Source organism: Xanthomonas sp. NCPPB 901, assembly GCF_056725085.1.
Genome location: NZ_CM161511.1, coordinates 2859205 through 2971476, shown reverse-complemented (window position 1 = coordinate 2971476; position 112272 = coordinate 2859205). Strand labels below are relative to the sequence as shown.

At 70.1% G+C, this 112272-nt stretch carries 98 protein-coding genes, 5 tRNA genes and 2 pseudogenes (2 of these 105 cut by a window edge); 52 read left to right on the top strand and 53 right to left on the bottom strand.

Translation table 11 applies throughout. The features are described from left to right. Nucleotides 1-725: the 3' portion of a beta-barrel domain-containing protein gene (locus AC1PME_RS12500; protein ID WP_481096029.1), read on the top strand. 460 nt of this gene lie to the left of the window's left edge; only the last 725 of its 1185 coding nucleotides appear in the window; its start codon lies off the left edge, out of view; its stop codon occupies nucleotides 723-725. A 22-nt stretch (nucleotides 726-747) separates the two neighbouring features. On the opposite strand, the gene AC1PME_RS12495 is transcribed toward AC1PME_RS12500, so the two are convergent. From AC1PME_RS12495 to AC1PME_RS12475, 5 genes are all read right to left on the bottom strand, one after another. After that, nucleotides 748-1068, bottom strand: coding sequence for a hypothetical protein (locus tag AC1PME_RS12495; RefSeq protein WP_481096028.1), 321 nt, complete (start codon nucleotides 1066-1068; stop codon nucleotides 748-750). A 279-nt stretch (nucleotides 1069-1347) separates the two neighbouring features. Continuing rightward, nucleotides 1348-1424, bottom strand: a tRNA-Pro gene (locus tag AC1PME_RS12490). A gap of 60 nt (nucleotides 1425-1484) precedes the next feature. Further along, entirely contained in the window at nucleotides 1485-1604 is a 120-nt protein-coding gene (cydX, locus tag AC1PME_RS12485) for a cytochrome bd-I oxidase subunit CydX (RefSeq protein ID WP_254458316.1), read from the bottom strand. 22 nt (nucleotides 1605-1626) lie between these two features. Next, the gene (gene cydB / locus AC1PME_RS12480; RefSeq protein WP_481096027.1) at nucleotides 1627-2778 is read right to left on the bottom strand and encodes a cytochrome d ubiquinol oxidase subunit II; all 1152 of its coding nucleotides are present in this window, start codon (nucleotides 2776-2778) and stop codon (nucleotides 1627-1629) included. Between the two features lie 19 nt (nucleotides 2779-2797). Continuing rightward, nucleotides 2798-4387 (bottom strand): cytochrome ubiquinol oxidase subunit I, encoded by a 1590-nt coding sequence (locus AC1PME_RS12475; RefSeq protein WP_481096026.1) that lies wholly within the window; start codon nucleotides 4385-4387, stop codon nucleotides 2798-2800. A gap of 273 nt (nucleotides 4388-4660) precedes the next feature. Between AC1PME_RS12475 and cydD the strand changes: the two genes are divergently transcribed. Next, nucleotides 4661-6373, top strand: a complete 1713-nt coding sequence (gene cydD, locus AC1PME_RS12470; RefSeq protein ID WP_481098113.1) for a thiol reductant ABC exporter subunit CydD — start codon at nucleotides 4661-4663, stop codon at nucleotides 6371-6373. Continuing rightward, on the top strand, nucleotides 6370-8046 hold the full coding sequence (cydC, locus tag AC1PME_RS12465; protein WP_481096025.1) for a thiol reductant ABC exporter subunit CydC: 1677 nt from the start codon (nucleotides 6370-6372) through the stop codon (nucleotides 8044-8046). The genes cydD and cydC overlap by 4 nt, the downstream gene beginning before the upstream one ends. A gap of 234 nt (nucleotides 8047-8280) precedes the next feature. On the opposite strand, the gene metX is transcribed toward cydC, so the two are convergent. From metX to ccmA, 11 genes are all read right to left on the bottom strand, one after another. After that, a complete protein-coding gene (gene metX / locus AC1PME_RS12460) occupies nucleotides 8281-9393 on the bottom strand; it encodes a homoserine O-acetyltransferase MetX (protein ID WP_481096024.1) in 1113 nt (370 codons plus the stop codon). Nucleotides 9394-9466: 73 nt separating this feature from the next. Further along, nucleotides 9467-9862, bottom strand: a complete 396-nt coding sequence (locus AC1PME_RS12455) for a nuclear transport factor 2 family protein (RefSeq protein ID WP_254458311.1) — start codon at nucleotides 9860-9862, stop codon at nucleotides 9467-9469. 83 nt (nucleotides 9863-9945) lie between these two features. Beyond that, entirely contained in the window at nucleotides 9946-10986 is a 1041-nt protein-coding gene (locus AC1PME_RS12450; protein ID WP_481096023.1) for a tetratricopeptide repeat protein, read from the bottom strand. Between the two features lie 4 nt (nucleotides 10987-10990). Continuing rightward, nucleotides 10991-11446, bottom strand: a complete 456-nt coding sequence (locus AC1PME_RS12445) for a cytochrome c-type biogenesis protein (RefSeq protein WP_481096022.1) — start codon at nucleotides 11444-11446, stop codon at nucleotides 10991-10993. Further along, on the bottom strand, nucleotides 11443-12048 hold the full coding sequence (locus AC1PME_RS12440) for a DsbE family thiol:disulfide interchange protein (RefSeq protein WP_430543964.1): 606 nt from the start codon (nucleotides 12046-12048) through the stop codon (nucleotides 11443-11445). The genes AC1PME_RS12445 and AC1PME_RS12440 overlap by 4 nt, the downstream gene beginning before the upstream one ends. Further along, complete coding sequence (locus AC1PME_RS12435; RefSeq protein WP_481096021.1) at nucleotides 12048-13982, bottom strand: heme lyase CcmF/NrfE family subunit; 1935 nt, start codon at nucleotides 13980-13982, stop codon at nucleotides 12048-12050. The genes AC1PME_RS12440 and AC1PME_RS12435 overlap by 1 nt, the downstream gene beginning before the upstream one ends. A 204-nt stretch (nucleotides 13983-14186) precedes the next feature. Next, on the bottom strand, nucleotides 14187-14636 hold the full coding sequence (gene ccmE, locus AC1PME_RS12430; protein WP_481096020.1) for a cytochrome c maturation protein CcmE: 450 nt from the start codon (nucleotides 14634-14636) through the stop codon (nucleotides 14187-14189). After that, a complete protein-coding gene (gene ccmD, locus AC1PME_RS12425) occupies nucleotides 14633-14809 on the bottom strand; it encodes a heme exporter protein CcmD (protein WP_017915657.1) in 177 nt (58 codons plus the stop codon). Before ccmD ends, ccmE begins: the two co-directional genes overlap by 4 nt. Beyond that, a complete protein-coding gene (ccmC, locus tag AC1PME_RS12420; RefSeq protein ID WP_307550991.1) occupies nucleotides 14806-15555 on the bottom strand; it encodes a heme ABC transporter permease CcmC in 750 nt (249 codons plus the stop codon). The genes ccmD and ccmC overlap by 4 nt, the downstream gene beginning before the upstream one ends. Before the next feature lie 102 nt (nucleotides 15556-15657). Further along, nucleotides 15658-16353, bottom strand: coding sequence for a heme exporter protein CcmB (gene ccmB, locus AC1PME_RS12415; RefSeq protein WP_307550989.1), 696 nt, complete (start codon nucleotides 16351-16353; stop codon nucleotides 15658-15660). Continuing rightward, nucleotides 16350-16997: a heme ABC exporter ATP-binding protein CcmA gene (ccmA, locus tag AC1PME_RS12410; RefSeq protein WP_160965131.1), complete on the bottom strand. Its 648-nt coding sequence runs from the start codon at nucleotides 16995-16997 to the stop codon at nucleotides 16350-16352. The genes ccmB and ccmA overlap by 4 nt, the downstream gene beginning before the upstream one ends. Before the next feature lie 208 nt (nucleotides 16998-17205). Here ccmA and AC1PME_RS12405 point away from each other — a divergent pair, with 208 nt between their 5' ends. The 3 genes from AC1PME_RS12405 (at nucleotide 17206) to AC1PME_RS12395 (ending at nucleotide 20204) form a co-directional block, all read left to right on the top strand. Continuing rightward, the gene (locus AC1PME_RS12405; protein ID WP_481096019.1) at nucleotides 17206-18354 is read left to right on the top strand and encodes a pyridoxal phosphate-dependent aminotransferase; all 1149 of its coding nucleotides are present in this window, start codon (nucleotides 17206-17208) and stop codon (nucleotides 18352-18354) included. Nucleotides 18355-18531: 177 nt separating this feature from the next. Continuing rightward, nucleotides 18532-19359: an amidohydrolase gene (locus AC1PME_RS12400; protein WP_481096018.1), complete on the top strand. Its 828-nt coding sequence runs from the start codon at nucleotides 18532-18534 to the stop codon at nucleotides 19357-19359. Nucleotides 19360-19766: 407 nt separating this feature from the next. Further along, nucleotides 19767-20204, top strand: coding sequence for a hypothetical protein (locus AC1PME_RS12395; RefSeq protein WP_254458301.1), 438 nt, complete (start codon nucleotides 19767-19769; stop codon nucleotides 20202-20204). Nucleotides 20205-20405: 201 nt separating this feature from the next. On the opposite strand, the gene AC1PME_RS12390 is transcribed toward AC1PME_RS12395, so the two are convergent. From AC1PME_RS12390 to AC1PME_RS12375, 4 genes are all read right to left on the bottom strand, one after another. Beyond that, entirely contained in the window at nucleotides 20406-21089 is a 684-nt protein-coding gene (locus AC1PME_RS12390) for a hypothetical protein (RefSeq protein ID WP_481098112.1), read from the bottom strand. 289 nt (nucleotides 21090-21378) lie between these two features. Further along, nucleotides 21379-22929 (bottom strand): pseudouridine synthase, encoded by a 1551-nt coding sequence (locus AC1PME_RS12385; protein ID WP_481096017.1) that lies wholly within the window; start codon nucleotides 22927-22929, stop codon nucleotides 21379-21381. Then, nucleotides 22922-23896: an SMC-Scp complex subunit ScpB gene (gene scpB, locus AC1PME_RS12380; protein ID WP_481096016.1), complete on the bottom strand. Its 975-nt coding sequence runs from the start codon at nucleotides 23894-23896 to the stop codon at nucleotides 22922-22924. The genes AC1PME_RS12385 and scpB overlap by 8 nt, the downstream gene beginning before the upstream one ends. 23 nt (nucleotides 23897-23919) lie before the next feature. Further along, nucleotides 23920-24861, bottom strand: coding sequence for a segregation and condensation protein A (locus AC1PME_RS12375; protein WP_254458297.1), 942 nt, complete (start codon nucleotides 24859-24861; stop codon nucleotides 23920-23922). A 373-nt stretch (nucleotides 24862-25234) separates the two neighbouring features. Between AC1PME_RS12375 and AC1PME_RS12370 the strand changes: the two genes are divergently transcribed. From AC1PME_RS12370 to AC1PME_RS12330, 9 genes are all read left to right on the top strand, one after another. Beyond that, a complete protein-coding gene (locus AC1PME_RS12370) occupies nucleotides 25235-25534 on the top strand; it encodes a YciI family protein (RefSeq protein ID WP_254461425.1) in 300 nt (99 codons plus the stop codon). Continuing rightward, nucleotides 25531-25815 (top strand): BolA family protein, encoded by a 285-nt coding sequence (locus tag AC1PME_RS12365; protein ID WP_481096015.1) that lies wholly within the window; start codon nucleotides 25531-25533, stop codon nucleotides 25813-25815. The genes AC1PME_RS12370 and AC1PME_RS12365 overlap by 4 nt, the downstream gene beginning before the upstream one ends. 235 nt (nucleotides 25816-26050) lie before the next feature. Next, nucleotides 26051-27064 carry a LacI family DNA-binding transcriptional regulator gene (locus tag AC1PME_RS12360; protein WP_254458295.1) on the top strand — a complete coding sequence of 338 codons (1014 nt, stop codon included), beginning with the start codon at nucleotides 26051-26053 and terminating at the stop codon, nucleotides 27062-27064. 104 nt (nucleotides 27065-27168) lie between these two features. Beyond that, nucleotides 27169-30141, top strand: a complete 2973-nt coding sequence (locus AC1PME_RS12355; RefSeq protein ID WP_481096014.1) for a TonB-dependent receptor — start codon at nucleotides 27169-27171, stop codon at nucleotides 30139-30141. Between the two features lie 130 nt (nucleotides 30142-30271). Next, nucleotides 30272-31858, top strand: a complete 1587-nt coding sequence (locus AC1PME_RS12350) for a glucoamylase family protein (protein WP_429002420.1) — start codon at nucleotides 30272-30274, stop codon at nucleotides 31856-31858. Nucleotides 31859-31866: 8 nt separating this feature from the next. Next, nucleotides 31867-33162, top strand: coding sequence for a sugar ABC transporter substrate-binding protein (locus AC1PME_RS12345; protein WP_481098111.1), 1296 nt, complete (start codon nucleotides 31867-31869; stop codon nucleotides 33160-33162). Beyond that, a complete protein-coding gene (locus AC1PME_RS12340; protein WP_010342668.1) occupies nucleotides 33159-34040 on the top strand; it encodes a carbohydrate ABC transporter permease in 882 nt (293 codons plus the stop codon). Before AC1PME_RS12345 ends, AC1PME_RS12340 begins: the two co-directional genes overlap by 4 nt. Further along, entirely contained in the window at nucleotides 34037-34873 is an 837-nt protein-coding gene (locus tag AC1PME_RS12335; RefSeq protein ID WP_254458293.1) for a carbohydrate ABC transporter permease, read from the top strand. Before AC1PME_RS12340 ends, AC1PME_RS12335 begins: the two co-directional genes overlap by 4 nt. Nucleotides 34874-35205: 332 nt before the next feature. Further along, a complete protein-coding gene (locus AC1PME_RS12330) occupies nucleotides 35206-38328 on the top strand; it encodes a discoidin domain-containing protein (protein ID WP_481098110.1) in 3123 nt (1040 codons plus the stop codon). Nucleotides 38329-38475: 147 nt separating this feature from the next. On the opposite strand, the pseudogene AC1PME_RS12325 reads toward AC1PME_RS12330, so the two are convergent. After that, nucleotides 38476-38843 (bottom strand): annotated as a pseudogene (locus AC1PME_RS12325) (integrase core domain-containing protein); the annotation flags it as partial. Between the two features lie 83 nt (nucleotides 38844-38926). Here AC1PME_RS12325 and AC1PME_RS12320 point away from each other — a divergent pair. Beyond that, entirely contained in the window at nucleotides 38927-39445 is a 519-nt protein-coding gene (locus AC1PME_RS12320; protein WP_481096013.1) for a hypothetical protein, read from the top strand. A gap of 227 nt (nucleotides 39446-39672) precedes the next feature. Here AC1PME_RS12320 and AC1PME_RS12315 read toward each other — a convergent pair whose 3' ends face one another. Further along, entirely contained in the window at nucleotides 39673-40095 is a 423-nt protein-coding gene (locus tag AC1PME_RS12315; protein ID WP_481096012.1) for a hypothetical protein, read from the bottom strand. Nucleotides 40096-40417: 322 nt separating this feature from the next. On the opposite strand from AC1PME_RS12315, the pseudogene AC1PME_RS12310 reads away from it, so the two are divergent. After that, a pseudogene (locus tag AC1PME_RS12310) lies at nucleotides 40418-40645 on the top strand (integrase core domain-containing protein); the annotation flags it as partial. 381 nt (nucleotides 40646-41026) lie between these two features. On the opposite strand, the gene AC1PME_RS12305 reads toward AC1PME_RS12310, so the two are convergent. The 5 genes from AC1PME_RS12305 to zwf form a co-directional block, all read right to left on the bottom strand. Continuing rightward, complete coding sequence (locus AC1PME_RS12305) at nucleotides 41027-41680, bottom strand: bifunctional 4-hydroxy-2-oxoglutarate aldolase/2-dehydro-3-deoxy-phosphogluconate aldolase (RefSeq protein ID WP_254458290.1); 654 nt, start codon at nucleotides 41678-41680, stop codon at nucleotides 41027-41029. A 75-nt stretch (nucleotides 41681-41755) separates the two neighbouring features. Continuing rightward, nucleotides 41756-43672 (bottom strand): phosphogluconate dehydratase, encoded by a 1917-nt coding sequence (edd, locus tag AC1PME_RS12300; RefSeq protein WP_254458289.1) that lies wholly within the window; start codon nucleotides 43670-43672, stop codon nucleotides 41756-41758. A gap of 145 nt (nucleotides 43673-43817) precedes the next feature. Further along, on the bottom strand, nucleotides 43818-44537 hold the full coding sequence (pgl, locus tag AC1PME_RS12295) for a 6-phosphogluconolactonase (RefSeq protein ID WP_254458288.1): 720 nt from the start codon (nucleotides 44535-44537) through the stop codon (nucleotides 43818-43820). Beyond that, complete coding sequence (glk, locus tag AC1PME_RS12290; protein WP_254458287.1) at nucleotides 44534-45541, bottom strand: glucokinase; 1008 nt, start codon at nucleotides 45539-45541, stop codon at nucleotides 44534-44536. Before glk ends, pgl begins: the two co-directional genes overlap by 4 nt. Then, nucleotides 45538-46974, bottom strand: coding sequence for a glucose-6-phosphate dehydrogenase (zwf, locus tag AC1PME_RS12285; RefSeq protein ID WP_343237517.1), 1437 nt, complete (start codon nucleotides 46972-46974; stop codon nucleotides 45538-45540). The genes glk and zwf overlap by 4 nt, the downstream gene beginning before the upstream one ends. Nucleotides 46975-47399: 425 nt before the next feature. Here zwf and AC1PME_RS12280 point away from each other — a divergent pair, with 425 nt between their 5' ends. Continuing rightward, on the top strand, nucleotides 47400-48527 hold the full coding sequence (locus AC1PME_RS12280; RefSeq protein WP_481096011.1) for an ABC transporter ATP-binding protein: 1128 nt from the start codon (nucleotides 47400-47402) through the stop codon (nucleotides 48525-48527). Between the two features lie 23 nt (nucleotides 48528-48550). Here AC1PME_RS12280 and ygfZ read toward each other — a convergent pair whose 3' ends face one another. Continuing rightward, a complete protein-coding gene (ygfZ, locus tag AC1PME_RS12275; RefSeq protein ID WP_481096010.1) occupies nucleotides 48551-49417 on the bottom strand; it encodes a CAF17-like 4Fe-4S cluster assembly/insertion protein YgfZ in 867 nt (288 codons plus the stop codon). On the opposite strand from ygfZ, the gene AC1PME_RS12270 reads away from it, so the two are divergent. The 9 genes from AC1PME_RS12270 (at nucleotide 49319) to lolD (ending at nucleotide 55969) form a co-directional block, all read left to right on the top strand. Next, nucleotides 49319-49627: a DUF1674 domain-containing protein gene (locus tag AC1PME_RS12270; RefSeq protein WP_307550945.1), complete on the top strand. Its 309-nt coding sequence runs from the start codon at nucleotides 49319-49321 to the stop codon at nucleotides 49625-49627. The genes ygfZ and AC1PME_RS12270 overlap by 99 nt on opposite strands. A 60-nt stretch (nucleotides 49628-49687) precedes the next feature. After that, nucleotides 49688-50080: a succinate dehydrogenase, cytochrome b556 subunit gene (sdhC, locus tag AC1PME_RS12265; RefSeq protein ID WP_254458283.1), complete on the top strand. Its 393-nt coding sequence runs from the start codon at nucleotides 49688-49690 to the stop codon at nucleotides 50078-50080. Then, nucleotides 50077-50463, top strand: a complete 387-nt coding sequence (gene sdhD / locus AC1PME_RS12260; protein ID WP_254458282.1) for a succinate dehydrogenase, hydrophobic membrane anchor protein — start codon at nucleotides 50077-50079, stop codon at nucleotides 50461-50463. Before sdhC ends, sdhD begins: the two co-directional genes overlap by 4 nt. Before the next feature lie 29 nt (nucleotides 50464-50492). Beyond that, nucleotides 50493-52283: a succinate dehydrogenase flavoprotein subunit gene (gene sdhA / locus AC1PME_RS12255; protein WP_481096009.1), complete on the top strand. Its 1791-nt coding sequence runs from the start codon at nucleotides 50493-50495 to the stop codon at nucleotides 52281-52283. 111 nt (nucleotides 52284-52394) lie between these two features. Then, the gene (locus AC1PME_RS12250) at nucleotides 52395-53177 is read left to right on the top strand and encodes a succinate dehydrogenase iron-sulfur subunit (RefSeq protein ID WP_017908442.1); all 783 of its coding nucleotides are present in this window, start codon (nucleotides 52395-52397) and stop codon (nucleotides 53175-53177) included. A gap of 127 nt (nucleotides 53178-53304) precedes the next feature. Next, nucleotides 53305-53553, top strand: a complete 249-nt coding sequence (locus tag AC1PME_RS12245) for an FAD assembly factor SdhE (protein WP_160947372.1) — start codon at nucleotides 53305-53307, stop codon at nucleotides 53551-53553. Further along, entirely contained in the window at nucleotides 53504-53956 is a 453-nt protein-coding gene (locus tag AC1PME_RS12240) for a hypothetical protein (RefSeq protein ID WP_307550936.1), read from the top strand. Before AC1PME_RS12245 ends, AC1PME_RS12240 begins: the two co-directional genes overlap by 50 nt. Nucleotides 53957-53979: 23 nt before the next feature. Beyond that, entirely contained in the window at nucleotides 53980-55224 is a 1245-nt protein-coding gene (locus AC1PME_RS12235; RefSeq protein ID WP_254458278.1) for a lipoprotein-releasing ABC transporter permease subunit, read from the top strand. A 37-nt stretch (nucleotides 55225-55261) separates the two neighbouring features. Continuing rightward, a complete protein-coding gene (gene lolD, locus AC1PME_RS12230; RefSeq protein ID WP_429002419.1) occupies nucleotides 55262-55969 on the top strand; it encodes a lipoprotein-releasing ABC transporter ATP-binding protein LolD in 708 nt (235 codons plus the stop codon). A gap of 441 nt (nucleotides 55970-56410) precedes the next feature. On the opposite strand, the gene AC1PME_RS12225 is transcribed toward lolD, so the two are convergent. Beyond that, nucleotides 56411-57475: an SDR family oxidoreductase gene (locus AC1PME_RS12225; RefSeq protein ID WP_481096008.1), complete on the bottom strand. Its 1065-nt coding sequence runs from the start codon at nucleotides 57473-57475 to the stop codon at nucleotides 56411-56413. A 326-nt stretch (nucleotides 57476-57801) separates the two neighbouring features. On the opposite strand from AC1PME_RS12225, the gene AC1PME_RS12220 reads away from it, so the two are divergent. From AC1PME_RS12220 to lpxK, 5 genes are read left to right on the top strand one after another with little or no spacing between them, the layout of a single operon-like run. After that, nucleotides 57802-60285: a DNA internalization-related competence protein ComEC/Rec2 gene (locus AC1PME_RS12220; RefSeq protein ID WP_481096007.1), complete on the top strand. Its 2484-nt coding sequence runs from the start codon at nucleotides 57802-57804 to the stop codon at nucleotides 60283-60285. After that, on the top strand, nucleotides 60179-60847 hold the full coding sequence (locus AC1PME_RS12215; RefSeq protein WP_481098109.1) for a MotA/TolQ/ExbB proton channel family protein: 669 nt from the start codon (nucleotides 60179-60181) through the stop codon (nucleotides 60845-60847). Before AC1PME_RS12220 ends, AC1PME_RS12215 begins: the two co-directional genes overlap by 107 nt. A gap of 4 nt (nucleotides 60848-60851) precedes the next feature. Further along, the gene (locus tag AC1PME_RS12210; protein ID WP_254458275.1) at nucleotides 60852-61289 is read left to right on the top strand and encodes an ExbD/TolR family protein; all 438 of its coding nucleotides are present in this window, start codon (nucleotides 60852-60854) and stop codon (nucleotides 61287-61289) included. Beyond that, nucleotides 61286-63058: a lipid A export permease/ATP-binding protein MsbA gene (msbA, locus tag AC1PME_RS12205; protein ID WP_481096006.1), complete on the top strand. Its 1773-nt coding sequence runs from the start codon at nucleotides 61286-61288 to the stop codon at nucleotides 63056-63058. The genes AC1PME_RS12210 and msbA overlap by 4 nt, the downstream gene beginning before the upstream one ends. Beyond that, complete coding sequence (lpxK, locus tag AC1PME_RS12200) at nucleotides 63055-64089, top strand: tetraacyldisaccharide 4'-kinase (protein WP_481096005.1); 1035 nt, start codon at nucleotides 63055-63057, stop codon at nucleotides 64087-64089. The genes msbA and lpxK overlap by 4 nt, the downstream gene beginning before the upstream one ends. 267 nt (nucleotides 64090-64356) lie before the next feature. On the opposite strand, the gene AC1PME_RS12195 is transcribed toward lpxK, so the two are convergent. After that, a complete protein-coding gene (locus AC1PME_RS12195) occupies nucleotides 64357-66540 on the bottom strand; it encodes a TonB-dependent siderophore receptor (protein ID WP_481096004.1) in 2184 nt (727 codons plus the stop codon). A gap of 208 nt (nucleotides 66541-66748) precedes the next feature. Between AC1PME_RS12195 and kdsB the strand changes: the two genes are divergently transcribed. From kdsB to AC1PME_RS12165, 6 genes are all read left to right on the top strand, one after another. Beyond that, on the top strand, nucleotides 66749-67528 hold the full coding sequence (gene kdsB / locus AC1PME_RS12190) for a 3-deoxy-manno-octulosonate cytidylyltransferase (RefSeq protein ID WP_254458271.1): 780 nt from the start codon (nucleotides 66749-66751) through the stop codon (nucleotides 67526-67528). Then, nucleotides 67525-68013, top strand: a complete 489-nt coding sequence (locus tag AC1PME_RS12185; protein ID WP_481096003.1) for a low molecular weight protein-tyrosine-phosphatase — start codon at nucleotides 67525-67527, stop codon at nucleotides 68011-68013. Before kdsB ends, AC1PME_RS12185 begins: the two co-directional genes overlap by 4 nt. After that, nucleotides 68010-69431, top strand: coding sequence for a hypothetical protein (locus AC1PME_RS12180; protein ID WP_481096002.1), 1422 nt, complete (start codon nucleotides 68010-68012; stop codon nucleotides 69429-69431). The genes AC1PME_RS12185 and AC1PME_RS12180 overlap by 4 nt, the downstream gene beginning before the upstream one ends. Then, the gene (gene uvrC, locus AC1PME_RS12175) at nucleotides 69428-71287 is read left to right on the top strand and encodes an excinuclease ABC subunit UvrC (RefSeq protein ID WP_481096001.1); all 1860 of its coding nucleotides are present in this window, start codon (nucleotides 69428-69430) and stop codon (nucleotides 71285-71287) included. The genes AC1PME_RS12180 and uvrC overlap by 4 nt, the downstream gene beginning before the upstream one ends. A 9-nt stretch (nucleotides 71288-71296) precedes the next feature. Continuing rightward, a complete protein-coding gene (gene pgsA / locus AC1PME_RS12170; RefSeq protein ID WP_254458267.1) occupies nucleotides 71297-71932 on the top strand; it encodes a CDP-diacylglycerol--glycerol-3-phosphate 3-phosphatidyltransferase in 636 nt (211 codons plus the stop codon). A gap of 36 nt (nucleotides 71933-71968) precedes the next feature. After that, a tRNA-Gly gene (locus AC1PME_RS12165) sits at nucleotides 71969-72044 on the top strand. 414 nt (nucleotides 72045-72458) lie between these two features. On the opposite strand, the gene AC1PME_RS12160 is transcribed toward AC1PME_RS12165, so the two are convergent. From AC1PME_RS12160 to AC1PME_RS12140, 5 genes are all read right to left on the bottom strand, one after another. Further along, nucleotides 72459-73640, bottom strand: coding sequence for a hypothetical protein (locus AC1PME_RS12160; protein ID WP_481096000.1), 1182 nt, complete (start codon nucleotides 73638-73640; stop codon nucleotides 72459-72461). 226 nt (nucleotides 73641-73866) lie between these two features. Beyond that, a tRNA-Cys gene (locus AC1PME_RS12155) sits at nucleotides 73867-73940 on the bottom strand. Nucleotides 73941-74871: 931 nt separating this feature from the next. Next, nucleotides 74872-74947 (bottom strand) — tRNA-Gly (locus AC1PME_RS12150). A 127-nt stretch (nucleotides 74948-75074) separates the two neighbouring features. After that, nucleotides 75075-76196, bottom strand: a complete 1122-nt coding sequence (locus AC1PME_RS12145; RefSeq protein ID WP_481098108.1) for a 4Fe-4S dicluster domain-containing protein — start codon at nucleotides 76194-76196, stop codon at nucleotides 75075-75077. Between the two features lie 11 nt (nucleotides 76197-76207). Beyond that, entirely contained in the window at nucleotides 76208-76516 is a 309-nt protein-coding gene (locus AC1PME_RS12140; RefSeq protein WP_481095999.1) for a hypothetical protein, read from the bottom strand. A gap of 241 nt (nucleotides 76517-76757) precedes the next feature. Between AC1PME_RS12140 and AC1PME_RS12135 the strand changes: the two genes are divergently transcribed. The 7 genes from AC1PME_RS12135 to AC1PME_RS12105 all read left to right on the top strand — a co-directional run bounded on the left by AC1PME_RS12135 (nucleotide 76758) and on the right by AC1PME_RS12105 (nucleotide 83679). Then, nucleotides 76758-77201, top strand: coding sequence for a group III truncated hemoglobin (locus AC1PME_RS12135; protein ID WP_481095998.1), 444 nt, complete (start codon nucleotides 76758-76760; stop codon nucleotides 77199-77201). 44 nt (nucleotides 77202-77245) lie between these two features. Next, nucleotides 77246-78652: an oxygen-independent coproporphyrinogen III oxidase gene (gene hemN, locus AC1PME_RS12130; protein WP_481095997.1), complete on the top strand. Its 1407-nt coding sequence runs from the start codon at nucleotides 77246-77248 to the stop codon at nucleotides 78650-78652. Between the two features lie 185 nt (nucleotides 78653-78837). Further along, nucleotides 78838-78924, top strand: a tRNA-Leu gene (locus AC1PME_RS12125). A gap of 406 nt (nucleotides 78925-79330) precedes the next feature. Further along, entirely contained in the window at nucleotides 79331-79906 is a 576-nt protein-coding gene (gene acuR, locus AC1PME_RS12120) for an acrylate utilization transcriptional regulator AcuR (RefSeq protein WP_481095996.1), read from the top strand. A gap of 34 nt (nucleotides 79907-79940) precedes the next feature. Continuing rightward, nucleotides 79941-80927 carry an acrylyl-CoA reductase (NADPH) gene (gene acuI / locus AC1PME_RS12115; RefSeq protein WP_481095995.1) on the top strand — a complete coding sequence of 329 codons (987 nt, stop codon included), beginning with the start codon at nucleotides 79941-79943 and terminating at the stop codon, nucleotides 80925-80927. A 581-nt stretch (nucleotides 80928-81508) separates the two neighbouring features. Beyond that, nucleotides 81509-82201 carry an MtnX-like HAD-IB family phosphatase gene (locus AC1PME_RS12110; RefSeq protein ID WP_254458259.1) on the top strand — a complete coding sequence of 231 codons (693 nt, stop codon included), beginning with the start codon at nucleotides 81509-81511 and terminating at the stop codon, nucleotides 82199-82201. 122 nt (nucleotides 82202-82323) lie between these two features. Continuing rightward, a complete protein-coding gene (locus tag AC1PME_RS12105; protein WP_420010221.1) occupies nucleotides 82324-83679 on the top strand; it encodes an aspartate aminotransferase family protein in 1356 nt (451 codons plus the stop codon). Nucleotides 83680-83744: 65 nt separating this feature from the next. Here AC1PME_RS12105 and AC1PME_RS12100 read toward each other — a convergent pair whose 3' ends face one another. Both AC1PME_RS12100 and AC1PME_RS12095 read right to left on the bottom strand, forming a co-directional pair. Then, a complete protein-coding gene (locus tag AC1PME_RS12100) occupies nucleotides 83745-84980 on the bottom strand; it encodes a beta-ketoacyl-[acyl-carrier-protein] synthase family protein (RefSeq protein WP_481095994.1) in 1236 nt (411 codons plus the stop codon). 6 nt (nucleotides 84981-84986) lie between these two features. Then, entirely contained in the window at nucleotides 84987-85262 is a 276-nt protein-coding gene (locus AC1PME_RS12095) for an acyl carrier protein (protein ID WP_254458257.1), read from the bottom strand. Nucleotides 85263-85374: 112 nt separating this feature from the next. Between AC1PME_RS12095 and AC1PME_RS12090 the strand changes: the two genes are divergently transcribed. After that, entirely contained in the window at nucleotides 85375-86442 is a 1068-nt protein-coding gene (locus AC1PME_RS12090; RefSeq protein ID WP_254458256.1) for a GNAT family N-acetyltransferase, read from the top strand. A 1-nt stretch (nucleotide 86443) separates the two neighbouring features. Next, nucleotides 86444-87322, top strand: a complete 879-nt coding sequence (locus tag AC1PME_RS12085) for an arginase family protein (RefSeq protein WP_254458255.1) — start codon at nucleotides 86444-86446, stop codon at nucleotides 87320-87322. Nucleotides 87323-87644: 322 nt separating this feature from the next. Here the strand turns inward: AC1PME_RS12085 and AC1PME_RS12080 are convergent, their stop codons facing one another. From AC1PME_RS12080 to ptsP, 14 genes are all read right to left on the bottom strand, one after another. Beyond that, the gene (locus tag AC1PME_RS12080; RefSeq protein ID WP_254458254.1) at nucleotides 87645-88898 is read right to left on the bottom strand and encodes a DegT/DnrJ/EryC1/StrS family aminotransferase; all 1254 of its coding nucleotides are present in this window, start codon (nucleotides 88896-88898) and stop codon (nucleotides 87645-87647) included. Continuing rightward, nucleotides 88888-89286 (bottom strand): DMT family transporter, encoded by a 399-nt coding sequence (locus AC1PME_RS12075; RefSeq protein ID WP_017914161.1) that lies wholly within the window; start codon nucleotides 89284-89286, stop codon nucleotides 88888-88890. The genes AC1PME_RS12080 and AC1PME_RS12075 overlap by 11 nt, the downstream gene beginning before the upstream one ends. Continuing rightward, nucleotides 89283-89645 carry an EamA family transporter gene (locus tag AC1PME_RS12070; RefSeq protein WP_254458253.1) on the bottom strand — a complete coding sequence of 121 codons (363 nt, stop codon included), beginning with the start codon at nucleotides 89643-89645 and terminating at the stop codon, nucleotides 89283-89285. Before AC1PME_RS12070 ends, AC1PME_RS12075 begins: the two co-directional genes overlap by 4 nt. Further along, on the bottom strand, nucleotides 89645-90472 hold the full coding sequence (locus AC1PME_RS12065) for an alpha/beta hydrolase (protein WP_254458252.1): 828 nt from the start codon (nucleotides 90470-90472) through the stop codon (nucleotides 89645-89647). Before AC1PME_RS12065 ends, AC1PME_RS12070 begins: the two co-directional genes overlap by 1 nt. Nucleotides 90473-90565: 93 nt before the next feature. After that, nucleotides 90566-91468: an HlyD family secretion protein gene (locus tag AC1PME_RS12060; RefSeq protein ID WP_307550890.1), complete on the bottom strand. Its 903-nt coding sequence runs from the start codon at nucleotides 91466-91468 to the stop codon at nucleotides 90566-90568. Further along, nucleotides 91465-92229, bottom strand: a complete 765-nt coding sequence (locus AC1PME_RS12055; protein ID WP_254458250.1) for an ABC transporter ATP-binding protein — start codon at nucleotides 92227-92229, stop codon at nucleotides 91465-91467. The genes AC1PME_RS12060 and AC1PME_RS12055 overlap by 4 nt, the downstream gene beginning before the upstream one ends. Then, nucleotides 92226-93359: an ABC transporter permease gene (locus AC1PME_RS12050; protein ID WP_254458249.1), complete on the bottom strand. Its 1134-nt coding sequence runs from the start codon at nucleotides 93357-93359 to the stop codon at nucleotides 92226-92228. Before AC1PME_RS12050 ends, AC1PME_RS12055 begins: the two co-directional genes overlap by 4 nt. After that, entirely contained in the window at nucleotides 93359-94777 is a 1419-nt protein-coding gene (locus AC1PME_RS12045) for an efflux transporter outer membrane subunit (RefSeq protein ID WP_307550886.1), read from the bottom strand. Before AC1PME_RS12045 ends, AC1PME_RS12050 begins: the two co-directional genes overlap by 1 nt. Beyond that, nucleotides 94774-96195, bottom strand: a complete 1422-nt coding sequence (locus tag AC1PME_RS12040) for a sensor histidine kinase (protein WP_481095993.1) — start codon at nucleotides 96193-96195, stop codon at nucleotides 94774-94776. Before AC1PME_RS12040 ends, AC1PME_RS12045 begins: the two co-directional genes overlap by 4 nt. Next, entirely contained in the window at nucleotides 96192-96899 is a 708-nt protein-coding gene (locus AC1PME_RS12035; RefSeq protein ID WP_242159902.1) for a response regulator, read from the bottom strand. The genes AC1PME_RS12040 and AC1PME_RS12035 overlap by 4 nt, the downstream gene beginning before the upstream one ends. Before the next feature lie 841 nt (nucleotides 96900-97740). Further along, a complete protein-coding gene (locus tag AC1PME_RS12030) occupies nucleotides 97741-99015 on the bottom strand; it encodes a carbohydrate porin (protein WP_481095992.1) in 1275 nt (424 codons plus the stop codon). Between the two features lie 92 nt (nucleotides 99016-99107). Then, a complete protein-coding gene (locus tag AC1PME_RS12025; protein ID WP_481095991.1) occupies nucleotides 99108-100838 on the bottom strand; it encodes a PTS fructose transporter subunit IIC in 1731 nt (576 codons plus the stop codon). A 55-nt stretch (nucleotides 100839-100893) separates the two neighbouring features. Beyond that, nucleotides 100894-101847: a 1-phosphofructokinase gene (pfkB, locus tag AC1PME_RS12020; protein ID WP_254458244.1), complete on the bottom strand. Its 954-nt coding sequence runs from the start codon at nucleotides 101845-101847 to the stop codon at nucleotides 100894-100896. Beyond that, nucleotides 101844-104357, bottom strand: coding sequence for a phosphoenolpyruvate--protein phosphotransferase (ptsP, locus tag AC1PME_RS12015; RefSeq protein ID WP_481095990.1), 2514 nt, complete (start codon nucleotides 104355-104357; stop codon nucleotides 101844-101846). Before ptsP ends, pfkB begins: the two co-directional genes overlap by 4 nt. 162 nt (nucleotides 104358-104519) lie before the next feature. On the opposite strand from ptsP, the gene AC1PME_RS12010 reads away from it, so the two are divergent. Next, nucleotides 104520-105500 carry a LacI family DNA-binding transcriptional regulator gene (locus AC1PME_RS12010; RefSeq protein ID WP_254458242.1) on the top strand — a complete coding sequence of 327 codons (981 nt, stop codon included), beginning with the start codon at nucleotides 104520-104522 and terminating at the stop codon, nucleotides 105498-105500. Between the two features lie 108 nt (nucleotides 105501-105608). Here AC1PME_RS12010 and AC1PME_RS12005 read toward each other — a convergent pair whose 3' ends face one another. Both AC1PME_RS12005 and AC1PME_RS12000 read right to left on the bottom strand, forming a co-directional pair. Next, on the bottom strand, nucleotides 105609-105782 hold the full coding sequence (locus tag AC1PME_RS12005) for a hypothetical protein (RefSeq protein ID WP_254458241.1): 174 nt from the start codon (nucleotides 105780-105782) through the stop codon (nucleotides 105609-105611). A gap of 16 nt (nucleotides 105783-105798) precedes the next feature. Further along, nucleotides 105799-106122, bottom strand: a complete 324-nt coding sequence (locus AC1PME_RS12000) for a transposase (RefSeq protein WP_307550874.1) — start codon at nucleotides 106120-106122, stop codon at nucleotides 105799-105801. 365 nt (nucleotides 106123-106487) lie between these two features. On the opposite strand from AC1PME_RS12000, the gene AC1PME_RS11995 reads away from it, so the two are divergent. From AC1PME_RS11995 to AC1PME_RS11980, 4 genes are all read left to right on the top strand, one after another. Beyond that, nucleotides 106488-107777, top strand: a complete 1290-nt coding sequence (locus tag AC1PME_RS11995; protein ID WP_254458239.1) for a nucleotide sugar dehydrogenase — start codon at nucleotides 106488-106490, stop codon at nucleotides 107775-107777. A 159-nt stretch (nucleotides 107778-107936) separates the two neighbouring features. Beyond that, complete coding sequence (locus AC1PME_RS11990) at nucleotides 107937-109559, top strand: FMN-binding glutamate synthase family protein (protein ID WP_254458238.1); 1623 nt, start codon at nucleotides 107937-107939, stop codon at nucleotides 109557-109559. A 17-nt stretch (nucleotides 109560-109576) separates the two neighbouring features. Continuing rightward, nucleotides 109577-110053 (top strand): GNAT family N-acetyltransferase, encoded by a 477-nt coding sequence (locus AC1PME_RS11985; RefSeq protein ID WP_481098107.1) that lies wholly within the window; start codon nucleotides 109577-109579, stop codon nucleotides 110051-110053. Between the two features lie 128 nt (nucleotides 110054-110181). Next, a protein-coding gene (locus AC1PME_RS11980; RefSeq protein WP_302329794.1) for a diguanylate cyclase domain-containing protein crosses the window boundary here: on the top strand, nucleotides 110182-112272 show its 5' portion. The gene runs 96 nt beyond the window's last position; 2091 of the gene's 2187 nt are visible here — the first part of the coding sequence; it begins with the start codon at nucleotides 110182-110184; its stop codon lies beyond the right edge, outside the window.

Genomic DNA, 112272 nt, shown 5'->3' with positions numbered 1-112272 from the left:
GGCGCGGCAAGCTGGCCGAAGGCACCCAGGCGATCCAGCATCAGATCGCCCTGGCCCAGGATCAGTTGAACATCGTGCGCCCGCTGGTGGCCAAGGGCGCGGTCAGCCAGGTCGAGGCGCTCAAGCTCAGCCAGGACATCGCCACCCTGCGCGGCCGCCTCGGCGAGCTGCGCAACAGCTATTTCCAGGAGGCCTACACCGAACTGGCCAAGCGCAAGGCCGATCTCAGCGCGCTGGAGCCGATCGTGCAACAGCGCCACGACCAGTTGCGCCGCACCGAGATCCTGTCGCCGGTGCGGGGGCGGGTGAACACCGTGCTGATCAATACCCACGGCGGGGTGATCCCGCCGGGCGAGCCGATCATGGAGATCATCCCGGTGGAGGAGCGGCTGCTGGTGGAGGCGCGGATCAAGCCGCGCGACGTGGCGTTCCTGGTGCCGGGCATGCAGGCCCGGGTCAAGATCACCGCCTACGACTACACCATCTACGGCGAGTTGAACGGCACCGTCGAGCAGATCAGCGCCGACACCATCGAGGAGCAGACCGCGCAGGGCAAGGAGTCGTTCTACCAGGTGCTGATCCGCACCGACGGCAGCCAGTTGCGCCGCGGCGGCGACACGCTGCCGATCATTCCCGGCATGGTCGCCGAGGTCGACATCCTCACCGGCAAGCGCAGCGTGCTCAACTACCTGCTGCGGCCGCTGCTGAAGGCGCGGTTGCGCTGAGCGCGGCCGCGGTCGGCGCCGCTCAGCTGCGCGATTCGACCAGCGAGAGGGTGCAGGTCTCGCCTGGGGCGGATTGCGTGTAGTCGAAGCGCGAAAGCTTCTTGCCGGCGGTCTGCGCGGCCAACAGGCTCGCATACGCGGCCTTGCCGAACTCGTCGTTGAGGGTGAAGTAGACGATGTCGAACTTGCAGCTGGCGGAAAACGCGTCCTTGACGCTGAAGTAGGCGGTGCCGCCGCCCTGCACGCCGAGGCGGTCCACCGCCTTGTCGGTTTCGGTCACCGCGGCGGCGGGGGCGCAGTAGAAGGCGATCAACGAGAGGCAGAGGGCCGCTGGCAGTTTCATGGTGGCGTGTCCGTTTGTCGGAGTCGTGAACGTCGAAACGGGCATGCCGCCGCCTCGCCTCCGGCACGCGTCGTCGCCGAAGACGGAGGGGCTGATGGATGCGCCGGTTCCCCGTCGCCATTGTGGCAAAAAGCCAGGCCCGGGAGTGAAAGCCCGGCTGCCTTGAGGATGGAGGCGGCTGCGAAGAGGCGGCGGCCGCGCGGTGCGGCCGGTCGCGGATTGCAGGCACAAAAAAGCCCGGAAAACTGTGGTTTTCCAGGCTTCTTGTGACCTTGAAACTGGTCGGGGAGACAGGATTCGAACCTGCGACCTCTACGTCCCGAACGTAGCGCTCTACCAGACTGAGCTACACCCCGAAGGAGCCGCACATGATACGGAGGTCTTCCGCATTCGGCAAGCGCCTTTGCAAAAAAATTTCAGTCGGTCGCGTTGGCGGCGTCGGCGGCGTTGCGCTCGCGGGCCTCGAACCACATGCCGTTGAGGATGGCGGCGGTGGAGGCCAGGCCGACACCGAGAATCCAGGCGAAGTACCACATGATCGTTCTCCTTGCGGGTGCGTCAGTACGCGTTGGGGTTGTCGTCCAGGGAGGCGGGGGTGACCTTGCCCTTCAGCACGCGGTACACCCAGGTGGTGTAGGCGAGGATGATCGGCAGGAACACCACGGTGGCCAGCAGCATGATCCACAGGGTCAGGTGGCTGCTGGAGGCGTCCCACACGGTCAGGCTGGAACCGGGCTGGCTGGAGGACGGCAGCAGGAACGGGAAGATCGCAAAGCCCACGGTCAGGATGATGCCGGCGATGGCCGCAGCGGAGGCGAGGAAGGCCAGGCCGCCGCGGCGCTTGCGCAGCAGCACCGCGCTGAGCAGCAGGCCGAGCAGGCCGGCGGCCGGGGCCAGGGCGGTCAGCGGCATGGTCTGGTAGTTGTGCATCCAGCCGCCGACCTCGCCGAGCACGGCGGTCTTCAGCAGCGGGTTGGTGGCGCCGTCGGTGACCACCTGCGAGGTGACCGCGTAGCCGGGCAGGCCGCCGGCCACCCACACCCCGGCACCGGCGAACAGCGCACAGGCGACCAGTGCGGCCACGCTGCCGTAGCGCGCCGCGCGCTCGGCCACCGGGCCGTCGGTCTTCAGCACCAGCATCGCCGCGCCGTGCGCCACCAGCATGCTCACGCTGAGCAGGCCGGCGAGCAGGGCGAACGGCCTCAGCAGGCCGAAGAAGCTGCCGGTGTAGAACACCCGCAGGGTGTCGTCGAAGTGGAACGGCACGCCCAGCAGCACGTTGCCCACCGCCACGCCCATGATCAGCGCGGGGACGAGGCCGCCGACGAACAGCGCCCAGTCCCACCCGTTGCGCCAGCGCTGGCCGGGCAGCTTGCCGCGGAACTTGAACCCGACCGGGCGCAGGATCAGCGCGAACAGGATCACGAACATGGCCAGGTAGAAGCCGGAGAAGCTGACCGCGTACAGCGGCGGGAAGGCGGCGAAGATCGCGCCGCCGCCCAGGATCAACCAGACCTGGTTGCCCTCCCAGACCGGGCCGATGGTGTTGACCACCAGCCGGCGTTCGGCGTCGGTCCTGGCCACGAACGGCAGCAGCGCGCCGACGCCCAGGTCGAATCCGTCCATCACCGCGAAGCCGATCAACAGGATGCCCAACAGCAGCCACCAGATCACGCGCAGCGTGGTGTAGTCCAATGCAATGAAGTCCATGGTGTGTCTCCTGCCGGGGTCAGAGGTGGCCGGCGGCCGCGGGCGCGGCGATCGGGGTGACGGGACGCGGGGCGGGCTGCAGCAGGGCCGGCAGCGCGTCCGGCCCCTTGCCGATCGCCTTGAGCATCAGCTTGATTTCGATGATCAGCAGCGTGGTGTAGATCGCCACGAAGCCGGCGAGGGTGATCAGGATGTCGTGCAGGGCCAGGCCGGAGGCGGCGTAGAAGGTGGGCAGCACGCCTTCCACCGCCCACGGCTGGCGGCCGTACTCGGCGACGAACCAGCCGCACTCGATCGCGATCCACGGCACCGGCAGCGTCCACAGCGCCAGCTTCAGGAACCAGCGCTTGTCCTCGAAGTTGTGCTTGCACGAGAACCACAGCGCGGCGGCGAAGAAGGCGATCAGGTAGAAGCCCAGCCCGGCCATCACCCGGAACGTCCAGAACAGCGGCAGCACGCGCGGCACCGTGTCCAGCGCGGCCTTGGCGATCTCCTCCGGGGTGGCGTTGAGGATGTCCTCGCGGTAGCGCTTGAGCAGCAAGCCGTGGCCCAGGTCCTGCCAGTGGCGGTCGAACACCGCGCGCGCCTCGGCGTCGTTGCGGTTGGCCTTGAGCCGCTGCAGCGCGCCGTAGGCGATCTGCCCGCCGCGCACGCGATGTTCGGCGCGCTTGACCAGTTCCAGGATGCCCGGCACCGGCGTGTGCAGCGAGCGCGTGGCGATCAGGCCCATCAGGTACGGCACCTTGATCGCGTAGTCGTTCCTGCCGGTGGCCTGGTTGGGGATGCCGAAGGCGGTGAAGTCGGCCGGCGCCTGCTCGGTTTCCCACATCGCCTCGATCGCGGCCAGCTTCATCTTCTGGTGTTCGTTGGCGGCATAGCCGCTTTCGTCGCCCAGCACCACCACCGACAGCGACGACGCCAGGCCGAACGCGGCGGCCACCGCGAACGAGCGCCGGGCGATGTCGCGGTGCTTGCCGCGCAGCAGGTACAGCGCGCTGATCGACATCACGAACACCGCGCCGGTCACGTAGCCGGCGCTGACCGTGTGCACGAACTTGGCCTGCGCCACCGGGTTGAACACCACCGCCATGAAGTCCACCACTTCCATGCGCATGGTGTCCGGGTTGAACACCGCGCCGGTCGGGTTCTGCATCCAGCCGTTGGCGATCAGGATCCACACCGCCGACAGGTTGGTGCCCAGCGCCATCAGCCAGGTCACCATCAGGTGCTTGACCGCCGACAGCTTGCTCCAGCCGAAGAAGAACAGGCCGATGAAGGTCGCTTCCAGGAAGAACGCCATCAGCCCTTCGATCGCCAGCGGCGCGCCGAAGATGTCGCCGACGTAGTGGCTGTAGTAGGACCAGTTCATGCCGAACTGGAACTCCATCACGATGCCGGTGGCCACGCCCATCGCGAAGTTGATGCCGAACAGCACGCCCCAGAACAGGGTCATGCGCCGCCAGACCTCCTTGCGGGTCATGACGTACACGCTCTCCATGATCGCGAGCATGAAGGACAGGCCCAGCGTCAGCGGGACGAACAGGAAGTGGTACATCGCGGTCATGGCGAACTGCAGCCGCGACAGCTCTACGACAGTGGTGTCGATCATGGCTGTGCTACCTCGTGGAAAATGTGCATCTGGGTGGCCGAGTGGCGGGAGATTGGAGGCGATCTTCCGCCTGGGGCGCGCGTTCGACCTTGATTCAGATCAATGTGCCGAACCGCCGCGCCCGGCATCGTGGCGGCCACGGCGATTCCAGCCCCGCAAGTGCCTTCCCGCTAAACTGGCGGCTCCGTTCGCCGCGCCGAGCCTGTTTTGACCGATTCCGCCGAGCCGTCCACCGCATTGCCCGCCGACACGCCGCACCAGCGGCAGCAGCGCATGCGTTGGCTGGATGCCCTGGCCGCGGCGGCACGCGGCCGCCAGCGCCTGGCCGCGGCGGCGATCAGCGCGTCCGGCGCGCTGCTGATCGTGCAGGCCGGCGCCATCGCCTGGCTGGTGCAGGCGCTGCTGGTGGAACGCCGCGACCTGGCGCAGGCGCTGCCGGCCTTCGGCCTACTGGCAGTAATACTTGCGCTGCGCGCCGCGCTCGGGGCCGCCGCGCAGCGCGCCGCCGGCGACGTCGCCGACGCGGCGAAACTGGAATTGCGCCGGCGCGTGTACCGGCAGCTGCTGCAGCGCGGGCCGCTGTGGCTGCGCGGGCAGCGCAACGGCGAACTGGGCGAGCTGCTGCTGGCGCATGGCGATGCGCTGGACGGCTACTACGCCGGCTACCTGCCCGCGCGCTGGGAAGTGAGCGTGGTGCCGCTGCTGATCGTGCTGGCGGTGGCGTGGAGCGACTGGGTGGTGGGCCTGATCCTGCTGTTCACCGCGCCGTTGGTGCCGATCTTCATGATGCTGGTGGGCTGGGGCGCCGAGGCTGCCGGCCGCCGCCAGTTGCGCGAACTGGCGCGGATGGGCGGGCACTTCGCCGATCGGCTCAAGGGCCTGGGCCTGCTACGCCTGTACGGCCGCGGCGACGACGAACTGCGCGGGATCGCTGATGCCGCCGAGGGCGTGCGCGAACGCACGCTGAAAGTGCTGCGCATCGCGTTCCTGTCGTCCACCGTGCTGGAGTTCTTCGCCTCGGTCAGCGTGGCCATCGTCGCGCTGTACCTGGGCCTGAGCTACCTGGGCATGATCGCCCTGCACAGCAGCGTGCCGACCCTGGGCACCGGCGTGTTCTGCCTGTTGCTGGCGCCGGAGTTCTACGCGCCGCTGCGGCGGCTGGCCGCGCATTACCACGACCGCGCCAATGCGCTGGCCGCGGCGGCGGAGGTGGAGCGCCTGCTGGAACGCCTGCCGCAGGGCACGGAGGCGCCGGCGATGCGCGCCGAGGGCGCAGCCGCGTCCGACGACGCCGCTGCAGCGACCGTCGCCGGACCTGCCGCAGTCGCGCCGAGCGCGGCGCCGTTGCTGCAGGTGCGCGCACTGCACCTGCGGCCGCTGGGCGCGCGCTGCGATGCCGTGCGCGGCCTGGAGTTCGACCTGCATGCCGGCCAGCGCCTGGCCCTGGTCGGCCCCAGCGGCAGCGGCAAGAGCACCTTGCTGGAAGCGCTGGCCGGATGGCTGCCGCCGCGCGCCGGTGCCGTGCAGATGCGCGCGGGACTGCGCATCGGCTACGCCGGGCAGCGGCCTTATCTGTTCCACGGCAGCATCGCCGACAACCTGCGCCTGGCCGATCCGCACGCCAGCGCGGCGCAGCTGCGGGCCGCGGCCGAGGCGGCGCAGGTGCTGCGTTTCGCCGCGCGGCTGCCGCAGGGGCTGGACACGCGGATCGGCGAGCGCGGCTTCGGCCTGTCCGGCGGCGAGGCGCGACGGATCGGCCTGGCGCGCTTGCTGCTGCGCGATCCCGAGCTGCTGTTGCTGGACGAACCGACCGCGTTCCTGGATGCGGAGACAGAAGCGGAACTGCTGCGCACGCTGGCGGCCTTCGCCCGCGGCCGCAGCGTGATCGTCGCCACCCACAGCGAGGCGGCGATGCGCTGGGCCGACGCCGTGCTGCGGCTGCCGGCACGCGACGCCGCAATCGCGACCGCGGGAGCCACGCCATGAGCGGCGCGGCGCGCGACACCTTGCGCAGCGTGTTCGGCCGCCATCGCGGCCGCCTGCTGCTGACCGCGCTGCTGGTGCTGTGCACGATGCTGGCCGGGGTCGGGCTGCTCGGCCTGTCTGGCGGCTTCCTGACCGCCGCGGCGCTGGCCGGCGCGGTCGGCATGGGCAGCGGTTTCAACTTCTTCTCGCCGTCGGCCGGCATCCGCGCGCTGACCTTCGCCCGCATCGCCTCGCGCTACGGCGAAAAGCTGGTGGGGCACGACGCCACCCTGCGCATCGCCCGCGACCTGCGGGTGTGGTTCTTCCGCCGCGCGTTGCCGCTGGCGCCGGCACGGCTCGGCGCCAGCCGCACCGGCGAACTGCTGGCGCGGCTGATGTCGGACATCGGCGAGGTCGACGGCCTGGTGGTGCGCGCGCTGGCGCCGCTGGCGGCATTGCTCGGCGTCGGTGCGATCGGCATCGCCGCGGCGGCGGCGATCCATTGGCCGGCGGCGCTGGTGCTGGCCGCGCTGGCGCTGGCGATCGGGCTTGGCGTGCCGTGGGTGGTGGCGCGCGGTGGCGAGGCCCGCGAGCGCGCCCGCGCGCAGCAGCGCGAAGCCTTGCGCACGTTGGCCTACGAAGGCCTGGAGGGCGCCGCCGACCTGGCCGCGCTGGAGGCGCAGGCCGCCTGGATCGCGCGCGTGGACGCCAGCGCGCAGGCGGTGCGCGGCGAAGACCGGCGCCAGCGGCAGCGGCTGATCGGCGGCAACGCCCTGCACGCGCTGTGCGCTGCGGCGGGTCTGCTGGCGATGCTGTGGGTGGCGCTGGGCGCGGCCCGCGCCGACGCGATCAGCGCCGAACAGGCCGCCGGCCTGCTGTTCCTGACCGTAGCCCTGCTCGAGGTCTGGGCCGGGGCCGGCCTGGCCTGGCAGGCGCTGCAGTCCGGCCGCGTCGCCGCGCGGCGGCTGCAGGCGATCGCCGGGCAGGCGCCGCCGGTCGTCGACCCGGCGCAACCGCACGCGCTGGCGGCCACGGGCGAGGTGCAGTTCGACGAGGTGGTGTTCGCCTGGCCGGGCGAGACCCGGCGCGTGCTCGACGGCGTCACCCTGCGCATCGCCCCGGGCGAGCGCATCGCCATCGGCGGCGACAGCGGCAGCGGCAAGACCACCCTGTCGGCGTTGTTGCTGCGGCTGTGGGACCCGCAGCAGGGCAGCGTCCGCTATGCCGGCGTGGACCTGCGCGAGGTCGCCGAGGCGCAGTGGCACCGCCGCATCGCCTGGTTGCCGCAGGGCGCACCGGTGTTCGCCGGCAGCGTGCGCGACAACCTGCGCCTGGGCGATCCTGATGCCGATGACGCCCGCCTGCAGCGGGTGCTGGCCGACGTGCGGCTGGACGCCTGGCTACAGGAGGTCGGCGGCCTCGACGCCTGGCTCGGCGAGAACGGCGCCACCCTGTCCGCCGGCCAGGCGCGGCGCCTGGCCCTGGCCCGCGCACTGCTGCGCGAGGCGCCGCTGCTGGTGCTGGACGAACCCACCGAAGGCCTGGACGTGGACACCGCGCAGGCGCTGCTGCGCGACCTGGCACAGGCGCTGGGCCAGCGCAGCCTGCTGCTGATCAGCCACGATGCGCTGCCGGAAGGCGTAGTGCATGTGCGCTATCGGTTGCAGGAGGGGCGGTTGCAGGTCGAGCCATAGCGCAGTCCCGAGCGACATCGCCGCGACGCGTGTGCCGAGGCACCCTGCGTCGGGACTGAAGTCCCTCCCACAAGAGTCAGGTGCGCTTCTCCATGTTGCAGGAAGCTTTTTGTGGGAGCGACTTCAGTCGCGACGAGTGGAGTACAGAACTTCCTGGAAGCGAGCCGTTAGGCCAACCACGACCGAAGGAGCGCGGACTCCTCCGCTCCCCACAGCCAACAAGGCACTCAATCGCTAAAGCGCGTCCAGAAACGCCTGCACCGCCGGCCCGAACCGCGCGAAATCGACCAGGAACGCATCGTGCCCCTGCGGCGAATCCAGCCCCAGGAACTGCGCCTGCGCGCCGCCGGCGCGCAGGCCGTCGGCGATCTGTTGCTGCTGTTGCACCGGGAACAGGATGTCGGTGTTGGCACCGATCGCCAGGGCGCGTTCGATACGGATCGTGGCGATGCCGGCGAGCACGTCGCCGCCGGCATGTTCGGCCAGGTCGAACCAGTCCATCGAGCGGCTCAGGTACAGGTAGCAGTTCGGGTCGAAGCGGCGCACGAAGCGCCGCGCGTGGCCTTCGAGATAGCTTTCGACCTGGAACTCCAGGCCGAACGGATCGTCGTCGGCCTGGTCCGAATCCAGCCGCACGCGGCCGAAGCGGCCGTCCCATTCCAGCGCCGAGCGGTAGGTGATCACGCCGAGCTTGCGCGCCATGCGCATGCCCGACTCGGGATAGCTGGTCTCGTCGTAGTCGCCGCCATTCCAGTTCGGGTCCAGGCGGATCGCCTCGCGCTGCAGCGAGCGGATCGCGATCGAGAACGGCAGCGCCTGCGCGCTGCCGGAAATGTTGATGTGGCTGCGCGCCAGGCCGGGATGCCGGTGCAGGAAGGCCAGGGCGGTCATGCCGCCCATCGAGTTGCCGATCACGCAGGCCAACTGCGCGATGCCCAGCGCTCGCACCACCTGCGCGGCGGCATCGGCGCCGTCCTCGACCGACAGCTCCGGAAAGCGCAGGCGGTACGGCTGGCCATCGTCCGGATGCGGCGAGGCGGGGCCGGTCGAGCCCTTGCAACTGCCCAGCGAGTTCACGCAGATCACGAACCAGCGCTGCGTGTCGATCGGCTTGCCGGGGCCGAGCATGGCCTCCCACCAACCGGGCGTGGCATCGTCGGCATTCGCCGCGGCATGCGCGTCGGGCGACAGCCCGGTGACGATCAGAATCGCATTGTCGCGCGCGGCCGACAGCGTGCCCCAGGTTTCGTAGGCGACCCGCGCAGCGTGCAACTGGCCGCCGCGCTTCATCGGGAACGGCGAGGGCAGGGCGAGGAAACGGCTGCCGGGCGGGATGAATTCGGTCATGCGCCGATTCTAGCCGCGCGGGCGCGATGCGCGGGTGCGGCGGCGCTGTCCGCGGGTCGCCGGCTTGCAAGCATCAGCTCTCGGACACCACCGTGCCCTGGTGGTAGACGATCTTCCAACCGTCCGCGGTCCGCCGCCATAGCGTGGCCCGCCGCGTGCGGCGTTCCGGTTGCAGCAGGGTATAGGTCAGCAGATAGGTGTCCGCGGCGATCTGCTGGCAGCGGAAATCCTGGGTTTGCCAGTCCGCTTCCTCGCTGCCGTCGTGGCGACGCGTCGCCAGCACGTCGAGGACGTGCGCGCGGCTGTAGCGCTGTCCCGAGGCGCCGACCTCCCAGAAATCTTCCGTGGTCATGCGTTCGAAGTCCTCGCGCGCGGTGCCGAATTCCGGTCGATGGAAGATCGGTTCGCGCCGGCGCAGTTCTTCGAGGACGCCGAGCAGGGCGGGAGCGGTCTGCAACGATGGTTCCATGCGCGCATCTTCGGGTCGACCAGGCCACGATAGCGCAGCGCAGGGCGGTACTCCATCGTCGATGCGCCGCGGCGCGGCACGGTTTACGGCTTGCCGATCACCAGTTGCACTGGCGTGGCGGCCGGTAGGTCGACGGTGACCGCTGCCGATTCCAAATCGCCGTCCTGGCGCATCGCGTTACCGCTGGCCGACAGCCGCGCCAGCACCTGCACCTGCTTGAGGTCCGAGAGCTTCTGCGTCGGCATCGGGCTGTCCGCATCGCGCAGCGTCACCCGCAGCGGCAGCGCCTGCAGCGGGTGCTTCTGCACCGCCACCGGCATCGGCGGGCCGCCCGGCACGCGCGCGATCACGAACACGCTGGCGTCGCCGCGCAGGCGCACGCGCGCGGCGAACGCCGGGTCCAGCGACACCGCCACGGTCAGGCCGGTGTTCGCCGGCGCCTTGGCCTCCTGCGTTGCTGCGGCCGCGCTGCCGGTGGCGGGCAGGGCCGGCAGCCCGGCAGCCGCGCGGGCGGCGTCGATCTGCGGCCGCAGCGCCGCGGCAGTGGCCGCGTCCACGCGCGGCAGCAGCGCTTCCCAGGTGGCGGCCGCGGCGGCGTGCTGGCCGCGCTGGCGCTGGGCGATGCCCAGGAACCAGGCGCCGCGTTCGCTGCCCGGCGCCAGTTGCAGGGCATGCCGCAACCAGGCCAGCGCCTGGTCGTCGAACTGCCGTTGCGGGTCGGCCAGCGCACGCGCCTCGGCCGCTTCGATCAGCAATGGCGCCTGCTCCGGTGCCAATTGCACGGCGCGTGCGAAGGCGTTGGCGGCCTCGGCGGCGTGCCCCAGCGACAACTGGCTGCGGCCAAGCAAGGCCCAGCCGTCGGCCCGGTTGGGATCCCTGGCCAGCGCCGCTTGCAGTTGTTGGACGCCGTCCTCCAGCGTGCGTGGCGCCTCGCGGTTCTGTGCCTGCAGGGCGCGCGGCGTGCCGACCAGGGCGTACAACGCCGCCGTCGCCACGCCCAGCGCCAGCACCGCGACCGTCAGCAGCGCGCTGTTGCGGCGGCCGCCGCGCAGCGGCCACAACACCATCGCGAAGACCAGTGCCGCCAGCGCCACCGCCGCGGCCGACATGCCCCAACTCAGCATCGCCTCACCATTCCTGTTCGTCCTGCAGCGGCAGCGCGGTCGCTGCCGGCGCGCGCCGTCGCAGTATCCGGAGCAGCACCACCGCGCCGCCGGCCAGCAGCAGCAAGGGGCCGAACCACAGCAGCCAGGTCCGCGCTTCCAGCTGCGGCCGGTACAGCACGAACTCGCCGTAGCGATCGACCAGGAACTGCTTGATCTGTGCGTCCGACTTGCCCTGGTGCATCAGCTCCAGCACTTCGCGGCGCAGGTCCATGGCGATCTGCGCGTGCGAGTCGGCCAGCGATTGGTTCTGGCATTGCACGCAACGCAATTCCGCGGTCAGCGCATGGAAGCGCGCTTCCTCGGCGGCGGAGCGGTAGGCCAGCGGCGTCGGGTCGGACACCGGGTCGGCGCCGGCCAGCGCCGACCATGCCAGCAGCGCCAGCAGGCCCAGCCGCAGCGCAGGCCGGCCGCGCCTCATGGCGTGGCCGCGCCCTGCGTGCGCGTCGGCGGGGCGTCGCGCTCGGCCTGTTGCAAGGCCGGTAGCAGCTCGTCGCGGATGATCTGGTCGGTCAGCGGGCCGGCGTGCTTCCAGCGCACCACCCCGCGCGCATCGACCAGGAAGGTCTCCGGCGCCGCGGCCACGCCCCAGTCGATGGCGGTGCGCCCCTCCGGATCGAACAGCACCGCCAGGAACGGATTGCCGAGCTGTTCCAGCCAGCGCAGCGCGTCCTCGCGGGTGTCCTTCCAGTCGTAGCCGATCACCCGCACGCGCTTGCTCAGCGCGAAGCGGGTCAGCACCGGGTGTTCCTCGCGGCAGGCCGGGCACCAGCTGCCCCAGACGTTGAGCACGTACGGCGCGCCGAGCAGGTCGCTGCTGCGCACGCGGATCGAGGCGTCGTGCAGCAGCGGCAGCGCGAACGCCGGCGCCGGCTTGCCGATCAGCGCCGACGGCAGCGCGTCGCGGTCGGCGCTGCCGGAGCGCTGCACCGCATACACCAGCAACGCCAGCAGGCCGAGCAAGAACAGGGCGCCCAGCAGGATGGCGGGCAGCGGCAGGCGACGTGGAGCGGGAGCGGACATCAGGGGGTCTCCGGAGAACGACGGAAGCGCCGGTCGGCGGCGGTGACGAAACCGCCCAGCGCCATCAGCGCCGCGCCAAGCCAGATCCAGCGCACGAAAGGTTTGACGTGCACGCGCATCGCCCAGGCATTGCCGCCCAGCGGCTCGCCCAGGGCGACATAGACGTCGCCGAACAGACCGGGGTGGATGCCGGCCTCGGTCATGTTCTGGCCGCCGCTGGCGTACAGGCGCTTTTCCGGGTGCAGCAGCGTCAGCGGGCGATCGTCGCGCAGCACCTGCACGTGCGCGCGTTCGGCCACGTAGTTGGGCCCCTTGCGCTGGTCCAGGCCCTGCAGTTCGAAGCGGTAGCGGCCCAGGTCCAGGTGCTGTCCGGGCGCCAGCGCCACCTCGCGCTGCTGCTCCAGCGCCTCGACCAGCAGCGCGCCGGCCAGGAACACCGCGATGCCGGTGTGGGCCAGGGTCATGCCCAGCATCTCGGCGGTGAAGCGGCTGCCCTTGAGCTGCCGCCGGCTCCACACGAAGCGCGCGGTGCCCAGCAGCACCCAGGTCGCGGCGGCGACGCCGGCGGCGGTCTTCCACGCGCCCTGCGGCGCCAGGAAGAAGCCGATCGCGCCGGCCAGCAGGGCCAGGCCGGCCCAGGGCGCCAGCAGCGCCAGCGGCCGCGACGCCTGTTCGCGCTGCCAGCGGGTCAGCGGGCCGAACGGCAGCAACGCGACCAGCGGCGCCATCAGCACGATGAACAGCGTGCCGAAGTACGGCGGCCCCACCGACAGTTTGCCCAGGTCCAGCGCATCGGCCAGCAGCGGATACAGCGTGCCCAGCAGCACCATCGCGCAAGCGCAGGTCAGCAGCAGGTTGTTGGCCAGCAGTAGGGTCTCGCGCGAGGCCGGGGCGAAGCGCTGCCGCGTGTCGTCGGCCGCGGCCGCCACGCGGCCGCCGCGCAGCGCGTACAGCAGCAGCGCGCCGCCGCACAGCAGGCTCAGGAACACCAGGATGAACAGGCCGCGGGCAGGATCGGCGGCGAAGGAGTGCACGCTGGTCAGCACGCCCGAGCGGACCAGGAAGGTGCCCAGCAGCGACAGCGAGAACGCGGCGATCGCCAGCAACAGGGTCCAGGCGCCGAAGCTGCCGCGCTTTTCGGTAACGGCCTGCGAATGCAGCAGCGCCGCGCCGGCCAGCCACGGCATGAAGCTGGCGTTCTCCACCGGGTCCCAGAACCACCAGCCGCCCCAGCCCAGTTCGTAGTACGCCCACCAGCTGCCGAGCGCGATGCCGATGGTCAGAAAGCCCCAGGCCACGTTGGTCCACGGCCGCGTCCAGCGCAGCCAGCGCGCGTCGACCTGGCCGTCCAGCAGCGCCGCCACCGCGAACGCGAACGGCACCGCGAAGCCGACGTAGCCGGCGTACAGCAGCGGCGGATGGATCACCAGGCCGGGATCCTGCAGCAGCGGATTGAGATCGCGCCCTTCCAGCGGTGCCGGCAGCAGCCGTGCGAACGGGTTGGAGGTGAACAGCAGGAACGCCAGGAAGCCCACGCTGACCAGCGCCAGGGTACCGATCACCCGCGCGACGACCTGGGCCGGCAGCCGCCGCGAATACAGCGCCACCGCGCCGGTCCACAGCGCCAGGATCAGCGTCCACAGCAGCAGCGAGCCCTCGTGCGCGCCCCACACCGCGGAGTAGCGGTATACCAGCGGCAGCAGCGAGTTGGAGTTCTCGGCGACGTAGGCGACCGAGAAATCCTGGGTCACGAACGCATGGGTGAGGATGGCGAAGGCGCCGGCGACCAGCGCCAGCTGCGCGAACGCCGCCGGCCGCGCCACGCCCATCCAGCGCGCATCGCCGCGCCGCGCGCCGGCCAGCGGCAGCACGGCCTGCAGCACGGCGGTGAGCAGGGCCAGGATCAGCAGGAGCTGGCCAACCTCAGGCAGCACGGCGCTCAAGCCGGAACGCGTCATCGAGGACGCCAGGATGCGCTGCTAGGTGTCCACACGGAAAACCGGAGGTCGGCAAGCAGTGCCGAACGAAGTGGACCATTGCATTGCATGGACGCAGCTCGGCGCTGCCCATGATCGGGGGCATGCTTCTGCTGCGACCATTCCCCACTCCCGATTCCCGATTCCCGCCCCTCAGGCAATTCACTGCACCGCCCCCACATCGTGCTTGCGGTGCGCGCTGCCCATCTTGTCCGCCAGTTCCTTCGGCATGTAGGTCTCGTCGTGTTTGGCCAACACGTCCTCGGCCACGAACACGCCGTCGCGCATGCTGCCGGTGGCCACCACCGCCTGGCCCTCGCGGAACAGGTCGGGCAGGATCCGGTCGTAGCGCACGGTCAGTTGCGCATCGCCGTCGGTGACCCGGAAGTGCGACTGCAGCGCGCCGGGGGCGCGCTGGAACGAGCCTTTCTCGACCATGCCGCCGAGGCGGAAGCGCGCGTGCGCGCCGGTCTTGCCGGCCAGCACCTCGGCCGGGGTGTACAGGTAGGCGGTATTGCGCTGCAGGGCCATCGCCACCAGCGCGGTGGTCAGGCCGGCGGCCAGCACCAGCAGCATCAGCCACAGCAGGCGGCGCCGGCGCTGCGGGTTCATCGGCTCAGCTCCAGCGGCGGCGCCGGTTCGGCCTTGGCCTGGCGCTTGCGTTGCGCGCGCAGCCGCGCCGCCCGCAGCGCCGCGCGCACCTGCAGGCGCGCCAACACGAAATCGGCCAGCAGCACCCCGGCGAACACCGCGTAGGCACCGACCACGTAGGGCAGGTAGTTCATCCGCGCGCCTCCGCCAGCTGCGTCACCCAGTCCTTGCCGGCCTCGCGGCGCAGGTTGTCGGCGCGCGCGCGCGCCAGCAGCGAGCCGGCGAACCAGAACTTGGTCGCGGCCACCATCAGCCACAGCGGCGGCAGCATGCTCGGGTCCATGCTGGACTGGCCGAACAGGCGGATGGTCTGGCCCTGGTGCAGCGAGTTCCACCACACCACCGAATAGCGGATCACCGGCAGCAGCACCACGCCGACGATGGCCAGCAGCCCGGCCGCGCGCGCGGCGCTGCGCCGGTCCTCGATCGCCAGGTACAGGCCCATCACGCCGATGTACAGGAACAGCAGGATCAGTTCGGTGGTCAGGCGCGGGTCCCAGTCCCACCAGGCGCCCCACATCGGCTTGCCCCAGATGCTGCCGGTCAGCAGGGTGATCAGGGTGAAGGCGGCGCCGATCGGCGCGCAGGCCATGGCCAGGATCTCGCACAGCTTGATCCGCCAGACCTGGGCGATGGCCGCGTACACGGCCATCAGGCCGAACACGAACAGGCTCATCCAGGCGCTGGGCACGTGGATGTAGAGGATGCGGAAGGCGTCGCTCTGCAGGCGGTCGGCCGGCACCACGAACAGTGCCTGCCAGATACCCACGCCGGCCAGCAGCAGCGCCGCCAGGTAGCACCACGGGGTCCAGCGCGCCGCGAAGCGATCGAAGGTCGGCGGCGAACCGAGTTGGTGGAACCAGCGGACGAGAGAGGCCATGCGGACGATTCTAGCTGGCGGAAGGCGGGCTTCGTTGCGACAACGACGGAACGGCGATGGAGCACTGCGCTTGCATGGTACGTCCGCCGCTGCGCCAAAGGCTCAGCTCAGCGAGATGCGGATCGCCGCGGCCGCCGCCAGCGGCGCCAGCACCAGGCCCGCGACCAGGCCCGCGGCCAGCAACAGCAGGCCACCGGCCGGGTCCAGGCCCTGCGCCGCCGCCGCCACGCTGCCGGCACCGAACACCAGCACCGGCACGTACAGCGGCAAGGCCAGCAGCGCGACCAGGATGCCGGCGCGCTTCATGCCCACCGTCAGCGCCGCGACCACCGCGCCGAGCAGGCTCAGCAAGGGCGTTCCCAGGGCCAACGATGCCAGCAGCACCGGCATGCGGTCATGCGGCAGGTGCAGCAATTCGCCGAGCAGCGGCGCGGCCACGATCAGCGGCAATGCGGTGGTGGCCCAGTGCAGCAGCACCCGCACCAGCACCAGCCAGGCCAGCGGCACCGGCGCCAGCAGCCATTGCTCCAGCGAGCCGTCCTCGGCGTCGCTGCGGAACAGGCTGTCCAGCGCCAGCAGGCCGGCCAGCAGCACCGCCAGCCACAGCGCGGCACCGGCCACTTCGCCGAGCAGGCGCGGCTGGTTGCCCAGCGCCAGCGCGAACAGGGCCACGATCAGCAGGGCGAACAGCGCCGGCTGCAGCGCGTCGCCGCGGCGCCGCCACAGCAGGCGCAGGTCGCGCAGCAGCAGCGCGCGGGTGGCCTGCCACAGGGAGGGAACGGGCGCGGCCAGGCTCATGCGGCGACTCCGCTCAGGCTCAGCATGCGCGTGCGTACCGGCGGCGCGGCATAGGCGCCATGGGTGGTGACCAGGGCCGCGCCGCCGCTGCGCAGGTGCGCGGCGATCATGCGGTTGACCAGGGTGATGCCGTCCAGGTCGAGGTTGGCGTAGGGCTCGTCGAGCAGCCACAGCGGCGCCGGCGACAGCCACATCCGCGCCAGCGCCAGGCGCTTCTTCTGCCCGGCCGACAACTGCCGCACCAGCGTGTCCTCGTAGCCGGCCAGGCCGACGATGGCCAGCGCGCTGCCGGGCATCTGCTTGGCCCGGCGCCCCTGCAGCCCGCACAGGTAATGCAGGTTCTCCAGGGTGCTCAGGTCGGCCTTCAGCGCGCCCAGGTGGCCCAGGTAGGCCATGAAGCGGGCGCGGTCGCCGCGCCGCACCGGATGGCCGTCGATCTCGATGCGCCCGGCCTCGGCGCGCAGCAGGCCGACCAGCACCCGCAGCAGGGTGGTCTTGCCGGCGCCGTTGTCGCCCTGCACCAGCAGCGCCTCGCCGGCATCCAGGTGGAAGTCCAGCGGCCCGAACACCGCGGCGTCGTCGCGGGCGAACGTGAGCCCGTGCGCGGCCAGCAGCGGTGGCGGGGTGTACAGCGGATCGGTCATCGGCGAAGGCCGCGGCGGAGGGCGCGGCGGCGGGCGGCAAGGGAAGGCGCGCATTGTATCGGCATGCGGGCGTCCGGCGGATGCCGGCGGCGGCCATACGCGGCGATGCGCGTGTGCTGTTTCGGGGGGAGCGGCGGGCCGCTGGCGCATCGCCGGCAAGCGGCTTTGCGTACACTCGGCGTTTTCCCGCTGCTCGCAGATCCCCCGCATGTTTCCGCAGACCAAGCTGCCCAAGGTGGGCACCACCATCTTCACCGTGATGTCGCAACTGGCCGCCGAGCACGGCGCGGTCAACCTGGGCCAGGGCTTTCCCGACTTTCCGGTACCGCCGCGGCTGATCGAGGCGCTGGACCGCGCCATGCGCGAGGGCCACAACCAGTACCCGCCGATGACCGGGGTGCCGGCGCTGCGCCAGGCGATCGCCGAGAAGGCGCTGCGCTGCTACGGTGCCCAGGTCGATGCCGACACCGAGGTCACCGTCACCAGCGGCGCCACCGAGGCGCTGTTCAACGCCATCCACGCGGTGGTGCGCCCGGGCGAGGAGGTGATCGTGCTGGATCCGGCCTACGACAGCTACGAGCCGGCGATCGACCTGGCCGGGGCGCATGCGGTGCACGTGCCGCTGGACCCGCACACGTTCGCGGTGGACTGGGAGCGGGTGCGCGCGGCGATCACCCCGCGCACCCGCCTGCTGATGCTCAACAGCCCGCACAACCCGTCCGGGGCGATGTTCGGCGCCGACGACCTGCAGGCGGTGGCCGAACTGCTGCGCGGCAGCGACATCTTCCTGATCTCCGACGAGGTCTACGAGCACATCGTGTTCGACGGCCGCCGCCACGAGTCGGTGCTGCGCTGGCCGGAGCTGCGCGAGCGCGCCTTCGTCGTCTCCAGCTTCGGCAAGACCTATCACTGCACCGGCTGGAAGATCGGCTACGCGATCGCCCCGCCGGCGCTCAGCGCCGAGTTCCGCAAGGTCCACCAGTACAACACCTTCACCAGCTTCGGCCCGGCCCAGCACGCCTTCGCCGCGATGATCCGCGAGCAGCCCGAGCACGACGAACAGCTCGGCGCCTTCTACCAGGCCAAGCGCGACCGCTTCCGCGAACAGTTGCTGGGCACCCGGCTCACGCCGCTGCCGGTGCCGGGCGGCTATTTCCAGCTGGTGGACTATTCGGCGGTCAGCGACTTGCCCGACACCGAGTTCGTGAAGTGGCTGACCATCGAGAAGGGCGTGGCGGCGATCCCGCTGTCGCCGTTCTACCAGGATCCGCCGCAAGGTCAGCGCCTGGCCCGGCTGTGCTTCGCCAAGAACGAGGCGACGCTGGATGCGGCGATCGAGCGGCTTCGCGCGCTGTAAGCGCGCGAAGCCGCCGGGAATGGGGATTCGGGAATCGGGAATAGTGAAGGTCGCTGTCGCTTAGCGACTCCCCATTCCCGATTCCCCATTCCCGCTTTTAGGCCATCTGCCATGGGTAACGCCTACACTGGGCCTGCTGTGCCTGGTCGGCACGATCTGCATCGGAGGACGTTGGGGATGACACAGGTGGCACAGGATCTGAGGATCTCGCTGGTCCAGGGCGATACGCGCTGGCACGCCCCGGCCGGCAACCGCGCGCATTACGCCGAACTGCTGGCACCGCTGGCGGGCGTCACCGACCTGGTGATCCTGCCGGAGACCTTCACCAGCGGCTTCTCCAACGATGCGCTGGCGCAGGCCGAGGACATGGACGGGCCGACCGTGGCGTGGATCCGCGAGCAGGCGGCGCGGCTCGGTGCGGCGGTGACCGGCAGTGTGCAGTTGCGCGTGCCCGGCGCCGATGGCGAGGCCAAGGTGTTCAACCGCCTGCTGTGGGCCACGCCGGACGGCGCATTGCAGCATTACGACAAGCGCCATCTATTCCGCTACGGCAACGAGCACCTGCGCTACGCCGCCGGGCGCGCGCGCCTGTGCGTGGAGTGGAAGGGCTGGCGGATCAATCCGCAGGTCTGCTACGACCTGCGCTTTCCGGTGTTCTGCCGCAACCGCTACGACGTCGAACGCCCCGGCCAACTGGATTTCGACCTGCAACTGTTCGTCGCCAACTGGCCGTCGGCGCGCGCCTACGCCTGGCGCACGCTGCTGCGCGCGCGTGCGATCGAGAACCTGTGCTTCGTGGCGGCGGTCAACCGCGTCGGTGTGGACGGCAACGACCTGCACTACGCCGGCGACAGCGCGGTGATCGATTTCCTCGGCCAGCCGCAGTTGGAGATCCGCGAGCGCGAACAGGTGGCGACCACCACGATCTCCGCCGCTGCGCTCGCCGCGCACCGCGCGCGCTTCCCGGCCATGCTCGATGCCGATGCCTTCAGTCTGGACGACTAGCCGACACTTCATTACTCTGGAAGGCTCACTCTGTGCTGAGTCCGGAGGGCTCCCCTTGTAAGAGCCCCTCCTGCAGGATCGTGCGGCGAGCTTGGCGGGTGCACTGTGGGAGGGACTTCAGTCCCGACGCATTGCGCCATCGGAAAGCACGCTGCTTCGCGCGTCGCCGCTGCATGCCAGTTGACTCCTGCAAAAGCAACGAGCGGTCAGGCCGGGCCGCCGCAAACGCGTTTTAGCGATACTTCGCGCCGGCGTCGCGTACTGCATGTGCCCCGGCCACGCCGGCACCAGTCCGCCGCAAGTGGAAATGCCGGCTGAACGTGCGCGCGACGCCTCGTCAACCTTGTCGCGGCCGCGACGGACCCATTGCTACCCTCGCGCCTCGTCCACCCATCGGTAATGCCCACATGATCAAGTCGCTTTCTCTGCTCGCGCTGCTGGGCGCGGCCGCGCTCGCGCCGCAGGCCCAGGCCGCCGGCAATATCGATTGCAAGCTCTCCTTCAACCTGTCGGGCTGGTCGGTGTTCTACAAGACCGCCAAGGGCACCGGCACCATCACCTGCAACGACGGCGCGGTGATCCCGGTCAAGATCAGCAGCAAGGGCGGCGGCCTGACGGTCGGCAAGTCGAAGATCGTCGGCGGCCGCGGCACCTTCAGCGGCGCCTACAGCCTCAACGACCTGTTCGGCACCTACGCCGCCGCCGAAGCGCATGCCGGCCTGGTGAAGTCCAGTACCGCGCAGGTCGTCACCAAGGGCGACATTTCGCTGGCCCTGGCCGGGACCGGCGAAGGCGTCGATCTTGGCGTCAACGTCGGCAACTTCGTGATCGAGCGCCGCAGGTAAGGCGCCGCGCCCTGGCTGCGGTGGTGCCGCAGCCAGGGCGGATACAAAGCGAACGGATCGAATCCAGGCGCAGTGCGCCTGGATTCTGTTTTGGGTCACCGGTTTCTCGAGGCGATCGACCGCGCGCCGGCCGCACGCTGGATCGCAATGCGACCCGGCGAAGCGCGTCCTGCGCGAGGACGCGCTTCGCGTGCTCTGCGCTTACTGCTGCGCGAACACCCAGGCCAGCTCGCCGCGCAGCGGTTCCGGCGCCGCCAGCGCCTGGCGATACAGGGTGCGCGCCACCCAGCAGGCATCGGCGTCGCTGGCCTTGGTGATCTGCGGCAGGACGTGCAACAGGCGTTGTTGCTGATCGGCAGGCAGGGACCTGACCAGGCTGCCCATCGCCTCCTGGATCCTTTGCTGCGACACCACCTGCGGCTGGGTGTTGCCCAACGCGGCCTCGGTGGCTTTCAGCGAGATATCGAACCAGCGGTCGATCTGCGCCTGCGGCAGTTTTTCCAGGCCGCCGAACATCGCTGCGCCCAGCGCCTGCGCATCGTTCGGATTGCCGCCGCGGGCCAGCAGTGCGCACTGCGGCACGTCGACCTTTTCGCTGACCTGGGACAGGATCTCCAGGCGCTGTTCCAGCGTGTCGCGATCCAGCCGCGCGATGCCGCTCTGCGCCAACTTGAAACCGACCTGCTGCGCCTGCGGGCCGCTCTGCTTGAGCAGCGCCACGTAGCGCGGATCGCTGGCCAGCTTGCGCAGCATGCGATCGAACGGTGCGTGCAGCGGCGAACTGGCGGGGTAGGGGTTCTGCGCTGCGGCGATTTCTTCCTGGGCCTTCCGGCAGGCGCCAAGGCTGAGCACGCCGGCGATCAGCAGCGGCAGGGCGATCTTCATCTTCCGTGTCATCGGGGTTCCTGGGTCGGGATGCCGCCGAGGTGCCGGCGGCAAAGCGCCGCAAGCATATCCGGTGTGTGCGTCGTGTGGTCAAGGCGCACATGTGGGGACGCCCCGCGGCCACCCGTTGACCCATCGGCCAACGCGCGATGGCGCGGATGCCGACGGCGGCGAGGAGCGGGGCGCCGCACGCTGCTGCCGCCGGCGCAGCAAAAAGGGCGCCGCTTGCGCAGGCGCCCTTGGAACCGCTCGGGGCGAGGGCCGGCGCGCGCTGCGCCGGCGCCGCGACTCAGCCGCCGCGCGGACCGCGGTTGCCGCCGCCACCGGGACGGCCACCGCCGCCCGGACGCCCGCCGGCCGGGCGGTTGCCGCCGCCGGGACGTCCGCCCGGACCCGGGCCGCGCTTCTGGCCGCCGGCCGGGCGCGCCGCGCGCGGCGCGGCGCCGTAGGGGTTGAAGCCGGGGTTGGCGTGGTCGGAGGGGAAGCTCGGCGCGTTGGCCGGGTGCCCGTAGGGATGCGCCTTGCGCTGCTGGCCCTGGCCGCGTGCCTGGCCACCAGCGCCCGCACCGGCGCCGGCACCGGCCGGGCGCGGCTTGGCGTAGGGACGCCCCTGGCCCTGGCCCTGGCCTTGACCGCCGCGACCGCCGGGGCCGGCGTTGCGGTGGCCGGTCGGGCCGGTGCTGACGCCCTCCGGCACGTACCAGGTGCGGAACGCGGCCGGGTTGCCGTCCGGCAGCGGCTTGGGGCCCTTCGGCGTGCGCTGCTTGAACGGCTTCTGCGCCTGCTTGGCGGCCATCTCGCCGCTCACCGTCAGCCCGCCGTGCGGCTTCTTGCCGCCGCGGCCGCGGCCGCGGTCCTCGCGGAAGGTGTCGAAGCGGCGCAGCTCGCGGCCTTCGTCGGCGGTGTTGTGGCCGTTGACGTAGGCGTTGCCGCCGCGGCCGACCTGCACGGTGGCCTTGGCCGCCTTGCGCTGGCCGATCACCGGCTGCAGGGTCAGCGCCGACGGGGTGCCTTCCTCCAGCTTCAGCTCGGCGCGCAGCGCCTCGACCTTGTCCTGCGCCAGCTCCATCGAGTGCCCGCGCAGCAGTTCGCGCGGCAGCGCGATCTTGCCGTAGCGGGTGCGCTTGAGCCGGCTGACCTGGCAGCCCTGCGATTCCCACAGGCGTCGCACTTCGCGGTTGCGGCCTTCCTTGACCACCACCCGGAACCAGTCGTGCGAGTCGGTGCCGCCGATGCGCTCGATCTCGTCGAACTTGGCGCCGCCGTCCTCCAGCAGCACGCCGCGCGAGAGCCGCTCGATCATGCTGTCCGGCACGGTCTCTTCGCCTTCCGGGGCGCGCACGCGCACCACGTACTCGCGCTCGATCTCGTAGGAGGGGTGCATCATCGCGTTGGCCAGCTCGCCGTCGGTGGTGAGCAGCAGCAGGCCGGTGGTGTTGATGTCCAGGCGGCCGATCGCGATCCAGCGCGCGCCCTTCAGCGCCGGCAGCGCCTCGAAGATGGTCGGGCGGCCTTCGGGATCTTCGCGCGTGGTCACTTCGCCTTCGGGCTTGTTGTAGATCAGCACGCGCGAGGGTTCGGTCAGCGCGCTGGCGACGAAGCTGCGGCCGTCCAGCTCGATCTTGTCGCCGCTGCGGATCGACATGCCGGTCTGCGCGACCTCGCCGTTGACCTTGACCAGGCCGTCGGCGATGCGCTGTTCCAGCGCCCGGCGCGAGCCCAGCCCGGCCTGGGCCAGGACCTTGTGCAGGCGTTCTTCCAGTTTCGGCTGCTCGGCGGCAGCGGCGTCGCGCTTGAGCGAGAGCTTGTTCAACGACAGCTTGCGGGAGGTGTCACTCATTTACTTGGCTCCGGCCGGCGCGTTGCGCGTCGGCCTGTGGTTCGGAATCGGCATCGTCAACAGCCACGGTCGTCGTCGCGACGGCGTTGTCTTCGGCTTCGTTCGCATCCGCCGCGCGCTCTCCCGGCGCGGCTTCGGGTTCGCCCGTCGGGGCGGTCGTGGAATCCGTGGCCGTCGGCGCGTCGGCGTCGTCGGTCGCGGGGGTGTGCGGTACTGCGGTGTTGCTGGTGTCTGTGTCTGTAGCGTCTGCGGCCTCGGCCTCGGCCTCGGCTGCCTGCGCCGTCGCGGCAGGCGCGGCGGAGTCGCTGGCGGTCGCGGCCTGCGCCGGGGTGTCGCTCTGGCCGTCCTGGCCGGCGTCGCCGCCCGGCGCGGCGTCGGCCTGGGCCATGTCGCCGACCGGCAGCGCGTCGCGGTCCAGCGGCAGCTGCGGTTCCAGTTCGCCGATGTCCTTGAGTTCGGACAGCGGCGGCAGTTCGTCCAGGCGCTTGAGCCCGAAGTAGTCCAGGAAGGTCTTGGTGGTGCCGAACAGCGCCGGCTTGCCCGGCACGTCGCGGTGCCCGACCACGCGGATCCATTCGCGCTCTTCCAGCGCCTGGATGATGTTGCTGCTGACCGCCACGCCGCGCACCTGCTCGATCTCGCCGCGGGTGATCGGCTGCCGGTAGGCGATCAGCGCCAGGGTCTCCAGGGTGGCGCGGGTGTAGCGGGTCTTGCGCTCGGTCCACAGCCGCGCCACCCAGGCGTGCACGTCGCTGCGCACCTGGTAGCGGAACCCGGAGGCCACTTCGACCAGTTCCACGCCGCGGCCCTCGCAGGCCTCGCGCAGCAGTTCCAGCGCGCGCTCGATGCTGCCCGGCGGCGCGGGTTCCTCCTCGGGGAACAGGCCGTGCAACTGCGCCAGCGGCAACGGCTGGTTGGCGGCGAGCAGGGCGGCCTCGACGATGCGGTTGATCAGCGCTTGATCCATGCGGGGGCGGGGTCTCGGTGGGCTCAGGTGGTGGCGTCGGCGGCGTCGCTGTCGTCGAACTCGCTGTTGAACTGCAGCGGCGCGTTGGTGTTGCCCAGCGCCAGCGACTTGACGTAGATCGGCGGCAGCGGCGGCCGTTCGGCGGCCTCGGCGGGGACGTGCGCCAGCGGCTCCTGGACGATGTCCAGCAACTGCTCCTTGGCCAGTTCCAGCAGGGCCAGGAAGGTCACCAGCACGCCGAGCTTGCCTTCCTCGGCACTGAACAGCGATTCGAAACGGTGGAACTTGCCGTCGTCCAGACGGCCCAGCACATCGCCCATGCGCTGGCGCACGCTCAGCGCCTCGCGCTTGATCGCGTGGCCGCTGAACAGTTCGGCGCGCTTGAGCACGTCGTACAGCGCCAGCAGCATTTCCTTCAGCTCCACCGGCGGCGGCAGCTTGACCGCGGCGCGGTCCGGCACGTGGGCGTGCGCCGGGGTGGTGTCGCGGTCCTGCCGCGGCAGCGCGTCGATGTCCTCGGCCGCCTGCTTGAAGCGTTCGTACTCCTGCAAGCGGCGGACCAGTTCGGCGCGCGGGTCCACTTCCTCGCCGTCTTCGGCCGGCGGCCGCGGCAGCAGCATCCGCGACTTGATCTCGGCCAGGATCGCGGCCATCACCAGGTATTCGGCCGCCAGTTCGAAGCGCAGCTCCTGCATCACGTTGATGTAGTCCACGTACTGCCGGGTGATCTCGGCGACGGGGATGTCCAGGATGTCCAGGTTCTGCCGGCGGATCAGGTACAGCAGCAGGTCCAGCGGGCCTTCGAACGCGTCCAGGATGACTTCCAGCGCATCCGGCGGGATGTACAGATCCTGCGGGATCTGCAGGACCGGCTGCCCATGCACCACCGCCAGCGGCATTTCCTGCTGCTGTGGCGGGGTCGTCTGGGTTGGCGGGTTCGCGTCGAGCGCGAGTTCGGAGGTCATCGGTTGGACATCGGTGTTGCGGTAGCGAAGGGCCGGGCAGGCGCGACCCGGCGCGGCTCCTTGCCGGCAGTGCTGCGGTTCAATGGCGCGTCGTCCCCGCAACGCGCTCGGTACTTCAACAAGACACACGACGCACGCCACGCGTGTCGCGGCGGCGGGAACTGCAGAGGAGGACGTCTGCGCGGGCGGTGTCAGGCAGCGAATCGGTCGTCGGAAGGGGCTTGGGGTCGCCGATCACCGACGGGCCGCTGCATCCGGCCGCGTGCAATGGGACCAAGGGTAATGCGCCGGCGGGGTCGATGTCCAGCGCCGCCGCGCCGGGGCAGGTCCTACAATGCGCACGGACGGTTACAGGAACGAAGGCAGGCCGATGATGTGGTACGTGATCGAGGGGTACGACGTGGACGATGCGCTGCCGCGGCGGGCGGCGGCGCGGCCGGCGCATCTGCAGCGGCTGACCCAGCTGCAGGAGGCCGGACGGCTGTTGCTGGCCGGGCCGTGCCCGGCGATCGACGCCGAGGATCCGGGCCCGGCCGGCTTCAGCGGCAGCCTGGTGGTGGCCGCGTTCGACTCGCTGGCCGAGGCGCGGGCCTGGGCCGAGGCCGATCCCTATGTGGACGCCGGTGTCTACGCCCGGGTCGAGGTGCGGCCGTTCCGCAAGGTGCTGCCATGAGCCAGGTCGGCGCCGAGCGGGTGGCGCGGATCCGCGCCGCGCTGGAGGCGGCGTTCGCGCCGCAGGCGCTGGAGGTGGAGGACGACAGCCACCGCCATGCCGGCCACGCCGGCGCGCGCGATGGCCGCGGGCATTTCAATGTCCGGGTCGTCAGTACGGCCTTCGCCGGGATGGCGCCGCTGGCCCGGCACCGCGCCGTCTACGCGGCGCTGGGCGAGATGATGCAGACCGACATCCATGCGCTGTCGATCCGCGCCGAGGTGCCGGGCGCGGCCGGCTGACGCCCGGCGGCGGATGGGGGCGCCTGCTTCGAAAAGAGGGGCACACCCCGCGGAAAATCGGAATCGGCACCTGGATTATGTTGCGTTGCGGCACGATTCCGACCGGTTTTGCATTATTCAAGCAACTGAAAAACAAGACTTTTATTAGGTAGGCAACAAAGGGCTTCTGCCTCGCGCTGAAAACGATTACAGTCCGCGCCAGTTTCTCAAGGTCTCTGCCGTGGAGGGCGGCACGATGGCGAAGAGCGCGGTTACCATCAAAGACGTTGCACGCGAAGCCCGGGTCTCGGTGGCCACCGTGTCGCGTGCGCTCAATGGCCATGAGAACGTGGCCGCGCCGGTGCGGACCCTGGTGCTGGAAGTGGCCGAGCGCCTGCGCTACAGCCCGCATGCGGCGGCGCGCAGCCTCAGCAGCCGCCGCACCCAGACCCTGGGGGTGGTGCTGCCCGACCTGTACGGCGAGTTCTTCTCCGAACTGATCCGCGGCATCGACGGCGCCGCCCGCGCGCGCCGCCAGCACCTGCTGGTGTCCAGCTACCACGGCGACCCGGAAGAGCAGGGGCGGGCGCTGCGGGCGATGCGCGGGCGCGTCGACGGCCTGCTGGTGCTGTCGCCGTATGCCGAGCGCCCGGGTTTTCTCACCGACAACCTGCCGCAGGCGCTGCCGACGGTGTTGATCAACACCCACCTGCCGGGCACCGAGTACCCGGTGCTGAGCATCGACGACCATGCCGGCGCAGTGGCGATGACCGAACACCTGCTGGCGATGGGACATCGCCGCATCGCCTTCATCGGTGGCCCGGAACTGAATTTCGACGCGCGCGAACGCCTGCGTGGTTTCCGCGACGCCATTGCGCGCCATCCCGGCGAAGCGCACGGCCAGGAGTTCCCGGGCGACTTCGACGAAGCCTCCGGGTATCGCGCCGGACAGGCGATGCTGCAGGCGGGCACGCTGCCCGATGCGGTGTTCGCCGCCAACGACATGACCGCGCTCGGCTGTCTCTACGCCTTCACCCAGCACGGTGTGCGCGTGCCCAACGACATCGCGTTGGCTGGTTTCGACGACATTCCGCTGGCGCGTTTCGTTCACCCGTCTCTCACCACCATGCGCGTCAGCATCGCCGGGCTTGGTGAGCAGGCGATGCATCGTCTACTGCAACTGATCGATCGGCCCGACGCGGACGACGGGCGGCGGCAGACCCTGGTTCCTACGTTGGTCGTGCGCGATTCCAGCACGGCCCGTTCCTGATGCGACGCGTGTTTCGCGCCGCATCGCTTGTTCCACTTCGTTTCATCGAAGCACCACGCACCACCCATAACGAGCATCACGTCTTCCTGGAGGGAAAACCCCACATGCACCACACCCCGCACTCCGCCCGGCCCACGCGCAAGCTGTTGAGCTGCGCCCTCGCCAGCTGCCTGTTGCTGGGCGCCGCGCCGGCATTCGCGCAAAGCACCGGCGCCACCATTCGCGGACAGGTCAAGGTCGATTCGGCGCCGGCCGCGTCCGCGCAGGTCACCGCCACCAATCTGGCCACCGGTCTGAGCCGCAGCGTGCAGGCCAGCAACGGCATCTATTCGGTCGGCGGCCTGCCGCCGGGGTCCTACCGCATCGACGTCACCGCCGACGGCAAGACCACCTCGCAGAACGTCACCGTGCAGGTCGGCCAGACCGCCACCCTGGACCTGGGCGTGGGCGGCGAAGCGGCCACCGCCAACGGGCAGGGCGCGACCACGCTCGACGCAGTGCAGGTGCAGGCGCCGCCGGTGCTGGTGGAGACCCGCACCTCGGAGAACGCCACCTACATTTCCAACGCGCAGATCGAGAAGCTGCCGCAGGCCACGCGCAACTTCCTGGAGCTGGCCGACAGCGTGCCGAGCGTGCAGTTCCAGCGCGACGCCAAGGGCAACACCACGGTGCGCTCCGGCGCGACCTCGGCCAACGGCACCAACGTCTACATCGACGGCATCAGCCAGAAGAACTACGTGCTGACCGGCGGCGTCAGCGGCCAGGATTCCAGTCGCGGCAACCCGTTCCCGCAGTCGGCGATCGGCGAGTACAAGGTCATCACCTCCAACTACAAGGCCGAGTTCGACCAGGTCAGCAGCGCGGCGATCGTCGCCTCGACCAAGTCCGGCACCAACGATTTCCACGGCAGCTTCTTCTGGGATACGACCAACGACGACTGGCGCGCCGAGAGTCCGCTGGAGCGCAAGGCCGGCCAGCGCGACGATTTCTCCGAGACCCAGTACGGCGCCACTTTCAGCGGCCCGATCCTCAAGGACCGCGCGCATTTCTTCGTGGCCTACGAGGCCAAGGAATACACCACGCCCAACACGGTGATCCCCGGCGGCATCTACGCCGACCGCGTCGACCAGTTGCCGGCGCAGCTGCAGCCGCTGGTCGCCACCTACAGCACGCCGTTCAAGGAAGACCTGTACTTCGGCAAGATCGACTGGACGCTGGGCGACAACAACCTGTTCGAGCTGACCGGCAAGTACCGCAAGGAAGACGAGCTGTCGGACATCGGCGATACCACCACCTACCAGCACGGCAGCAGCAACGGGCAGAAGGAAAAGCGCGCCAACCTGCGCTGGCAGTACAGCGGCGAGGCCTTCCTCAACGACCTGAACCTGAGCTACGAGAGCGCGTTCTGGACCCAGACCCCGCTCACTGACGGCAGCGGCTATGTGCTGTCCTACGTGCCGCAGGCCGGCAACGAGACCACCATCCTCAGCGCCGGCGCCGGCAGCAGCTTCCAGAACAAGGGCCAGAAGGGCTGGACGCTGCAGGACGACCTGACCCTCAACAGCCTCGACTGGCACGGCAGCCACACGATCAAGATGGGCCTGAAGTACAAGGACATCCAGCTCGACTCGACCCAGATCAATCCGGCCAATCCGCAGTACTACTACAACATCCTCAGCGATGTCGGCACGCCGTACCGGGTGCGCTTCGGCGACACCGGCGACGGCGGTTCGGTGCAGTCGCAGAACAAGCAGTACGGCATCTACCTGCAGGACGACTGGGAGGTCAACGAGCACCTGACCCTGAACCTGGGCGTGCGCTACGACTACGAAAAGACCCCGTCGTTCCTGGACTTCGTCACCCCCGCCGACGTCGCCAGCGCGCTGCTGAACTGGCGCAACCTGGACAACGCCAACTACGACATCGCCAACTACATCAGCACCGGCAACAACCGCAAGGCGTTCAAGGACGCCTGGCAGCCGCGGCTGGGCTTCTCCTACGACCTGTTCGGCGACCAGGCCCACGTGATCTACGGCGGCGCCGGCCGCGCCTACGACCGCAACCTGTTCGACTACCTGGCGCTGGAGCAGCTCAACAACAACTTCCGCTCCTACAGCTACTACTTCAGCAGCGCCAACACGCCGTGCCTGGGCCAGCCGTGCGTGGCATGGAATCCGAGCTATGCGACCCAGGCCGGCCTGGACGGGCTGGCGGCCTCCAACACCGGCGGCGCCGGCGGCGGCCGCGAGGTCTACCTGATCGACAACAACATCAAGGTGCCGTACTCCGACCAGTTCAGCCTGGGCATGCGCAACATGGTGCATTTCTGGGGCAACGACTGGTACACGGACGTGACCCTGAGCCGCATCGTCAGCGAGGACGGCTTCGTGTTCCTGCGCGGCAACCGCCGTGCCGACGGCTCGTTCTTCCTGCCCGGCACCACCTCCGGCGTGCCCACCGACTCGCCCAACGGCTACAGCGCGATCGTGCTCGGCACCAATGGGCTGAAGACGCGCAACAACCAGTTGGCGCTGAAGCTGGACAAACCCTACGACAAGGAGTCCGGCTGGGGCCTGACCGTGGCCTACACCTTCTCCGACGCGAAGGAAAACCGCCAGTACGGCGAGCACTACGCGCTGGACCAGCCGTCGATGGCCGGCTACGGCTGGCGCGAGGCCGGCGGCATCCCGAAGAACCGCCTGGTGGTCACCGGCATCTACGATCTGCCGTACGCCATCACCCTGTCGGCCAAGCTGTCGCTGGCCAGCCAGACCCCGCGCTACGGCACCAACTGCCTGGCGGGCAACGACCAGTGCTATATCATCCAGTACAAGCCGGACGCCACGCTGGGCTACAAGGAATTCAGCCTGGCGGCGAACAAGGAATGGGATACCGGGTCGGGCATCAAGTTCAACGTGCGCGCCGATGTCATCAACCTGTTCAACTGGACCAATTACGCGGACTACAACACCGATACCGGCACCTACGCCGATCTGAACACGGCGTTCGGCACGCCGAACGGCGTGCTCGCTTCGCCGATGCGGACGTTCAAGCTGTCATTCGGTTTGAACTGGTAAGTTGGGTCGCCGCGGCTCCCGTGCCACGGGGGCCGCGGCGATGGAAAAGCGGGTTATTTTTTGCGTGCGTGTAAACGATTTCACGGGGGGCACGATGAAGAAGCAGTGCAGTTTCATCAGGTTTTCGTTGATGTTGATGGCAGCAGGGGTGCTGCTGACGGCCTGCAAGAAGACCGAGGAGCCGAAGGCGGTGGAGAAGAAGCCGGTCAAGGTGATCCTGGTCGAGGCCGAACTGCCGCCGAAACCGTTGAAGCCCGAGCTGCCGCAGCTGTTCGGCGACATTGAGCGGCGCACCTTCCAGTTCTTCTGGGACACCACCAACGAAACCAATGGCCTGACCCCCGACCGTTTCCCGTCGCGTCCGTTCGCCAGCATCGCCTCGGTGGGGTTCTCGCTGACGGCGTATCCCATCGGCATTGAAAACGGCTGGATCAGCCGCACCCAGGCGGTGGATCGCACCTTGACCACGCTGAAGTTCTTCCGCGATGTGCCGGTTGGCCCGCAGCGCACCGGCAAGGCCGGCTACAAGGGCTTCTATTACCACTTTCTCGATATGCAGAACGGCCGCCGTTACGATAGCTGGGTGGAGCTGTCGAGCGTGGATACCGCGCTGCTGATGATGGGCGTGCTGTTCGCGCAGTCGTACTACGACGGAGACGACCCGCGCGAGAAGGAGATTCGCGAGATCGCCGACACGCTGTACAAGCGCGTGGACTGGACCTGGCTGCAGGTGCGCGATCCGTTGATCTCGATGGGCTGGTTCCCCGAGAGCGGGTTCATCAGCCACGACTGGATGGGCTACAACGAAGCGATGATGCTGTACGTGCTGGCGTTGGGCTCGCCGACCCATGCGGTGAGCCCGGACGCGTGGACGGTATGGACCCGCACCTACAACAACGACTGGGGCGTGTACTACGGCCAGGAATACTTGTCGTTCGGGCCGATGTTCGCGCACCAGTACAGCCATGTCTGGATCGACTTCCGCGATATCCAGGACCAGTACATGCGCGAGCGCGGCATCGACTACTTCCTCAACAGCCGGCGCGCGGCGCTGGCGCAGCGTGAGTACGCCATCGCCAATCCGATGAAGTGGAAGGACTACGGCGAGAATGTGTGGGGCCTGACCGCCAGTGACGGTCCGCAGAACACCGAGCAGGAATACCGTGGCGAACAGCGCCAGTTCCGTCACTATTCCTCGCGCGGCGCCGGCCTGCGCGAGAACTTCGACGACGGCACCATCGCGCCGACCGCAGCGGTAGCCTCGCTAGTGTTCGCGCCGGAGGTGGTGATTCCGGCCACCGAGGAGATGCACAAGCGCTACGGCGATTTCATCTACTCCAGCTACGGTTTCCTGGATTCGTTCAACCCCAGCTTCAACTACGATATTCCGCTGAAGACCGGACGCGTGGTGCCCGGCCGCGGCTGGGTGTCCAGCGATTACATCGGCATCGACCAGGGGCCGATCCTGGCCATGATCGCCAACTACCGCAACGAGTTCGTCTGGAACGTGATGAAGAAGAACAAGTACATTCGCACCGGACTGGAGCGCGCCGGCTTCACCGGCGGCTGGCTCACCCCGGAAGGCGAGGCGCAGCCGGTGCCGAAGAAGGACGAGCAGGCCGCTGCGGCGCGGGCGATCGGCATCGCCGAATCGCGTGCCGCCGCTGCGCAGGCGCAACAGAATCCCGACCAGCGCCAGCCGCAGAAGCCCGAATGAGCACACGCATGATCGGTCGTTGGTTGTCGTTGGGCCTGTTGGTCGTGGCCGTGTGCGGATGCGCGCGCGCGCCGCAGGGCGAGGTGGTGCGGTTCTGGGCGATGGGCCGCGAGGCCGAGGTGGTGGCCGAGCTGATCCCGCAGTTCGAGAAGGAGAACCCCGGCATCCACGTGGACATCCAGAACATCCCCTGGACCGCCGCCCACGAGAAGCTGCTCACCGCCTTCGCCGCCGACGGGTTGCCGGACGTGTGCCAGCTGGGCAACACCTGGATTCCCGAGTTCGCCGAACTGGGCACGCTGCAGCCGCTGCAGTCGTACGTCGACCGCTCCAAGGTGGTGGATCCGAAGGACTACTTCCCCGGGATCTGGGACACCAGCGTCATCGACGGCCAGCTCTACGGCATCCCCTGGTACGTGGACACGCGCCTGCTGTTCTACCGCAAGGACATGCTGCGCGAGGCCGGGGTGACCAAGCTGCCGCAGACCTGGGCCGAATGGGAACAGGCGATGGCGGCGGTGAAGAAGCACGTGGGGCCGAAGCGCTACGCGATCCTGATGCCGCTCAACGAGTTCGAGCAGCAGCTGTCGCTGGGACTGCAATTGCCCGATCCGCTGTTGCGCGACCACAACAACTACGGCAACTTCGAAAGCCCCGGCTTCCGCAAGGCGCTGGCGTTCTACGCCAACATGTTCGAGCAGGGCTGGGCGCCGAAGATGTCCGAGACGCAGATCTCCAACGTCTGGGACGAGTTCTTCAACGGCTTCTACGCCTTCTACATCTCCGGCCCGTGGAACATCCGCGAGTTCCGCAAGGTGCAGCCGGCGGCGCTCAAGGACCAGTGGGGCACCATGCCGTTGCCGGGCCCGGACGGCCCCGGCGCGGGTATCGCCGGCGGCACCAGCCTGGTGATCTTCCGCAAGTCCGAGCACAAGGACGCGGCGTGGAAGCTGATCGAGTTCCTGTCGCGGCCGCAGATCCAGGCGCGCTTCCACGCGCTGATCGGCGACATGCCGCCGCGGCGCAGCACCTGGGCGTATCCGTCGCTGGCCGACGATCCGCTGGCGCATGCGTTCCGCGACCAGTTGGAGCGGGTCAAGCCGGCACCGAAGGTCCTGGAGTGGGAGCGCATCGTGCAAGAGATGCGGCTGGCCACCGAGCGGGTGGTGCGCGGCGGCGAACCCCAGGAGAAGGCGATGCGGGAACTGGACAAGCGGGTCGACGAGATCCTGGAGAAACGCCGCTGGATCCACCAGCAGCACCGCGAAGGCACGGCGGCGCCGGCCGCGGGAGCGGCCCCATGAAGCGCGGTTCCCTGATCGGCTGGCTGTTCGCCGGCCCGGCGCTGATCGTGATCGGCGTGTTCTTCGGCCTGCCGGTGCTGTCGGCGCTGGCGCTGAGCGTCACCGACTTCGACCTGTACTCGCTGGCCGACCGCCACAACCTGCGCTTCGTCGGCTTCGGCAACTACATCGAGTTGCTGCAGACGCCGATGTTCTGGAAGTCGCTGTGGAACACCACGTACTTCGTGATCGTCGGCGTGCCGCTGTCCATCGGCGCCTCGCTGGGCGCGGCGCTGCTGCTGAACGCGCCGGTGGCGCGCTTCAAGGCGCTGTTCCGCACCGCGCTGTTCGCGCCGGTGGTGACCACGCTGGTGGCGGTGGCGGTGATCTGGCGCTACCTGTTCCACACCAGCTACGGCCTGGTCAACTACGGCCTGGCGCACCTGGGCATCGGCCCGATCGACTGGCTCGGCGATCCGCACTGGGCGATGCCGACGATCATGCTGTTCGCGGTGTGGAAGAACTTCGGCTACAACATGGTGATCTTCCTCGCCGGGCTGCAGGCGATCCCGCAGGACCTGTACGAGGCCGCGCGCATCGACGGCGCCTCGAAGTGGCGGCAGTTCCTGCACATCACCCTGCCGATGCTCGGGCCGGTGCTGCTGGTGGTCGGGGTGATCACCGTGTCCGGCTACTTCCAGCTGTTCGCCGAACCCTACGTGATGACCCGCGGCGATCCGCTGCAGAGCACGGTCAGCGTGCTGTACTACATGTTCGAGGAAGGCTTCAAGTGGTGGAACCTCGGCCGCGCCTCGGCGGTGGCGTTCCTGCTGTTCCTGATCATCCTGGGAGTGACGACGGTGATGCTGCGCTTCGGCCGCAAGAGGGACCTGGTATGAGCCGGGAGATCGGCGCCTCGCGCTGGAACACGCTGCTGGTCAACGGCGGGCTGCTGCTGCTCGCCGTGATCAGCCTGGCGCCGCTGTTGTGGATGGTGTCGGTGTCGTTCATGCCGGCGGGGCAGGCCAGCCGCTTCCCGCCGCCGATGCTGCCCACCGGCGCCACCCTGGCCAACTACGGCGAGCTGTTCTCGCGCACCGGCATGGCGCGCAACTTCGCCAACAGCCTGCTGGTGTCCTGCGCGATCACCTTCGGCTCGCTGCTGATCAACACCATGGCCGGCTATGCCTTCGCCAAGCTGCGCTTCGTCGGCAAGGAACGGATCTTCCAGATCCTGCTGGCGGCGCTGGTGATCCCGGCGCAGGTGGCGATGCTGCCGCTGTTCCTGCTGATGAAGCAGCTGCACCTGGTCAACAACTTCGGCGGCGTGATCGTGCCGGCGCTGGCGACGGTGTTCGGCATCTTCCTGGTGCGCCAGTACGCGCGTTCGATCCCGGACGAGCTGCTGGAGGCCGCCCGCATCGACGGCGCCGGCGAGTTGCGGATCTTCTTCCAGATCGTGCTGCCGATGCTCAAGCCGGTGCTGGTCACGCTGACCATCTTCACCTTCATGGCCGCGTGGAACGACTTCATGTGGCCGCTGATCGTGCTGACCGACCAGGAGCACTACACCTTGCCGGTGGCCCTGGCGGCGCTGTCGCGCGAGCACATCATGGACGTGGAGATGATGATGGCCGGCGCGGTGGTCACGGTGGTTCCGGTGCTGGCCCTGTTCCTGGCCCTGCAGCGCTACTACATCCAGGGCCTGCTGCTCGGCAGCGTGAAGGGGTGAGGGAACGCGCTTGCGCGCCACCGGCTCGCGCGTTGCCGAACGCCCGGCCATGGATGGCCGGGCCGGACGTTCTGGTGTGGGATAGGTTCGCCACGGATGGCGGCAGCGAAGCGGAACCTCGAGCGCCACTGGCGCGCGTTGCGCCGAACGCCCGATCATGGACGGCCGGGCCGGGCCTGTAGGAGCGGCTTCAGCCGCGACCGCAGGCCGCACCACCAGCCGGGCCGCCAGGGCCGACGCCCTCCAACAGACGCAGACACGCAACGAAACGAACAACGGGGAACGCGATGAGGGACGGGATGGCGACGAGGTGCGCACGCGCGATGCTGGCGATGCTGGGACTGGCGGCCGCCCATGCCGTCGCCGCGCCGCCGACCTCCACGGTGACGCTGGACAGCTTCAACGATCTGGACAAGTGGCAGATCGTCGTCTCCAACCAGGTCACCGCCTCGACCCGGCTGGTGCAGGCGCCCAGCGGCGGCCGCGCCAAGGCGCTGTGCCTGGACTACGACTTCAACGGCGTGTCCGGCTATGCCGGCATCCGCCGCAGCGTGCCGATCGACTACCCGGACAACTATCAATTCTCGTTCCAGTTGCGCGGCGATTCGCCGAGCAACGACCTGCAGTTCAAGCTGGTCGACGCCAGCGGCGACAACGTGTGGTGGGTCAACCGGCCGCGCTACGCGTTCCCCACGCAATGGAGCACGGTCACCTTCAAGAAGCGGCAGATCGACAAGGCCTGGGGGCCGAGCCCGGAGAAGGAGCTGACCCGCAGCGCGCAGATCGAGTTCACCATCTACAACCAGGTCGGCGGCGCCGGCACGGTGTGCTTCGACCAGCTGACCCTGACCCCGTTGCCGCCGCAGGACACCTCGCCGCTGACGGTCAAGGTCAGCACCGATACCGCCCCGGCGCTGGAGCAGCGCATCGCCGACGGCAAGCCGGACACGGTCTGGTACAGCGGCAACGCCAAGACCCAGACGGTGATGCTGGACCTGGGCAAGGTCCGCGAGTTCGGCGGCGCCAAGGTGCAGTGGGCGCCGGGCGTGTACGCCTCGCGCTACACCGTGCAGGGCTCGGCCGACGGGCGCAGCTGGCGCGAGTTGCGCACCGTGACCGCCGGCAATGGCGGCACCGACTGGCTGGCGCTGCCGGAGACCGAGGCGCGTTATGTGCGCTTCGACCTGCAGGACGGCCCCAGTTTCCGCTACGGCATCGCCGACATCGCGCTGCAGCCACTGGCCTTCGCCGCGACCCAGAACGATTTCATCAAGTCGGTGGCGGCGCAGTCCACCCGCGGCTGGTTCCCGCGCGGCTTCAGCGGCGAGCAGCCGTACTGGACCATCGTCGGCCTGGACGGCGGCCGCGAACAAGGGTTGGTCGGCGAGGACGGCGCGATCGAGGTGGGCAAGGGCGGCTTCAGCATCGAACCGTTCCTGCTGCTGGACGGCAAGCGCCTGAGCTGGGCCGACGTCAAGACCGCGCAGAGCCTGCAGGACGACTACCTGCCGATTCCCAGCGTGGACTGGAGCCACGACAACGCCGCGCTGCGCGTGACCGCCTTCGTGCAGGGCGAGCCGGAGCAGGCGCAACTGGTGGCGCGCTACCGGCTCAGCAACCCGAGCAAGCAGCCGCACGACTACACCCTGGCGCTGGCGGTGCGCCCGTTCCAGGTCAATCCGCCCAGCCAGTTCCTCAACACGGTCGGCGGGGTCAGCCCGATCCGCTCGCTGGCCTTCGCCGGCGCGCAGGTGCAGGTCAACGGCCAGCCGCGGGTGTTCGCGGTGCAGAAGCCCGACGCCGCCTACGCCAGCGCGTTCGACGCCGGCATCGACATCGAACGGCTCGGCACCGACGCCAGCGGCCTGCCGCAGCAGGCGCAGGACCCGGACGGGCTGGCCTCCGGCGCGCTGCTGTACCGCGGGCGCCTGGCCCCGGGCGAGGTGCGCGAGGTGGCGCTGGTGATCCCGCAGACCGGCAATGCCGGCCCCGGCCTGCCGCCGGGCTTCGACGCGGCGCGCGCGCAGCAGCAGGTGGCGGCGCAGTGGCACGAGAAGCTGGACCGCGTGCAACTGCACGTGCCGGCGCAGGGCAAGGCGGTCACCGACACGCTGCGCACCGCGCTGGCGCACATGCTGATCTCGCGGATCGGGCCGCGTCTGCAGCCGGGCACGCGCTCGTACTCGCGCAGTTGGATCCGCGACGGCGCGATGATCTCAGAAGGCCTGCTGCGGCTGGGCCGCGCCGACGTGGTCCGCGAGTACGTCGAATGGTACGCGCCGTACCAGTTCGCCAACGGCATGGTGCCGTGCTGCGTGGACGATCGCGGCAGCGACCCGGTGCCGGAGAACGACAGCCATGGCGAACTGATCTACAGCGTCGCCGACTACTACCGCTACAGCGGCGACCGCGCGTTCCTGGAGCAGATGTGGCCGCACGTGCTCGGCGCCTACACCTACATGGAGCAGCTGCGGCTCAGCGAACGCACCGACGAGAACCGCGCGCGCAATGCCGCCTTCTACGGCATGATGCCGGCGTCGATCAGCCACGAGGGCTACTCGGCCAAGCCGACGCACTCGTACTGGGACAACTTCTGGGCGCTGCGCGGCTACAAGGACGCGGTGAGCATCGCCGCCGAACTGGGCCGCATCGACGACGCCGCACGCTTCGCCGCCTCGCGCGACCAGTTCCGCCAGGACCTGTACGCCTCGCTGGAGAGTGCGACCCAGCAGCACCACATCGACTTCCTGCCGGGGTCGGCGGAGCTGGGCGATTTCGACCCGACCTCCAGCACCATCGCGCTGGCACCGGGCGGCGAGCAGGGCCGGCTGCCGCCGACGCTGCTCGACAACACCTTCGCGCGCTACTGGAGCGAGTTCGTCGGCCGCCGCGACGGCACCCGCGAATGGAAGGACTACACCCCCTACGAGTGGCGCAACGTGTCCGCGTTCGTGCGCCTGGGCTGGCGCGAGCGCGCCTGGGAGGCGACGCAGTTCTTCTTCAAGGACCGCACGCCGCAGCCCTGGAACCAGTGGGCCGAAGTGGTCTCGCGCACGCCGCGCAAGCCGTTCTTCCTCGGCGACCTGCCGCATGCCTGGGTCGCCTCGGACTTCGTGCGCTCGGTGCTGGACATGTTCGCCTACGCCCGCGACGTCGACGACAGCCTGGTGCTGGCCGCAGGCATTCCGGCCGACTGGTTCGACGGCAAGGGCGTGGCGATCGAACAGTTGCGCACCCCGCAGGGCCCGTTGAGCTACCAGCTGCGGCGGCAGAAGAACCGGCTGCTGCTGAACATCCCCGAGGGCCTGCGCGTGCCCAGCGGCGGCCTGGTGCTGCCGTGGCCGTACCCGGGCGAACCGGGCCGCACCCTGGTCAACGGCGAAGCGGCGCAGTGGGAACACGGCGAACTGCGCATCCATGCGTTGCCGGCGGATGTGCAGATTGAGGTGCGGTGAAGCTGGGATTGGGGAGTCGGGATTGGGGATTCGTAACAGCAAAAGCAAAAAAGCGCCGGCATGCCGGCGCTTTTTATGCTGGCCGTAGCTTGGCACTTCGCTGTACGCACCTCAGCGATATCCCCCAGCCTTGAGTAGCGGGTCTCTTTAGAGTCCAGGTTTCATCGTAGCGGTTTTTGCCACGAGCTGTTGAGCATAGGACGCCGGCGTCAGGCCACCTAGGATCTTCTTCGGTTGTTCCTCGTTGTAGTCCCTCCGCCCGGTTTCAATTTCGTGCGAGCGTGCAGCAATGTCGGGAACCAATGCTCATTGAGACATTCCCCGCGAAAACGACCGTTGAAGCTTTCGATGTAGGCGTTCTGATTGGGCTTGCCTGGCTGGATCAGGCGCAGTTGCACGGCTCGCTCGTGGACCGATGCCACCACCACCTTGCCGCAAAATTCCTTGTCGTTGTCGGTCCGTATCACCTGTGGCAAGCTTCGACTCACTGCCAGTCGATCCAGCACCTGTGCCACCTGCACAGACCGCGATGATAGCCGGATAGAGCTGTGATATTCGCTCATGAAGCCGTTAGACTGCGGTCTTTCGGAGGGGCACTATGGCTGATTTCTTGGAGATTTTGGTTCTCGTGCTTGTGGTCGCGGTGTTGTTCAACGTTGTGACATTTAGGGGGCGAGTGATTCGTGAACTGCGCGAGCATTCCGGTCAGCAAAGCAGAGAAATTGCCGCGTTGAGACAGGTATTGGACGCAGTTGCGGATCGCGTGCTTCTCAGTCGCGAGCAACGGCGCGTCAAATGGTTTGATGAACTGCCGCCTTTCGACCTGGATGGCTTCAAGTCCCTGAGCTGTGATTCCGAGCGTGAGTTGATCATGGCTTGCGGCGGAAGCGATGACGCCGAAGTGATTGGCTTGCACTACCGGCACGATCGACTTGAGTTTCGTACCGATGGCGAAAAGGACGCGGTCGCCTACGGTGTTGCTCGCCCATGGGCAACGGTTGAGAATCGTCCGGTTAAGATCTATCTCAATCAGTACGCGCTCACATCTAAAATTGTTGGATTGGAGAAAGACGGTTTCGTCAAGCTTGCACCGCATAGTGCTCGCCTGCCTGAGTGATAGTGTCGATGGGGGATGTTTATGGTTTGGTTGGTGGTTCAATTTTGAGGGGGTGGCGATATGCTGCATCCCGCCGATATGGAGACCCGAGTTTCACTATTTTTGATTCGTTTTCTTGCGCGAGCCGCTGACATCCTGAGATGGCTGCGCAGTTGTGCGCACAAACCCGGTTGTGACCGCAAAAAAAAGCCCGCTGTACGCGGGCGTCTGCTATGTTGTATGAGTGATTAGGAGTCTTTAAATTCAACTTCCTTGTGTTTGGAATGCCTTGGAAGTTTGGTATCTACTTCCGAAGCGATTTCGTCGGTAATAAGGCGGACCGTTCTTTGAGCCGTTTTTGTAAAGGCCGGTTTTGTCTTGCTGGCCGAGTGGAATATGCGTAATTTACGGAAGAAATCGCCATTGAGTTGACCATTTCCGCAATTCGCCGCAATCAGTTCCCCGCTTGCACCGTTCTCCATCTCTTCAACGATGCGCGCAACGGACAGTGCGGTCCTGCTATCAATATCGTGAACTTTCTTGACCATCTTGTTCTCCTGCCCAGAGGGCGAGACAAGGTATAAGCGCAGCGCGCCGCAAAGACAAGCCGTAAGCTGAACCGCCAGGGGGTGCAGCGCTGTTGCGTCGTGTGCAATCAGAAGACCGAGCACCAAATATTCGTATGGGCCACCGCTCGCAACCCTAGCGGCTGTGGTCGTGGGCTTGCCGAACCAGTGTATAATTTTTCAGCAATGGCGTGCTTGAGACATGCCGTTGCTCAAGCAATCGAGCGTGACCGGCTGTCCAGTGCGCAAACCGACCAGTTCGTCCTTGCGGGATGGGGTTCAGCAAAGTCACGGGCCGGTCGTGTATCCCCGTGCCTTCACGGGCCAGGATAGGTGAGCGCCGGTACAGGGCGGGCTACTCAGTAACGGTCCCTGTGACCCTAAGCCTCAGTCCCTTAAATCGCTTGTCCACAAGCGAGGTGTTTAGATACGCCTGATCCAGCCAGGCAAGCTCAATCAGAACGCCTAAATCGAAAGCTTCAACGGCCGTTTTTACTACGAATGTCTCAATGAGCATTGGTTCTCGACATTGCTGCACGCCCGCACCGAGATTGAAACCTGACGGCGGGAATACATCGAGGAACGACCGAAGAATATCCTGGGTGGCGTGACGCCGGCCGCGTATGCTCAACAGTTCGCGGCAAAAAAGCGCTAGGATGAGCTGATGGTGCGGTGTCGGTGGTTAACCTGCTTTCTGAAAAAAGGGTTCAAGCTCCACTATGTCGTTGCGGCTTGATATTGCCATTTTTGTAGAAGGCGCTGGGAGCGCACTTTACTTTTTCGAATCCCGTTTCCAAATCTAGGTCGACGTTATTGCGATTGCTTCCGCTTCCGCAGCGCTCTCATGCACCATCCACTAGCCACGATGTAGACACGTCCGACAGTAAGGCAGGAAATTGGGAGGGCAGGAATCCCAACAGCAAACAAAAATCGCCGGCATGCCGGCGATTTTTGTTTCTGGAGTCTTGAGTCGTGAGAGCCGAGGTTCTGGCTGTTAACGATTCCCCATTCCCCAATCCCCATTCCCGGCTAAGCGCTACCGCGCCGCCGCCACAATCGCCGCCGCCTTCGCCGAGCTCTCGCGCACCTTGTCCCAGGCGCCGTCGGCCAGCCAGTCCTTGGGCACCATCCACGAGCCGCCGATGCAGACCACGTTGGGTTGCGCCAGGTACTCGGCGGCGGTGCTTTCGCCGATGCCGCCGGTGGGGCACAGCTTGAGTTCGGCCAGGGGGCCGGCCAGGCCCTTGAGCATCGCCAGGCCGCCGACGGCGGAGGCGGGGAACAGCTTGCACACGCGGAAACCGCGTTCCATCAGCGCCAGCAGTTCGCTCGGGGTGGCCGCGCCCGGCACCACCGGCAGCGGCGCCTGCGCCAGCGCGTCGGCCAGGGTCGGGGTGGTGCCCGGGGTGACGATGAAGTCGGCGCCGGCGTCGATCGACTGCTGCAGCTGGGTGGCGGTGAGCACGGTACCGGCGCCGATCACGATGTCCGGCAGTTCGCGCTTGAGCATCGCCAGCGCTTCCATCGCCACCGGGGTGCGCAGGGTCAGTTCGATCGCCGGCAGTCCGCCTTCGAGCAGCGCGGCCGACACGCGGCGGGCCTCCTCCAGGCTGTGGACGGTGACGACGGGCAGGATGCCGGCCGCGCGCAGCAGTTGTTCGGCCTTGGTCTGGTGTTCGGCGATGGTCATGAGTGTCTCGGTTGCGAGGGGGCGAGGCCCCGGCCGCGCACGGCCGGGACAGGGGAGGGCGAGCGGCGGCGCCGGTCAGGCGTCCTTGGCCTCGTGCGGCGCGGCGGCGGCTTCGGCATCGCGGCCCAGGTCGTACTCGGCGTCGTAGTTCCACAGGTCGCCGTCGGCGGCCGGCGGGCCGCAGGAGATCGACAGCGCGCCCTGGTCGGCGGGGCCGACCATGCGGCGGTTGAGCCCGAACAGGTTGCGGCCCAGGTCGTGCGCGGCCGGCGCGGTGTTCGGCGCCAGCGGGCGTGCCGCCCACTCGGCGGCGTCGACCAGCACTTCCAGGGTGCCGGCCTCGCCGTCCAGGCGCACGATGTCGCCTTCGCGCACCCGCGCCAGCGGGCCGCCGCGCGCCGCTTCCGGGGTCACGTGGATGGCCGCGGGGAACTTGCCCGAGGCGCCGGACAGGCGCCCGTCGGTGACCAGCGCCACGCGCCGGCCCTGGTTCTGCAGCAGGCCCAGCAGCGGCGCCAGCGAATGCAGTTCAGGCATGCCGTTGGCCCGCGGCCCCTGGTAGCGCAGCACCACCACGAAGTCGTGCGGCAGCGCGCCGGCGGCATGCAGCTTGTTCAGCGCCTGCGGCGCGTCGATCACCACGGCCGGGGCTTCGATGGTGCGGAACTGCGGCTTCACCGCCGACAGCTTGATCAGCGAGCGGCCGAGGTTGCCGCGCAGCAGGCGCAGGCCGCCCTGCGCCTCGAACGGGTTGGACGCCGGGCGCACCACCGCCTCGTCGGCGCTCTTGGCCGGGCTCGGCACGTAGGCCAGCTTGCCGTCCTGCAGGCACGGCTCGTCGCCGTAGGCGCGCATGCCGCCGGGCACGATGGTGGCCAGGTCGTCGTGCATCAGCCCGGCGTCCATCAGTTCGCGGAACACGAAGCCGATGCCGCCGGCGGCGGCGAAGTGGTTCACGTCGGCCTCGCCGTTCGGATACACCCGCGCCAGCAGCGGCACCAGCTGTGACAGCGCGTCCAGGTCGTCCCAGGTCAGCACGATGCCGGCCGCGCGCGCCACCGCCAGCCAGTGGATGGTGTGGTTGGTGGAACCGCCGGTGGCCATCAGCGCGACCACGGCGTTGACGATGGCGCGCTCGTCGATCAACCGGCCCAGCGGGCGGAAGTCGGTGCCCAGCGCGGTGATGCGCAGCGCGCGCTCGGTCGCCTGCTGGGTCAGCGCCTCGCGCAGCGGGGTGCCGGGGTTGACGAAGGAGGCGCCGGGCAACTGCACGCCCATCGCTTCCAGCAGCACCTGGTTGGAGTTGGCGGTGCCGTAGAAGGTGCAGGTGCCGGGGGCGTGGTAGGACGCCGATTCGGCGGCCAGCAGTTCCTCGCGGGTGGCCTGGCCGGCGGCGTAGCGCTCGCGCACCTCGGCCTTCTGCTTGTTGGGGATGCCCGGGGTCATCGGCCCGGCCGGCACGAACACCGCCGGCAGGTGGCCGAAGGCCAGCGCGCCGATCAGCAGGCCGGGCACGATCTTGTCGCACACGCCCAGGTACAGGCTGGTGTCGAACATGTCGTGGCTCAGGCCGATCGCGGTGGCCTGGGCGATCACGTCGCGCGAGAACAGCGACAGCTCCATGCCCGGCCGACCCTGGGTCACGCCGTCGCACATCGCCGGCACGCCGCCGGCGACCTGCGCGGTGGCGCCGAGCGCGCGCGCGGTGCTGCGGATGATCTCCGGGTAGTGCTCGAACGGCTGGTGCGCCGAGAGCATGTCGTTGTAGGCGGTGATGATGCCCAGGTTGGGGGTGATCCCGCCTTCCAGCCGGCTCTTGTCGGTGGGGCCGCAGGCGGCGAAGCCGTGGGCGAGGTTGCCGCAGCTCAGGCGGCTGCGGAACGGGCCGTCGCGCAGCGCGGCATCGATGCCGGCCAGGTAGGCGCGCCGCGACGGCGCACTGCGCTCACGGATGCGTTCGGTGATCGCGTGGAGGGTTGGATGCAGGCTCATTGGCGGAAGTGGCTATGAAGGGGGGAATCGGGAAACGGGAATCGGGAATCGGAAGAGCGGGAATCGGCAAGGGGAATCGGAAGAGCGGAAAAGCGTCAGCGCGCAGCCGTTGCGAATCCCTAATCACCAATCCCCAATCCCCGCCTCACTCGCACCAATGCACGCGCAGGCGCGCGCCAGGCGTATCGAAGGCCACGCGGATCGGGTATTCGTGCGGATCGGTGCCGGCCAGGGCGCGCTCCAGCACCTCCAGCTTCTGCTTGCCGCGCAGCAGCAGCATGCGCTGGCCGATCGGCGCCAGGCCGGCCGGAGTCAGGGTGATGCGCAGCGGCCAGGTGTTGGCGCCGGGGCAGCCGGTGGCGTCGAGCGCGGCGTAGGGCAGCGGGTTGGCCAGGGCCTTGTTCAGGTCGGTGGCGCCCGGGAACAGCGAGGCGGTGTGGCCGTCGCCGCCCATGCCCAGCACCGCCATGCAGGCGGCGGGGGCGTGCTGCGCGTGCAAGTTGGCGGCGTGCACGCAATCCTGCAGCGGCTTGCCGACCCGCACCAGCGGTTCGAAGCGCGCTTCCTCGGCGCGGTCCAGCAGGCTGTGCCGGACCAGGTAGGCGTTGCTGTCGCTGTCCTGCGGCGACAGCCAGCGCTCGTCGACCAGGCCGACTTCCAGCTTCGACCAGTCCAGCGGCAGCTCGGCCAGCGCCTGGTACACCGGCGCCGGGGTGGTGCCGCCGGACAGCAGCAGGCGCGCGCCGCCGCGCCGCTGGATCTCCTCGCGCAGCGCGGTGCCGATCTCGGCCGCCGCCGCGTCGATCCATTCGTCCGGATCGTCGTAGCGGATCAGCGTGATGCGGTCGGACAGCGTGGGGCTCATGCAATGGCTCCTGGGGATTGCCGCGCGGCGTCCACCGCGTAGGCGGCGGCGCCGAGCAGGCCGGGACGGGGGTGGGTCACCGCCAGCGACGGCACCCGCGCCATGATCGACGAAAACCGGCCCTTGTGCTCGAAGCGCTGGCGGAACCCGGAATGCTGGATCGCGTCGAGCATCTTCGGCACCAGCCCGCCGGTCAGGAACACGCCGTCCCAGGCGCCCTGCATCAGCACCAGGTCGCCGGCGATGGCGCCGAACACGGCGCAGAACACGTCCACCGTGCGCATCGCCCGGTAGTCGCCGTGCGCGGCGCGCGCGGTGATGTCCTCCGGCTGCAGCGGGCCCGGATCGTCGCCGGCCATCTCGCTGAGCGCGCGGTGGATGTTGACCAGGCCGGGGCCGCAGATCAGGCGCTCGTTGGAGACGCGGCCGAACTGCTGCGACAGCAGTTCCAGGATGCGGATCTCCTCCGGCGTGCCCGGCGGGAAGCTGACATGGCCGCCCTCGGTCTCCAGCGGAAAGCAGCGCCCGCCGCGCACCAGCAGGCCGCCCACGCCCAGGCCGGTGCCGGGACCGATCACGCCGTAGTTGCGCGGCACCTCGATCGCCGACGGCGTCCAGCTGGCGCCGCCGACCTGGACCACGTCCTGCGGCCGCAGCAGGCTGATCGCCATCGCCTGCGCGGCGAAGTCGTTGATCAGGTGCAGTTCGTCGAAGCCGAGCATGGCGCGGGTGCGCGCCCGCGAGATCACCCAGGGATGGTTGGTGATGCGCGCCTCGTCGCCGTCGACGCGGCCGGCGACCGCGAAGGTGCCGCTGCGCGCGTCCACCCCGGTCTGCTCCAGGTAATGGCGGGCGGCGTCGCCCAGCGAGGGGAACTCCACCACCGCGTAGGTCTGGGTGCTGTCGTCGAGCAGCGGCACCGAGGCGTCGAGGTCGGCCAGGGCGAAGCGGGCATTGGTGCCGCCGATGTCGGCGACCAGCACCGGGCGTTGCGGCGCGCTCACGGGGCGACCCGCGGCGCGGCGCCGGCGTGATCGCAGGACACGTAGGCCTGCGCTTCCTGCGGCCCCCAGCTGCCGGCCGGGTAGGGCAGCAACGGCAACTGCGCCTGCGCCCAGGCGGCGCTGACGCTGTCGATCCAGGCCCAGGCGGCGCGCACCTCGTCGTCGCGCACGAACAGCGCGTGGTTGCCGTTGAGCGCGTCGAGCATCAGCCGCTCGTAGGCGATGCGCCGGTGCAGGCCGGTGGGCACCGACAGTTCCAGTTCCAGCGGCTGCAGTTCCAGCGCGCCCCATTCCGGGCCGGCCAGGCTGCTCATCAGCCCCAGTTCGATGTTCTCCTGCGGCTGCAGCTGGAAGGTCAGCCGGTTCGGCGCGGCCTGCTGCGCGGTCGGGCGCTCGAACAGCCAGTGGGTGACCGGCTTGAGCGTGACCACCACGCGGGTGGAGCGCTCGGCCAGGCGCTTGCCGGTACACAGCCGGAACGGCACGCCGGCCCAGCGCCAGTTGTCGATGTAGGCGGTGACCGCGGCGAAGGTTTCCACGTCGCTGCCTTCCGGCGGCTGGTAGGCCTGCGCCGGCTGGCCGTTGACGGTGCCGGCGGTGTAGCGCCCGCGCACGCTGTCGCGGGCGGCATGCTCTGCGCTCAGCGGACGCAGCGCGCGCAGCACCTTGACCTTCTCGTCGCGGATGCGGTCGGCTTCCAGCGACGCCGGCGGCTCCATCGCCACCAGGCACAGCAACTGCAGGATATGGCTCTGCACCATGTCGCGCAGCGCGCCGGAGCGCGCGTAGTAGGCATCGCGGCCGTCCACGCCCTCGCTCTCGGCGACCAGGATGTCCACCGACTCGATGTAGGTGCGGTTCCACACCGCTTCCAGCAGCGTGTTGCCGAAGCGCAGCGCGATCAGGTTCTGCACCGCGGCCTTGCCCAGGTAGTGGTCCAGGCGGAACACGCGGTCCTCGTCGATCAGCGCGCCGATCGCCTGCACGATCTCGCGGGCGCTCTCCGAATCGTGGCCGATCGGCTTCTCCAGCATCAGCCGGTGCGGCGCGGCCAGCGCCCCGCCCAGGGCCAGGCCCTGGCAGGTGCTGATGTACAGCCCCGGCGGGATCGCCAGGTAGCTCACGCAGCGGCGCGTGGTCAGGTCGCGCACGGCCGCGGCCACCGATTCGGGATCGCGCAGGTCCACCGAGCGGTAGTCGATGCGCGCCAGCAGCGCCTGCACGATGGATTCGCCGATCTGCGGCATCGCCGCCTGCAGGCGCGGCTTGAGGATCTCGTGGAACTTGGCGGTGTCGTGCGGCGACAGCGCCAGCGCGCGGATGCGGAAGTCTTCCGGCAGGAAGCCGTCGTCGAGCATGCGCAGCAGCGAGGGGAACAGATAGCGCTGGGCCAGATCGCCGGTGGCGCCGAACAGCAGGAAAGTATCGTGCATCGACCGGGTTTCGGTTTCGGGTGACATGTCGTCGATCACCTGGGGGCTAGTAGGGACGTGGCGTGGGAAAGCGTACGGCGGGAACGGCCTGTATCCGGCCGGTTCGGGCGAGGGCATGAGGCGGGATGGCCGCCAGGCGGGAACGCACGATCCAGGAGATGAATACGACTGCCAGACCTCTGAGCATACCTCTCCGATGCCTCGTACTGCAGGCCGGATGACGACGGCGCGCCGGATCGGCGGCTGGCGGATCGCATTGCGTGCCCTCCCAGGCTCGATGTTGCCCCGTGAAAACGGTTACATGGCAGAATACCGCATCGCGCTGCATTGTTGCCTGTGCGCAGGCACGATGCGACGCGAATTCGTATGCACTGCCTTCGGGAGGGACCGGCGGCAGCCCGTTCCTCCTGCCGGAAACCGGATACATGGCGAAAGTACAACTGGACAACATCCGCAAGGTCTACGACAACGGCCAGGTCGCCGTGCACGGGGCCAGCTTCGAAGTGGCCGACGGCGAACTGATGGTGCTGGTCGGGCCGTCGGGCTGCGGCAAGTCCACGCTGCTGCGGATGATCGCCGGCCTGGAGGAGATCAGCGGCGGCGAGCTGCGCATCGGCGAGCGCGTGGTCAACGAGGTGGCGCCGAAGGACCGCGACATCGCCATGGTGTTCCAGAGCTATGCGCTGTACCCGCACATGACCGTGGCCGAGAATCTGGCGTTCGGGCTCAAGCTGCGTGGCGAGAGCAAGGAGGTCATCCGCCAGCGCGTGGCCGCCGCTGCCGACACCCTGGGTCTGACCCCGATGCTGGACAAGCTGCCGCGCGCCATGTCCGGCGGCCAGCGCCAGCGCGTGGCGCTGGGCCGCGCGCTGGTACGCGAGCCGGCGGTGTTCCTGCTCGACGAGCCGCTGTCCAACCTGGACGCCAAGCTGCGCCATTCGGTGCGCACCGAGATCGCGCAACTGCACCGCAAGCTCGGCACCACTATGATCTACGTCACCCACGACCAGGTCGAGGCGATGACCCTGGGCCAGCGCATCGTCGTGCTCAAGGACGGGCTGATCCAGCAGATCGACACGCCGATGGCGCTGTACGACCGCCCGGCCAACCTGTTCGTGGCCGGCTTCCTCGGCAGCCCGGCGATGAACGTGCTGCGCGGGCGGCTGGTCGAGGACGGTGGCCTGCAGCTGCAACTGGACGACGGCGGCCGGGTGCCGCTGCCGGGCGCGCAGGTCGCGCAGGTCGCGCCGCAGTGGCTGGGCCGGGAGCTGGCGATCGGCGTGCGCCCGGAGCATCTGCAGCCCAGCGACGCGGCGCAGGGTGGCTTCGACGCCACCATCGAGGTGATCGAGCCGGTCGGCAACGAGATCTTCGTCAATCTGAGCCATGGCGCGCAGCCGCTGGTGATGCGGGTGGCGCCGCGCGCGCTGCCGGGCCTGGGCGAGCGCCTGCGGGTGGCGGTGCGCGGCGACGCGCTGCACTTCTTCGATGCCGAGAGTGGGGTGCGCCTGGAGAGCCGGGAATCGGGAACCGGGAACCGGGAATCGCAATAGCGACACGCCAGGCGCAGGCGCGTTCAGCGCGCCAGGCCGTCGACCAGTGGCTGCCAGTGCGCGGCGTGGCCGTCGATCTGCAGGCCGCTGGGCGGCGCGTCGTCCAGCGGCAGTACCGCCAATGCCAGGGTGCCGGCGACGCTGACCACGCTGCCGAACGGCTGGCCGTCGCGCAGCACCGCCGCGTCGGCAGGGACCTCGGCTTCCACCTCCAGCAACTGCACCGCGCGCTTGGCCTTGCCCAGGAAATGGGTGCGGGCGACGATTTCCTGGCCGGGGTAGCAGCCTTTCTTGACGCTGAAGGCGTGCAGCCGGTCCAGGCCCAGTTGCTGCGGCGTCCACTGTTCGCGCTGGCTCGGCGCGAGCCGGGCCAGGCCCAGGCGCAGGTCGGCCGCGCGCCAGGCCGCCGCCAGCGCCGGCTCGGCCGCCGGCGCATCCGCCGCCGGCACCAGGCGCAGCGTGCGCGGCAGGCCGGCGCCGCCCATGTCCAGTTCGATCACGCCGGCCTCATCGCGCGCCCACGCCGCGCCCCGGGCCTGCTCCGGTAGGCTCAGGCAGCCGAACGCATGCAGCGTGTCCTCGGCGGTGATGCGCAGCTTGCGCCGGAACACGAAGCGGCCCAGCGCCGCCGCCAGGTCCTCGGCACCGCCATCGGGCAGCAGCATCAGCAGGGCGTCGTCGGCCTGGCGCAGCAGCGCGAACACCGCGATCACCCGGCCCTTGGCGGTGAGCCAGGCGTTCCATTGCCAGCGGCCGACCGCCAGCGCCTGGACGTCGTTGGCGAACTGCGCATGGGCGAAGGCCACCGCATCCGGACCGCCCAGGGCCACGTATTGCAGGTGAGGCAAGGCGGAAAAACCGCCGCGATCGAGATTCAGGTTGTCAGGCACGAGAGGGGAGGACTAAAATCGATGCGTTGTGAGACCCGCATGATAGGCCAACCAACCCCCACACCCGAGTCCGATCCCGAAACGCAGCGGCCCGCCGAGGACACCCCTCCGCAGGCCGAGCCTGCGCCGCGGGAGATCGGCGGACGCGGCGGCCTCGAGCCGACGCGCTACGGCGACTGGGAGAAAAACGGACGCTGCATCGATTTTTGAGCAGCTTTGAGCCAACGCGGCCTTAAGCACGCCGCCCAGCCGAGACAACGAGCCAAGCGCATGGCGACCCGCGAACGTCCTCTTTCCCCTCATCTGCAGGTCTATCGCTGGCAGATCCAGATGGCCACGTCCATCCTGCACCGTGCCACCGGCATCGTGCTGTCGGTCGGCGCGCTGATCATCGCCGCCGCGCTGTTGGTGCTGATGCTCGGCCCGGCCTCCTGGAACTGCTTCCGCGGCATGGCCGGCGCCTGGTACGGACAGGTGTTCCTGTTCGCCTGGAGCTGGGCCTTCGCCTACCACCTGTGCAATGGCCTGCGCCACATCGTGCAGGACTTCGGTCATGGCTTCAGCATTCCCGCGTTCGTGCGCAGCAGCTGGATGTCGGTGATCGGCAGCCTGGTGATCGTGGCGCTGATCTGGGCCTACGTCCTCAACGGAGCTTCCGCATGAGCCGCTACCGCACCCCCCTGAAGAACGTCCGCGGCCTGGGCGCGGCCAAGACCGGCACCGAGCATTTCGTGTTGCAGCGGCTCACCGCCACTGCGCTGGTCGGCCTGACCGTGTGGTTCCTGGTGTTCGTGCTGAGCCTGCTCGGCGCCGACTATGTCACCGCCACCGAGGCCGTGGCCAAGCCGTGGAACGCGGTGTTGCTGGTCGGCTTCCTGATCGCGATGTTCTGGCATGCGCAGATCGGCCTGCAGGTCATTCTCGAAGATTACGTGCACAACTCGCTGCTGGCCCTGGCGCTGCAGACCACGGTGAAGTTCGTCGCCGTGCTCGGCGCGATCGTCGGTGTATTCGCGGTCGCCCGCATCGCGCTGGGCAGCGCCTGATCGGCGCCCGGAACAGGAATTCAGATTCGATGTCCGCTTACAAGATCACTGAACACAAGTACGACATGGTCGTCATCGGCGCCGGCGGCGCCGGCCTGCGGGCGACCTTCGGCCTGGCCCAGAAGGGCCTGCAGACGGTCTGCCTGACCAAGGTCTTCCCGACCCGTTCGCACACCGTGGCCGCGCAGGGCGGCATTTCCGCCGCGCTCGGCAACATGGGCGAGGACGACTGGCGCTACCACTTCTACGACACCATCAAGGGCTCGGACTGGCTGGGCGACCAGGACGCCATCGAGTACATGTGCCGCGAGGCGATCCCGGCGATCATCGAGCTGGAGCACTACGGCGTGCCGTTCAGCCGCACCGAGGACGGCAAGATCTACCAGCGTCCGTTCGGCGGCATGACCACCAAGTACGGCGAAGGCCCGTCCGCGCAGCGCACCTGCGCCGCCGCCGACCGTACCGGCCACGCCATGCTGCACACGCTGTACCAGCAGTCGCTGGCGCACAACGCGCGCTTCATGATCGAGTACTTCGCGCTCGACCTGATCTTCGACGAGGAAGGCGTGTGCCGCGGCGTGCTCGCCCTGGACATGGCCGAAGGCTCGCTGCACCTGTTCCGCGCCCACGGCGTGGTGCTGGCCACCGGCGGCTACGGCCGCGCCTACTTCAGCGCCACCTCGGCGCACACCTGCACCGGCGACGGCGGCGGCCTGGTGATGCGCGCCGGCCTGCCGATGCAGGACATGGAGTTCGTGCAGTTCCACCCGACCGGCATCTACGGCGCCGGCTGCCTGATCACCGAGGGCGTGCGCGGCGAAGGCGGCATCCTGCGCAACAGCAGCGGCGAGCGCTTCATGGAGCGCTACGCGCCGCACTACAAGGACCTGGCCTCGCGCGACGTGGTGTCGCGTTCGATGACCATCGAGATCCGCGAAGGCCGCGGCGTCGGCGAGCACAAGGACCACATCCTGCTCGACCTGACCCACCTCGGCCCGGGCGTGATCGACGAGAAGCTGCCCGGCATCGCCGAGAGCGCACGCATCTTCGCCGGCGTCGACGTGCACAAGCAGCCGATCCCGGTGATCCCGACCGTGCACTACAACATGGGCGGCATCCCCACCAACTACCACGGCGAAGTGGTGCGCAAGGATGGCGACAACCCCGATGCGGTGGTGCCGGGCCTGTACGCCATCGGCGAGGCCGCCTGCGTGTCGGTGCACGGCGCCAACCGCCTGGGTTCCAACTCGCTGCTCGACCTGGTGGTGTTCGGCCGCGCGGTGGCCAACCGCTGCGCCGAGACGATCAAGAGCGGCGCCCCGCACAAGGGCCTGCCGGGCGACGCCTGCGACAAGGCGCTGGGCCTGCTGGACAAGCTGCGCAACGCCAACGGCAGCACCCCGACCTCGGTGATCCGCGACAAGATGCAGCGCACCATGCAGTCCGACGCGGCGGTGTTCCGCACCAGCAAGACGCTGAAGGAAGGCGTGGACAAGATGGCGGAGATCTTCGCCAGCTTCGAGGACGTGAAGGTGTCCGACCGCTCGCTGGTGTGGAATTCCGACCTGATCGAGACCTACGAGCTGAACAACCTGCTGCTCAACGCGGTGGCGACGATCAACTCGGCCGAGCAGCGCAAGGAAAGCCGCGGCGCCCACGCCCACGAGGATTTCCCCGACCGCGACGACGTCAACTGGCAGAAGCACACGCTGGTCACCGTCGACGACAAGGGCCAGTGCAGTTTCGACTATCGCCCGGTGCACATGTACACGCTCAGCAAGGACGTGGACGTGGTGCCGCCGAAGCCGCGCGTTTACTGACCACAGCCGGGAAACGGGAGTAGGGAATCGGGAATCGAGAACAGCGCATGCGCTCTTCGCTCCCGCTTCCCATTCCCCATTCCCCAATCCCCATTCCCGGATTTTAAAGCCATGGCAGAGTTCACCCTCCCCAAGAATTCCAAGATCGGCAAGGGCAAGCACTTTCCCGCCAAGGGCGCGAAGAACGTGCGGACCTTCAAGGTCTACCGGTGGAATCCGGACGACGACAGCAACCCGCGGACCGACACCTACGAGGTGGACCTGGACGCGTGCGGCCCGATGGTTCTGGACGCGCTGATCAAGATCAAGAACGAGATCGACCCGACCCTGACCTTCCGCCGCTCGTGCCGCGAAGGCATCTGCGGGTCGTGCGCGATGAACATCGACGGCACCAACACGCTGGCCTGCACCAAGGCGATCAGCGACTGCGGCAAGAAGGAGGTGCCGATCTACCCGCTGCCGCACATGAGCGTGGTCAAGGACCTGGTGCCGGACCTGACCCACTTCTACGCGCAGTACGCCTCGATCAAGCCGTGGATCCGCACCCAGACGCCGCCGCCGCCGGACCGCGAGCGGCTGCAGTCGCCGGAGGACCGCAAGAAGCTCGACGGCCTGTACGAGTGCATCCTGTGCGCATGCTGCTCGACCAGCTGCCCGAGCTACTGGTGGAACGGCGAGCGTTACCTGGGCCCGGCGATCCTGCTGCAGGCCTACCGCTGGATCATCGACTCGCGCGACGAGGACACCGGTGCGCGCCTGGACGATCTGGAAGATCCGTTCAAGCTGTACCGCTGCCACACCATCATGAACTGCGCGCGGACCTGCCCGAAGGGGCTGAACCCGGCGCTGGCGATCGCCGAGATCAAGAAGCTGATGATGGCGCGCCGCGCCTGATCGCAGCGGCGTACGTTCCAAGCGGCGGGCCTGCCCGCCGACCGCGCGGCACCGGCTTTCGGGTTCGGTGCCGCGTTCGTTTTCGGCGGCTGCCATGCGGCGCCGCCCCCAGGCAAGGGCGCATGCGATGGACGAGACCACCGAACTGAAGAAGCTGCGCTGGCGCTGCCGGCGCGGCATGCGCGAACTGGACCAGCTGTTCGGCCGCTACCTGGACCGGCGCTGGGCGCAGGCGTCCGAGGACGAGCGCGGGGTTTTCCTATACCTGCTCGATTGCGAGGACGATAAGTTGTGGCGCTGGTTCATGGGCTACGAGGCCTGTCCCGATGCACGCGCCGCCGATCTCATCGCTTCCATCCGCGCCATGCCGGCTTGACTGGCGCCCCTCGCGCTGGCTGCTGGCCGCGCTGACCCTGCTCGGCGCGCTGGCGCCGCTGTCGCTGCTCGGCTCCGACCTGCCGCCGCGCCTGGCCTGGCCGGCGGCCGCGCTGGCGCTGCTGTACGCGGCGTGGCTGCTGCGCCGCGAGGCCAGGCGGGCGCCGCGCACGCTGCTGCTTCCCGCCGGTGCCGGCGCGGCCAGCGTCGACGGCGCGGCGGTGAGTGACCTGCAGGTCGCCTGGCGCGGGCCGCTGGCGTTCGTGCGCTGGCGCGACGCGCGGGGGCGCACGCAGCGCCTGGCGTGGTGGCCGGACACGCTGCCGGCGGCGGCGCGACGTGAACTGCGTCTGGCCGCTGCTGCCCGTGCCGCTTCGTCTGCGCCGCCGCAAATGGCACCATAGCCCTCCCTGGACGGTGGCTGCGCATGTTCAAACCCTTACCCGTGGCGATCGGCCTGCGCTATCTGCGCGCCAAGCGCCGCAACAACTTCATCTCCTTCATCTCCATGGCCTCGATCCTCGGCATCGCCCTGGGCGTGACCGTGCTGATCACCACCCTGGCGGTGATGAGCGGCTTCCAGAAGGAGATCCGCGACCGCCTGCTGCAGATGGCCGCGCACGCCACGGTCAGCGCGCAGGGCGCGCCGATGCAGGACTGGCAGCACGCGGTGGACGTGGCCATGCGAGACAAGCGCGTGGCCGGCGCCGCGCCCTATGTCGAGGAAGAGGCGCTGCTCACCGGCCAGCGCAACCAGCCGGCGATCGTCCGCGGCATCCTGCCCAAGGAGGAGGCCAAGGTCTCGGTGCTGGCGCAGAAGATGAAGCAGGGCTCGGTCGACAGCCTGACTCCCGGTTCCTACAACATCCTGCTCGGCCAGGAACTGGCGCTGTGGCTGGGCGTGGGCGTGGGCGACAAGGTGGTGGTGATGCTCGGCGAGCCGCAGGCCAGCCCGATGGGCATGGTGCCGCGCTACAAGCGCTTCACCGTCAGCGGCATCTTCGAGGCCGGCTACAACGAGATCGACCGCGGCCTGGCGGTGACCAGCATGCCCGACCTGCAGCGGGTGCTGCGCATGGGCGACGGCGTCACCGGCGTGCGCCTGAAGCTGTACGACATGGACCAGGCCTGGAACGTGGCGCGCGACCTGGCGCTGAACCTGCACGGCCCGTACATGGTCAGCGACTGGACCCGGGAGAACGCCAACCTCTACCAGTCGCTGAAGATGGAAAAGACGGTGATGGGCATCCTGCTGTCGCTGATCATCGCGATGGGCGCGTTCAACCTGGTGTCCTCGCAGGTGATGCTGGTGACCGACAAGCAGGCCGACATCGCCATCCTGCGCACGCTGGGGCTGAGCCCGGGCGGGGTGATGCAGGTGTTCATGGTGCAGGGCACGCTGATCGGCGTGATCGGCACCATCGCCGGGGTGATCGGCGGCATCGTGCTGACGCTCAACCTGGAGCGGATCCTGGCCGGCATCGAGGCGGTGTTCAACATCAAGCTGCTGCCGGAGGACGTCTACTACATCACCGGCCTGCCCACCGACATGCAGCCGCACGACGTCATGGTGATCACCATCGTGGCGTTGCTGATGAGCTTCCTGGCCACGCTGTATCCGGCCTGGCGCGCGGCGCGCACGCAGCCGGCGGAGGCGCTGCGCTATGAATGAGGGCCGGGAATCGGGAATGGGGAATCGGGAGTTGGGAATGCAGAAGCCACAAGCGGAGGCGGCGATCCGCGCCGAAGGCCTGGCCAAGACCTACGCCGAAGGCAAGATGCGCACGCCGGTGTTCGACGGCCTGGAGCTGAGCGTGGCGGCGGGCGAGACCGTGGCCATCGTCGGCGCCTCCGGCGCCGGCAAGAGCACCTTGCTGCACCTGCTCGGCGGCCTCGACGTGCCGACCTCCGGCGAGGTCTACGTGGCCGGGCAGCGCATGTCGGCGCTGACCGACGCGGCGCGCGGGCAACTGCGCAACCGCTCGCTGGGCTTCGTCTACCAGTTCCATCACCTGCTGCCCGAGTTCACCGCGCTGGAGAACGTGATGATGCCGGTGCTGCTGGGCGGTGCGCCGATCCAGGACGCCGATGCGCGCGCGCGCGCGCTGCTGGAATCGGTGGGCCTGGGCCATCGCCTGGAGCACAAGCCGGGCGAGCTGTCCGGTGGCGAGCGCCAGCGCGCGGCGGTGGCGCGTGCGCTGGTCAATCGTCCGGCCTGCGTGCTCGGCGACGAGCCGACCGGCAACCTCGACGACAAGACCGCGGCCAACGTGTTCGCGCTGATGCTCGAACTCAACCGGGCGCAGGGCACCAGCCTGGCCCTGGTCACCCACGACCGCAGCCTGGCGCGCAAGCTGGACCGCGTGCTGGAACTGCACCAGGGCAAGCTGCGCGAACTGGCGCCTGCGGACGTCTGAAGGAGCGCGGCGGCGGCGCACTGCGCCGCCGCATCGCGTGTCGCCGGACCATGCACATGCCCGGCGAGCGCCAGGGTCTGGAGGCGCTTGCGATGCGTCAGCGCATGGCCACTACGCTTCCTGCCGCAGCCACTGCAAACACGCTGCACGATGCTGTCCTGCTAGCCGGTGCACTACGTCGTCGGGACTGAAGTCCCTCCCACACGGCACCCGACGGCCACGCGATAGTCGCTGTGGGAGCGGCTTCAGACGCGACGAACGACGCCGGACACATCGCCGGCCTGGTTGACTGTCGGCTTCGAGACTCCTCCTGCTCGAGCGTCTGCCTTCAACGTGCCTGGCGCTGGCGCCACGGTGTGGCATCGCGCGTCCATGCAGGACGCGCCCCTACGCGATCGCCCCTTTCCAACACAACGATGGCGCCCGACCGGGCCTCGTCCTTCAGGGAATCACTCGCTGCGCGCGCAGCCGCGTGAACAGTTCCAGGAACGAGGCGCGGCTGTCGTAGTAGCCGAGGAAGCCCAGGTCGCGGCTCTTGGTCATGTCGTTGACGCATTCGATCTCGCGGCCGAGGTCGGCGTCGGTGTGCCACCACGAGGCAAGCTGGTTCACGTCCGCCTGCACCAGTCCATGGCGTTCGGCGATTTCGCGCCACAGGGCCGGCGCGGTGTCCTGCAGGCGCGGTTGCAGCGGCATCGGTGCATCGGGGTAGGGGGCAGCGTCCAGGCCGAAGAACGCGGCGATCTCGCCCCACATCCAGCGCCAGCGGAACACGTCGCCGTTGACCGTGTTGAACGCCTGGTTGCGTGCGGCCGGGCTGGTCGCGGCCCAGGCCAGCTGGCGGCCGAGCAGGCCTGCATCGGTGAGGTCGGTGAGGCTGTCCCATTGCGCGCGCGAACCGGGGAACACGAACGGCTGCCCGGTGTGCTTGCACAGCGTCGCATACACCGCCAGGGTCACGCCCATGTTCATCGCATTGCTGCCGTTGGCCTGGCCGATCATGGTGTGCGAGCGATGCACGCTCCAGCCGAAGCCGTGGCGCGCGGCGGCGTCGAACAGCAAGTCTTCCAGCGTGTAGTAGAAGTTTTCGCCCGGCTGCCGCGGTTCGCTCTCGCGGAACGGCGTCTCCGCCTTGCCGCTGCCGTAGTGCTCGAACGCGCCCAGGTAGTGCTTGGTGCCGGTGACCAGCGCCATGTGCTGCAGCGCCGCGCCGTCGAGGCCCTCGCACAGGTGCCGCAGCATCGCGCCGTTGGCGGCGACGTTCTCCTTCTCGGTGTCGCGCCGCGTCCAGGTGCAGAAGAACACGTGGGTGATCGGCAGCCCGCGCAGCGCGGCCACGGTGGCGTCGCGGTCGAGCAGATCGGCTGCCACGGGAATCATGCCGTCCTGCTGAACCGGGCGGCGTGCCAGCCCATAGACGGTCCAGCCGTCGGCGACCAGCACGTTGGCGAGGTTGTAGCCGGAGATGCCAGTGACTCCGACGATCAGAGCGATGCCCTTGCGCATGCGCGCACTCCTTAAACGACGTTGGGCATCGCACCATAGACGCAAGGCGATGAAGCTGTGGCGAACTGCGCCAGGACTGTGACGCGGCGCGCGCTCGGGCGTCAGGCAAATTCTGACCCGTCGCCGCGGCGTAGACCGATGGCCTGCGCAGAGAGGCGATGCGACGCTGGTGTGGCGAGAGCGATGCCGTTGCGAGATGTGCAGGTCGCGCGATGTCGTGCCGCTGCTTCCGATCCGTCGATGCCAAGGAGGGCCAGCACATGCAACGGACTGCAGACGCCGAGCCGTGCGCAGCTGCGCTCGCCCGCGCCCAGTGCTGGCCTGCCGTGTCGCCGTTTTGTCCTGCGGTTGCCGCCAGTCTCGCCGCCGGCGTTTTGGCCGCTTTGTGGCTGCCGCGCCTGCCGCCCTGGCCGCTGGCCGTGGCGATCCTGCTCGCCGGGGCCTTGCTGTATGTGGCGGCGCCACGCTGGCGCTGGCTGGGGGCGTTCGCGATCGGCGCCGGCTGGCTGGCGCTGGTCGCCGGCATGGTGCTGGCGCGGCAGTTGCCGGCCGACTGGGAAAAACGCGTGGTCGGCGTCCGCGGCCAGGTGCTGGAACTGCCGCAGGCGGAAACCCGCCGCACCCGCTTCCTGTTCCGCGTGGATGCCGATGCGACGCAGCCGGCGCCGTTGCGCGGGCGCCTGCTGCAACTGGCCTGGTACGACGACTTCGGCGCCAGGCAGGTGGGGCCGCGTGCTGCCCTGCGTGCCGGCGCGCGTTGGCAACTGCAGGTGCGCCTGCGCGCGCCGCGCGGCCTGAGCAATCCTGGCGGCTTCGACGCCGAGGCCTATGCGCTGGCGCAGCGGATCAGCGCCAGCGGCTATGTGGTGGCGCCGCATGGGGCACTGCAACTGGCGCCGGGGCAGGGCATCGACGCCTGGCGCGCGGACATGTCCGCACGCATCGCCGCGGCCGTGCCGCAGGCCTCGGCGCGCTATGTGCAGGCGCTGGCGCTGGGCGACACGCGGAGGCTGGACGATCGCGACTGGCGCATCCTGCGCGCTGCCGGGCTGACCCATCTCATCGCCATTTCCGGTTTCCATGTCGGCCTGGTCGCCGGGGCCTTCGCGCTGCTCGGTGGCGGCCTGTGGCGGTTGTGGCCTGGGTTGGGGCGCTGGTGGCCACGGCGGCAGGCCGCGGCCGCGCTGGCGTTGTTCGGCGCCAGCGGCTACACCCTGGTGTCGGGCATGGCCCTGCCGACCGTGCGCACTGCGCTGATGATCGCGGTGGTGGTGGCGGCACGGCTGTGGCGGCGGCCGGTGCGGGTCGCCGACGCACTGGCGCTGGCGGCGATCGCCATGCTGCTCTGCGACCCGCTGGCGGTGCTCTCGGCCGGCTTCTGGCTGAGCTTTCTCGGCGTCGCCTGGCTGGCCTGGTGCATGCCCGACGCCGGCCGCGGCTGGCGCGAGACGCTGCGCAGTTTTTTGACCGCGCAGGGCGTGGCCACGGTCGGCCTGCTGCCGGTGAGCACGATGCTGTTCGGGCAGGCCTCGTTGGTCGGGCCGCTGGCCAACCTGCTGGCGATTCCCTGGTGGAGCCTGGTGGTGGTGCCGCTGGCCCTGCTCGGTACCGCGCTGGAGGCGCTGCATGCCGGCGCGGGTGCCTGGCTGTGGCGCCCGGCCGCCGCCTGCTTCGACCTGACCTGGCCATTGTTCGTGGCCCTGGGCGAGAGCCGCTTCGCGCTGCGCTGGTTGCCGGAGGCGCGCGACTGGGCGTTGCCGCTGGCCCTGCTGGGCGCATTCTGGCTGCTGCTGCCACGTGCGGTGCCGGGCAAGCCGCTGGCGGCGCTGCTGTGGCTGCCGTTGCTGTGGCCGCCGCTGGAGCGGCCGCGGCCCGGCGAGGTGGAGTTGCTGATGCTGGACGTGGGGCAGGGGCTGTCGTTGCTGGTGCGCACCGCCCACCACCAGGTGCTGTACGACACCGGGCCGGCGGTGGAGGACGGCTACGATGCCGGCGAGCGCGTGGTGGTGCCGGCGCTGCATGCGCTCGGCGTGGCGCGGCTGGACCGCGCGGTGATCAGCCATGCCGACAACGATCACGCCGGCGGGCTCGGCGCGGTGCGTGCAGCGCTGCCGATCGGTCTGGTCCAGGCTCCGGCCGGCGCACCGTTGCCGGTCGACCGGCCCTGCGTGGCCGGCAACGCTTGGGACTGGGATGGCGTGCGTTTCCGCTTCCTGCATCCGGCGCCGCACTTTCCCTATCTGCGCAACGAGTCCAGTTGCGTGCTGCGCGTGGAGACCGCGCACGGTGCGCTGTTGCTGGCCGGCGACATCGGCGACGTGATCGAGCGCAAGCTGCTGCGCGAGGCGCCGCAGGCGCTGCGCGCCGACGTGGTGGTGGCGCCGCACCATGGCAGCGCGCATTCCTCGCAGCCGGCCTTCGTCGCCGCCACCGGCGCGCGGCTGGTGCTGGTGTCGGCCGCCTACGGCAACCGCTTCGGCCATCCCCATCCGGGCGTGGTGGCGCGTTGGCAGGCGGCTGGCGCCGAGGTCGTCGGCACGCCGCAGGGCGGTGCGCTGCGCGTCTGGCTGGGCCGCGCCGGCCTGCAACTGCGCGAGCGGCGGCCGTGGCGGGCGCGGCTGTGGGACGCGGCGGAGCGGGCGCGGGCGGCTGCTATCCTATCGGCCAGTGAACGAACGGCCGAGCGTGCCGGAGGGTTGCGACGTGTGGGAACTGGTCAAGGCCGGTGGCTGGCCGATGGTGCCATTGCTGCTGTTGGGCGTGGTCGCGCTGGCGATCGTCCTGGAGCGGTTCTGGAGCCTGCGCCGTAGCGAGGTGTTGCCACCGGGACTGGGCCAGGAAGTGCGCAACTGGGCCACGCGCGGCAAGCTCGACCCCACCCATATCGAATCGCTGCGGCGCAATTCGCCGCTGGGCGCGCTGCTCGCCGCCGGCTTGGACGTGCGCAATCGCCCGCGCGAGATCGTGCGCGAGCGCATCGAGGACACCGGCCGGCATGTCGTGCACCGCATGGAGCGTTACCTGAACGCGTTGGGCACGGTCGCCTCGGCCGGGCCGCTGCTGGGCCTGCTCGGCACCGTGGTCGGCATGATCCAGATGTTCCTCGGCATCCTCGACCATGGCCTGGGCGACGTGAACCAGCTCGCCGGCGGCATCGGCAAGGCGCTGGTGTGCACCGCCACCGGCATGATCATCGCGGTGCCGGCGCTGATCTTCCATCGTCATTTCAAGAGCCGCATCGCCGGCTACGTGATCGAGATGGAGCAGGAAGCCACTGCGCTGACCGACGCGCTGGACGGCCATGGCCGTGCCGCGGCGCCGGCCGCGCCGGCACGCGGCGCCGCGCCGAACGCCGCGACGGCCAAGGGCTGAGCCGGTGCGGATCCGCGACGACCGTGGCCATGACGAGCCGCAGATCGACCTGGTGCCGTTGATCGACGTCATCCTGGTGCTGATCATCTTCTTCGTCGTGACCACGACCTTCGATGCCCGGTCCACGCTGCAACTGCAGTTGCCCAACGCCAGCGACCGCAATGCGCCGCCGCCGGCGCGCGCGCTGAGCGTGCTGATCAACGCCGACGGGCGTTACTTCATCAACGACCAGGAAGTGCTGCGCACCGACGTGGAATCGGTCAAGCGCAGCATCGCCCAGGTCGCCGGCGACGACCGCGAGCAGCCGGTGCTGTTGCGCGCCGACGCGCGCACGCCGTACCAGGCGGTGGTCACCGCCCAGGACGCGCTGGGCCAGCTCGGGTTCCGGCGCATCGCCATCGCCACTGCTCCCGAAGTCAACAGGGACGGAAGCTCCAAGTGAATCTACCAACCGACGTGCCCGTCCAGGATTCTCCCTGGCGGACCTATCGCCGCCTGTTGTCCTATGCCGGCGGCTACCGCGGCCTGCTGCTGATCGCCGGGGTCGGCGCGCTGCTGGAAGCGCTGGCCGGCTCCGGCTTCCTGGCGCTGATGAAGCCGATCACCGACGAGACCTTCATCGCGCGCAATCGCGAGCTGGCGATGTGGCTGCCGCTGCAGATCGTCGGCCTGTTCGTGCTGCGCGGCATCGCCGGCTACGTTACCGACATGTCGATGGGACGCGCGGCGCGCAGCATCTCCCGCGATTTCCGGGTCAACGTGCTGGACAAGTACCTGCGCCTGCCGGGCAGCCGCTTCGACGCCGAGCCGGTGGCCTCGATGCTGGTGCGGCTGGGCTCGGACAGCGAGCAGGTCGCGCAGGCCGCGGTCGACGCGATGAAGGTGATGGTGCAGCAGACCCTGCAGATCGTCGGCGCGCTGGCGGTGATGCTGTGGTACAGCTGGACCGTGACCGTGACCATCCTGCTGGTGGCGCCGCCGCTGGCGTGGGTGATGGACCGCGTGGCCAAGCGTTACCGGCGGGTCAGCCACCGCATCCAGGAGAGCAACGCCGAACTGATGCAGGCCGCCGAGCAGGCCCTGTCCGGCAACCAGGAGGTCAAGGTCTACGGCGCCCGCGCCAGCGAGATGGAGCGCTACCAGCACCTGGCCGACACCAACCTGCACCTGGCGATGAAGGTCGAATCCACCCGCGGCATCTCCTCAGCCGCGGTGCAGTTGCTCGGCGCGATCGGCCTGGCCGCGCTGCTGCTGATCGCCGGCCACGAGGCCCTGGCCGGGCGCCTGACCGCCGGCGAGTTCGTGTCGCTGATGACCGCGATGATGGCGATCATTCCGGCGCTGAAGAACCTGACCAATGTGCAGAACATGCTGCAGCGGGGCGTCGCCTCGGCGCAGCGGCTGTTCGTGGTGCTGGATGCGCCGGAGGAACAGGACAGCGGCACCCGCCACATCGAGCGCGCGCAGGGCCGGATCGAGTTCCGTGACGTCACCGCCGCCTATCCGGGGCAGGCGCGGCCGGCGCTGGCCGAGGTCAGCTTCGTCGCCGAACCCGGCACCGTCACCGCCATCGTCGGTCGCTCCGGCAGTGGCAAGTCCAGCCTGGTCAAGCTGATCCCGCGTTTCTACGATCCGAAGTCCGGGCAGATCCTGCTCGACGGCCATCCGCTGCAGGAGTATCGCCTGGAGGATCTGCGCCGGCAGATCGCCCTGGTCGGTCAGCAGGTGATGCTGTTCGACGGCAGCATCGCCGAGAACGTCGCCTACGGCGAAATGCGCGAGGCGGGCCCGGCGCAGTTGCGCCAGGCGGTCGCCGACGCCAACGCCATGGAGTTCGTCGACCACCTGCCGGACGGTCTGCAGGCGCAGGTCGGTGCCAAGGGCGGACGCCTGTCCGGCGGCCAGCGTCAGCGCCTGGCGATCGCGCGGGCAATGCTCAAGGACGCGCCGATCCTGATCCTCGACGAGGCGACCGCGGCGCTGGACAACGAATCCGAGCGGCTGGTGCAGGACGCCTTGCACCGGTTGATGCCCGACCGCACCACGCTGGTCATCGCGCACCGGCTGTCGACCATCGAACACGCCGACCAGGTGCTGGTGATGGACCATGGCCGCATCGTCGAGCGCGGCACCCACCACGAGCTGCTGGCGCTGGGCGGGGTCTATGCGCACCTGCACAGCATGCAGTTCCGCGAAAGGCAGTACGGATGAGCGAGCGCGGGCCGCACACCCCAGCCTACTGGTACGGCACGGGCGCGCCGCCGCTGCACGCGCGGCTGCTGACCCCGCTGTACGCGGCGGCGATCGCGCTGCGCCGCGCGCTGTACCGGCGCGGCTGGCGCAAGCGCCACAGCATCGCCGTGCCGGTGGTGGTGGTGGGCAATCTCACCGCCGGCGGCACCGGCAAGACGCCGCTGACCATCGCCCTGGTGCAGCGCCTGCGCGAGGCCGGCTGGAACCCGGGCGTGGCCAGCCGCGGCTACGGCCGCAGCCAACCGCAGGAGCCGCGCTGGATCGAGCCGGGCACCTCGGCCGAGCAGGGCGGCGACGAGCCGGTGCTGATCGCGCGCAAGACCGGCGTGCCGGTGCGGGTGGACCGCGACCGTGTCGCCGCGGCGCGCGCGCTGCTGCAGGCCGGCTGCGACATCGTGGTCTGCGACGACGGCCTGCAGCACTACCGCCTGCAGCGCGACATCGAGATCGAGGTGGTGGACGGCCAGCGCCGCTACGGCAACGGCCGCCTGCTGCCGGCCGGGCCGCTGCGCGAGCCGGTGGCGCGCGGCAGCGAATGCGATTTCCGGGTCATCAACCTGGGCCAGGCCAGCGACAGTGGCGAGCTGCAGGCCGGTTTCGGCGAATGGGCGATGCGCCTGCGCATCGACAGCGCGCAGCCGTTGCGCGGCGGCCGTGCGCGGCCGCTGCGCAGCTTCGCCGGCCAGCGCGTGCATGCCGTCGCCGGCATCGCCCACCCGCAGCGCTTCTTCGACATGCTGCGCGCGCAGGGCATCGGCGTGGTGCCGCATGCCTTTCCCGACCACCACCAATACCGCGCCGCGGACCTGGCCTTCGGCAGCGAGTTGCCGGTGCTGATGACCGAGAAGGACGCGGTCAAATGCGCCGCCTTCGTCAACGATTGGTGCTTCAGCGTGCCGCTGGTGGCCGAGCTGCCGGCGGCGTTCTGGATCGGCCTGCTGGATCGGCTGGACAAGCTGCGTGGCCGCGCGGGCGAGTCCGGCGACTAGCGGCGCCTCCCATCCTCTGTTTTCGCCACGATCAAGGCGGATCCACTGTGTCCTGTAGGAACGGCTTCAGCCGCGACGGGGCGTTCCCGGTCATGCCTGTCGCGGCTGAAGCCGCTCCTACAGGACGCTTTCCTTCGTAAGAGGCGCCCTGGCGACACGCAGTCGCCACGGCGCTCGGGCCTGTCGCGTCGCGCGATGCACCGCCGTTCCGATGGCGCATGCGCCGGCCGTCGTACCTTTCGCGATCGCAATCGCCAGCGGCCTGCGCTAGAACCGGTAGGTCAGTGACAGCGCGGTGTTGCGGGGCGCGCCATAGTAGCCCTGCGCCCAGTACAGGCTGTTGATGTACTTGCGGTCGGTGACGTTGTAGACGTTGAGCGTCGCGCTGAGCCGCGGCGTGATGGCGTACTGCGCCATCAGCCCCAGCAGCGCATAGCTGCCCTGGCGGGTATAGATGGGCGTGCCGGCCGTGTCCACGGCCTCCTGGTCGCGGACGATGGCATCCTGCCAGGTCAGCGTCGCGCCCAACTGCAAGGCTTCCCATTGCGGCACGGTGTAGGTGGTGGCCAGCTTGAAGGTGCGGCGCGGCACGTAGGTGCGCACGTTGCGCCCGTCGTCGCCCTTGAGGCTCAGTTGGGTATAGCCGGCGTTGAGCTGCCAGTGCGCGCCGATCCGGCCGGCGACGTCGAACTCGTAGCCGGTGGAGGTGGCGTCGATCGGCCGGTAGGTCTGCACGGTGCCGACGAAGACATCGGCTTCGGCGGTGTTGTCCTGCTTGGCGCGGAACAGGGCGAAGGAGGCATTGACCCGCTGCTGCAGCCACTGGCCCTTGATGCCGAGCTCGGCGTTGCTGCCGGTGATGGGATCGAGCACCTGCAGGTTGCGGTCCAGCTCGGTCTGCGGGTTGAAGATCTCCGCATAGCTGGCGTACAGCGCGTAGTTCGGGGCGAAGGTGTAGACCGCGCCGACGAACGGCGTGGTCTTGCTGTCGTCGTAGGCGTGCTGCACCCCGTAGTTCTGGCCGCGGCTCTCGATCCTGGTGTGGTTGACGCCGGTGATCAGCTTCAGCGTCTCGCCCAGGTTCCAGCGCGCGGTGGCGTAGGCGGTGCGGCGGGTGATGTCGAACTGGGCGCCGTCGGAGAAGGCATCGAAACGCGGCTTGGGATAGGCGCCGGTCCAGTCCTGCAATGGCGGCAGCGGCGTGCCGATGTCGTTGCCGTACCAGGACACCTGGTCGGCCTCCACGCGGCCCCACTGTACGCCCACCACCAGCTCGTGCTCGCGCCCGCCGAGCGCGAACGGTCCGCTTGCGGACACGTTGGCGTACTTCTGTGTTTCGGTGCTGCCGTATTGGGAAGGATAGGAGAACAGGCCCAGGCCGGTCGCGCGGTCGGGGGTGCCGTAGACATAGAACAGCTGGGCATCGTTGTCGAGCCTGCGGTAATTCAGCGCCAGCGTGAGCTGCCAGTCCGCGCCCAGGTCCTGCCGCAGTTCCAGGAACCCGCGCTTGTCTTCGGTGGTCCAGTACGACCAGTCGGCCGAAGTGCTGGTGGACCGCGCGAAATCCGTGGCACTGCCATCGCTGTAGTACAGCGGCAGTGCACCCCACATGCCGCCGGTGGCGTCGTTCTTTTGATCGCTGGCGCCCATGCTCAGGCGGGTGCGATCGCTCAGATCGGCTTCGACGATGCCATAGACGCTGTGCTTCTTCAGCGCATAGCGGTCCAGGTAGCTGTCGCCGTCCTGGCCGGCGGCGACCACGCGGCCGCGCACGCTGCCGCTGGCGTCGAGCGGGCCGGACAGGTCGGCATCGAGCCGCCGCATGTCCCAACTGCCCACCGTCACTGCGGCGCTGCCTTGCAGGTCCTCGGTGGGCCGCTTGCGCACGAAGTTGATCGTGGCCGACGGATTGCCGGTCGAGGACAGCAGTCCATTGGCGCCGCGCAACACGTCGACCCGCTCGTACATCGCGGTGTCGAGATCGCCCTCGGCGCCGCCATTGGTGAACGGCAGACCGAGGCCGTCGACCTGGAAGTTGACGACGTCGAAACCGCGCGCGCTGTAGTAGGTGCGATCGGTCTCGATCTTCTCGACGTTGATGCCGGTGGCCAGCGCCAGCACATCGTTGGCGTTGCGCAGGCCGAAGTCGTCCATCTGCTCGCGGCCGATGCTGCTTACCGACTGCGGCGTCTCCAGCGGGCTCAACACCAGTCCGGTGCCGGTGGCGCTGGGCGGCGGGGTATAGCCGTCCTTGCGCTGCGCGACCACGTCCAGCTTCTCCAACTGGGTCGGTTCCCGGTCGCCGGCCGCCACCGCGTCGGCCGCGCTGGCCTCGGCGGCGCCGGCCGCGGCCGGCAGCAGCAGCGCGGCGATGGCCAGGCACAGTGCGCGGCGCGTAGGGGTGGAAGAGGCCTGCGCAGCGGATCGGAGGGAGCGAGCGGGAAGGTTCATCTGGTGGGGTCTATAGAATGGGCAGGAGGCAGCGCCGTCGTCGCGCCAGAGGCTGTCGCAGCTGGGCAGTCCGGTCACGTCAAATGGCGAATGCGAACTATTCTCAATAATTGATGGAGAAAGATCAATTCATGGTCGGATTCGCTTCGGTCCAGTACGCGCCTGCCGCCGCGGCCATCGACGCTCCCGCCGCCGGCGCGGTGGCGGCATGAGCGCCGCCGTCCCGCCCTTCGTGGTCGCCATTCCGGCCCGCTATGCCGCGTCGCGGCTGCCGGGCAAGCCCTTGCGCGCGCTCGGCGGCGAGCCGCTGATCCGCCACGTGGCGCGGCGCGCGCTCGCCGCCGGCGCGGCGCAGGTGTGGGTGGCCGCCGACGACGCGCGCATCGCCGCCGCGGTGGCCGACCTGGACGGCGTGCACGTGGCCACGACCTCCAGCGACCACGCCTCCGGCACCGATCGCCTGGCCGAATGCGCCGACATCGCCGGCTGGGACGATGCGACCCTGGTGGTCAACCTGCAGGGCGACGAGCCGTTCGCGCCGGTCGCCGGCATCGTCGCGGTGGCCCAGACCCTGGCCGACAGCGGCGCGGAGATGGCGACCCTGGGCACGCCGGTGGACGCGGCCGAGCACCTGTTCGATCCCAACGTGGTCAAGCTGGTCCGCCGCGCCGATGGCGATGCGCTGTACTTCAGCCGCGCGCCGATCCCCTGGCACCGCGACGCCTTCGCCGCCTCGCAGGCGCAACTGCCGCTGCCCGGGCCGTGGCTGCGGCATATCGGCATCTACGCCTACCGCGCCGGCTTCCTGCGCCGGTTCGCGGCGATGCCGGCGGGCGCGCTGGAGCGGATCGAGTCGCTGGAACAGTTGCGGGTGCTGGACGCCGGCTTCCGCATCGCGGTGGCGCTGTCGCCGGCGCCGTTCCCGCCGGGCGTGGACACGCCCGAGGACCTGGCGCGCGCCGAGGCCTACCTGCAGGGGCAGGCATGAAGCTGCTGCTGGTGTGCCTGGGTAACATCTGCCGTTCGCCGATGGCCGAGGGCGCGCCGCGCGAGCACCTGCAGCGCTCGCCGCTCGCGGCCCAGGTGCAGGTCGACTCGGCGGGCACCGGCGATTGGCACCGCGGCGAGCCGCCGGACCGGCGCGCAATCGCCTGTGCCGCCGCCCATGGCGTGGACATCGCCGGGCTGCGCGCGCGGCAGCTGCGCGACCGCGACTTCGCCGAGTTCGACTGGATCCTGTGCGCCGATGCGGCCAACCTGCGCGAGGTGCGCCAGCGCGCACCGGCGTCGGCGCACGAGCGCGTGGCGCTGTGGCTGCCGTGGGCCGGCGTGCGCGGCCGCAGCGAGATCCCGGATCCGTACACCGGCGGCAGCGCGCAGTTCGAGCAGGTCTGGCAACTGGTAGACGAAGCCGCCGCCGGCAGCGTGGCACGACTCTCCGCCGACCTGGGCTCCGGCATAATCGGCCGATGACTTCCACCGCCGCCCTGGAACTTTCCGCGTCCGGCGCCTGGCTCAACGCGGCGCCGATCCGCCTGCGCGACCTGCGGGGCCGGGCGCTGGTGCTGGCCTTCGTCAACGCCGCCTCGGTGTGGTGCGCGCAACGCCTGGCCGAACTCGGCCAGTGGCAGGCGCGCAATCCCGGACGGCTGCAGGTGATCGTGGTGCAGGTGCCGCGCTTCGACAGCGAGCGCGAACCGCAGCGGGCGCTGAAGCTGCTGCGCAGCCAGGGCGTGTCCGCGCCGATCCTGCTCGATGCCGACTGGGGCGCCTGGCAGCGCTTCGGCGTGCAGGCCTGGCCGACCCTGGTCCTGATCGACGCCGGCGGCGTGGAGCGCGAGCGCCTGGTCGGGATCGGCGGCGCCGAACTGGACAAGGCCCTGCACGCGCTATGCGCCGGGCAGCCGCTGCCGCTGGACGAGGACCTGCGCGACGCCCGCGAGACCCAGCCGGAGCCGCGCCTGCCGCTGTGCTTCCCGACCGGCTTGGCGCTGGCCGAGGAGCGCCTGTACGTCGCCGACAGCGGCCATCACCGCATTCTCGAGTGCAGCACCAACGGCCGCGTGCTGCGCCAGTTCGGCATCGGCACCGCCGACTTCATCGACGGCGCGATCGGCGAGGCGGCGTTCCACCGCCCGCGCGGGCTGGCCGTGGAGCGCGGCGCGCTGTACGTGGCCGACGCCGGCAACCATGCGCTGCGCCGGATCAATCTGCTCACTGGCCATGTCGACACGCTGTGCGGCAACGGCCGCGCCGGCGAGCCGGTGGAAGGGCCGGTGGAGCAACCGCTGCTGGCGCCGCTGAACCATCCGCAGGACGTGGTCATCGCCGACAACCAGGTGCACCTGGCGATGGCCGGCGACAACCGCATCTGGAGCTACGACCTGGGCAGCCGCAGCCTGCGCTGGCGTGCCGGCGCGGGCGCGCTGGAGCTGCGCGACGGCAGCGGCCACCTGGCCGCGTTCGCCCAGCCGTGCAGCGTGGCCGCAGTGCAGCAGGTGCTGTACGTGTGCGATGCGCTGGGCTCGGCGGTGCGCTCGATGCAGTTGCGCGGCGACCTGGTGCAGACCTTGCTCGGCGGCCAGGGGCCGTGGGATTTCGGCGACGAGGACGGGCCGCGCAGCCGCGCCCGCCTGCAGTTCCCGCAGGCGATCGCGCTGAGCCCGGACGCGCCGCTGCTGTGGATTGCCGACAGCGGTAACGGCAGCCTGCGCAGCCTGCGCCTGGGCGGCGGCGAACTGTCCACCGCGGCCTTGCCGCGGCGCCTGCATGGCCCGGGCGGGCTGGCGGTCGGCGCCGGCACGGTGTGGATCGCCGAGACCGACGCGCATGCGGTGCTGCGCTACGACATCGCCAGCGGCGAACTGCACGACGTCGCGATCGGCGAATGAGTACTCCTGCAGCGCCGCCGTTCGACGGCAAGGCCTTTGCCGCCAACCTCAGTACCGCGCCCGGCGTCTACCGCATGTACGCCGCCGACGACACCTTGCTCTATGTCGGCAAGGCCGGCGCGCTGCGCAAGCGCGTGTCCAGCTATTTCAGCGGTTCGCCGAAGAATGCGCGGACCATGGCGATGCTGGCGCAGGTGGCGCGCATGGACGTCACCGTCACCCGCAGCGAGGGCGAGGCGCTGCTGCTGGAAAACCAGCTGATCAAGTCGCTGTCGCCGCGCTACAACGTGTCGTTGCGCGACGACAAGAGTTACCCGTACGTGCTGCTGACCCGCGAGGAGTGGCCGCGGATCACCCTGCACCGCGGCCCGCGCGCGGTGCCCGGGCGCTACTTCGGTCCGTACCCCGGCGTCACCGCGGTGCGCGAGACGCTGAACCTGATGCACAAGCTGTTCAAGCTGCGCAGCTGCGAGGACAGCGTGTTCCGCAACCGCTCGCGGCCGTGCCTGCAGTACCAGATCGGCCGCTGCAGCGCGCCGTGCGTGGCGCTGGTGGCGGCCGACGAGTACGCCGAGGCGGTGCGCCGCTCCACGCTGTTCCTGGAAGGGCGCAGCGACCAGCTCGGCGAGGAACTGGTGCAGGCGATGCAGGCGGCCAGCGAGCGCCTGGAGTTCGAACGCGCCGCGCGCCTGCGCGACCTGCTCGGCTCGCTGCGCAGCATGCAGAGCCGGCAGTACGTGGACGGCCGCGCCGCCGACCTGGACGTGCTGGCCTGCGCGACCCAGGGCGCCAACGCCTGCGTGCTGCTGCTGGCGTTCCGCGACGGGCGCAATCTCGGTACCCGCGCGTTCTTCCCCAAGACCAACGGCGAGGACAGCGCCGCCGAGGTGCTGGGCGCGTTCGTGTCGCAGTACTACGTCGAGCACGCGCCGCCGCGCGAGGTGCTGCTGGACCGCGAGATTCCCGACGCCGACCTGATCGAGGCGGCGCTGAGTTCGGCCGCCGAGCGCAAGGTGCAACTGAAGTGGAACGTGCGCGGCGAGCGCGCCGGCTACCTGGAACTGGCCAGCCGCAACGCGCAGGCCACCCTGGTCACCGAACTGACCAGCCGCAACGCCCAGCACGCGCGCAGCGAGGCGTTGCGCGAGATGCTCGGCCTGGCCGAACCGGTCAAGCGGGTGGAATGCTTCGACATCAGCCACACCATGGGCGAGGCCACGGTGGCTTCGTGCGTGGTGTTCGATGCCAGCGGCCCGGTGCGCAGCCAGTACCGGCGCTACAACATCAGCGGCATCGAGCCGGGCGACGACTACGCGGCGATGCGCCAAGCGATCGAACGCCGCTTCCGCCGCGCCGCCGAAGGCGAGGGCAAGGGCGATGCGGTGCTGCCGGACGTGTTGCTGATCGACGGCGGCGCCGGCCAGGTGGCGCAGGCCAACGGCGCGCTGGCCGACCTGGGCGTGGACGGGGTGCTGCTGATCGGCGTGGCCAAGGGCGCCGAGCGCCGCGCCGGCCACGAGACCCTGGTGATGCCGGACGGGCGCGAACTGCGTCCGGGCGCGGCCTCGCCGGCGCTGCAGTTCATCCAGCAGGTGCGCGACGAGGCGCACCGTTTCGCCATCACCGGCCACCGCGGGCGCCGCCAGAAGGCGCGCATGACCAGCAAGCTGGAGGACATCCCCGGCATCGGCCCGCGGCGCCGCGCCAGCCTGCTCAAGCATTTCGGCGGACTGGCCGGTCTCAAGGCCGCCGGCGAGGCCGAGATCGCGCGGGTGGAGGGCATCAACGACGCACTGGCCGCACGAATCTACGCTAACCTGCACGGACTGCCGGTGCCCGATCCGGCAGGCGAGTAGAGCAGCGCAATGAAGTTGACCATCCCCACCTGGCTCACGCTGCTGCGGATCGTGATGATCCCCGTGCTGGTGCTGGTGTTCTATCTGCCGTACACCTGGACCAACTTCGCCTCGGCGGCGATCTTCGGCCTGGCCGCGTTCACCGACTGGCTGGACGGCTGGGTGGCGCGGCGCTACCACCAGTACTCCGCGTTCGGCGCGTTCCTGGATCCGGTGGCCGACAAGCTGATGGTGGCGGTGGCGCTGTTTTTGATCGTGCAGGGCCATCCGACGCCGTGGATGGCGTTCTGGGCGGCGGTGATCGTCGGCCGCGAGATCGCGGTGTCGGCGCTGCGCGAATGGATGGCCGAGATCGGCCAGCGCGCCAAGGTGCGCGTGGCGATGATCGGCAAGATCAAGACCACCGCGCAGATGGTGGCGCTGCTGTGCCTGCTGTACTCGGTGATGCCCGACGGCTCGCCGCCGGAAAGCGTGTGGATGGGCTTGTTCATCTTCCACGTCGGCGACTGGACGCTGGCGATCGCGGCGATCCTGACCCTGTTGTCGGGCATCCAGTACCTGCATGCGGCCTGGCCGAGCCTGCGCGACGACGAGCGTGCGGCGATGGCGGAAAAGAACGCGAAAAAAATCGAAGGCAATGGTTGACAGCCTGCGCGTACCCGGTAGAATTCGCGGCCTCAAGCGGGAATAGCTCAGTTGGTAGAGCGCAACCTTGCCAAGGTTGAGGTCGCGAGTTCGAGTCTCGTTTCCCGCTCCAGATCATGAAAACAGGGCCTTCGGGTCCTGTTTTCGTTTTGGGCGAACGCATTGGCCGCGCATCGTGCGAACGCGCTGCGATGGCGGATGGCGCGTGTGCATGCGTCGCGGCCATCGTGCATCGCCTTATCCCTTCGTGCGCTCGCCAACGAGCCAGCGCTGTGCGCAACGGATCACCCCGTCAGCGCTCAGCTTGTCTCGATCTGCCGCAGCCGCATTGCGGCTCGCCGCTGCCATGAAGCGGCCGTACCCACGTATCGGCCCGCGGTTGCAACCGCGCGCATCGCAACCCCCGGCGTGTTCGGCGATGCGCATGGGCTGCGGTGCTGCCAGGCGCTGCCGGTGGTGGCGCGCCAGCAGCGACCGCATCGTGCGGGCGCGCGATTCGGCAGGTAACGCGAGTTCCCGTGCCGGCTCAGGGCGCAGGCGTGGGCGCGCGGAAGCCGGCATGCCCGCAAGCGGCGTCATAGGCGTAGTCGCCTGCGGCGAGTAGGTGGCGGCCGCTGTTGATGTGCGCCGGTGGCATCTTCAGCGGACCGCGCCACTGCACGCTGTCCGGCGTCGCCGCCTTGCCGTCGCCGACCGCAAAGCCGTAACCGAATACCGGCTGTCCCGTCGCGTCGACGACGTCCAGGCGCAGTTGGGTGGCGTCCGGCACCACGCGCGTGGCATGGCCGGCGATCTGCGCGGTCTGTTGCAGACCATCGGGCGTGGCGGGCGGCACCACCGGGTTGAGCATCATGTAGGACACGCCGGTATCGGGCAGCAGCTTGCCGCAGACGCGGTAGTCGCTGCCGCTGCCGGGGAAGCTGGCGCAGGCGGTGGGCGCCTGCCAGTCGCTGGGTGCGCCGGCGCTGGCCGGGCCACGCCGCAGCGGTACCAGCGCGAAACCGGTCAGCGCTTGCTTGCTGACGCCCAGGGTGATGCCCTTGGCGCCGACGATGTAGCCGGGGCTCATGCGCTGCGCGCGCATCTGCGCCAGGTTGAGGAACGGGTTGCGCGCAGCGTCGACGCCGCGGTCGTAGCCCACGCCCATCATGCCGAAGTGCGGGGAAATGGTGCTGCAGTTGCGCAGCACCTGCGTGTTGCTGCTCAGTGCAGGGCTGCCGTCGTAGCCGGCGCAGGTGGCCGGCACCTGCGCCAGCGGCTCGGGTTGCCGGGCCACGCTGGCGACATCGCAGGTGCACTGCGCGGCCAGCACGGTGATGCGGTCCACGCGCGCGGCGGCGGTCTTGCCGTCGGCGGAGATGCCGAGCCGCATCGGCACGTCCACGTACTTGCCGGGGTGGTACTTGCTGTTGCTGGAGTAGAAGATGTGGCCGGGCGTGCTGGAGGCGTCCCAGGCGCTGCGCAGCGCAGCGCTCAGCGGCACCACCACGCCGGTGGAGCCGGTATCGACCTCCAGCACCTGGCTGCCGCTGCTGCGCCCATCGGCATCGCTGCCGAGCTGCACGCGCACCTGGTAGGCGAATCTCGGCGTGGCCTTGGAGACCAGCGGCAGCTCCACGGTCTGCGACTGCAGCGCGCAGGGCTGCGCGGCGGCGGCGCTCGCGGCCAGGCACAGCGCGGTCCCGCTCCAGCGTGTCCATCGGTTCATGGCAATGCCTCGGTTGGGTGTGGCGTCATGCTAGAGCGCGGGAACGCGCCGCCCGCGTGTGGCGCAGTGCGAGGGCGCGCTTGTCTACCGCGGCTGGCGTGGCGCTGTGTTGATCATTCCAGCGGCGCCATGACGCCATGGCGTCACCTGCATGGCTTGGCGCAATGCGGAAATCACGAACGCAAAAAGGGCCGCAAAGGCGGCCCGATTCGCTGCATCATCAAACTGGAGGCCTGGGTCGGAATTGAACCGGCGTACGCGGATTTGCAGTCCGCTGCATAACCACTCTGCCACCAGGCCGGTGGACGGATGTCTTGCCGCAACGCCTGTAGCGCCTGACAAAACAAAGCCCCGCTGGCGGGGCCCTTGTGGCGGGAACTGGATACTGCCCTGTAGCAATAATCCAACGTGTTGATTCAAAAGATGTTTTGAATCAGTCCAGCGCACAACGGACTGCATTGTGTACTAAGCCCCCCTGGCTTGGCAAGCCTGTGCTCCAGACTGTTATGTCTGGTCGTCCTCTTGCTGGTCGTGGTGAATTCGCGATTGGCTCAGTGCGATTGGTAGCGATATGCGCGCCAGTACGCCTTCGCCAGTGTTGCGTGGCTGTCGCGGTCCCGCGTCGCTGCTTGCCGTAGTGGCAGTTGTCGTCGGCGTCGCAGTTGCTGAGGTAGATCTTGTCGGCGAGATCGCGCGGGTTCGAGGCCGGGCTCCAACGGTCGCGGAGCAGCGCGTCGAACAGGGTAAACGCGGGGGCCACGGTGTGCGCGGCGTCCGGGTCGTCGCGGTTGGCTCGAGGGATTTGCTGTAGCTCAGGGGTGGCGCCCAGTCGTTCGCGGCCATGTAGGTCAGGCCGGCGCGCTTGCTCGCCTTGCGTTCGGTGCCGTTGCCGGCACGATCTGCTTCGCCCAGGCAGTGGCTTCGCCATTCGATCCTGATGCCTTTCCCGCCGTGCGCCGGGTGGCGACCGGCAGCGGCAGCGCCGGCTACGGCTGTGCGTGTCTGACGCTGCGCGCGCGGGCCGACACTCAGGTGGCCCGCATCCTCGCCGCGTATTCCCTGTCGCTGGCGACCTTACTGGCTACAAGGCAAGGAACTGGAGAATCCGCCAAAGTAGAGTGTCGCCACGGTACGCGCTCGGTGTCGCTCCGTCGGTCGCGGAAACGAAAAAAGGAGCCGAAGCTCCTTTTTTGGATTTCCATTCGCAACGCAGGATGCGAATGAAGCGATTTGGAGCGGGAAACGAGACTCGAACTCGCGACCTCAACCTTGGCAAGGTTGCGCTCTACCAACTGAGCTATTCCCGCTTGGGAGGCGGCATTCTACACGCCTGCCCAGGGGCGCGCTAGCCCTTCTTTGCAAAAACATGTCCGCTGCCGGTCCTGGCAGGTGGGGGCCGCCTCTCGGCGTGTGCAATGCCGCAGCGGCGCCGGCTCACGCCGCCAGCCACCACCAGGCCAGCAGCGCCGCCAGCAGCATCGCCGCGCCGCCCAGCAGCCGCGGCCGCCGCCAACCGCGCCGTGGTTGGCGGTCGATGGCATTGGCGCCGGCCCGGCGCAGCAGACCGCGTGCGAACCCATGGCGATCCATGCTGCGGTCGCAGGCGTCGATGCAGGCGCCGCAGGCGGTGCAGGCGTAGTGCGCGCCGTTGCGCGGATCGATGCCGGCCGGGCAGGCCTGCAGGCAGGCGTCGCAGGCCACGCAGTCGCCGAGTTGCTCGGCGCTGAACTTGGGCAGGGTGCCGGCATACGCGGCCAGGGCCTCGCCGCGGCTGCCGCCCTGGCCGGCGAGCTGGGCGATGCTGGCGCGCAGGGCATAGTCGCGGGCGGTGACGGGGTCGAGCAGGCGCCGCCGGCGCTGGGCGACGCTGCCCAGGCCGCATGCGCGGGCGCCGCGCGGTTCGCCGCGCATCGCGTCGTAGCCGACCAGCGGCGTGTCGCGGTCGCACAGTAGCGGTTGCAGGCGCGCGTAGGGGCAGAAGTAGCGACAGGCCTGGCTGCGCAGGAAGCCGGCATTGCCCCAGGTGGCCAGTGCGTAGAACAGCACCCAGAACGTCTCCCAGCCGCTCCAGGCGAACGGATGCAGGCGCGCGACCAGGTCGGCGATCGGCACGAAGTAGCCGACGAAGCTGACTCCGGTCCACAGCGCCACCGTTGCCCACAACAGATGCCGCGCCGCGGCGGGCCAGTCGGCGAAGCGACGCTCGATCCAGGCGAAGGCATGGCTCCACACCGTCTGTGGGCAGGCCAGGCCGCACCACAGGCGCCCGGTCAGGGTGGTCAGCAGCGCCAGGACCGCGGCGGCGACGGCCAGCGCCAGCAGCAGCCAGCCGACGTCGTGCGGCCACAGGGTTCGGCCGAACAGGTCGAAGCGCCGCGCCGGCAGATCCAGCAGCAGGGCCTGCCGGCCCTGCCAGCGCAGCCACGGCAGCAGGTAGAAGGCGGCGAACAGCAGCCACAGCACGACACGCCGCACTTGCGTGTAGCGCTGCGGCGGTGCCGGGCTCGCCTCCGTGGCAGGACCGGTGATCAGGCGCAGGGGGATCGGGCGGGGCAGGCGCATGGTGCTCAGGACAGTGGCGTGGCGTCGCCGTCGTGCGGCGTCGGGCGCAGCAGGAAGCCGGTCAGCAGGCTAGAAGCCAGGGTCGCCAGCCAGAACATGAAGAAGCCCACCGTGTAGCCCAGCTCGCGGCTCAGCTGGCGGCCGGGGAAGGTGATGTCGCGCAGCGCCAGCGGATCGACCAGGGCGAAGAACAGCACGCTCATCGCTCCGGCGACGAGGAAGCTCGGCCACAGGATCACCCCCAGCCGCTGCACCAGGGGGCGCGGCGTGCCGGGATCGAGCGGGTCCAGCAGCGGATCGTCGGGAGAGGCCATGACGGTGGGTTCCATCGCGAAAGAGGGATGCGGCATGCGCCAAGGGGGCAGCAGCGCCACAAGCGCCACACACGTCGCCGCGCCTGCCAGCCGCCTGGCCGCCGATCCCCCGTCGACACCGGCGTCGGCGCATGCCGCAGCCGCAGACTAGGCAGCGCGGGCCGCGCCGACATTGATCCTGATCAAGGCCGCCGCCGCGCCGGCATGGAGACTGGTGGGGTCGAGCGACGCGGAGCGCAGCATGCAGGACGAGATCGTGGGGATGCTCTTGCCGGGGCCGGACCTGTGCAGCGAGGCCGAGGTGCGGGCCTTGGTGGAGGCGTTCTACCGCCGCGTGCGCGCCGATGCGGATCTGTCGGCGGTGTTCGCCGCGCACATCGAGGACTGGGATGCGCACCAGCAGCAACTGTGCGATTTCTGGTCGGCGATGCTGCGCGGGACGCGACGTTTCCGCGGTGCGCCGATGCCGCGGCACATGGCCATGCGCGAACTCAGCGCACTGCTGTTCCAGCGCTGGCTGGGCCTGTTCCGCGCCACCACCGCCGAGCTGCCGAACGCGCCGATGCGGCTGTTGGCCGACGCCATCGCCCAGCGCATCGCCGAGACCTTCTGGCGCCGCCACCAGATGAGTTGGCGGCCGTTCGAGCCGGTGTCGCCGCTACCGCCGGCCGCGTGCGCGGATTGATCCAGGTCAAGGCGGCCGCGCCGGGTGCCGCGCATGCTCGGCGCATGGACCTCCTCTCCGCGCCCGATCCCTCCGCCGCCTGGACCTTCGACGCCGACCTGCTGCGCCGCTACGACCGTCCCGGCCCGCGCTACACCTCGTACCCGACCGCGCCGCATTTCCAGACCGGCTTCGGCCCGGCGCAATTGTTCGCCGCGGTGCAGGCCAGCGATCCGCGGCGGCCGCTGTCGCTGTACGTGCACGTGCCGTTCTGCCGAAATCCTTGCTTCTACTGTGGCTGTCACCGGGTCATTACCCGCGACCCGCAGCGCGGCCACGCCTACGTGCAGCGGCTGCTGCGCGAGGCGGCGATGATGGCCGCCTGTTTCGAGGGCGAGCGCGAGGTCGTGCAACTGCACCTGGGCGGCGGTACGCCCAACTTCCTCGCGCCGGAGCTGTTGGGCGAACTGGTGCAGGGCCTGCGCGGCCTGTTCCGCTTCAGCCAGGCACCGGACCGCGAGATGTCCATCGAACTGGACCCGCGCACGGTGACGCCGCAGGACATCGCCGCGCTGGCCGCCCTGGGCTTCAATCGCGCCAGCCTCGGCATCCAGGACTTCGACCCGCTGGTGCAGCAGGCGATCAACCGCCGCCAGGGCGTGCACGAGACCCTGGACATCCTGCGCGCCTGCCGCGTGCACGGCCTGCGTTCGGTCAACGTGGACCTGATCTACGGCCTGCCGCGGCAGACCCCGACCGGGTTCGCGCAGACCCTGGAGACGGTGATCGCGGCGCGCCCGGACCGCCTGGCGGTCTACGGCTACGCGCACATGCCGCAGCTGTTCAAGGCGCAGCGGCGCATCGCCGAGGCCGACCTGCCCGACGCCGAGCAGAAGCTGGCGCTGCTCGGCCTGGCGGTGCGCAGGCTGTCGGCGGCCGGTTACCGGTACATCGGCATGGACCACTTCGCGCTGCCGCAGGACGACCTGGCGCGCGCGCAGCGGCAGGGCGGCCTGCACCGCAACTTCATGGGCTACACCACCCACGCCGACACCGACCTGCTCGGCCTGGGCGTCAGCGCGATCAGCCGCATCGGCGCCAGCTACAGCCAGAACCAGCGCGACCTGCCTGCCTGGGAAGCGGCGGTGGATGCCGGTGACAGCCCGGTATTGCGCGGCCTGCACCTCAGCGCCGACGACGCCGTGCGCGCCGAGCTGATCCAGCAACTGATGTGCCAGGGGCGGGTGGACGTGGCAGCGCTGGCGCGGCGCCACGGCATCGACTTCGCCAGCTACTTCCGCGAGGAATTGCGCGCGCTGGCTCCGCTGTGCGCGGACGGCCTGGCCGACTACCGCGACGGCGTGGTCCAGGCTACCGCCCGCGGCCGCCCGTTGCTGCGGCTGATCGCCATGTGCTTCGACCGCTACCTGCGCCAGCCCGACCAGCCGGCACGCTATTCGCGCGCGATCTGAGCGCCGCGGGTTCCCTTGCCGTTGGCATCCCCGGTGTCGCCGTGGCGGCGGCGCCGGGGACTTTTCGGTGGAGTTGTGAGGGGGGCGATGTCGACAGGCCATGTCCCGAGTCGCGCAGCGTGGCGGATCGGTATCGCCCCGCAGTTCACAAGCGCCGCGCGATCAGGCACGCTACGCCCCAGCAAGCCCGGATGGCGAAACTGGTAGACGCATCGGACTTAAAATCCGCCGGGGGCGACCCCATGCCGGTTCGATTCCGGCTCCGGGCACCATCGGTGCGTAAGCGTTTGAGTGCTCAGGCGGCTCCGATCGCCTTCGCTACTGTGCGGTCTTTGTGCAGCCCACTAAGAGCGGCTAAAAAAGCTGTTTGAACACGTCTGTTGAGCCGTCCCTGTGCGGCGATGGCTCGCCGTGAAGACATCGGCACAGCGCCATGCAAGCGCATCCAACCCTTGATCCCGCAGTGCCGCCTTCGCCCAAGCGCGGCAGGCCGCGCGTAGACGAGCAAAGCGCACTCGGCGGAATCGTTATGTGCTGCGCACTGGCATCCCCGACCGGTACGCCAGCGTACCCTTGGCTCTGTATTTATTGAGACGGCCGGTCTAATATCCGGGCATGGAGCCTCCAATCGCCTCAGTGCAAGCCCGCCGCGGGCGGCCGCCACGGTCGGAGCGCGCGTTGCAGGACACGCGCGACCTGCTGTTGCGCGCCGGTCTCGAAGTGTTGACCAGCCAGGGCTATGCGGCCACCGGCATCGACGCCGTGCTGTCCCGCGTCAAAGTGCCGAAGGGATCGTTCTATCACTACTTCAGCAGCAAGAACGCGTTCGGCCTAGCGGTGCTCGAGGCGTACGACGCCTATTTCCTGCGCAAGCTCGATCGTCATCTGCAAGCCGACGAGGTGCCTGCCTTGCAGCGTCTGCAAAGCTTCGTCGAGGACGCCCAGGAGGGCATGGAACGCTTCGAGTTCCAGCGTGGCTGCCTGGTCGGCAACCTCGCTCAGGAAGTGACGACGCTGCCCGGCGACTTTCGCGTGCGTCTGGATGCCGTGCTGCTGGGCTGGCAGCAGCGGGTGGCCGACTGTCTGCGTTTGGCGCAGGCGGAGGGCGTGCTGGCCGCGCATGCAGATGCAGATGCCCTTGCGGCGTTCTTCTGGATCGGCTGGGAGGGCGCGGTGCTGCGTGCACGGCTGGCGTGCAGCGTCGCGCCGATGCAGGTGTTCGCGCGGGGCTACTTCGCCGGACTGCCGCGATAAATGGGTTTTCTTTCTATCTCATCAAGGAGTGCTCATGTTCAACGCCATCCTCATCGACAAGGACGATGCCGGTTATCGCGCTGCGCTGCAGCCGCTGGATGAAGCGGCCTTGCCGCCGGGCACGGTCACCGTGGAGGTCGCGTACAGCACGCTCAACTACAAGGACGGATTGGCCATCACCGGCAAGGGGGGCGGCGTCGTGCGTCGCTTCCCGATGGTGCCGGGCATCGACCTGGCCGGCACCGTGCTGCATAGCGAAGATCCGGCCTACCGCGCCGGCGATGCGGTGCTGCTCAACGGCTGGGGCGTGGGCGAGAAGCACTGGGGCGGCCTGGCCCAGCGCGCACGCGTGGACGGCGATTGGTTGATTCCCTTGCCGCAGGCACTGAGTGCCCGCCAGGCGATGGCGATCGGGACGGCCGGCTACACGGCCATGCTGTGCCTGCTCGCATTGGAGCGCCACGGCCTGCGTCCCGAGCATGGCGAGGTGCTGGTCACCGGCGCCAACGGCGGCGTCGGCAGCTTCGCCATTTCCCTGCTGGCGCGCCGCGGCTACCGCGTGGTGGCCTCCACCGGCCGTCCGCAGGAAGCGGAGTATCTGAAGGCGCTTGGCGCGCAGGAGATCGTCGACCGCGCGACGCTGTCGCACCCAGGCAAGCCGTTGCAGGCCGAGCGCTGGGCCGCAGCGATCGATTCGGTCGGAAGCCACACCCTGGCCAACGTATGCGCCGGTACGCGCGCCGATGGTGCAGTGGCGGCATGTGGTCTGGCGCAGGGCATGGAATTTCCCGCCACCGTCGCGCCCTTTATCCTGCGCGGGGTCAGCCTGCTCGGGATCAACAGCGTCACCCGTCCCAGGCACGAGCGCATCGAGGCATGGTCGCGGCTGGCGAAGGATCTGGACCTGTCACAGCTCGACGCCATCACCCGCGACATCGGCCTGGGTGAGGCCATCGGCGCGGCACGCGATCTGCTCGACGGCAAGGTGCGCGGACGCTTGGTGGTGGACGTCAATCGCTGAGGGGAGGGCGATCGCCCCAGCGGCGGATCTCGACCGCTGCGCCGTGTGCAAGCCACCGGTCGGCCCGCCATACCCGCCGGTCGACGCCGGCGGTGTGGCGCTTCTTGAAGCTGTGCCCGGGGGCGCATCCGTCGCCGCATGCGGATGCGGTGCTGGCGCCAAGGCCCAATGGAGCCGGGCCCGGCGTTGCTGCTTGCTTCCCTGACAGACATGGGCCGCCCTGCCGAACGCGGTGAGGCGCCTTCGGCGTTGGAAGTGAGGTCGTTTATGTCCCGATGGGGAATGGCGTGCCTGGGCGGGCACGGCGTCGCTCCGTCCTGGACGGATGTCCACGTTTGCGAGCTTCCTCGCCGTAAACACGCGCAACTGCGCCGCGGCATGCTCTGAAATGAAGGCCGCTCCCAGGGGGCGGACGCGAGCGTCTTCGCGTCCTGATCCCGGGCTACCGCTGCCACGCGCCAGTGCCGGGTATGCGCCGGCCTACCACGCCCAACGTGAACGCTCCGCTTTCTTTCACCTGGCCGAAAGGAGTGCGAAAGACAGCGTGCCTAGGCTCTGCCCCCATCAGCCGGAGAGCCACCTTGCGCGCCCAATGGAACATTCTTTGCGATTTTGACGGTACCGTGTCCCTGCAGGACGTGACCGACAGCCTGCTCGAGCACCTCGGGCGCCCCGGTTGGCAGGCGCTGGAGGACGACTGGGTCGCCGGTCGGATCGGCGCCCGCGAGTGCATGAGCAAGCAGGTCGCGCTGCTCGACGGCGACGTCGATGCGCTGCACCGGGTGCTGGATGCGGTGCGGATCGATCCGGCCTTCGTGCGCTTCGTGGCGCAGGCCGAGCGCCTGGGCATCCCGCTGAGCATCGTCAGCGATGGCCTGGACTACGGCATCGCCCGGATCCTGGCCCGCCACGGCCTGCACCATCTGCCGATCATCGCCAACCGCCTGCTGCGCACCGATGCGGGCCAATGGCGCATGGCCTCGCCGCATGCGCGGCCGGATTGCCCCAGCGGCACCTGCAAGTGCGCGGTCATGGCGCAACAGCCGCCGGAGCGCGCGACCTTGCTGATCGGCGACGGCCGCTCCGATTTCTGCCTGGCCGGCAAAGCCGACCTGGTGTTCGCCAAGGACGGGTTGCTGCGTCACTGCCGCGCCAACGGGATCGCCCATTGCGCGATCACCGGTTTCGACGACGCCATCGCCCTGTTGCCCGACCTGGCCGTGCCGGCCACGGCCGCCGTGTCCTTCCCGCTTCCCGTCACCCAACGAGCCTGATCCCGATGAACCGGAATGTTTCGCTTTCCTCGCTCGCACCGCTGCATGGCGATGCCGCGCCCGATCCGGAGGCGCTGCTGCGCACCGGCGCCGACCACCAGCGCGCGCTGAGCGATGCGCAGATGCTGGCCGACGAGGCCCAGTACTGCTCCTATGGCGACACCGTGCACTACAGCGAGCCGCCGCGCATCTTCGGCCGCTGCGACGGCAGCTACCTGTACGACACCGAGGAGGTGCCGTACCTGGACCTGCAGATGTGGTACTCGGCGGTCAACTTCGGCTACGCCAATCCGCGCCTGAACCAGGCGCTGACCCGCCAGATCGAGACCCTGCCGCAGGTCGCCAGCCAGTACCTGCACCCGACCAAGATCGAACTGGCCAAGACCATCGCGGTCGACGCCGAGCGCAAGTGGGGCCGCAAGGGCCGCGTGCACTTCAACGTCGGCGGCGCGCAGTCGGTGGAAGACTCGCTGAAGCTGGTGCGCAACGCCAGCGCCGGCAAGAGCCTGGTGTTCGCCTTCGAAGGCGGCTACCACGGCCGCACCCTCGGCGCCTCGGCGATCACCTCGTCGTACCGCTACCGCCGCCGCTTCGGCCATTTCGACCGCGCCCAGTTCATCGAATTCCCGTACCACTTCCGCGGCCCCAAGGGCATGTCCAAGGAAGAGTACGGCGAGCAGTGCGTGGCCAAGTTCGAGCGCCTGTTCGAGACCGAGTACAACGGCGTGTGGGATCCCAAGGCCGGGCAGTGCGAGTACGCGGCGTTCTACGTCGAGCCGATCCAGGGCACCGGCGGCTACGTGATCCCGCCGCCGAACTTCTTCACCGGTCTGAAGCGGGTGCTGGACAAGTACGGCATCCTGCTGGTGGTCGACGAAATCCAGATGGGCTTCTTCCGCACCGGCAAGCTGTGGGCGATCGAGCATTTCGGCGTGACCCCGGACGTGCTGGTGTTCGGCAAGGCGCTGACCAACGGCCTCAATCCGCTGGCCGGCATCTGGGCGCGCGAGGAGCTGATCAACCCGACCGTGTTCCCGCCGGGTTCGACCCACTCCACCTTCGCCTCCAACCCGCTGGGCACCGCGGTCGGCCTGGAGACCATGCGCATGCTGGCCGAGACCGACTACGAGTCCATGGTGATGGCCAAGGGCGCGCACTTCCTGGACGGCCTGCGCGACCTGCAGAAGCGTCATCCGGAAATCGGCGACGTCGATGGCCTGGGCCTGGCCCTGCGCGCGGAAATCTGCCAGGCGGATGGCTTCACGCCGAACCGCAAACTGCTCGACACCATGGTCGACATGGGCCTGGAAGGCGAGCTGCGCCACAACGGCAAGCGCATCGGCCTGATCCTGGACGTGGGCGGTTACTACAAGAACGTGATCACGCTGGCGCCGTCGCTGCACATCAGCCACGAAGAGATCGACCTGGGCCTGTCCTTGCTGGACCAGTTGCTGACCCGCGCCAAGCAGGTCGCATGAGCCGGGCGGGAGACGACGCGCGCGGTTCGCGTTGCCTCCCGCCGTTCGCCGCGGCGGCGGGCGCTTCAGCCCGCCGCGCGCAGCGCGATCACCGCATTGAGTCCGCCGAAGGCGAAGGAATTGCTCAGCACCGCCTGCACGTGGCGGGCGCGTGCCTGGTTGGGCACGTAGTCCAGGTCGCATTCCGGATCGGCATCGAGGAAGTTGGCCGTGGGCGGGACCACCTGCTCGCGCAGCGCGCCGAGCGCCGCCACCAGTTCCAGCGCGCCGGCCGCACCGAGCGCATGGCCGTGCACCGCCTTGGTCGAGCTGACCGCCAGCACCTCCGCGTGCGCACCGAATACCTGACGCAGCGCCTTGGTTTCGCAGCGGTCGTTGGCCTGCGTGCCGGTGCCGTGGGCGTTGATGTAGTCGATTTGTTCCGGCGCCAGGCCGGCATCCTGCAGCGCCTGGCGCATCGCCGTGGCGGCGCCGTCGATGCTGGGCGCGACGATGTCGCCGGCATCGGAACTCATGCCGAATCCCGCCAGTTCCGCCAGCGGCCGCGCGCCGCGGGCGGCCGCGTGTTCGGCGCTTTCCAGCACGAACATCCCGGCGCCTTCGCCCAGCACCAGGCCGCTGCGCTGCGCGCAGAACGGCCGGCAGGTGTCGTCGCTGACCACCCGCATCGCTTCCCAGGCGCGGATCAGCGGCAGGCTCAGGCAGGCTTCGCTGCCGCCGGCGATGGCCACGTCGGCCAGGCCGTGGCGGACCATCAGCGCGGCCTGGGCGAGGGCGTGGTTGGCCGAGGCGCAGGCGCTGGACACGGCGAAGGCCGGGCCGCGCAGGCCGAAGGCGATGCTGATCTGGCTGGCCGGGGCGTTGGCCATGCTGCGCACGATGGTCAGCGGATGCAGGCGTTCGGCCTGGTCGCGGTACAGCCGGCGCGATTGCTCGTCGCGGCTGAGTTCGGCGCCGACGCCGGTGCCGACCACCACCGCGCAGCGCGCGCCGAGCGCGGCATCCACGCGCAGGCCGGACTGGGCGACCGCCTCGCCGGCGGCGACCAGGGCCATCTGGGTCATGCGGTCGAGCTGGCCGGGGGCGATGCCGCCGGTCTGCGTGGCGTCGGGCGCGAACCCGGGCAGGGTCGCGGCCACGCGCATCTTCAGGGTGCTGAGCGGATCGGGCGAGGGCAGGGCGGCGATGCCGCTGCGGCCGGCGCGCATCGCGCTCCACAGCGCCTCGGCGCCGAGGCCGAGCGCGCTGACCGCGCCCATGCCGGTGATGACGACGCGCCGCGCGTGCGGAGAGGCGCCCATGACGCGTCAGTGCGCCGGTTGCGCCGCGCCGGTCGCCGCCTTGGCCGCCAGGGCGTCCTCGACCGCCTGCACCAGCTTGCCGAGCGAACCGTCGTCCAGGTTCGGGTCGCGCTGCGGGAAGGTGATGTCGAAGTGCTCTTCGATGTCGAACAGGATTTCGATGGCCTCGAGCGAATCCACGCCCAGGTCCTGCAGCTTGGCATCGGGGGTCAGGCGCGCCGGGTCGATCTCGCCATGCTTGGCGACGATGCTGTGGATTTGCGACTCGATGGACGGGGTCATGGCAGTGCTCCGCGAAATGAAGGGCCACCGTGCGGCACCCGCCGCCGGTGGATCGCACGCTGCGGCCTGGGCCGCAGCATCCATTCTCCACGCTAGACGATCAATCTTGCAGATGCCTTTCGTCAACCAACTCGAGCCGCAGGCCTTGCAGCGGCAGTTCCTGCAGCACCCGCCGTCCGGCTTCCTGATCCAGCCCCTGGAGCACGGGGTGCCGGCCTTCGAGGCCGATTTCGACCTGCTCACCACCGCCGAGCCGGCGCTGCGCGCGCGGGTGGCGCGGCTGCCGCTGCAGCGCCTGTGGCAGCGCCTGCTGCGGCCGCGCACCAGCTTCGTCGGCAGCACCGTCAGCGAATACGCTTGGCTGCCGCGCGCGGCCGATCCGGCGCAGTTGCCGCGGCAGTGGCGCGCGCAACTGGGCCGGCGCCGGGCGCTGATGATCGTCAAGGACGTGCCGCAGCGCTCGCCGCTGCTCGATGCCACCGACAACGCCTGGGCGCAGGCGTTCCTGGACGCCTGCGAGCGCACTGGCTACGTGCTGCTGCGCGGGCAGGCGCTGGCCTGGGTGCCGATCGACTTCGCCTCCACCGACGAGTACCTGGCGCGGCTCTCGCGCGGGCGCCGGCGCAACATCCGCCGCAAGCTGCGCTCGCGCGCCGAGCTGGAGATCGAGGTGCTGCCGACCGGCCCGGCCTTCGCCGATCCGGCGCTGCGCGCGCACTGCTATGCGCTGTACCAGGAGGTGTATGCGCAGAGCGAGATCCATTTCGACCTGCTTACCGCGCCCTTCTTCGATGCGCTGCTGACCGACGCCGACTCGGGCGGGCAGGTGTTCGTGTACCGGCACCAGGGCCGCATCATCGGCTGGAACCTGTGCTACGTGCATGAGGGCCGGCTGCTGGACAAGTACATCGGCCTGCACTACCCGGATGCGCGCGAGCACAACCTGTACGCGCTGAGCTGGATCGAGAACCTCGACTACGCCTGCCGCCATGGCCTGACGGCCTATGTCGCCGGCTGGACCGATCCGGAAGTGAAGGCGCAGCTCGGCGCCAGCTTCACCTACACCTGGCATGCGGTGTACCTGCGCAATCCGCTGCTGCGCGCCGTGCTGCGGCGGCTGCGGCCGCTGTTCGAATCCGACGACGTCGGGCCGGCCGCCGATGCCGCCGAGGAGGACTGAGATGCGCACGCCGGTCCTGCTCGATCTCGACGCGTCGCTGGGTGCGGTGCCCGACGCCGTGCGCCTGCCGCTGCGCGACTGGTGCGACGGCCTGCGCTTCGCCTGTTCGATGGCGCGGCTGCGCCGCTTCGGCGCCGCGCTCGACCAGGCGCTGCCGGCGCAGTACGGCACGGTGCTGCTGGGCAGCGGCGATTTCCACCACTTGAGCCTGCCGCTGATCGTGCGCCTGGCGCAGCGCGCGCAGGCGCCGCTGCGGGTGGTGGTGTTCGACAACCATCCGGACAACATGCGCTTCCCGTTCGGGGTGCACTGCGGTTCGTGGGTGCGGCGCATCGCCGCGCTGCCGCAGGTGGCGCAGGTCGAGGTGGCCGGCATCACCTCCGGCGACGTCGGCTCCGGCCATGCCTGGGAAAACCATCTGTTGCCGCTGTACCGCGGCAAGCTGCGCTACTGGTGCAGCGGCGTCGATGTGGGCTGGGCGCGGCGGCTGGGCCTGGGCCGGGCGGTGCGCGGCTTCGCCAGCGTCAGCGAACTGAGCGACGCTTTCGTCGACCACCTGCGACGCACGCCGATGCCGACCTACCTGTCGCTGGACAAGGACGTGCTGGATCCGCAGGACGTGCGCACCAACTGGGACCAGGGCCAACTGCGCGTGCCGCAGTTGCTGCAGGCGATCGACGCGCTGCGCGGGCAGGTGTGCGGCAGCGACATCACCGGCGAGGTCTCGCTGGCCCATTATCCGCAGTGGTGGAAGCGCAAACTGGCGGCGCTGGACGCGCAGCCGGAGCCGTCGCCGGCGGATCTGGCGGCGTGGCAGGCGCAGCAGCACGCCTTGAACCTGCGGTTGCTGGCGGCATTGGACGCGGCCAGCGTCGGCTAACCCGACCGCTGCCAAGGCGGTGCCTCCTGGGCGTCGTGGCAGCGACAGGCGCCAGGATGCAAGCCTCGCGCGGTTCGCTTGCGGCCGATGGCCGCTACGGTCGTTCGATGGGGCGCGTGGATCGCGGAGGCGGACTGCCGGACACCTCCGGTGGGCTGCTTTTGTGACAACCAAGCAAGAGCGCAGGTCGTGCCGTGGGAGCGGCTTCAGCCGCGACGGGCGTTACCGGTCATGTCTGTCGTGGCTGAAGCCGCTCCTACAACAGAGGACGCTTCCCGTCGTTACCGGTTGCGCGTGCTGGCGAATGCCGCCCCGTCGCGGGTCAGGCGCTCGGCGCAGCGGCGTGCACCAGGTCTAGGTCCAGCGGCGCCGGCCCGACCGTGCCGGCGCAGGCCGCCTGCAGGGTGGCCACGATGCTTTCGAAGCGTGCCTCGTCCAGCCAGGGGCTGTTGCTGATGCTCAGGCAGCGCGCGGCGAAGTCGCTGGCGTTGGGCATCGGCGTGCGCGCGACGATGCCGTCCAGGTAGTCGTAGTCGGGCAGGGCATGCACGAACGGCACCGCCACGCCCAGCCCGCGCGGCCATAGTGCGGCCAGCACCGCTTCGCGTGCGGCCGCATTGGGCAGCAGCACCATCAGGATCGGCCAGCTGCCCTGGGCGCCGGGGGAGTCGGCGATCACGCTCAGGCCGGGGATGCCGGCCAGGCGCGCGCTGCGGCGCCGGCCCTGTTCGCGGATCTGCGCCAGGAACGCCGGCCAGCGCGCGCTGGCGCGCACGCCCACGCCTTCGCGCCAGGCGCCGACGGCATGCTGGGCGATGGCGGTGCCGAAGCGGTCGCCGGCCGCGCCCACGCGGTCGCCGCGGCGCAGCGCGCGGCGCACCGGCAGGCCGTAGGCCCAGCGCAACGGCTGCGGCCGGTACAGCGCGGCGTAGCCGAGCAGTTCGAGGCTGCGCCGCAACTCCCAGCGCCAGTCGCGCTGGCCCAGGCGCGCGGCGGTGTCGGCGAGGTCGCGCTGCAGCGGCGCATGCCGCGACATCAACAGCCCGCCTTCGTAGAGAGTCAGGCCCTTGCCGGCGGCCAGGCTGCAGAAGCCGATATCTCCGCCCAGGCCGGCCGGGCGGCCGTCGGCGTGCACGCCGCCCAGCGCCTGCGCCGCGTCCTCGATCAGCAGCGCGCCGCAGCCCTCGGCGGCGCGGCGCAGCGGCGCCAGGTCGGTCAGGCGTCCGCCCAGATGGGTGGCGATGATCGCCAGGGTGTCGCTGCCGCAGCGTTGCGCCAGCTGCGCCGGGTCCAGGTCCAGCGAGCCGGGCAGCAGATCGCACAGCACCAGCTGCAGGCCGCAGTGCGCCACCGCCAGCGCCACCAGCGGGCAGGTGTAGGCCGAGACCAGCACCTGCCGGCGTCGGCTGGCCGCGGCCAGGGTGCGCAGGGCCACGATCAGCGCGGCGGTACCCGAGCAGGTCAGCAGCGCCTGCGGCAGGCCGAGCGCGCTGGCCAGGCGCGTGCGCGGGCGGCCTGGCCACAGGTCGCGCCACTGCAGCGGCAGGCCGGCGGTCGGCGGGATCTCAATGCGCATCGGCAGGGTCCGCGCGTTCGCCGATCGCCAGGCAGACGATGCCGCCGACGATCAACGCCGCGCCCAGCGCCTGCAGCAGGCCGATGTGTTCGTTGAACCACCAGGCCGACAGCAGCATCACGCTGACCACTTCCAGATGCGAGGCGGCGAAGGCCGGGCCGATCGGCGCGTGCTCGAGCAGCTTCATCCAGGTGAAGAACGCGCCGATATAGCCGAGCAGCGCGGCGTACAGCCATGGGCTGCCCAACAGGCGCAGCACCCAGGCCAGTTCGGCCTGCGGCGGGAACGCATGGGTGCCGGCCAGCTTGAAGCCGATCTGGGCCAGGGTGTCGAAGCTCAGCAGCAGGGCGAAGCCCACCGCGTAGCGATGCAGCGGCGGCCGGCTCACGAGCCCAACCCCACCACCGCCACGCCGGCGCTGACCAGGCAGATGCCGGCCACCTGCATGCGCCCCAGGCGTTCGCCGAACAGCCAGCGCCCGGCCAGCATGATCGCCACGATGTTGATCGAGCCCAGCAGCACGCCGCGGCCCAGCGGTACCAGCGACAGGAACGCGGTCCAGGCCAGGAACTCGAACACGTAGCAGCCCACGCCCAGCCACAGCTGCGGCTGGGCGGCCATGTTCCGCCAGCGCGCCATGCCGCTGCCCTGCGGGTGGCTGGCGACGTACTTGAAGGCGAGTTGGCCGGCGGTGTCCAGCGCCACCGTCGCCAGCCAGATCGCCACCACCGGGCCGGTCATCGCCATCAGGCGGCGGCCTGCTGCGGCGCGGACAGGGCGGCGAAGAACCGCGCAAGGCGCGCGCCGAGCACGCGCCGTTCGCGGTCCAGGGTGATCATGTGGTAGCTGTCGTGCAGCAGCAGCAGTTCGGTCGGCCCGGAGACGTTGGCGATCACCAGCCGCGCGTTGCGCAGGTCGGCGATGTCGTCCTCGGTCGCGTGCGCGACCAGGCACGGTGCGACCACCTTGGGCAGGTTGCGGCGCACGTCGCGCGAGAGCAGGTACATCTCGGCCAGGGCGTGCCAGGGGTTGCCGGGCAGGCCGGCGGCGCTGCTGTCGCCGCCGAGCATGGCGCTGCTGACCTGGGCGCGGATGCGCTCGTCGCGCAGGCCGTACGGCGGCTCCTCCAGGAACATGCGGCGCTTGCCGATGCCCAGGCGCTTGAACCACGGCAGCAGGAACGCCAGCCGCGCGCGCTTGGGGATGTTCCAGCCGTCGTAGCGGAAGGTGGCGCCGAGCACGCCGACCCCGTCCACCCACTGCGGACGCTCCTGCGCCAGGCGCAGCGCCAGCAGCGCGCCCATCGACAGCCCGGCCACGAACAGCCGGTCGACCTGGGGCCGGATCCGGGCCGCTGCGGCCTCGACGCTGGCGTACCAGTCGCGCCAGCCGGTGGCCAGCAGGTCGTCCTCGTCGCCGCAGTGGCCGGCCAGTTGCACGCCGTAGACGCTGAAGCCTTCGCGGTTCAGGCTCTTGCCGAGCAGGCGCATCTCGCTGGGCGTGCCGGTCAGGCCATGGATCAGCAGCACGCCGTTGCGGCCGCCCTCGAAGTGGAACTCGGCAGATTGGATCATCGGAATGGACGCGGCTGCGCAGTCTCGTTAATCCGTGCAGGGTGGCCGCTGCGCGTTTCAGCAGCCTTTCGCCGCGGCCGCGGCGTGCGATGTTCAGCGCTTGGCCGCGGCCGGGTTGCGGAAGCGTACCAGCACGCGCTGGCCCAGGCGCAGGGTCGAGGGCTGGGTGAAGGCCAGCACGCAGGCCACGCTGCGGTCGTTGCCGGCGGGCGTGGCGTCGTCGTGCAACTGGGTGGGACCGTAGGCCGGCGCCAGCCAGCGCACCACCGCCTCGCCGAGCACGGTCTGGCGGCCGTCGTCGCTGATCACCTCCGCGGCCATGCCCGGGGTGACGCTGCCGGCATAGCTTTCGTTCAATTCGGCGCGGACCAGGCGCGGCGCATCCGGCAGCAGGGTCAGCAGCGGCGCGTTGGCGTCGCTGCGCGCGCCGACCGCGGCCGACAGCTGCAGCACGCGGCCGGCCACCGGCGCCTGCAGCCGGTACTGCGCGCGTTGCAGCTCGGCCGCGCGCACCTGTGCGTCTGCCAGGGCCGCATCGCTGCGCGCGCTGTCCAGCGCGTCGACCAGACTCTGCACCGCGTCGCTGGCGTCGTCGGCGCTCTGGCCGTCGCCGGCGCCCAGGCGCGCGGCCTCGGCCAGCCGCCGTTGCTTCTGCTGGGCGCTTTGCAGGCGCTGCTGCAGTTGCTTCAGGTGGGTGGCCGCGGCCTGCGCGCGGGTGCGGGCGATGTCCAGTTCGACCGCGGCGGCGCGGTCGTCGCCGGCGACCAGCAGGGCGCCTTTTTGCACTGCGTCGCCTTCGTGCACCGGCACCTCGCGCAGGGTCGCGGCGACCGGCAGGCCGAGCTTGAGCACGCCGCCTTCCACGTCGATGCGGCCGCGCGCCACTGCCAAATAGGCGGCGGGGGCGGCAGCCGGCGCGGCGGCCGGCGTGCGGTCCGAGGGCGCGCATGCGGCCAGCAGCAGGCTCAGCAGGGGCGCGGCGGCGAACGCTTTCATGGGTCGGGATTCCGTGAGGGCAGGGGCGAGGGCGGCGCGTTCACGCGGCGGTCGTCGAGGATGCGGCCGTCCTCCATCGACAGCACGCGGTCGGCGTGGCGGATCAGGCGCGGGTCGTGGCTCACGCACAGCACCATGGTGTTGTGGCGGCGTGCGATGCGGTGCAGCAAGTCGATCACGATCTGGCCGTTGCCGGCGTCCAGCGCGCTGGTCGGTTCGTCGGCGAACAGCAGCGCCGGGTGCTTGGCCAGCGCGCGGGCGATCGCCACGCGCTGCTTCTCGCCGCCGGACAGTTCGGCCGGGCGCAGGTGCTGGCGGTGGGCGATGCCGACCTCGGCCAGCGCTTCTTCGGCGCGGCTGCGCACCTCGGCGGGCGCCAGGCCCATGTACTGCAGCGGCAGCCGCACCTGGTCCAGCGCGCACAGCGCCGGAAAGAGATTGAAGCCCTGGAAGATGAAGCCGGTGTGGCGCAGGCGGAACTGTTCCAGCGCGCTGGCGCCGAGCGCGCCCAGTTCCTCGCCCAGCGCCAGCACCTGGCCGGCATCGGCGCGCTGCAGGCCGCTGAGGATCGACAGCAGGGTGCTCTTGCCGCAGCCGGACGGGCCGGAGATCAGGGTCAGTTCGCCCGGCCACACCTGCAATTCCACGTCGCGCAGCACCGGCGTGCGCAGGCTGCCGGAGACGAAGCTCTTGCACAGCCCGCTGCCGCTGAGGGTGGCGGCGGCCGGGTGCAGCGCGGCAGAGGCGACGATGCGGCTCATCGCAGCAGCAACGCTGGATCGGCGCGGCGCAGCCCGCGCAGCGCGGCCAGGGCCGAGACCACGGTCAGCAGCATCACCGCGCACACGCACAGCCCCCAGCCGCCGGCGTTGAACGCCACCGGCACGTCGTGCGCGCGGGCCAGCGCGACCAGCGCCGCGCCCAGCGCGCTGGCGCCGATCAGGCCCAGCGCGCCGACCCAGGCCGCCTGCTCCAGCACCACCCAGCGCAGGTTGCGCATGCTCACGCCCAGCGCGTTGAGCGTGGCGTACTCGCGCGCGGCGCCGAGCACGGTGCCCAGCAGGGTCTGGCTGGTGATGGCCACGCCGACCAGCAGCACGATGCCGCCCAGGAACAGCACGCCGGAGCCGGCGCCGGTGTCGAACATCCAGAACAGGATGCTGCGCCGGGCGAAATCGTCGGCGCTCCAGGCTTCCACGCGCGGCCGCGTGACCGCGCTGTCGATCGCCTGCGCCACCGCCTGCGGGTCGGCGCCGGGGCGCAGCTTGGCCACCATGTAGGTCGGCCAGTCCGGATGCGCGGTGTCGCTGTTGAGCGCGCGCGCGGTGTCCAGCGAGGCCAGCACGTTGACCCCGCCCAGCGCGCGCAGGCCGCGGCCGACCCCGATCACCCGCACGCGGTGGCCGTTGATGCGCGCGCTGCTGCCGACGGCGACGCCCAGCTTGTCCAGTTCCGCGCGGTCCACCACCACAGTGTCCGGCTCGCGCAGCGCCGCGCGCAGGGCCGGGCTGAGCAGGCGCGAGAACATCAGCCCGCCGTCGCGGGTGTCGATGCCGGAGATGTAGACCGAGACGGCACCGGTGTCGCCGGGGCCGCGCCAGTCGCCGTCGAACCAGATGAACGGTTCGATCTGCGCCACCCGCGGGTCCAGGTACAGCGGCGCGGCCGCGTCCGGGTCGATCGCGCGGCCCTGGTCCACGCTCTGCGTGCCGGGATAGCCCAGCCACAGGTCGGCATCGGAGCCGGAGACGTAGACGCTGGCGCTGCCGAAGATGCCCAGCACCAGCGCGGTCTGCAGCAGCAGCAACAGGCTGGCGAAGCCCACCGACACCACCACCGGCAGGAAGCGGCGCCACTCGTAGCGCAGGGTCTGGCGGGCCAGCGCGACCATCAGGGCTGCGCGCCTTCGCGCTCGCTACCCGGGATCGGCGCGGTGGCGCTGCCCAGTGCGGTGTGCAGGGCGACGTAGGCCAGGTCGCGCTGGCGCTGCGCGTCCAGCAGTTCCAGGTCGGCCTGGTCGCGCGCGGCCTGCTGCGTGGCCACCTCCAGGTCGCTGCCCAGGCCCAACTGCCGGCGCTGTTGCGCGACGTCGCTGGCCTGCTGCTGTGCCTGCAGCACCTGCTGCTGCGTCTCGACGTTGCGCCGCTGCTGTTCGAGCGCGGTCAAGGCGTCCTCGACCTCGTTGACCGCCGCCAGCACGGTCTGCCGGTAGGCCAGGGTCGCCGCTTCCAGCAGGTCGCCGCGTGCCTTGGCCTTGGCCTGGCGGATGCCCCAGTCGAACAGCGGGATGTCGATCACCGGGCCGAACGAGGCGATGCCGTGGGTGGCGGTGCGGCGATGGGTCAGCAGGCTGGTCGACCAGCGGATCGCGCCGCCCAGGCCGATGCTGCCGTAGCGGTCGGCACGGGCGATGCCCAGGGCGCCGGCGGCGCTGATCACCTCGGCCTCGTGCGCGGCGATGTCCGGGCGCCGCCGCAGCAGGTCGGCCGGCACGCTGTCGACCGCGGCGATCTGCAGTTGCCCCGGCGCGGTGGTGGCCGCGGCCGTACTCCATGCCGGGTCGGGCGTGTCGCGGCCCAGCAGCACCGCCAGGCGCCGCGCGGCCGCGGCGGCGGCGTCGCGCGGTTCGTTCACCGCGCTCTGCGCCTGCAGCGCCGCGGCCTGCGCCTGCGCGGCGCTGGCCGGCGTGGCCAGATGCAGGTCGACCAGGGTCTGCTGCAGGCTGGCCTGGCGCTGGCGCGCGGTGGCGATGTCCTGCAGCAGGCGTTCGGCCTGCTGCGCGTGGCGCAGGTCGATCCAGTTGTGCGCCACGTCGGAGATCGTCGCCGCGCGCACCTGCGCCAGGTTGGCCTGGGCGCTCTGCAGGTCGCCGCGGGCCATGCGGTTGGTGGCTTCGCCGCGGCCGAACAGCGGCAACTCCCATTCCGAATCGACGCCCACGACCAGGAACGAGGCGCTGGCGTCCGGGTCGATCGGGTCCTCGGTGCGCGCGCGCAGCTGCGGCCGCAGGGTCGCGTCGGCGACCGCGTCCAGCCGCCGCGCCGCGCGCAGCCGCGCCAGCGCCTGGCCGACCTCGAGATCGTCCCGCAGCGCCTGCGCGACCAGCGCGTCGAGCTGCGGATCGTGGAAATCCTGCCACCAGGCGCTGCCCGGCGGGCGCGGCACGGCCGCCTGCGGCGTCGCGCTGCTCCACTGTGCGGGCAGCGACGGCTGGCGCAGGTCGGGGATGCGCTGGCTGGCGCAGCCGCCCAGCGCGAGCGCGGCGGCCAGCGCCAGCAGCGCGGCCGGGCGGGGGCGTAGGCGGCTCATGCCTGCGGCTCCGCGCCGGCCGGCAGGTCCAGTTCCGCGCGCAAGCCGCCCAGCGCCGAGCGCCGGTAGCGCAGCGTGGCGTGGTGGCGGGCGGCGATGTTGGCGACGATCGCCAGGCCCAGGCCGGTGCCGCCTTCGGGCGCGTCCGGGGCGCGGAAGAAGCGCTCGCCCAGGCGCGGCAGCAGGGCATCGTCGATGCCGTTGCCGGCGTCGTCCACGGCCAGGCGCACGGACAGCGCATCGCGCCGCAGGCTGACCGTGACCACGCGGCCGGCGGCATGGCGGAAGGCATTGTCCAGCAGGTTGTCGAGCAGCTCGCGCAGCGTATAGCTGTCGGCGGCCACCCAGGCCGCCGCGTCGTCGTCGCCGCCGTCGTAGCCCAGGTCCACGCCGGCGTGCAGCGCGTCGGGGATGCGCTCGGCCAGCGCCTGCGGCAGCCATTGCGCCAGGTCCAGCGGCAGCAGCGGACGGATGCTCTCGCGCGGCGCCTGGGTGCGGGTCAGCGCCAGCAACTGGGTGGAGGTGCGGGTGGCGCGGTCGGTCAGCTGGCGGATGTGCTGCATCGCCTGCGCGGTGTCCTCCGGGCGATGGCTGGCCTGGGCGCGTTGCACGTGCATGCTCAGCCCGGCCAGCGGCGTGCGCAACTGGTGCGCGGCGTCGGCGAGGAAGCGCTCCTGCAGCGCCATCATGTGCTTGAGGCGGCCGAGCAGGCCGTCGATGGCCTGGGTCAGCGGCAGGATCTCCACCGGGATGTCCGGGCCGGACACCGGGCTGAGGTCGCGCTGGCTGTCGTCGAGCCGGCGCACCGCCGGCTCCAGCATGCGCAGGCCGACCCGCACGCCGTGCCAGACCAGCACCAGCAGGGAGCAGGCGAGCAGCAGTTCGGTCGGCAGCATCAGCATCAGGATCTCGCGGGCGCGGCGGTGGCGATCGTCCAGGGTCTCGGCCACCGACACGGTCAGCCAGTCGCCCGGCTCCAGCGCCGAGGGCAGCAACAGGCTGGCCACGCGCACCGGCACGCCGTTGTCCATGTGGTCGTCGTAGAGCATCACCCGGCCGACCTCGACCGGATCCGGGCGCGCGGGAATCGGCTGGGTGCTGCCGCTGATCACCCCGTGGCGGCGGCTGTCCAGCTTGAAGAACACCCGGCCGTCGCTGCTGTACTCCAGCAGTTGCCGCGCCTGCAGGGTCAGCGGCATGCGCTCGCCGGGGTCGTTGACCGCGTTGGCCAGGCCCTGCGTGTCCTCCTTCAGGTCCATGTCGTGGACGTGATTGGTGTACTTGAGCATCAGCAGGTAGAACAGCGCCGAGACCACCAGCATCAGCAGCATGGTCGGGATCAGCAGGAACGCCAGCAATCGCCGGCGCAGGCTGGGATGGCGGTATGCCGGCGACTGCGCGGCCGCGGTCGCGCTCACTGCGGGATCTGTGCGTGGTCGGCGGCCGGTGAGGCGGCGCGCGACTCCTCCAGCAGATAGCCCAGGCCGCGGATGGTGCGGATGCCGACGCCGGCGCCATGCAGCTTGCGGCGCAGGCGGTGCATGGAGATGTCCAGGCCGTTGTCGGTGATTTCGTGTTGCCAGTCGCACAGCGCCTCGGTCAGCTGGCTGCGGCTGACCACGCGCCCGCTGCGCAGCAGGAGGGTTTCCAGCAGGGCGAACTCGCGCGCGGTCAGGTCCAGCGGCTGGTCCTGCAGCCACACCCGGCGCCCGGCCAGGTTGATGCGCAACTGGCCCAGCACCAGTTCCGGCACGCCGCCGCTGCTGCTGCGGCGCAGGAGCGCGCGGGTGCGGGCGAGGAACTCGGACAGTTCGAAGGGCTTGATCAGGTAGTCGTCGGCGCCCTGGTCGAGCGCGTGGATGCGGTCTTCCACCGCGTCGCGCGCGGTCACCACCAGGACCGGGATCTCGTCGCGGCGCGCGCGCAGGCGTTGCAGCACCTGCAACCCGTCGCGACGCGGCAGGCCCAGATCGAGGACCAGCAATTGATAGCTTTCGCTACCGAGCGCGCGTTCGGCGGCGGCGCCATCGCTGACATGATCCACCACGTGGCCGCACTCGGCGAGCGAGTCGCGCAACGCAACGGCAATGGACGTATCGTCTTCGGCGACCAGAATGCGCATGGCGCGGAATGCTTGCAACGGGGATGTGGGAAAACCGTCGTAATCGGCGGTCGCGAAGGCGCTACGATGGGATTCGTTAATGTAGCGTCGATGACGATTGTGCGGCAGGCGACGAGGCCTTGTCATCCACGGCCCCGCAGGCGCCGGGTGGAGGCGTCGCTGCGGCCATGTCGGAAAAGTCCTACACGCGGACGCGGTGTCGGCCGATCGTCACGGCCCGCGTGCCCAGGCACCATGCACCTGTCGGCAACGTCACCGCTCCCGCGCCAGGGAGACGGGCTCGCACGGAATCGAACGGATCTCGATTCGCCGGCCACTTTTCGTTCCCGCAGGCGCCGACGGACCGGTGCAGGTTCACTGCGATCGGAATCACAGGGAAGGAAACGCACGAGGCCCCGGCATGCCGGGGCCTCGTGCGTTCTGCGTTCTGCGTGCGGGTGGGCGAGCCAGTGACCTGCGTATGCTCGCTGGTCCTGGCCCGCGGTCAGCAGCGCGTGGGGACGGTTGCGCTGCCGGCAATGCGGTCGAGCGTGCCGCACCTGCGCTCCACGCGCGTTCGCCCCGGCTGGCGCCGGCGCTGTGCCCGGTTTCCCCGGAAACCCAAGCGGGCCGGTTCGTACCTGGCAAGCGGATGCGGCCAGCCGCCAGGCCCTCTCGCGATGGCGCCTGCCCGCATCCGACGGCGAACCCGCGACAACACGGGGGTCGCCGCCGGGACATCCAGCGGGCGCCTCGGCAAACCACAACGTTCGCCGAGACATGCACCTCAAGGCGGCCCGATCACCTCAGCCGCGGTGCCCCGCTTTTACGATTCCCCCCTCCCGATTCCCGATTCCCAGCCTCAAAGCGTCCAATCCAGCCGCAAGCCGGCCACCAGGGCATTGGGCAGGTCGCGGGTGCGCGAGGGCTCGTTGAACTGGTCCGGATGCACGATGTAGTGCAGGTTCGGGGCGATGCGCAGTTTCGGGGTCACCTCGATGCCGTAGCTCAGTTCCATCATGGTCTGCGCGCGGTGCGGGGTGCCGCTGCCGCCGGCCGCGGCGCGGGCCAGGCGCAGGTCCTCCAGGGCCTCGTCGCTGTAGTGCTGCTGGGTGACGACGAAGGCGATGTTGTCGTTCGGGCGGCTGGCGAAGGTACCGCGCTGGACCAGGCCCAGTTCCAGGAAGTGGTCTTCGATCAACTGCCCGGAGGTGCCCTTGAGCACCGAGCCGAACAGCACCAGGCCGCGGTTGCTGTCCGGGTCGGGGCGGGTGACCTGCTGTTCGAAGCGGAAGAACGCGCCGGAGCGGCCGTTGCGGGTGGCGTAGTCCAGCCCGCTCAGCCGCGACGGGTTGCCGTTGCGGTCGTTGAGCGGATCGCGGTAATCGGAGTTGTCCTGCCAGCCGCCCAGCTCGTACAGCGCCGGCAGGCGCGCGCCGCTGGCCTGGGTGCTGTAGCCGATCGCGTAGGGCACGATCACCCCGGTGCGGTCGTTGGTGCTCCAGTTCAGGCCGTGCTGGCCGCGCTCGGCCTGGATCGGGTTGACCTCGTAGGCGCCGACGTGGACGTAGACGTTCGGCGTCACCCAGGCCTTGGCGTGCGCGGCCCAGCTCGACACCGGCCAGTAGGTGAAGTTGCTGGTGCGGAACACGAAGGTCGGGTTGCCGCAGGCCGAGTTGCCCTGGAAGTAGCCGCACAGCTCCGATCCCAGGAAGTGGATGTTGGCCACGCTGCGGCCGGCTTCCAGTTCCAGGCGGTCGTTGAACAGCTTCTGGTCGATGGTGAAGTTGGCCAGGCGCGTGCCCTGGCCGCCGTAGATTTCCTGCACCGAGGTGCTGTTGCCGATGTTGCCGTTGGCCAGGTTGGTGCCGTGGCGGTTGATGCCGTAGACCTTCAGCGTGGCGCCGTTCCAGCCCATCAGCCGTTGCAGGTCCACGTCGGTGCCGAACATCAGCTGTCCGGCATAGGCGCTGCCCTGGTGCTTGCCGCCGTCCAGCGAGACCGCGGCCTCGCCGGTATAGGCGAGCTTGGGCGTGAACGCGTCGCTGGCGTCCTGGGCGTGGGCCAGCGGCGCGGCGAGGGCGAGCGCCAGTGGGGCGAGGGCGAAGGGCAGGCGCGAGACGAGGGAATGGGACATGGGTGGGACTCCTCAGCAAGGGAAGGCCGGCGCGCCGCCCACGGCGGCGGGGAGGGGCATCGCCAGGGCGACGCGCCGGCGCATGGACGGGACTAGGCGACGACCGGCTTCTTGAGCACCCGCAGCGCGACCGCGGTGACCACGGTGCCGGCGAGCAGCGCCACCAGGTACATGCCCAGGTGGGTGACCGCATTGGGGATCGGCAGCACGAACACGCCGCCGTGCGGCACCTTCAGTTCGGCGCCGGCGGCCATCGAGATCGCGCCGGCCAGCGCCGAGCCGAGCATCAGCGCGGGGATGGTGCGCAGCGGGTCGCGTGCGGCGTACGGGATCGCGCCTTCGGTGACGAAGGCCAGGCCGAGCACGCCGGTGGCGGCGCTGCTGCCGCGCTCGTCCTGGGTGAAGCGGTTGCGGAACACCCAGGTGGCCAGGGCGATGCCCAGCGGCGGGGTCATGCCGGCGACCATCGCCGCGGCCATCGGCGTGTACACCTGGCTGGCGATCAGGCCGGTGGAGAAGGCGTAGGCGGCCTTGTTGACCGGCCCGCCCATGTCGAAGGCCATCATCGCGCCCAGCAGCAGGCCCAGCAGCACCGCGCTGCTGCCCTGCATGCCGCGCAGCCATTCGGTCAGCCAGGCCAGCAGCTCGGCCACCGGCTGGCCGACCACGTAGAGCATGGACAGGCCGACCAGCAACGTGCCCAGCACCGGCAGGATCAGCACCGGTTTCAGGCCTTCCAACGTGCGCGGCAGCTTGATCGCCCGGTTCAGCGCGGCCACGCCGTAGCCGGCGATGAAGCCGGCCAGGATGCCGCCGATGAAGCCGGCGCCGAGGTTGGCCGCGACCATGCCGCCGATCATGCCCGGGGCGATGCCGGGGCGGTCGGCGATCGAGTAGGCGATGTAGCCGGCCAGCGCCGGCACCATCAGGGTGAAGCCGGCCTTGGCGCCGATCTGGAACAGCGACCAGGCCAGGGTGCCCTTGTGCGCGTCGTCGAAGGCGTAGATGCCGCCGAGCGCGAACGCCAGCGCGATCAGCAGGCCGCCGGCGGTGACGAACGGCAGCATGAACGACACGCCGGTCATCAGGTGCTTGTACGGCCCCGCGGAGCGCCCGCCCTGGGCCTTGGCCGGGGCGCCGCCGCCGTTGCCGGCGGCGTGCACGCTGGCCTCGGCCAGGGCCTTGCGGATCAGTGCCGGGCCGTCGTTGATCGCCGGCTTGGTGCCGCTCTTGAACAGGCGCTTGCCGCCGAAGCGGCCCAGGTCGACCTCGCGGTCGGCGGCGATCAGCACCAGGTCGGCGGCGGCGATCTCCTCGGCGCTGAGCGCGTCCTGCGCGCCGACCGAGCCCTGGGTTTCCACCCGGATCTGGTGGCCCAATGCCTTGGCCGCCTGCTGCAGACCCTCGGCGGCCATGAAGGTGTGGGCGATGCCGGTGGGGCAGGAGGTGATGGCGACGATGCGCTTGCTGCTGCCGCTGCCAGCGCTGGCGGCCGTGGCGCCCACGGCGGCGTCGGACGCCGCCGCGGCCAGCAGCGGCGCCAGCACCGCGCCGGCGTCGGCCAGCACCGCGTCCAGCGCGCTGCGCTGCACGCTGCGGCCGCCGAAGCGGGCGGCATCGGCGTCGCCGTCGCCGACCAGCAGCAGCAGCGCGGCGGCGGGCGCCGCGGCCAGGTCCAGCGGGGCGATCACGCCCTGCGGCGTGCGCACCTCGGCCTGCAACACCGCGCCCCGCAGCGTGGCGGCATGGCGCAGCGCCTCGGCGGCGAGGACGGCTTCGGTACTGCGATCGCCGGCGGCGATCACCACGAGAATCGGATTCATGCGGGCTCCCGATGAGCGCAAGAGGGCGCGGCGCACAGCGGCGACGCGGCGGAAGTCATGACAGGGTCTCGAGGCCGACCGCGGCGGCCAGCTCGGCCAGGCGCTCGCGCGGCAGGCGGCGGGCGACGCCGCTGCCCAGCGTGGCCACGGCGAAGGCGGTAGCCTGGCGCGCGCAGGTGGCCAGGTCGGCGTCGGCGCGCAATGCCGCCACCAGGCCGGCGACCATCGCGTCGCCGGCGCCGACGCTGCTGCCGCCGGTCACCTGCGGCGGCTGCGCCAGCAGCGCCTGCTCGCCGCGCACGAACAGCGCGCCGTCGCTGCCCAGCGACACCGCGACCAGGCCGATGCCACGCGCCAGCAGGGCGCGCGCGGCGCCGAGCAATTCGGCGGTGCTGGCCAGCGGCGCGCCGGCCCACTCCTCCAGTTCGTGGCGGTTGGGCTTGATCGCGAACGGCAGTTGCGCGCGCGGGGCGTCCAGTGCGGCGTGCAGCGGCGCACCGCTGGTGTCCAGCAGCACCCGCGCGCCGGCGGCCGCGGCCTGCGCCTGCAGGTGCCGCCAGGTATCCGTGGCCAGGCCGCCCGGCAGGCTGCCGCAGAGCACCACCGGCAGGCCCGGGCGCAGCAGGTCGGCCAGGCGCGCGCCGATGGTGTCGAGCTGCGCCTGGTCCAGCGCCAGGCCGGGCAGGTTGATGTCGGTGGTGGCGCCGCTGTCGGCGGCGACCAGCTTGAGGTTGGTGCGGGTGTCGCCGGGCACGCGCAGGCAGCGGTCGTCGATGCCGCGGGCGGCGAACAGCGCCTCGAACGCCTGCGCGTTGTCTGCGCCGAGCGCGCCGAGCGCGGCGCAGCGCAGGCCGGCGTCGGCCAGGCAGGCGGCGACGTTGATGCCCTTGCCGCCGGCGATGGCGTGGGCGCTGCGCGCACGGTGCACCTGGCCCGGTTGCAGCCGGTCGATCGCCACGGTCAGGTCGATCGCCGGATTCAGGGTGACGGTGACGGCATCGACGCTCATGCGCCGGCTCCGCCGTCGAGCGCGCGCACGTCCGCCGCGCTCTCGCAGTCCAGCGCGCGCTGCGCCAGCGCCTGCAGCGCGTCCAGGCGGCTGCCGCGCAGGCGCGCCTTCACCGCCGGGATGTCGTTCGGGGTCATCGACAGCTCGTGCACGCCAAGCCCGGCCAGCAGCGCCGCGCCGAACGCATCGCCGGCCAGCCCGCCGCACACGCCGACCCAGCGGCCGTGGCGCGCCGCGCCCTCGACGGTGGTACGGATCAGCCGCAGCACCGCCGGATGCAGGCTGTCGGCCTCGGCGGCCAGGTCGGGGTTCTGCCGGTCGATGGCCAGGGTGTACTGGGTCAGGTCGTTGGTGCCGATCGAGAAGAAATCCGCATGCTTGGCCAGCGCGTCGGCCTGGATCGCCGCCGCCGGCACTTCGATCATGATGCCCAGCGGCACCTCCGGCGCCTGCAGTTCCGCACGCAGGCGCTCGCATTCGGCGCGCAGCGTCAGCAGTTCCGCGACCGAGGTGATCATCGGGAACATGATCGCCAGGCGCGCGCCGTCCTTGGCCGCGCGGTACAGCGCGCGCAGCTGCGGTTGCAGCAGGTCGGCGCGGCGCAGCAGCAGGCGCGCGCCGCGCACGCCGAGGAACGGGTTTTCCTCGCGCGGCAGGTTCAGGTGCGCGACCTGCTTGTCGCCGCCGATGTCCAGCGCGCGCACGATCAGCGCGCGGCCGTCCAGCGCCTGCGCCATCGCCGCGTAGGTGGCGTACTGCTCGTCCTCGCTGGGGGTGCTGCCGCGCTCCAGGAACAGGAATTCGGTGCGCATCAGGCCCACGCTCTCGGCGCCCTGCGCCAGCGCCGCGGCGACCTGCTCGGGCAGGTTGACGTTGGCGCCGATCTCCAGGCGATGGCCGTCCTCGGTCTGCGCCGGCTGGTTGCGCTGCTCGGCCTCGCGCGCGCGCAACTGCTGCTGTTCCTCGATGTAGGCGCGGGCCGAGGCCAGGTCGGCCTCCGACGGCGCCAGGTACAGGCGGCCGCTCGTGCCGTCGACGATGACCGTGGCGCCATCCTCCAGATCCAGCAGGTCGGCGCCGCCGGCGACCAGCGCCGGCAGGCCGAGGGTGCGCGAGAGGATCGCGGTATGCGAGGTCGGGCCGCCCACCGCGGTGGCCAGGCCGAGCACGCGGCTGGTGTCGAGGTGGGCGGTGTCCGACGGCGACAGGTCGTGCGCGAGCAGGATGCACGGCGCGGTCGGCAACTGCTCCAGGCTGCCGCCGGCCAGGCTCGGATCCAGCTGCGCCAGCACCCGGCGGCCGACATCGCGCAGGTCGCTGGCGCGGCCGGCGAGCACGGCGTTGCCCAGCGCCGAGAGCCTGTTGGCCAGGCGCTCGACCGACTGCTGCCAGGACCAGGCGACGCCGTGGCCCTCGACCATCAGCTGGCAGGCCAGGGTGATCAGATCGGTGTCGTTGAGCAGTTCGGCCTGGGCGCGGAAGATCGCCGCGTCGCCGGCGCCGAGGCGGCGCCGGGTGTCGTCCTCGATGGCTTGCAGTTGCGCGCGGGTGCGCTGCAAGGCGTCGTGCAGCAGGGCGCCGCCGTCGCTCAGCGGCACCGGCGTGTCCGCCACCGCGACCTCGTGGCCGGCCAGTTTGTGCACCACGCCGATCGCCAGGCCCGGGCTGGCGCCGATGCCGACGATGGCCGGCTGCGCCTGCGGCGGGGTCCAGCCGGCGAGCGGTGCGGCGCGGCGTTGCGCGGCGGCCTCGGCGTCGGCCTGCTCCTGCGCGGTCAGGGCGTCGATCACGCTGCGCAGCCGCGCCAGCGCCGCGGCGGCATCCTGGCCTTCGGCCGAAATGGTCACGCTGTCGCCGGCGTGCAGGCCCAGTTGCAGCAGCGACACCAGGTTCTTGGCGTCGCCGACCTGGTCGCCGGCGCGCACCTGGATGCGGGCGGCGAAGCCGCGCGCGGTTTCCACCCAGCGCGTGGCCGGACGCGCGTGCAGGCCGGTGGGATAGCGCACGGTCCAGTCGAAGCGCTCGGCCAGGTCGCTGGCCGGCGCGGTGGGCGCGGCCGGGGCCGCATCCTCGCTCAGCGCGGCGACGATCGCCTGCGGGTCGTCGCTGGCGAACAGCGCCTCCAGCCGCGGCTGGTCCTGGATCAACCGGGTCAGCCGCCGCAGCAGGGCGATATGGGTGTCGGACTGGGCGGCGATGGCGACCACCAGGTGCGTGGTCTGGCCCGGGTTCCACTCCACGCCGTCGCGCAGCTGCAGCACCGCGATGCCGTCGCGGCGCACCAGGTGGCGGTCCTCGCCGGTGCAGTGCGGGATCGCCACGCCGTGGCCCAGGAAGGTGTTGGCCAGCGCTTCGCGGCGCAGCATGCTGGCCTCGTAGGCCGGCGGCACGCAGCCGGCGGCGACCAGCAACTGCGCCGCCTGGGCGATCGCGTCGGCCTTGTCGCGGGCCTGGACATCGACCCGGACCAGATCGCTGGAAACCAGGGGGGAGGAGGGCGTCTGGGACACGCGGAATCCTTGAGGGTGGGCGGCGAGTGGCGCGCAGTGTGGGAACGTTCCCAGTCAATCGTCAATGTGCAGTGCACAAATCCTTCGGAAATGCCCGGTGTTACCATCGGGAAACGCCAGCCGACAGGGGGTCGAAATGAAAATGATGCGGGAACGTTGCCAGTGAGCGTCAGCATTCATGACGTGGCCCGGGTCGCTGGCGTCTCGACCTCGACGGTATCGCGGGCCCTGGGCCAGGGCCCGGTCAGCGAGGAAGTGCGGGCGCGGGTGGAGGCGGCGGTGCGCGAAACCGGCTACCGCCCCAACCTGATGGCGCGGCGGCTCCGCTCGCAGCATTCCGGCGTGATCGGCCTGATCGTCGCCGACATCCGCAATCCGTTCTTCACCGCCGCGATCCGCGCGGTCGAGGACGTGGCCTACCGCGCCGGCATGCGCGTGATCCTGTGCAATACCGACGAAGACCCGCAGCGCGAGGCGTTGTATCTGCAACTGATGCAGGAGGAGCGGGTCAGCGGGCTGATCTTCGCCCCCACCCGCACCACCCAGAGCCAGTTGGGCAAGTTGGCCTTCGACCATCCGGTGGTGCTGCTGGACCGCGCCGGCAAGGGCGGCGCGCACGACAGCGTGGTGCTGGACAATGCCGCGGCGATGGCGGCGCTGGTCGATCATCTGGTCGCCCGTGGCGCGCGCCGCATCGGCGGTCTGTTCGGCAAGACCAGCAGCACCGCCGCCGAGCGCCGCGACGGCTATCTGGAGGCGGTGCGCGGGCACGGCCTGGCGCCGGACTACCGCGAGGTGACGCCGAGCGCCGAAGCGGCGATCGCCGAGGTCCAGGCCTGGCTGGCGCAGGCGCCGCGGCCGGACGCGCTGGTGGCCAGCAACAGCCTGCTGCTGATGGGCGCGCTGAAGGCGGCGCGCGGCGCCGGCCTGCGCATTCCGCAGGACCTGGCGCTGGCCGGCTTCGACAACGAAAGCTGGACCGACCTGGTCGAACCCGGCATCACCGTGATCGAACAGCCGGTGGAAGAGATGGGCCGCACCGCGATGTCGCTGCTGCTGGAGCGGATGAACGCGCCTGCGCTGCCGACCCGCAAGGTGGTGCTCAGCGGCCGCTGCATCGTGCGCGGATCGAGCCTGCGTTGACCGCCGCGGGGCTTTGTCCGCTGCCCGCGCGCAGGTGAGGCGGAGCGCGCGGGGCGCTGCGGCGACCCTGATCTGCCGCAGCGGGGGCCTCGCGGATCGCCTGCTCGCTTATTCGCTACCGTCCGGACGCGGATAGTCGTGCTCGGGATCGGCGTGGTCGTGCTTGGGATCGCTGTCCGGTTGGTCGCGCTCTTTCCACTGCGCGTCGTCGTTGCGCAGCTTGTCGGGCGTGTGGCTGCGCTGCTGCGAATCGTGGGCGTTGTCGCGGTTGGGCGTTGCCATGGCGGGACCTCGTGGATCAGGCGGGGGTGTGCGCCGGATCGGGATTGCGGTCGCGCTGCTCGGACCCGTCGAGGCGTGCCCAGCAGGCCACGACCAGGGTTTCGGCATCGCTCCAGGCGATGCGCGGCCAGGGATGCTCGGCGTCGTAGCGCTGACGCAGGCGCTGCAGTCGCACGTCGTTGGATTCGCGCGGCAATTGCAGGAACACGTCGCAGGCCATCTTGATCAGGCGCGCATGCTCGCTGAACGACTGCGACCCCAATTGGCCCGCCGCGTGCAGCGCTTTCCAATGCGCCAATTCGGCTTCGACATCCACGAGCAGGCTCGGAGCGTGACTCACGCGAGTTCTCCTTGAGTGAGAGGGATAGAGGGAGGCGGGTGGTGCCCCCCTGGCAACGACCGCTGCACCACCCTAGGCGGTGGCGCGTAAAGGCGAGGTGGTGCTCATGTGGTGTGCATGACAAAACCCTTGCGGGTGTCGCCACAAAGCGTGATGCCCACCGCCGACTTTCACGCATGGCGTCGTGAAGGCGACCATCGCCGCGCGTGAAGACGCACCACGCGCGCGAGCGCGGTGTTCCGCGGATCGGCTTGGTCTGCGCCGCTCGCACGCCTTACCATGGGCGGCGTCCGCGTGCGCGGGCGCCCCGACTTCCACCATCACGCGCCGACGGCCGCCGCTGCCGGCGCCCGTAAAGGACTGGCATGCCCGTTGCCCCTGTGCTCGATTCCGCGCCGCCGCGCATCGCCGTGATCGGCCTGGGCTACGTCGGCTTGCCGCTGGCGGTGGCGTTCGGCGCCCGCCACGACACGCTCGGCTACGACATCGACGCGCAGCGCGTGGCGCAACTGCGCGCCGGGCACGACCAGACCCTGGAACTGGAGGCCGAGGAGCTGCGCGCCGGCGTGCACCTGCGCTACAGCGACGACGCGGCGGCGCTGCGCGACCGCAACGTGTACATCGTCACCGTGCCGACCCCGATCGATGCGCACGAACAGCCGGACCTGCAGCCGCTGCGCCAGGCCAGCGAACTGCTGGCCGGCGTGCTCAAGCGCGGCGACCTGGTGATCTACGAGTCCACCGTCTATCCGGGCACCACCGAAGAGGTGTGCGTGCCGCTGCTGGAGCAGGGCTCGGGATTGCGCTGCGACGTCGATTTCCATTGCGGCTACAGCCCGGAGCGGGTCAACCCCGGCGACCGCCAGCGGCGCCTGGCCGACATCCGCAAGATCACCTCCGGCTCGAACCCGGCCGCCGCCGACGCGGTGGACGCGCTGTACGCCGGCATCATCGCCGCCGGCACCTGGCGCGCACCGTCGATCCGCGTTGCCGAGGCGGCCAAGGTGGTGGAGAACATCCAGCGCGACGTCAACATCGCCCTGGTCAACGAGCTGGCATTGATCTTCGACCGGCTCGGCATCGACACCCAGGACGTGCTGGACGCCGCCGGCACCAAGTGGAACTTCCTGCCGTTCCGGCCGGGCTTGGTCGGCGGCCACTGCATCGGCGTGGATCCGTACTACCTGCTGCACAAGTCCGAGAGCGTGGGCTACCACCCGGACCTGATCCACACCGCGCGCCAGGTCAACAACCGGGTCGGCGCCCACGTCGCCGCGCGGGTGCAGGCGCTGCTGGCCGGCAAGGGTGTGGCGATGGCCGAGGCCGCGGTGCTGGTGCTCGGCGTCACCTTCAAGGAGAACTGCCCGGACCTGCGCAACAGCCGCGCGCTGGAACTGGTGCAGGCACTGGCCGCCGCCGGCGCCCGCGTCGATGCCTGCGATCCGTGGGCCGATCCGCAGGCGGCGCAGGCGCACGGCGTCGACCTGTCGCCGGAACCGGTACCCGGCCGCTACGACGCGGTGGTGCTGGCGGTGGCGCACGCGGCCTACCGCGACCTGGACGCGGCGCAGATCCGCGCGCTCGGCAAGCCCGGTCTGGTGGTCTACGACGTCAAGTCGGTGTGGCCGCGCGCGGCGGTGGACGACCGCCTCTAGGCACGCCGCCGGGAGCGGCTGGCCGTTCGCGCGGCGGTGTGGCGCGGGAGGCGAGCATCGGCAAGCTGTACCCGGGCGGAGCGGACCTCGCCGCCACTGCCGCGCCCGACCCGCGACACCCTCTACACTCGCCGGATTCCGACTCCTGCGAGGAACGCGATGCACCGTTACCTAGCCTATATCGCCAGTTGCGTGCTGCTGGCGCTGTCCATCGCCCTGTGCGCGATCTGGCCGCTGTGGGGCTGGGCCGTGGCGGCCTTCGCGATCCTGGCGGGACTGGGCACCGTGGACCTGCTGCAGACCCACAGCACCCTGCGCCGCAACTATCCGATCCTGGCGCATTTCCGCTACGGCCTGGAATCGGTCGGCCCGGAGATGCGCCAGTACTTCCTGCAGAGCGACATCGAAGAAGCGCCGTTTTCGCGGCAGCAGCGCGCCCTGGTCTACCAGCGCGCCAAGAACGTGATGGACGTGGTGCCGTTCGGCACCCAGCGCAGCACCTACGCGCCGGATTACGAATGGATCAACCATTCGCTGGCCACCAGCGAGATCGCCGACCACGATTTCCGGGTCACCATCGGCGCGGACTGCGCGCAGCCGTACGCGGCCAGCGTGTTCAACATCTCGGCGATGAGCTTCGGCGCGCTGTCGGCCAACGCCATCCGCGCGCTCAACGCCGGCGCGCGCCAGGGCGGCTTCTACCACGACACCGGCGAGGGCTCGATCTCGCCCTACCACCGCGAGTGCGGCGGCGACTTGGTGTGGGAGATCGGCTCGGGCTACTTCGGCTGCCGCGACGAGGACGGGCGCTTCGACCCGCAGCGCTTCGTCGCCAACGCCACGCTGGAGCAGGTCAAGATGATCGAGATCAAGCTCTCGCAGGGCGCCAAGCCGGGCCACGGTGGGGTGCTGCCGGCGGCCAAGGTCAGCGCCGAGATCGCCGCCACCCGTGGCGTGGCCATGGGCCGCGACTGCGTGTCGCCGTCGCGGCATTCGGCGTTCTCCACGCCGCTAGAACTGCTGCAGTTCGTGGCCCGGCTGCGCGAACTGTCCGGCGGCAAGCCCACCGGCTTCAAGCTGGCGATCGGCCACCCCTGGGAGTGGTTCGCCATCGCCAAGGCGATGCAGGAAAGCGGCCTGTACCCGGATTTCATCGTCGTCGACGGCGCCGAGGGCGGCACCGGCGCGGCGCCGGCGGAATTCATCGACCACGTTGGCGTGCCGATGCACGAGGCCTTGTTGTTGGTGCACAACACCCTGGTCGGGCTGGACATCCGCGAGCGCATCAAGCTCGGCGCCGCCGGCAAGATCACCAGCGCCTTCGACATCGCCCGCACCCTGGCGCTGGGCGCAGACTGGTGCAACGCCGCGCGCGGCTTCATGTTCGCGCTGGGCTGCATCCAGTCGCTGAGCTGCCACAGCGACCGCTGCCCCACCGGCATCGCCACCCAGGACCGTCGCCGCTGGCAGCATCTGGACCCCACCGACAAGGCCACCCGGGTCGCGCACTACCACGCCAACACGCTCAAGGCGCTGCGCGAACTGCTCAGCGCCGCCGGGCTGACGCATCCTTCGCAACTGGGGCCGGAACACATCCTGCGCCGCATCTCGCAGGTGGAGATCCGCTCGCTGGCCTCGCTGTACCGCTACCTGGAGCCGGGCGAGCTGCTGCGCACGGTGCCCGACCACGCGGTCTTCCACGACTACTGGGGCGATGCGCGCAGCGATTCGTTCCAGCCGCCGGAGCGGATCCGGCGCCTGCGCGACAGCAAATCGGAATGAGCGACACGGCGCTGCCGGTGCGGTTGCGGCCTGGGCTGCACGAGGACATTCCGACGCTGTGGGCGTTGCGCACCCGCTGCGTGCGCGAGGTCTGCAGCAGCCATTACCCGCCGGAGGTGATCGCGCGCTGGTCGGCGGCGCCGGCGCCGGCCGGGTACCGTGCCCTGGTCGCTGCCGGCGGCGCCCTCGTCGCTGAGGATGCCGCCGGTCGCGTGCTCGGGTTCGGCATCGCCGACCTGGCGGGTGCCGAGATCGACGGCCTGTTCGTCGACCCGGCGCTGCGCGGTGGCGGCCTCGGCCGGCGCCTGCTGCAGGCGCTGGAGCAGCGCCTGGACGCCTGCCCGCGCATCCATGTGGCGGCGGCGCTCAATGCGGTGCCGTTCTACCGAGCGCAGGGCTATGCGGTGGTGCGCGAGGGGCGCTATCCCCATCCCAGCGGGATCGCCCTGGACTGCGTGTTCATGGAGAAGCCCGGCGCGACGGCGCCACGCTGAGGTCGGTATCCCACAACATTGCGCCGATGCGGCGGCCGCGGCTTTTTTGCGCTGCCGCATCCGCGGCGCATGCTCGCCATCGCTGCCGCCGCCCGTTATCGTGCCGGTTCCTCCTCAGCGTCCTGCGCATGAACCAGCCCTCGGTCCCCGACGTCCTTCCCGCGCCGTTGCCCGACGACGAGGCCGAACGGCTTCGCGCGCTGGCGCAACTGGGGATGCTGGACACCGCGCCGGAGGCGGTCTTCGACGACCTGATCTGGCTGACCAGCCAACTGTGCGAGGCGCCGATCGCAGCGGTCTCGCTGATCGACGAACGCCGGCAATGGCTCAAGGCCAGTTGCGGCCTGCCGGCCGACAACACCACCTATCCGCGCGAGCTGGCGTTCTGCGCCCACGCGCTGCTGTCGCCGCAGCTGCTGGAAGTGACCGACGCGACCATGGACCCGCGCTTCGCCCGCAACCCGCTGGTGCTCGGCGCGCCGCACATCCGCTTCTATGCCGGCATGCCGTTGCTCGGCGACCGGGGCCACATCTACGGCACCCTGTGCGTGATCGACCTGCACCCGCGGCAACTGGACGCGCGCCAGCGCGAGGGCCTGCAGCGGCTGGCCAGGCAGGTCACCGCGCATCTGGAGGCGCGCCGCGACGCGCGCATCGCCCACGACCAGGCCAAGACCCTGAGCCTGTTGCTGGAAACCATGCCCGACGGCGTGGTCTCGTGCCTGGCCGACGGCACGCTGGGCGAATTCAACCAGGTCGCGCGACAGTGGCACGGCGCCGATCCGCGCGCCTTGCCGCCGGCGCAATGGCCGCAGTACTTCGACCTGTTCGATGCCAGCGGCCAGCGCCTGCTGACCAGCGACGAGGTGCCGCTGGTGCGCGCCTGGCGCGGGGAATCGGTGCGCGATGCGGAAATCGTGATCGCCGCCAAGGGACAACCGTCGCGCAGCGTGCTGTGCAACGCGGAGCGGTTGTACGGCGGCGATGCGCGTGGCCTGGGCGCGGTCTGCGTGATGCGCGACGTCAGCGCCGAACGGGCGGCGTCGCACGCGGCGCTGCTGGCCGGGCAGCGCTTCTCCGGCGCCTTCTCGGCGGCCGCGCACGGCATGGCGCTGGTGTCGCTGGAGGGGCGCTGGCTGGACGTCAACGACGCCTTGTGCGCGATGCTGGGCTACAGCCGTGCGGAGCTGCTGGCGCTGCGTTTCCAGGACATCACCCACCCGGACGATCCGGCCGAGGATATGGAACTGGTGGCGGCGTTGATCGCCGATCGCGCCAACGAGTACCGCATCGAAAAGCGCTACCGCCACCGCGACGGCAGCAGCGTGCGTGCGCGCCTGTCGGTCTCGCTGGTGCGCGACGAACAGCGCCGCCCGTTGCATTTCGTCACCCACATCCAGGACATCACCGAGCAGCACCTGGCCGAACATCGCCTGCGCGACAGCGAGGCGCAGCTGCGCACCATCGCCGACAACGCGCCGGCGCTGATCGCCTACCTCGACCGCGACCTGCGCTACCAGTTCGTCAACCGGCCGTACGCGGAATGGTTCGCGCTGGCGCCGGAGCGCATCGTCGGCCGTCGTCTGCACGAGGTGCTGGATCCGCAGCAGTTGGCCCTGCTGCAACCGCACCTGTCGTCGGCGCTGCAGGGCATGCCGGCGCAGTTCGACGCCGAGCTGTGCGATGCCGCCGACACCTTGCGGATCATGCACTTCAGCCTGATCCCGGACGTGGCGCTGGCGCCGCAGCGGGTCGGCCTGCACCTGATGATCAGCGACATCACCGGGCAGACCCGGCTGGCGCGGTTGCTGGAGGAGCGCGCACTGCGCGACGAACTGACCGGGCTGCCGAACCGGATGGCCTGGAACCAGACGCTGCGGCGGCGCATGAACGAGCGCCGCGGCCAGGGTCAGGTGGCGGTGATGTTCCTGGATCTGAACGACTTCAAGAGCGTCAACGACCGCTTCGGCCATCACGTCGGCGATGCGCTGCTGGTGCATTTCGCGCGCTTGCTGCAGGGCTGCCTGCGCGGGCAGGACAGCATTGCCCGGCTGGGCGGCGACGAGTTCGTGGTCCTGCTGGAAGGGCTGGCCGACGCCAGGCGCGAAGTGCTGGCCGCCGCGGCGCGGATCATGGACGCGTGCGCGGAGGGCTGCGTGGTCAGCGGCCGGCCGCTGCCGCTGCAGCCGAGCATCGGCATCGCCGTGCAGGCCGGGCCC

Excerpts from the sequence above, each read along its gene's own strand:
- AC1PME_RS12400 (WP_481096018.1), top strand. The coding sequence starts at position 18,532 with ATGACACAGGTGGCACAGGATCTGAGGATCTCGCTGGTCCAGGGCGAT.
- AC1PME_RS12330 (WP_481098110.1), top strand. The coding sequence starts at position 35,206 with ATGCTGGGACTGGCGGCCGCCCATGCCGTCGCCGCGCCGCCGACCTCC.
- AC1PME_RS12050 (WP_254458249.1), bottom strand. The coding sequence starts at position 93,359 with ATGGTCGCGCTGGCCCGCCAGACCCTGCGCTACGAGTGGCGCCGCTTC.
- AC1PME_RS12105 (WP_420010221.1), top strand. The coding sequence starts at position 82,324 with ATGCTGGCCGACGAGGCCCAGTACTGCTCCTATGGCGACACCGTGCAC.
- uvrC (WP_481096001.1), top strand. The coding sequence starts at position 69,428 with ATGAGTACTCCTGCAGCGCCGCCGTTCGACGGCAAGGCCTTTGCCGCC.
- AC1PME_RS12320 (WP_481096013.1), top strand. The coding sequence starts at position 38,927 with ATGGCTGATTTCTTGGAGATTTTGGTTCTCGTGCTTGTGGTCGCGGTG.
- AC1PME_RS12445 (WP_481096022.1), bottom strand. The coding sequence starts at position 11,446 with ATGAGGCGCGGCCGGCCTGCGCTGCGGCTGGGCCTGCTGGCGCTGCTG.
- AC1PME_RS12065 (WP_254458252.1), bottom strand. The coding sequence starts at position 90,472 with ATGATCCAATCTGCCGAGTTCCACTTCGAGGGCGGCCGCAACGGCGTG.
- AC1PME_RS12495 (WP_481096028.1), bottom strand. The coding sequence starts at position 1,068 with ATGAAACTGCCAGCGGCCCTCTGCCTCTCGTTGATCGCCTTCTACTGC.
- hemN (WP_481095997.1), top strand. The coding sequence starts at position 77,246 with ATGGACCTCCTCTCCGCGCCCGATCCCTCCGCCGCCTGGACCTTCGAC.
- AC1PME_RS11990 (WP_254458238.1), top strand. The coding sequence starts at position 107,937 with ATGCACCGTTACCTAGCCTATATCGCCAGTTGCGTGCTGCTGGCGCTG.
- AC1PME_RS12305 (WP_254458290.1), bottom strand. The coding sequence starts at position 41,680 with ATGACCATCGCCGAACACCAGACCAAGGCCGAACAACTGCTGCGCGCG.
- AC1PME_RS12025 (WP_481095991.1), bottom strand. The coding sequence starts at position 100,838 with ATGAATCCGATTCTCGTGGTGATCGCCGCCGGCGATCGCAGTACCGAA.
- AC1PME_RS12250 (WP_017908442.1), top strand. The coding sequence starts at position 52,395 with ATGGCAGAGTTCACCCTCCCCAAGAATTCCAAGATCGGCAAGGGCAAG.
- AC1PME_RS12225 (WP_481096008.1), bottom strand. The coding sequence starts at position 57,475 with ATGCGCAAGGGCATCGCTCTGATCGTCGGAGTCACTGGCATCTCCGGC.
- AC1PME_RS12030 (WP_481095992.1), bottom strand. The coding sequence starts at position 99,015 with ATGTCCCATTCCCTCGTCTCGCGCCTGCCCTTCGCCCTCGCCCCACTG.
- sdhD (WP_254458282.1), top strand. The coding sequence starts at position 50,077 with ATGAGCCGCTACCGCACCCCCCTGAAGAACGTCCGCGGCCTGGGCGCG.
- AC1PME_RS12350 (WP_429002420.1), top strand. The coding sequence starts at position 30,272 with ATGTTGATGGCAGCAGGGGTGCTGCTGACGGCCTGCAAGAAGACCGAG.
- ccmB (WP_307550989.1), bottom strand. The coding sequence starts at position 16,353 with ATGAGCCTGGCCGCGCCCGTTCCCTCCCTGTGGCAGGCCACCCGCGCG.
- AC1PME_RS12195 (WP_481096004.1), bottom strand. The coding sequence starts at position 66,540 with ATGAACCTTCCCGCTCGCTCCCTCCGATCCGCTGCGCAGGCCTCTTCC.
- AC1PME_RS12455 (WP_254458311.1), bottom strand. The coding sequence starts at position 9,862 with ATGGAACCATCGTTGCAGACCGCTCCCGCCCTGCTCGGCGTCCTCGAA.
- AC1PME_RS12085 (WP_254458255.1), top strand. The coding sequence starts at position 86,444 with ATGCGCACGCCGGTCCTGCTCGATCTCGACGCGTCGCTGGGTGCGGTG.
- AC1PME_RS12385 (WP_481096017.1), bottom strand. The coding sequence starts at position 22,929 with ATGAGTGACACCTCCCGCAAGCTGTCGTTGAACAAGCTCTCGCTCAAG.
- AC1PME_RS12070 (WP_254458253.1), bottom strand. The coding sequence starts at position 89,645 with ATGGCGATGACCGGCCCGGTGGTGGCGATCTGGCTGGCGACGGTGGCG.
- AC1PME_RS12140 (WP_481095999.1), bottom strand. The coding sequence starts at position 76,516 with ATGGCCTCTCCCGACGATCCGCTGCTGGACCCGCTCGATCCCGGCACG.
- pgsA (WP_254458267.1), top strand. The coding sequence starts at position 71,297 with ATGAAGTTGACCATCCCCACCTGGCTCACGCTGCTGCGGATCGTGATG.
- ccmC (WP_307550991.1), bottom strand. The coding sequence starts at position 15,555 with ATGGCCTCTCTCGTCCGCTGGTTCCACCAACTCGGTTCGCCGCCGACC.
- AC1PME_RS12180 (WP_481096002.1), top strand. The coding sequence starts at position 68,010 with ATGACTTCCACCGCCGCCCTGGAACTTTCCGCGTCCGGCGCCTGGCTC.
- AC1PME_RS12185 (WP_481096003.1), top strand. The coding sequence starts at position 67,525 with ATGAAGCTGCTGCTGGTGTGCCTGGGTAACATCTGCCGTTCGCCGATG.
- AC1PME_RS12055 (WP_254458250.1), bottom strand. The coding sequence starts at position 92,229 with ATGAGCCGCATCGTCGCCTCTGCCGCGCTGCACCCGGCCGCCGCCACC.
- AC1PME_RS12390 (WP_481098112.1), bottom strand. The coding sequence starts at position 21,089 with ATGAAGATCGCCCTGCCGCTGCTGATCGCCGGCGTGCTCAGCCTTGGC.
- AC1PME_RS12450 (WP_481096023.1), bottom strand. The coding sequence starts at position 10,986 with ATGCTGAGTTGGGGCATGTCGGCCGCGGCGGTGGCGCTGGCGGCACTG.
- kdsB (WP_254458271.1), top strand. The coding sequence starts at position 66,749 with ATGAGCGCCGCCGTCCCGCCCTTCGTGGTCGCCATTCCGGCCCGCTAT.
- AC1PME_RS12335 (WP_254458293.1), top strand. The coding sequence starts at position 34,037 with ATGAGCCGGGAGATCGGCGCCTCGCGCTGGAACACGCTGCTGGTCAAC.
- lpxK (WP_481096005.1), top strand. The coding sequence starts at position 63,055 with ATGAGCGAGCGCGGGCCGCACACCCCAGCCTACTGGTACGGCACGGGC.
- AC1PME_RS12280 (WP_481096011.1), top strand. The coding sequence starts at position 47,400 with ATGGCGAAAGTACAACTGGACAACATCCGCAAGGTCTACGACAACGGC.
- AC1PME_RS12345 (WP_481098111.1), top strand. The coding sequence starts at position 31,867 with ATGATCGGTCGTTGGTTGTCGTTGGGCCTGTTGGTCGTGGCCGTGTGC.
- AC1PME_RS12405 (WP_481096019.1), top strand. The coding sequence starts at position 17,206 with ATGTTTCCGCAGACCAAGCTGCCCAAGGTGGGCACCACCATCTTCACC.
- AC1PME_RS12395 (WP_254458301.1), top strand. The coding sequence starts at position 19,767 with ATGATCAAGTCGCTTTCTCTGCTCGCGCTGCTGGGCGCGGCCGCGCTC.
- AC1PME_RS12035 (WP_242159902.1), bottom strand. The coding sequence starts at position 96,899 with ATGCGCATTCTGGTCGCCGAAGACGATACGTCCATTGCCGTTGCGTTG.
- AC1PME_RS12080 (WP_254458254.1), bottom strand. The coding sequence starts at position 88,898 with ATGCGCATTGAGATCCCGCCGACCGCCGGCCTGCCGCTGCAGTGGCGC.
- AC1PME_RS12370 (WP_254461425.1), top strand. The coding sequence starts at position 25,235 with ATGTGGTACGTGATCGAGGGGTACGACGTGGACGATGCGCTGCCGCGG.
- AC1PME_RS12135 (WP_481095998.1), top strand. The coding sequence starts at position 76,758 with ATGCAGGACGAGATCGTGGGGATGCTCTTGCCGGGGCCGGACCTGTGC.
- AC1PME_RS12240 (WP_307550936.1), top strand. The coding sequence starts at position 53,504 with ATGCACGCGCCGCCGATCTCATCGCTTCCATCCGCGCCATGCCGGCTT.
- sdhC (WP_254458283.1), top strand. The coding sequence starts at position 49,688 with ATGGCGACCCGCGAACGTCCTCTTTCCCCTCATCTGCAGGTCTATCGC.
- edd (WP_254458289.1), bottom strand. The coding sequence starts at position 43,672 with ATGAGCCTGCATCCAACCCTCCACGCGATCACCGAACGCATCCGTGAG.
- AC1PME_RS12090 (WP_254458256.1), top strand. The coding sequence starts at position 85,375 with ATGCCTTTCGTCAACCAACTCGAGCCGCAGGCCTTGCAGCGGCAGTTC.
- AC1PME_RS12365 (WP_481096015.1), top strand. The coding sequence starts at position 25,531 with ATGAGCCAGGTCGGCGCCGAGCGGGTGGCGCGGATCCGCGCCGCGCTG.
- AC1PME_RS12440 (WP_430543964.1), bottom strand. The coding sequence starts at position 12,048 with ATGTCCGCTCCCGCTCCACGTCGCCTGCCGCTGCCCGCCATCCTGCTG.
- cydC (WP_481096025.1), top strand. The coding sequence starts at position 6,370 with ATGAGCGGCGCGGCGCGCGACACCTTGCGCAGCGTGTTCGGCCGCCAT.
- AC1PME_RS12360 (WP_254458295.1), top strand. The coding sequence starts at position 26,051 with ATGGCGAAGAGCGCGGTTACCATCAAAGACGTTGCACGCGAAGCCCGG.
- scpB (WP_481096016.1), bottom strand. The coding sequence starts at position 23,896 with ATGGATCAAGCGCTGATCAACCGCATCGTCGAGGCCGCCCTGCTCGCC.
- cydX (WP_254458316.1), bottom strand. The coding sequence starts at position 1,604 with ATGTGGTACTTCGCCTGGATTCTCGGTGTCGGCCTGGCCTCCACCGCC.
- AC1PME_RS12245 (WP_160947372.1), top strand. The coding sequence starts at position 53,305 with ATGGACGAGACCACCGAACTGAAGAAGCTGCGCTGGCGCTGCCGGCGC.
- AC1PME_RS12475 (WP_481096026.1), bottom strand. The coding sequence starts at position 4,387 with ATGATCGACACCACTGTCGTAGAGCTGTCGCGGCTGCAGTTCGCCATG.
- cydB (WP_481096027.1), bottom strand. The coding sequence starts at position 2,778 with ATGGACTTCATTGCATTGGACTACACCACGCTGCGCGTGATCTGGTGG.
- pfkB (WP_254458244.1), bottom strand. The coding sequence starts at position 101,847 with ATGAGCGTCGATGCCGTCACCGTCACCCTGAATCCGGCGATCGACCTG.
- ccmA (WP_160965131.1), bottom strand. The coding sequence starts at position 16,997 with ATGACCGATCCGCTGTACACCCCGCCACCGCTGCTGGCCGCGCACGGG.
- AC1PME_RS12235 (WP_254458278.1), top strand. The coding sequence starts at position 53,980 with ATGTTCAAACCCTTACCCGTGGCGATCGGCCTGCGCTATCTGCGCGCC.
- AC1PME_RS12375 (WP_254458297.1), bottom strand. The coding sequence starts at position 24,861 with ATGACCTCCGAACTCGCGCTCGACGCGAACCCGCCAACCCAGACGACC.
- AC1PME_RS12355 (WP_481096014.1), top strand. The coding sequence starts at position 27,169 with ATGCACCACACCCCGCACTCCGCCCGGCCCACGCGCAAGCTGTTGAGC.
- AC1PME_RS11995 (WP_254458239.1), top strand. The coding sequence starts at position 106,488 with ATGCCCGTTGCCCCTGTGCTCGATTCCGCGCCGCCGCGCATCGCCGTG.
- AC1PME_RS12060 (WP_307550890.1), bottom strand. The coding sequence starts at position 91,468 with ATGAAAGCGTTCGCCGCCGCGCCCCTGCTGAGCCTGCTGCTGGCCGCA.
- AC1PME_RS12045 (WP_307550886.1), bottom strand. The coding sequence starts at position 94,777 with ATGAGCCGCCTACGCCCCCGCCCGGCCGCGCTGCTGGCGCTGGCCGCC.
- AC1PME_RS12340 (WP_010342668.1), top strand. The coding sequence starts at position 33,159 with ATGAAGCGCGGTTCCCTGATCGGCTGGCTGTTCGCCGGCCCGGCGCTG.
- zwf (WP_343237517.1), bottom strand. The coding sequence starts at position 46,974 with ATGCACGATACTTTCCTGCTGTTCGGCGCCACCGGCGATCTGGCCCAG.
- lolD (WP_429002419.1), top strand. The coding sequence starts at position 55,262 with ATGCAGAAGCCACAAGCGGAGGCGGCGATCCGCGCCGAAGGCCTGGCC.
- pgl (WP_254458288.1), bottom strand. The coding sequence starts at position 44,537 with ATGAGCCCCACGCTGTCCGACCGCATCACGCTGATCCGCTACGACGAT.
- acuI (WP_481095995.1), top strand. The coding sequence starts at position 79,941 with ATGTTCAACGCCATCCTCATCGACAAGGACGATGCCGGTTATCGCGCT.
- AC1PME_RS12270 (WP_307550945.1), top strand. The coding sequence starts at position 49,319 with ATGGGCGAAGGCCACCGCATCCGGACCGCCCAGGGCCACGTATTGCAG.
- cydD (WP_481098113.1), top strand. The coding sequence starts at position 4,661 with ATGCGTTGGCTGGATGCCCTGGCCGCGGCGGCACGCGGCCGCCAGCGC.
- AC1PME_RS12095 (WP_254458257.1), bottom strand. The coding sequence starts at position 85,262 with ATGACCCCGTCCATCGAGTCGCAAATCCACAGCATCGTCGCCAAGCAT.
- metX (WP_481096024.1), bottom strand. The coding sequence starts at position 9,393 with ATGACCGAATTCATCCCGCCCGGCAGCCGTTTCCTCGCCCTGCCCTCG.
- ccmD (WP_017915657.1), bottom strand. The coding sequence starts at position 14,809 with ATGAACTACCTGCCCTACGTGGTCGGTGCCTACGCGGTGTTCGCCGGG.
- ccmE (WP_481096020.1), bottom strand. The coding sequence starts at position 14,636 with ATGAACCCGCAGCGCCGGCGCCGCCTGCTGTGGCTGATGCTGCTGGTG.
- AC1PME_RS12160 (WP_481096000.1), bottom strand. The coding sequence starts at position 73,640 with ATGAACCGATGGACACGCTGGAGCGGGACCGCGCTGTGCCTGGCCGCG.
- AC1PME_RS12005 (WP_254458241.1), bottom strand. The coding sequence starts at position 105,782 with ATGGCAACGCCCAACCGCGACAACGCCCACGATTCGCAGCAGCGCAGC.
- sdhA (WP_481096009.1), top strand. The coding sequence starts at position 50,493 with ATGTCCGCTTACAAGATCACTGAACACAAGTACGACATGGTCGTCATC.
- AC1PME_RS12100 (WP_481095994.1), bottom strand. The coding sequence starts at position 84,980 with ATGGGCGCCTCTCCGCACGCGCGGCGCGTCGTCATCACCGGCATGGGC.